The sequence below is a fragment of the Bosea sp. 29B genome, from assembly GCF_902506165.1.
In the GTDB taxonomy this organism is placed as follows: domain Bacteria; phylum Pseudomonadota; class Alphaproteobacteria; order Rhizobiales; family Beijerinckiaceae; genus Allobosea.
Genome location: NZ_LR733817.1, coordinates 1453663 through 1564181, shown reverse-complemented (window position 1 = coordinate 1564181; position 110519 = coordinate 1453663). Strand labels below are relative to the sequence as shown.

Genomic DNA, 110519 nt, shown 5'->3' with positions numbered 1-110519 from the left:
ATCCCCGGCGAGGACGTGCCGGTCGAGATGTCGGCCCCGGCGTCAGCCGTTCAGGAGGGCGAGAGCGGCCTGGTGCAAGGTCTTGTTGCCGGCGGCGAGGATGGTGCCGCCCTGGGCGGCGCTGCCACCGTCCCATGAGGTGACGATGCCGCCGGCGCCCTCGATGATCGGGATCAGCGCGACGATGTCATAAGGCTTCAGCCCGCTTTCGATGACGAGATCGATATGGCCGGCGGCGAGCATGCAATAGGCGTAGCAGTCGCAGCCATAGCGCGCCATGCGGACGGCGCTTTCGACCCGGTTGTAAGCGGCTTTCTGCCCGTCGACGAAGAGGTTCGGGCTCGTCGTCATCAGCGTCGCCTCAGTGAGATCGGTCACCTGGCGGGTGTGCAGCGTGCGCGGTCCGTTCGGCCCTTCATAGCGCGCCATGCGGCCGTCGCCTGAGAAGCGCTCGCCGGTGAAGGGCTGATTCATCATGCCGTAGACCGGCACGCCCTTGCGGGTCAGGCCGATCAGCGTGCCCCAGACCGGGATGCCGGAGATGAAGGCGCGGGTGCCGTCGATCGGGTCGAGCACCCAGACATATTCGGCGTCGGCATTTTCGGAGCCGAATTCCTCGCCGAGGATGCCATGGGCCGGGAAGGTGCGCTTGATCAGGTTGCGCATCACGTCCTCACCGGCGCGATCGCCCTCGGTCACGGGGTCGAAGACGCCGCCGCCGGACTTGTCCTCGGTGGTATGCCGGGCGCGGAAGAAGGGCAGTATCGCCTTGCCCGACAGAGTCGCCAGCCGGGAGACGAATTCCGTGAAATCGACCGCGCTCATCAGGGTTCCCTTGGCTCCACCCGCCTGCCGCCTTCATGCTGTGCGGCGCACGGGATGACAAGCGCCGTCCCGGCAGAGACCGATCAGGTCAGGACAGTTCAGCTTCGGCCGGTCCGGCGAAATCGGACAGCTCATGACGACTATGAGGTTCATCATGCGTTTTTTGCATGTCGATATCCGTGTTTCGACTTGCGTTTTTGCAGCGCAATGCGCTATTGTGCACTGCGAAGGGGAGATGACCTCAAACCTTCGTTGCCCTCCTTGGGCGTTTCCTCCCTAGACTTCGGGCCGCCACGAAAGTGCGCGGCCCTTTTTCTTTTGGTCTCAAGGAATTGGCCGCGTATGGAGACTTACTCCGCGGCCTGGCGCCAGTCGTCGCTCCAGCCGCTCCAGCGCGCGAAGCATTCGGCCATGGCGGCGCTGATCACCTGTTGAAGCGCGGCAAAGCCGCTGTTCGGCTCGAGTGTCGCCTCGTTCATGTAGAGGCCGCGGCTGACCTCGATCTGCAGGGCATGCACGCCGGAGCCGGGTGCGCCGTAATGCTCGGTGATGAAGCCGCCGGCATAGGGGCGGTTACGGGTCACGGTGAGCCCGGCGCGCGTGAACGCCTCTTCCGCCGCATCCACTACGAAGCTCGCGGCGCTGGTGCCGAAGCGGTCGCCGAGGATGATGTCGGCCTTGGCGACGCCGTCGCGATCGAGTCCGGTCGACGGCATGGAATGGGCGTCGACCAAGATGCAGCTGCCGAAGCTGGCCTGGGTGCGGTTCACCAGATGGCGCAGGCCGGCATGATAGGGCCGGTAGAGCGCCTCGATCCGGCTGAGCGCACTCTCGACCGGAATGCGGGCGGAATAGATTTCATAGGATTCGCCGACGATGCGCGGGATCGTGCCGAGCCCGCCGGCGACGCGCAGCGAGCGGGTGTTGGCGAAGCCCGGCAGCCGGCCCTCGAACATGCGCGGATCGAGTTCGTAGGGCTCGCGGTTGGCGTCGAGAAAGGCGCGCGGGAACTCGGCGACGAGCAGGGGCGCGCCGAGAGCGACCGCATGGGAGAAGAGCAGGTCGACATAGGCGTCCTCCGAGCGGCGCAGCGCCCGCAGCGGCAGGCGCGAGCCCTCGACGAAGGCGCGCGGATAGCACCGCCCGGCATGGGGCACGTCGACGATGACGGGGACGACCTGCAGCGCGGGCTGATGGAGCGTGAACGGCCGCTCGATCTCAGCGATCACGTCGTCCGGGCGGGGAAAGGAGAATCCGGCTGGCAGCGTCATGTTGATGGACTCAAGCACAAAGCTGCCGCTGATTGAAGGGCCTGACCTTTCGTCATCTGGCTAGCCAGCCTTCACTGGTTGTTTACCGTAATGTCGCCAAATAGAACTGGCTGATCCATCCGGGTGTGTGCGAGCGACGAGTTCGCCTCACGCCGGGCTGGACCGGCGACACCCGGGATGGCAGGGACGGCCACCCGGTACGAGGGACGACGAACGAGCGAATCGGCTTCCGGCCAACGGGCAGGGCGGCGTGGGCTCGGTGCAACATCACGGATGAAGCAAGGCGCCATGACCAAGATCCTCCTGGCCGAAGACGATAACGACATGCGCCGCTTCCTGGTGAAGGCGCTGCAGAATGCGGGCTATGACGTCGCCTCGTTCGACAACGGGCTATCGGCCTATAACCGGCTGCGCGAGGAGCCGTTCGAATTGCTCCTGACCGACATCGTCATGCCCGAGATGGACGGAATCGAGCTGGCGCGCCGTGCCACCGAGCTCGATCCCGACATCAAGGTGATGTTCATCACCGGTTTCGCGGCGGTGGCGCTCAATCCGGATTCACAGACGCCGAAGGATGCCAAGGTGCTGTCGAAGCCCTTCCACCTGCGTGAGCTGGTCAACGAGGTCGAGAAGCTGCTTGCGGCGTGAGGGCTCGGCAGGGGCCGAACACAGCTTCTTGCAAAGAAGCCGACGAAGCGCCTTGCAAGGCGCGCACGCCTCCGCTATAGCCCCTCCACCTCGCAGCGATACCGCCCTCGGGCCGGTGTCGTTCCGGACGCTTTAGGGCGAAACGGGCGCGTAGCTCAGCGGGAGAGCACTACGTTGACATCGTAGGGGTCACAGGTTCGATCCCTGTCGCGCCCACCATTTTCTCCTTGGATCCAAGGACAGACGGCCGCCCGACAGGGCGGCCGTTTTGTTTTGGCTGGTCAGTCCGCTCGCGACGCGTTCCCTTTGCGGCTCTCATCCGTGAGCCAGTCGCGAAAGGCCAGCATGGCTGGCGTGAGCGAGCGCGATTGCAGCCAGGTCAGCCAGTAGCTGCCGAGCGAGACCTCGATTGGAAAAGGGCAAAGCAGCCTACCATCGTCGAAATAACGCGAGAACAGCAACGCCGGCACCAGCGCGACGCCTTCGCCGGCCGCAGCGACCTCGGCAAGGGCGATCGAGCTGTCGAAGACCGGCCCGCGCGCCTGCAACGGCTCGATCCCGGCCGCATCGCTCCACAGCGCCCACTCATCGGCGCGATAGGAGCGCAGCAGGACGTGTTCGGAAAGATCGATCGGGTGGTGCAGCGTTGCGGTCAGAGCCGGAGCGCAGACCGGCGTCATCGGCGCCTCGAATAGGCGCAGCGCCGCCGTGCCATGCCAGGCACCGCCGCCGAAGCGCAAGGCGTAGTCGAGCCCCTCGGCTGCGAGATCGACCCGGTTGTTGTTGGTGGTGAGCCTGAGGTCGACTTGCGGATGGGCTGCACGGAAGCCGGCGAGACGCGGCAGCAGCCAGCCGAGCGCGAAGGTGCCGACCGCGCCGACATTCAGGACCTCGACGGGGCGCCCGGTCTCGAAGCGTTCGAGCAGCCCGGCGATGCGGTCGAAGCTCTCGCGCAGCGTCGGCAGCAGGCTGCGGCCTTCATCGGTCAGGGCAAGGCCGCGTGGCAGGCGGCGGAAGAGCTCGACGCCGAGGCGTTCCTCCAGCCCCTTCACCTGATGGCTGATCGCGGCCTGGGTGACGCAGAGCTCGATCGCAGCCTTGGTGAAGCTGAGATGGCGGGCCGAGGCCTCGAAGGCGCGCAAGGCGTTCAAGGGGAGGTGCGGGCGAAGCATGGCTGAGCCTTAGGAAATCTAATGGCTCTGTAGAGATATCATCGTTTGCGATTGGGCAAGCTTGCGGCGAGAACGGCGGCGGGCGCTGCCCCGCTGCCTCGAACGCGGCGTCCTCCCCAAAACCGATTTCTGCCTCCCGCGCCGGCATTCCGCTCGGGCGCGATGGCTCGCGCATGGAGACAACCGATGATCCGACGCCGAGAGCTGCTGATCGGCTCCCTGATGGCTGCTCCGATGCTGGGCAGCCTGCCCGGTTTGGCGCAGGAGCGCGAAGACAAGGTGCGCGAGGCCCTGTTCGCTCTCGACCGCAAGCATGGCGGGCGCTTGGGCGTCGCCATCCTCGACAGCAGCAATGGCCGCATCGTCGCCCATCGCGGCGAGGAACGTTTCGCCATGTGCAGCACATTCAAGCTCGTCGCTGCGGCTTTTGCGCTGGCGCGTGTCGACCGCGGCGAAGAGGAGCTCGAACGGCGTGTGAGCTACAGCAAGGCCGATCTGATCACCTATTCGCCGGTGACCGAGAAGCATGTCGAGAAAGGCCTGACCATCGCCGAGATCTGCGATGCGGCGGTTACGCTGAGCGACAACACGGCGGGCAATCTCCTGCTCGATTCCTTCGGCGGCCCGCAGGGGCTGACGGACTATATGCGTTCGCTCGGCGACGAAGCCTCGCGACTCGACCGGCGCGAGCCGGACCTAAACGAGGCCAAGACCGGCGATCCGCGCGATACAACGACGCCGGTCGCCATGGCCGGCGTACTGCGCCAGATTGTGCTCGGCGGGGCGCTGTCGCCAGCGTCGCGCCAGCAATTGACGACCTGGCTGGTCGCCAACAAGACCGGCGACAAGCGCCTGCGGGCCGGCGTGCCAAAGGGCTGGCGCATCGGCGAAAAGACCGGAACCGGCAACAACAACGCCACCAACGATGTCGGCGTGATCTGGCCGCCCGGCCGAGCACCGCTGGTTGTCACGGCCTATTATGCGGAATCGTCTGCAGCTTTCCCCGAGCGCGAAGCCGTGCTGGCGGAGGTCGGGCGGCTTGCCTCCTCCCTCTGAAACGCAGGAAAAGCCTTCGAAACAGCAGGTTGTCGCAGGCCGTCCCTGAAAACTAGCGTCAAAGCGCCGCTTTCATGGCATGATCCCCGCGAATCCCGCACGGCCTGGAGGATCTGACGATGCGTGCGACATGGCTCATTGCATTGGGGCTGGCAGCCGCGCTCGGCGGCTGCATGACGGCGGCCGAGCAGCGCAGCGCCGATGAAGCACGCTGCCGCTCCTACGGGTTCAAGCCGGGAGCGGAGGGCTTCGCCAATTGCCTGATGGAGGTCGATCTCGACCGCTCGGCCTCGCGCCGGGCCAGGTTGGAGGCGTCCGGCTTCTATGGTCCGTATTGGGGACCCTGGCCCTACAGGCGCTGGTGATGCTTTATTCGGCGTCGGCCTGACGGTCCGGTGTGGCATCGCGAAAGGCGGGAAGCTCCATGGCAGCCGCCTCCGCCCGCAGCAGGCGCGGGAATTGGGCGACATCGACCTTGAAGCGCCGGGCATTGCCGAGCTGTGGCACGAGGCAGATATCGGCGAGGCCGGGTTGCGAGCCGAAGCAGAACGGACCGGGATTGTTCGCCGCGAGCTGTTCGCAGGCGGAGAGACCGTCGACATTGACGCTTGCCGCCCAGGCCAGGGCAACATCACCATCATGGCCGAGCTCGCGCAGCCGGTTCAGGACCTTGAGATTCTGCACCGGGTGGGTGTCGCAGGCGATCGCCTGGGCGAAGGCGCGGACCTTGGCCCGCTCAAGAGGGTTCTTCGGTAGCAATGCCGGCTCCGGATGGGTCTCGTCGAGCCATTCGATGATGGCGAGCGACTGGGTCAGCGCCGTGCCGTCGTCGAGCTCCAGCGTCGGCACCAGCCCCTGCGGGTTGAGGGCGAGATAGGCAGGGTCGCGCTGCTCGCCATGACGCAGATGATGCGAGACGTGCTCGACGTCGAGGCCCTTGAGGTTGAGCGCGATGCGCACGCGCCAGGCGGCGGAACTGCGGAAATAGCCATGCAGCTTCATGACGCCGCCTCCCGTGAGGCCGGCTCAAAGCGGCCGGCTTCAGAAAGTATAGCCGAGGCGGGCGCCGAAATTCGAGGGGCCGCGCGGATTGCCGGCGTTGGCGACGGGATTGTCGGAGCAGCCGGTGGTGCTGAAATGCTCCAGCGTCGCGATCAGGCTCCAGCGGTCGCTTAGGCGGAAGCCGAGGGCGGCGGCGCTGCGCGCGCCGGTGTTGCAGCCGACATTCAGGCGGTTCTCGGGAACGACGAAGCCGGTCTTGCCGTTGTTGACGGCGGCGCCGAGGCTCGCCTCGAGGAAAACCGATTGCGAGACGTCGAAGGTCCAGGTCGCGCCGGCATAGGCGTATTGCGTGCCGTTGACGTTGAGGCTGGAGCCGAGATGGAAGCGTGGCACGAAGGCGTTGGCGAGGCGGTCGTTCAGGCTGGCGATGCGCGGCGTCAGGAGTTCACCGCCGACATTGAGCAGGCCGCTCTCGCGCCCGCCGGGATTGGCGGCACCGAGGCCGAAGCGAGCCTCCCAGGCGGGAGCCGGCGCTTCCGTCGCGGGGGCATAGCCGAGCGCGCGGGTGCCGCCACGGTCGCTCTGTGCCAGCGCGGGCGCAGACAGGACCGAGAGGACAGCGAACAGCGACGCGACGCGAACCATGACAGGGAAACGGGCTTTCAGCGGAGCTTTTAAAGATTAGAAAAGCGCAGAGAGTGGTGGCCGCAATGTGACGACGCCGCCCTTGTACACGGTTGAACGGTCAGCCGGCACGCCACCAGAGCACGCCGAGGATCACCAGGATCGCGATGAACTGCAGCACCACACGCAGCCGCATCAGCCTCTGCGAGGTGTTGGCACTGCCGCCGCGCAGCATGTTGACCAGGCCGAGCAGCAGCACGACGGCAACGGCGCCGACGGCGATCGGGACGATGGCGGAGGAGACGTTCATCGCCGTGCTTTAATCCTCGCGGGGGCGGTTGACCAGCATGGCCACGGCGGCGAAGCGCCACAGCTTGGGGAAAGCGATCCAGGAACCTCCTGCAGCCCTCATCCTTCGAGACGCGGACCTCCGGTCCGCTCCTCAGGATGAGGGCTGAACTGTTGATCAGCCTCTCAACGATAGCGTCGCTGCACGATCAGGTTGGCGACGATCGTGAGCAGCAGCGTCGCCGTCATCAGGATGAAGGAGATCGCGCCGCCGAAGGGCCAGTTGTTCTGCTGGGCGAACTGGCCGTAGACCAGCGGACCCATGGTCTGGAATTTCGGGCCGCCGAGCAGGACCGGCGTGGCATAAGCGTTCATCGCCAGGATGAAGGTCAGGATCGTGCCGGCGAGGATGCCGGGCATGGCGAGCGGCCAGAGCACGCGGCGGAACATTGCCGCCGGCCCGGCGCCGAGGCTGAAGGCGGCTTCCTCGACATTGCGGTTGATGCCCTCGATCACGCTCTGCAGCGTCAGCACCATGAAGGGCAGGTTGACCGCGATGATGCCGATGATCACGGCGGTCTCGGTGAACATGATCTCGAGCGGCTGGTCGATCAGGCCAAGACCCATCAGCGAGGCGTTGAGCGCGCCCTTGCTGCCGAAGGCGGTCATCCAGCCGGCGGCGCGCACGGCGTTGCCGACGAAAAGCGGCAGCACCACCAGCATGATCAGGAGGTTCTTGAAGCGGCTCTGCGTGCGCGCCAGCACATAGGCGAGCGGGAAGCCCATGACGAGGCAGACGATGGTGCAGATCACGGCGACGCGGACCGTGCGCCAGAGCACGTTGAGATAGAAGCCGTCGGTGAAGAACTTGACGTAGTTCTCGATCGTCAGCCCATCGACCATGAACTGGCCGGGGATGAACTGGTTGAGCGAATAGCGGAACAGGATCGCAACCGGGCCGATCAGCCCGATCGCGACGAAGATCGTCGCCGGGACGACGAGCATCCCGGCAAGGCTGGTGCGGGCACCCGCGACAGGTTCGGGGGCGATGCTCACCCCTTGAACACCTTGTCCCACCACTCCTTCATCGCCGAATCGTTCTTGGCGAGGAAGGCGTAGTCGAGATCCTTGATGCGCTTCTCCTCCTCGGGCGTGAAGCCGATGCGCTTTTGCAGGTCGGGCGCGACGGAAAGGCCGGAGACCGTGCCGTTATAGCCCATGTCGACGGCGAAGGCCTCCTGCGGCTCCTTGGCCAGCATCGCGTTCATATAGGCGTAGGCGTTGTCCTTGTTCGGCGCGTTCTTGGCGATGACGAAGCCGGAGACATAGGCCGGGATGCCCTCGACCGGCGAGACCGCCTCGCAGGGGATGCCGGCGTTCTGCCATTGCACCACGCGCGCCTTCCAGATCGCGCTGATGCCGACCTCTTCGTTCTTCATCGCCTGGGCGAAGGCCTCATTGGTCGGGTAGACGCGCGCGCCGGCCTTCTTGACCGCGAGCAGGACCTCCTTGGCCTTCTCGATGTCGTTCATGCTGGCGCCATTGGTGGCGGCCATCGAGGCGGCGATCATGATCGCCTGGTACTGGATGTCGATGAAGCCGATCTTGTTGCCCCATTTCGGGTCGAGCCAGTCCTTGAAGCCGGTCGGGGCCGGGCTGATCAGCTTCGGATTATAGATGACGACGTTGCCGGAATAGATGTGTCCGATGCCATACGGATACTTCATCGTCGGCAGGAGGTTCTTGGCGTTCGGAATCTTCGAGTAGTCGAGGGTCTCCGTCGCGCCGGCCTCGTTCATCTCGAACATGTTGGCGGCCGAGAAGCCCTGGATGTCGACCGTGCCGCGCGGCAGGCGGCGTTCAGCCACCATCTTGGCGCGGCGCGGTGCGTCGCCGGCCTGGTCCTGCAGCACCTCGAGGCCTTTAGGCTTGAGCAGGGGGTCCTCGATGTTCTTGGTCAGCAGGCGGGCATAGTCGCCGCCCCAGGTGCCGACCACGACCTTGCCAGCCGACTGCGCCTGCGCCTGCCCGCCGAGCGCAGGCATGGCTACTGCGGCGCCAGCGCCGACGGCCAGGCCTTTCAGGACATCGCGTCTGTCGATTTTTTTCATGTTCGTTCCCCTGTTGGACGCCGGTCGAGATTTTGGGGCATGACGTGGTCCGAAAACCGGAAACCACTTTTCGGCGTCATGCCTTCGGCTCGCGCGGATAGACGAGCCCGGCGTCTTCGGCCCAGCCTATCGTGATCATGTCGCCCGGTTTCGGCTCGGCCGCGCCCTGGCGGTTGGGCACCTGCAGCAGTATGCGGTCCTGCTCGGTCAGCCGGACATCGATGTCGAGCAGCGCTCCGAGATAGGAGACGTGCTCGACCCGGGCCGGGAAGCGGTTGGCGCAAGCTTCCGCTTCCGCACCGATGGCGAGGCGTTCGGGCCGCAGCGCCAGCGTCGCCGCACCTGCCGCATCCCCTTTGCAGTGGATATCGAGGCCGCCGCCGCTGCGGAAGCGTCCGGCCTCGGCCATGGCGCCGTCGAGGAAGGCGCTGCGGCCGATGAAGCCGGCGACGAAGCGGTCGGCGGGCCTCTCGTAGAGCTCGCGCTGCGTGCCGATCTGGCGGACCTTGCCCTTTTCCATCACCACCAGCCGGTCGGCCATGGTGAGGGCCTCCTCCTGGTCGTGCGTGACCATGATCGTGGTCAGGCCGAGCTTGCGTTGCAGGTCGCGGATCTCGACGCGGACCTCCTGGCGCAATTTGGCGTCGAGATTGGAGAGCGGCTCGTCGAGCAGCAGGACATCGGGCTCCACGGCGAGCGCGCGGGCAAGCGCAACGCGCTGCTGCTGGCCGCCGGAGAGCTGGCGCGGATAGCGCTCGTCGAGACCGGTCAGGCGTACGAGCCGCAAGGCCTCGGTGACGCGAGGGCCGCGGTCGGCCGGCGCGATCTTGCGCATCTCCAGGCCGAAGGCGACGTTTTCGGCGACCGTCATATGCGGGAACAGCGCATAGGACTGGAAGACCAGGCCGCAATTACGCTTCCAGGGCGGCAGGTTGGTGACATCGCGCTCGCCGATGGTGATCTTGCCCGCCGTCGGCTGGATGAAGCCGGCGACCATGCGCAGGGTCGTGGTCTTGCCGCAGCCGGAGGGGCCGAGCAGGACGAGGAACTCGCCTTCGGCGATGTCGATGCTGCAATTGTCGACGGCGGTGAACTCGCCATAGACCTTGCGCAAATGGTTGATCGACAATCTGGCCATCAGACCACCCGGCTCAGCTTGACGTAACGGTCGGTGATGATCATCGCCGCTCCGATCAGGACGATCTGGATGACCGAGGCGGCTGCGACCGTCGGATCGATCTTCCATTCGAGATATTGCAGGATCGCGATCGGCAGCGTCGTGCGCCCAGGTCCGACGAGGAACAGGCTCATCTCGAGATTGCCGAAGGAGGTGACGAAACCGAACAGCGAGCCGGCGACGAGGCCGGGTCTGATGCTCGGCAAGGTAACGCGTCGGAAGGTCGTCCAGGGACCGGCACCGAGATTCTGCGCGGCCTCCTCGATGGTGCGGTCGAAGCCGGCGAGGCTGGCGGTGACCAGCTTCACCACCCAAGGGATGACGACGAGGCTGTGGGCGGCGACGAGGCCGCCAGCCGAGCCCATCACCGGCAGGCCGGTCGCGATCTCGGTCTCGATCTGGAAGACGTAGAGCGAGGTGCCAAGCACGATGCCCGGCATCACCAGCGGCAGCAGCAGCAGCGTGTTGATCGCGGGCCCGAGCGCGATGCGATGGCGCATCAATGCGAGGCTGGCGGGCACGCCGAGCACGAGCCCGATCAGGGTCGCTGATACGCCGACCTGAAGGCTGAGCAGGAAGCCGTCGACGAAGGGCTTGTTGTTCGCCGCCGCCTGGAACCATTTCAGCGAATAGCCTTCCGGCGGGAAGGAGGGGATCTCCTGGCGGAAGAAGGCGAGCCAGAAGACGAAGAACAGCGGCAGCAGGATGAAGCCGAGCGAGAGCGTGGCGGCGCTGTTCAGCGCAAGCCGTCCCAGGCTCAAGCGTGCGGCGCTCAAATTCCAGCCCTCTTCATCGCCATGTGCGCGCTCAATGGAGCGTATTCTTGTGGAAGGCGCCACCCTTCATGATCACAGGCAGCTTCGCGCCCTGATCCTGGAACAGCTCCAGGCTCTTCAGCGGATCGCCGTCGACCAGGATGATGTCCGCATAAGCCCCTGCACGTAGCGTGCCGAGCTTGCCTTCCATGCGTAGCAATTGCGCGCCGATGGTGGTGGCCGAGCGGATGATCTCGATCGGCGACAGCACCTCGCGGCGCAGCAGGAATTCGCGCGACTGGTCGACCTGGAGCTGGCCGAGCAGGTCCGAGCCATAGGCGACCGGCACGCCGGCGCGCTTGCAGATCTCCAGCGACTTCAGCCCGCCATCGATGACAAGGTCGTTCTTGGCGAGCATGTCGGCATTCATGCCGAACTCGGCGGCGCGCTCGCGCATCGCATAGTAGGCGACGAGGTTGGCGGTCAGGAACATGTTGTTCTCAGCCATCAGCTTCGCCGAGGCCTCGTCGATCAGATTGCCGTGCTCGATGGCGCGCACGCCGCACTGCGCGGCGCGAGTGATGGCTTCGGGCGTATAGGCATGGGCGCAGACATAGCGGCCGAAGGCCTTGGCCTCGGTGACGGCGGCCGTGACCTCCTCGACCGTGAACTGCATCGAGTCGAGCGGGTCGTAAGGCGAGGCGACGCCGCCCGACATCATGATCTTGATGTGGTCGGCCCCGAGCCGCATCTGCTCGCGCGTCGACTTGATGACGGAGGAGACGCCGTCGGAGACGTTCATCGTAAAGGCCATGGCATTGCAGCAATGGCAGCGCGCGCCGAAATCGGTGCGCCGGCGCGGGTCGCTATGGCCGCCGGTCGGGCCGATCGCGGCACCGGCGATGAACAGGCGTGGGCCGGGGACATCGCCCTTCTCGACCGCTTCCTTGATGCCCCAGTCGGCGCCGCCGGTGTCGCGCACCGCGGTGAAGCCCCGGTCGATCATGCCCTTCATCAACCGGGCGGCACGGGCGGTGGCCAGCGTCAGCGGGACCTTTTCGAGCAGCGGGATCGAGACTTCCGAGAGCATGACGTGGACATGGCTGTCGATCAGCCCGGGCATGAGGGTGCGCCCGCCGCAATCGATCACGGTGGCCTTGTCGGCCTTGATCGGCTTGTCGGAGACCTCGCGGATCAGCTCGCCTTCGACAAGCAGCTCATAGCCCTTGCGCAGCTCGCCGCGATCGGGCTCCAGCATCGCGAAATTGCGGAACAGGATCTGCGTCATGGCGGCGTCTCCCGGCAAAGCTCCTGATATATTATGAGCTTCGCGGGCCCTGTCCATCACGCCTTGCGCGCAATAGCGCGGCGGAGTCGCCTTTTCCGACTTGACCCTGCCTGCGCTTCTCCGAAGCGCAGGCAGGGTCAAGTTCTATTCATCGCATTTTCTTCACGCGAACCGGTATCCACTTCGCTCGAAAATGCTCTAGCCGGCGGCGGCGTTCTGCGCCAGCGCCCGGCCACGGACCGGCGGTGAGAGATCGTCGGCCAGCGCCCGATTGATCGCCGGCAGCCCGTCGAGCAGGTCCGGCAGGAAGGCTTGCGAGGGCGGCAGGCGCTTGGGCAGCGCGTGCAGCGCCTTGGCCATCTGCCAGGGATCGCGGGCGCTCGCGCCGGTCTGGGTCGGGTCGAACAGCACGTCGATCAGGCGCAGGCTGTCGGCGCGCTCGGCCCGGATAGCCTGCTCGAGACGAGGCCGGACGCGCGGCACGATCAGCGCCGGCTTGTCGAAGGAGAGGATCTCGCAGAAGGTATTGTAGCCGCCCATGGCAACGACGCAGTGGGCGCGGTTCATCAAGAGTTCGAGACGCGGCTCGAAGCCGATGCTTTCCAGCTTCGGCAGCTTGGCGATGCGCTCGGTGAACTCCTTGCGCTTCTCACGCGACATGAATGGGCCGAAGACGATCAGCGCCGGCAACTCGATGGTCGGGTCGGTCTCATAGGCCGAGATCACCCAGTCGATCACGCCGGCGCCGTCCCCGCCGCCGCCGGGCGTCACCAGGATGAACGGGCCCTTGGTGATGCGCGGATGCCGGTTCGGCGGCATGGGCGAGGGCACGGCGCGCTTGAGATAGCCGGTATAGCGGATCTTGCTAGCGAAGAGGTGCTGGTTCGGCAGTCCGTCGAGCGGCCGGTAGATGCTGTCCAGCCCGTAGACCCAGATGTCGTCATAGATGGTGGCGAGCGCGTCGAGCGCGCCGCTCTGGCGCCACTCCTCATGCAACTTGGCCGGCTCGTCGAGCACGTCGCGCACACCCAGCACGATGCGGGCGCCGCGCCGGCGCAGGATTTCGAGCGAGGGAATGAGCTCGCCGCGCAGGCCGATCGGCTCCTTGTCGACGATGACGATATCCGGGTCGAAGGAGAGCACCGTCTGCTTGATCAGGTCGGTACGCAGCCGGATCGTATCGGCGAGCTCGAGATTGAGATGATGCGGCAGGTAGCGTCCGTCGCTCTGCTTCTCGATGCCGGGAATACGGACATAGTCGACGCCGTCGCCGAACTGGAAACTGGAGATCATCGACGAGCCGGAGACGATGATCACTGATATATGAGGGTAGCTCGCGACGAGCGAATTGGCGATCGCCCGGCAACGGCGGATATGACCGAGACCGAAGGTGTCGTGGCTATAGATCAGGACGCGCGGCGCATGCGGGCTGCATGGCGGGCGGCGCACCCCGCTATCGTCGATCAGACTGAGGCCCATGCGCGCGTCGCGTCCTCTGCTTGAAGGTCAGATGGCCTCCGGGGGACGCAAGGAACGCACCCGAACTGGCCAAAACCATAGCGCCGGCGGCGCGTCAATCCAAGTCTGTTGCCAAGTTTGTTGCAGCGCCGAAGAGTGCATCGGGGCTGGAGAATGCGACAGCTGCGTGACCGGAGAGCCGCTCCAGCAGATTCGAGAGGAAGTCCCAGGCCGCGCTGTCATGATCGTGATGGTGCAGTAGCAAGCCGAAAGGCTGGCTCGATTCCGGGCTCGTGCGGCGAATGGCGAGCGTTTGGACCATCTCGGCCAGGAGGTCGCCGGGCTGCCGGCCGACGCGGCCATTGTGCCAGTCGATCAGGTCGAGATCGGTGTTGACGAGGCGAGGGCCGCCGGCCGGCCCGAGCGCGAAATTGCGGAAGCAGGACAGGCCGGTGAAGCCGAGCCCGGGCAGTTCCGCGGCGACATCGGGATGGATGCGGTTCCAAGGGGGCACGAAGACCGGAAGGAAGCGGCTGCCGAACAGCTCGCGCAGGCGCTCTTGGCCGAGGGCGATCTCGGCGAGAATCTCCGGAAGCGGCCGGTGCAGGCCGAACTCGTTCTTCTTCTCGCCGGCCGGGGCATAGCTGCGATGCCAGGCGCCATGCTGGCAGGGCTGGAGAAGGGGGGCGGTATCGAGGCGTTTCGCCAGCGCTTCCTGTGCCAGCAGCGGGATCGAGGCGAGCAGCACAGGGATCGTGAAGCGCCCGGCAAGGGCTGCGAGCCGGTCGAGCTGGTCGCTGGGAGCAGTCGCGTCGTCGTCGCGCAGCCAGAGATCGAGGCGTTTGCCGGCGGCGACCCACCGGTCGAGCTCGGCGAAGAGGGCGGACCAGGGCGCATCCTCGGTCACAGTACGGTCTCCGGGGCCCTGCGGCCATGCCGGGCGATGGCGGCGTCCAGCGCGCCGGCGAGGATTTTGCGGGCGCTGTCGCCATTCCGTTCCTGGCGCGCGAACAATTGTGCCGCCCCGCCCATGCGGGCGCGTAAGCCGGAATCTTTGACCAGCCGCGCGATCGTTGCCGCCAGCGCGGCCTCGTCGCCATGAGGCGCGAGTAGTGCGGTGCGATCGCGCGCCACGACGGCGGGCACGCCGCCGCTGTCCAACGCCGCGACGGCAAGCCCAGCCGCCTGCGCTTCGAGATAGACGACGCCGTAGGCCTCGTTCAGACCCGGCCAGACGAAGAGGTCGTGCGTCGCGAGTTCGGCGAGGATCTCGGCGCGCTCGCGCCGCCCGAGAAAGCGGATGCGACCGGGCGGAAAGCCGGCAAAGGCGGCTTCGATGACGGAACGCTCGGGGCCATCGCCGATCAGCGTCAGTGTCCAGGGCAGGTCGGCGATGTGGGCAAGCGTGCGGGCGAGGAAGAGGTAGCAGGCGGCCTTGTTGCCCTGGCGCATCATCGCGACGGCGATCAGGCGCACCGGTTCGTTCCCCTCGCGAGGCGCGACAGAGTGCTCCGGAACGTCTTCGACACCGAGCAGGAAGGGTGGCAGGTCGACCAGGCGCTCAGGCTCGGGGACGAGCCGGCTCAGGCCTTCGCGGTCGCGCTCGGTCATGCAGAGATGCAGATCGGCGCGCAGGATCGCCTCGCGGGCGAGCGCCGCCGCCTCGGCCCAGGGGCCGGTGAAGCGCTTCTGCGCATCGCTGGCTTCGGCAATCAGGTAGGGCAGGGCGAAGTGCTCGACCAGGGCTGGGCCGATCAGGTCCGGGGCGCGGTAGTGGCAGTGATAGGTGAAGAACAGGTCGGGCCGGGCTTTCGGCGCCTGCCAACGCTCAGTCAGCGCCGCGATCACGTCTTGCGCTGCTTTTTTGTGAGCTGCGAGCAGCACCGGGTCGGGCTCGCGCATGAAGCTGCGCTCGGCCGGGACGATCTCGACAGCATGGACGAGATCTTCCAGCAGCGTCACCAGCTGGCGCGCCATCAGCCGGTCGCCGGAGGGGGCGCCGTCGCCATAGCGGTTCAGCGGCGTGTGGAAAGCGATCTTCACGGGTTGGTCTTGCGATGGGCGAGCGAGCTTCAGCGATACGGATCGGCCGCATCGCGCAGGCCGTCGCCGAGGAAGTTGAAGGCGAGGATGATGACGATCACCGGGACGCAAGGGTAGAGCAGCCAAGGATAGAGCGCGACGACGTTGATGTTCTGCGCTTCGTTCAGCATCACGCCCCAGCTGGTGATCGGGGGGCGCAGGCCGAGGCCGAGGAAGGACAGCGCAGTCTCGCCAAGGATCGTCTTGGGAATGGTGATCGTCGCGGCGGCGATGAGATGGCTCATGAAGCCGGGCACGAGATGCAGGCCGATGATGCGGGCCGGCTTGGCGCCCATCAGCTGGGCGGCGACGACATAATCCTCCTCGCGCAGCGCCAGCAGTTTCGAGCGGACGGCGCGGGCGAGCCCGGTCCAGTCCATCAGCCCGAGGATCACGGTGATGCCGAAATAGACCAGCAACGGGCTCCAGGAGGGCGGCATGATCGCCCCCAGCGCAAGCCAGAGCGGGATATGCGGCAGCGACTGCACGATCTCGATGACGCGCTGGACGATGAGATCGACCTTGCCGCCATAGTAGCCGGCGATGCCGCCGATGATGATGCCGAGCACGAAGGAGACGCTGACGCCGAGCAGGCCGATGGTCAGCGAGATCCGCCCGCCATAGAGGATGCGCGAGAACATGTCGCGCCCGAGCCGGTCGGTGCCGAGCAGATAGAGCGTGCCGCCCTCGGGCGGGCAGATCAGGTGGAGATTGCCGGGGATGAGGCCCCAGAACTCGTAATTGTCGGCGCGGCAGAAGAAGCGGAGCTTCTGCGGCCTGGTTTCGTCGACGTCATATTCGCGCTTCAGGTTCTCCATGTTGAGGCGCTGGACATACGGATAGACGAAGGGCCCGACGAAGCTGCCCTCGTGGAAGAGATGCAGCTCCTGCCGCGGGGCGCGGATGAAGTCGGTGTTGCGCGTCGTGTAGTGATAGGGCGCCAGGAACTCGCAGATCGCGACCGACAGGTACATCAGCAGGATGACGACGCCGGAGATCACCGCGAGCCTGTGCTTGCGGAATTTCCACCACATCAGCTTCCATTGCGGCGCGAGATAGACCCGCTCCTGCTCGGGCGACATCTTCTCGATCGCATAGGGCTCGAACGGCGCGGTCGACCAGCGATGCGGCAGCGGCTCGGAAGCCTGTGGGGCGGGAGGCATCGTCACTTGGTCGCCGTCCCCTGCAGGCGGATGCGCGGATCGAGAATGGCGAGCGCGATGTCGGAGATCAGCACGCCGATCACGGTCAGGAAGGACAGGAACATCAGGAAGGAGCCGGCGAGGTACATGTCCTGGCTCTGCAGCGCCCGGATCAGCAGCGGGCCGGTGGTCTGCAGCGAGAGCACGATCGCGACGATCTCGGCGCCGGAGACGATCGAGGGCAGGATGTCGCCGATATCCGAGATGAAGAAGTTGAGCGCCATGCGCAGCGGATATTTGCGCAGCGCCTTGCCCGGCGGCAGGCCCTTTGCGCGGGCGGTGACGTAGTACTGCTTCTGCAGTTCGTCGAGCAGGTTGGCGCGCAGCTTGCGGATCATGCCGGCGGTGCCGCCGGCGCCGATGATGATCACCGGAATCCAGAGGTGCTCCAGCACCGACTTGAACTTGGCCCAGCTCATCGGCTGGTTGAGATATTGCGGGTCGACCAGGCCGCCGATCGAGGTGCCGAACCAGATATTGGCGAAATAGAGAAAGATCAGCGCCAGCAGGAAATGCGGTATGGCGAGGCCGAGCATGCCGATGAAGGTGAGGCCGTAATCGCCCCAGCTGTACTGGTGCGTCGCTGAGTAGATGCCGATCGGAAAAGCGACGATCCAGGTGAAGATGATGGTGAAGAAGGAGACCACCATGGTCAGCAACAGGCGGTCGCCGACGATGTCGCGCACCGGCAACTGGTACTCGAAGGAATAGCCCATATCGCCGCGCAGAAGGCCGGTGACCCACCAGAAATAGCGCTCGGCCGGTGGCTTGTCGAAGCCGTATTCCTTCTTCAGGAACTCGACGCGGCTCATATCCGCCTTCTCGCCCTGGGCCTGCATCTCGGCGACCATCGTCTCGAAATAGTCGCCCTCGGGGAGGTTGATCACGGTGAAGATCAGGACGCTGGTGACGAACAGCGTCGGGATCATCACCAGGATGCGCTTGAAGATGTACTTCAGCAGCACGGCTATTTCCCCTCGAACCAGAACGTGTCCGGCATGTAGCGGCCGAAGAAGGCGCCCGGCTCGAAGCTGTAGAGGCCATTTTCAGGCAGATTGCGTAGCGTCTTGGCGACCACGACCGGCTGCAGCGTGGCGTTGACCACGCCGATCGTGAACAATTGTTCGGCGTTGATCTTCAGCATCGTCTGCCAGATTTCCCGGCGCTCCTGATGGGTCGCTGAGTGCCGCCAGGCTTTGTAGAGCGCAACGAGTTCCTTTGCCTCCGGACTGTCGGGCGCTTCGCCTTCGCGGCCACCGCTCTCGAAATACTGGCCCCAGCGCGGCCAGTTGAACTGGGCGGGCGAGGTGGGCGCCAGCGCGTCCGGTTCCATTTCGGCCGCGACCAGCGCGTTGTCCATTCCGGTCCAGCCGGACATGATCGTCTGGCCGGCGAGGATGCGGCGGCGGAAGACATCGAGCTGGCTCGAGCGCGGGTGGATCTTGATGCCGATCGCGATGAAATCCTGCTTGATCAGGTCGAGGATGTCGGTCTCCTCGGTCGAGGCGCCAGCGGTCTCGATGGTGAATTCCAGGCGTCGCCCATCCGGGAACTGGCGGATCTTCTCGCCGTCACGCTTGGACAAGCCGATCTCGTCGAGCAGGCGGTTGGCCTCGGCGAGATCCGGCGTCATGTTGAGCTGCGCCAGCGCCGCATCATAGAGCGGACTCTCGGGCAAAGCGGTGTTGCCGCTCTCCTTGGCGAGCCCGAAGTAGATGACCCGGTTGATGTCGCGGCGATTGATCGCGAGCGAGAGTGCACGGCGATAGCGCACATCGCGGTTGAGGTCGCGCCAGATCGGATCGATCGCGTTGAGATTGGGCATCAGCGCGAATGAGGCGCCCTCGGCCCGCTTCCACAGCCTGACCTCGAAATTCATCCGCTTCGAAGCGCCCTTGAGAAAGGTATAGTCCTCGAAGCGCAGATAGCGGGCTTGCAGGTCGGTCTCTCCGGCTGCGGTCTTGGCCGGGATCAGCGCCGAACTGCCGATAGTCAGCGTGACCTCGTCGACATAGGGGAGCTGCCGACCGTTCTCGTCGACCCGGTGGAAATAGGGGTTGCGAACGAAGGTGAAACGCTCGGCCGGGATCGACGTGGTATTGCGCCAGGGGTCGAGCGTCGGCAGATCGGGGTTCTCTGGCCGGTATTGGCGCGAGAAGCGCTCGTGCAGCGAGCCCCAGTCCTTGACCCGACCGTTCTTGATCTTCTGCTCCAGCTCCTCCTTGCCGGCATAGCGCTGGTGGAACTGCTTCAGGTAATGCGCCGGCATGGCGATATAGAGCGGCTGGGCGCCGGCGAGCGCAGGCAGGAAGACCGGATTCGGCTCGGCCCAGCTGTAGCGCAGCGTCAGCTCGTCGAGGATCTCGAAGCGGCAGGGCTGGCCGGAGATCACCATCGCCTGCGGCGGCCCGCCCGGCGAGAGCCGCTTGTTGTTGGCGACGTCCTCCCACCAATAGCGGAAATCCTCGGCGGTGAAGGGGTGGCCGTCGGACCAACGGTGGCCGGCCCGCAGCCGCAAGGTGAAGACGCGGCCGCGCTCGACCTCGAAACTCTCCAGCAGATCGGGCGCCAGCTCGAGCTTGTCGTCGTAGACGACGAGACGGGTGTAGCCATAGATCGTCATCATGCGGATATCGCGCTGGTCGCCCATCAGCATGCGCATGGTGCCGCCGTGCCTGCCGGGCGCGCGGCCCATCGCCGCCACGTTGATCAGTCGTGGCGATTTCGGCAGGCGCTCGGCAAGACCAGGCAGTTCGCCGGCCGTGACCTTGGCGGCGAGCGCCGGGCTGTCGATTAGTGTCTCGACGCCGGCGAGGCCGAGCCGCGGTGCAAGGAGGGCGGCGCCCGTCCCGAGGAGAAAGCTCCGGCGCGCGATCCGCATCAGGCGAGCTCCCTGACATCGGCACCGGGCTTGGCGAGGACGAGATGACCGGCCCCGAGATCGAGATGGGCGAGCGGCTCGCCTTGAGCGTCGGGCTTGAAGGAGGCCGGCCAATGGCGGGTGTCGGAGGCGCCGCCGGGCGCAGCCAGCTTGAAGTCGAGCTTGCGGTCGAGATCGGCGAAGGGCACCGATTTCAGCAGCGCCTTGGTGTAGGGGTGGACCGGTGCGGTAAAGAGCGTATGGCGCGGTGCGAGCTCGACGATGCGCCCGTTCGCCATCACCGCGATGCGGTCGGCCATGTAGTTCACCACGGCGAGATTGTGCGAGATGAACAGGAAGGTCAGGCCGCGTTCGGCCTGCAGGTCCTTGAGCAGGTTGAGGATCTGCGCCTGGACGGAGACGTCGAGCGCCGAGACCGGCTCGTCGCAGATAATCAGCTCCGGATCGAGCGCGAGCGCGCGGGCGATGCCGATGCGCTGGCGCTGGCCGCCGGAGAAGGAGTGCGGATAACGCGAAAGGAAGCGCTGATCGAGCCCGACATCGTCCATCAGGGCCTTGACGCGAGCCTTCTGCTCGGCGCCGTCGCCGCGCTCGTGGATGACGAGGGGCTCGCGCAGGAGGTTCATCACGGTCATGCGCGGCGACAATGACGAGACCGGGTCCTGGAAGATCATCTGCAGCTTGGGGCGGAAGCGGCGCAGCGCCTCGCCCTGCAGCGAGAGGAGGTCGATGCAGTCCTTGCCGTCGTCGAAGCGGATCTCGCCTGAATCCGGTGTCAGCGCCCGCATGATCAGCTTGCTGAGCGTGGTCTTGCCGCAGCCGCTCTCGCCGACCAGTCCGAGGCATTCGCCGCGCTCGATGTCGAAGCTGACATCGTTGACGGCGGTCACGGTCGAAGTCGTACCCTTGCCGAAGAAGCGGCTCGAATGGGTCGTATAGGTCTTGTGGACGTTGCGAACCGCCAGCAGCGGTGCCTGCTGATCGCGGCTTTGCGGCGGCGGCGCCGGTTTCGGCGCGGCCGGCACGCGCGGGCGCGCCTCGCGCAGGGCGACAAGCCGCTCGCCCTCCTGCATGTCGAAATGCGGCGAGGCCTTGAGCAGCGCCTTGAGATAGGGGTGCTGCGGGCGGCGGAAGATGTCCTCGGCCGGGCCGCTCTCCATGATCTCGCCATGGTAGATCACCACGACCTCGTCGGCCATGTTGGCGACGACGCCGAGATCATGGGTGATCAGCAGGATCGCCATGCCCATTTCGGCCTGGAGATCGCGCATCAGGTCGAGCACCTGGGCCTGGATGGTGACGTCTAGCGCTGTCGTCGGCTCGTCGGCGATCAGCAGCGCGGGCTGGCAGATCAGCGCCATGGCGAGCATGGCGCGCTGGCGCAGGCCGCCGGAGAGCTCGAAGGAGTAGAAATCATAAGCGCGGGCCGGGTCCCTGAAGCCGACGCGCTTCAGCATTGCCTCGATCAGCTCGCGCGCCTGCGGCTTCGGCATCGGCCGGTGCAGTTGCAGCGCCTCCTCGATCTGGTTGCCGATGGTGTGGACCGGCGAGAGCGAGGACATCGGTTCCTGGAAGATCATGCCGATGCGCCCGCCGCGCAGGTCGCGGATCTCCTTGCCCTCGGCCGGCAGGCCGGCGATGTCGGTGACGGCGCCAGGCGTCTGCGGGTCGCGGAACAGGATGCTTCCGCCGGTAACCGCGCCGGCCCGCGGCAGGAGCCCCATGATCGCCTGCGAGATCACCGACTTGCCGGAGCCGGACTCGCCGACGAGCGCCACCGTCTTGCCGGCCGGAATGCGGAAATCGACGCCCTTCACGACATCGCGAGCGAAGCCATGGATGGTGAAGCCGATCCGGAGGTCGTTGATCTCGAGAATGTTCATCTGCGGCTGCCGCCGTCGTCCCCTGATGTTCGTGGTACCGGACCCGCGATCTACGCCGCCGTGCCGATCGATTTGCCGCCGAAGCGTCTCCTCCCGCTATCGTGTGGCGTCTGCGCTCTCCCGTCCGCCGTCCTTGTCCCGTCTCGATGACGATCTTGCAACAGGGCGATGCTCCCGGCTACGCCGCCTGCCTCGACCGAACTTGAATTCGCCGAACTTGTCGAGTCCCGCAACGTGTTGCGCGGCGGAGTGAACTGCCCACATATGGGGTCAAGCCGGCGGAGTGTCCGCTCTTCCGGATACGGGATGGGAAAGCCCCTTGGAGAGAAGCCTCTTCCGTTACGTCTGGCAGAAGAGTCGCCGGGAGCAGATCATCGTTCTGCTCGTGATCCTCGTCTCGATCCCGTTCAACTGGCTGTCCTTCGACGTCCCCAAGCGCATCGTCAACGACGCCATCCAGGGCGGGGCTTTCAAGGATGGCAAGACGACGGCGACGGTATTCGACTGGACGCTGCATTGGCCCGATATGCTCGGTGGCGGCAGCGTCCAGCTCTTCGAAGGCTTCAAGGTCAGCCAGCTCGGGTTGCTGCTGACGCTGAGCCTCTATTTCCTCGCGCTCGTCCTGATCAACGGCGGCTTCAAATACGTCGTCAACCTGCAGAAGGGCATTCTGGGCGAGCGGATGCTCAGGCGCATGCGCTACGATCTGTTCAGCCAGTTGATGCGTTTCCGGCCGGAGGAGATCCGTTCGGTCAAGCCGGCCGAGGTCGCGAGCATGATCAAGGACGAGGTCGAGCCGATCGGCAGCTTCGTCGGTGACGCCTTCATCCAGCCGGCCTTCCTGCTCAGCCAGGCGCTGACCGCGCTCGCCTTCATCATGATGCAGAGCGTCTGGCTCGGCTCGATCGCGCTGGTCATCGTGCTGATCCAGGCGGTGATCATCCCGATTCTGCGCAAGGAGCAGCTCAGGCTCGGCCGAGAGCGCCAGATCGCCTCGCGCCAGCTTGCGGGCCGCATCGGCGAGATCGTCGATGCCGGGCCGACGATCCAGGGCAATGGCGCGACCTCCTATATCCAGTCGGACATCGCCGGCCGGCTGGGGACGCTCTTCGACATCCGCTATGCGCTCTACAAGCGCAAATTCGCGGTCAAGTTCCTGAACAACCTGCTGGCGCAGATCACGCCCTTCTTCTTCTACGCGGTCGGCGGCTTCTTCGCCCTGCAGGGCCGGCTCGACATCGGACAGCTCGTCGCGGTGATCGCGGCCTATCGCGACCTGCCGCCGCCGATCAAGGAGCTGATCGACTGGGAGCAGCAACGCAACGACGTCACCATCAAATATGAGCAGGTGATCCAGCAGTTCAATCCGAGCGAGGTGGTCACGCTGGAGGAGAAGGGCGAGATCGCGCCGCTGGCGCCGCGCGGCGAGATCAGGCTCGACAAGCTCGAGATGGTCGACAATCGCGGCCAGCCTTTGCTGGCGCCGCTGAGCCTGAGCTTGCACCGACCTGGGAAGGTCGCGCTGATCGGGCCGGCAGGCAGTGGCCGCGACACGCTTGGCCGCATCCTCGGCCGGCAGACGATGAGCTATGGCGGGCGTGTGCTGATCGACGGCGAGCCCCTGTCCGCAATCAGCGTCGAGCGCGCCAGCCATCTGATCGGGTATGCCGGCCCCGAGATCGAGATCATCAACGGCTCGCTGCGCGACAACATCCTGCTGCCGCTGAAGCGCAAGCGGCCGGTGGTCAAACCCGACCGTGTCGTCGACCAGGACGAGCATCGCCGCTTCATCGAGGCGCTGCGGGCCGGCAACACGCCATTGCCCTTCGGCGCCGACTGGAACGACTATGAAGGTGTAGGCCTCGACGGCGAGGAGGCGCTGGACGAGCGGATGCTCGCCGTGCTCGACACGCTCGGCTGCGCCGACGAGATCTATGAGCTCGGCCTCGACGCCAAGGTGATCGCGCCGCTGCCCGAAGGCGCGGCCGAGCGCATCGTCGAGGCGCGCAAGGTCGTCGCGGCCGAACTGACCAAGACCAAGCTCGGCGGATTGATCGAGACCTTCGACCTCGACCGCTACAATGCCAATGCGACGATCGCGGAGAACCTCGTCTTCGGCGCAATGCGCAATGGCCGCCAGCCGGCCGATTTCCTGCTCGAGGATCCTTACGCACGCTCGGTGCTGCAGGCCGAGGCGCTGGAGGAACCGCTGGCCGAGATCGGCGGGCGTATCGCCTCGACATTGGTCGAGATCTTCGCCGGCCTGCCGCAGGGCCACATCCTGTTCGAGCGCTACGCCTTCGGCGGCGAGATCGACCTGGAGAAGCTCGGCGAGCTCGCCGAGGCGCTGCGGCGGCACGACCGGCGCAGCCTGCTCGATCCGACTGTGCAGCGCGAGCTGGTCGCGCTCGCGCTCGGCTATGTCGAGCCCAAGCACCGGCTCAATCTGCTCGATATCGCCCTGCGCCGACGGGTACTGCGGGCCCGGCACAGCTTCAAGACCTATCTGCCCGGCGAGAAGGCCGACGAGATCGAGTTCTACGATCCGGCCGATGTGATCCACGGCGCGAGCGTGCGCGACAACCTGCTGTTCGGGCGTATCGGTTTCGGCGTCCCCGATGCCGGTCGCAAGGTGGCGGAGATCGCCCGGGCGGCGTTGTCGCGCGCTGGGCTCGACTCGGCAGCCTATCGCCTGGGGCTTGGCACCGATGTCGGGCTGCGTGGCCGCTATCTGCCGCTGCGGCTGCGGCTGATGGTGCCGCTGGCGCAGGCGCTGATCAAACGGCCCGATATCCTGGTGCTCGATCTCGATGCCTTCGCCGTCACCTGCGCCGATCCCGGCGGCCTGATCCGGCGTATCGGCCATTATTGCCAGGACAAGACGACGTTCCTGCTCTTGACCGATCAGGGGCTGGCTGCCGATATCCCTGAGAAGATCGTATTCAACGGAGCTGTGGCCCGGGTGGGCAGCAAAGGCGGAGCCAGCGACGAGTCGGACGATCTGCAGGACGATCTGCCGATTTCCAATGGCGCGGTTCCGATCGGGGCAAGGACATGACGCTCGAGAGCGATATAGGCTGCCTGAAGTCGATCCCCCTCTTCCGCGGGCTGCCGGGGCCGCGGCTGAAGCTGCTCGCCTTGATGGGCGAGCGGCTGCATTTCCCGGCCGGCACTGTCATCACCGAAGAGGGCGACAAGCCGGAGGAGGTCTATTGCGTGCTGGAAGGCGAGGTGGAGCTCTCGCATGAGGCGCCGGAAGGACGGTCAAAGACCTTCCGGCTTGCGAGCGGCAGCCTGATCGGCGACGTGCCCCTGCTCTGCAACCAGACCTATGCGGCGCGGTCGACCGCCAAGACCGACGTGGTGGCGCTGCGCCTGCCGCGGACATTGTTCTTCGAACTGCTCGACAATATTCCGGAGTTCTCGGTCGCGCTGTCGCGCGATCTCGCCGGGCGGCTCTATCGCCTGGCCGACTCCGTCCTGCATGGCGAGAAGACACATTGAAGCGCCGGGTGCGCCGATGACAGCGATTCCGAGCACGCCGGCGGGGCGCAAGCCCGCCGCCTCAGGCTTCGACCAGATGTCGTCCTGGAGCCGGGACGTGCGCTTCGCCTCCGGCTGCATCCTGATGGTCTTTGCGACCACGCATTTCCTCAATCACGCGCTTGGCATCTTCGGCGTTGCGGCGATGGAGGCGGCGCAGGAGTGGCGCTACTGGTTCTGGCACAGCTGGGTCGGCACGGTCGCGCTCTATGGCTCGCTCTTCGTCCATCCGGTCTTCGCCCTGCTGCGCGTGGCGCAGCGGCGCACCTTCCGCATGCCGATGCGCGAAGTGATCCAGATCATCCTCGGCGTCGCGATCCCGCTCCTGCTGATCGACCATATCGTCGGCACCCGGGTTCAGGGTTCCCTGTTCGGCCAGGACGAGAGCTATCACGCGGTGCTGCGCCGGCTTTGGCCGGGCCTCGCCTTGTCGCAGAGCTTCCTGCTCTTGCTCGTCTGGACGCATGGCGTGATCGGCCTGCACTTCACCTTCCGGGCGCGCGATGCCTATGCGAGCTGGCGCGATCCGTTTCTGCTCGTTGCGATCCTGATACCGCTGCTGGCCATCATAGGCTTCTCGGTGGCAGGCCGCGAAGCCCAGATGATGGCGCTCCCGCCCGAGCTCTATACGGCCAACCAGGTCGATGCCTTCAATCTGCATGTGACCTGGGCCAAGCGCGCCTTCTTCGGCCTGATAGGGGGCTTTGCCGGTTTCGTCGTGCTGCGCGAGCTGCGGGCGCGGGCGCTCGGCGCCATCGCGGTGCGCTTCGTTGGCCACGGCGTGCGCCGCGTCATTCCCGGCCCGACCCTGCTCGAGATTTTCCGTCGCTTCGGCATTCCCCATGCCGCGCTCTGTGGCGGGCGGGCGCGCTGCGCCACCTGTCGCGTTCTGGTGCTCGACGGCGCCGACGACCTGCCGCCGCCCGGCCCGAACGAAGCGCGGCTGCTGCGCCGGATTTCGGCTGGCGACCATGTTCGGCTCGCCTGCCAGATCAGGCCCAAGCGCGACCTCCAGGTCCAGATCCTGCTCGCCGCCAAGCAGCGCGGCGCCGGCCCGTCGGGGACCATCGATCCGGATGACCGGATCGGCAAGAAGGGGCTGACGGTGATGGTCGCGGACCTCAGAGCCTTCACCGCGCTGTCCGAACGGCAATTGCCGCACGACCTGATGACCCTGCTCAACCGCTTCTATGACGAGATGTCCCAGGCGATCGCTGCGCATGGCGGACGGATCGAGGCGATCTATGGCGACGGGCTGATGGCGGTGTTCGGCCTGGAGACGACGCCGGCGCGGGCGGGCGCGGCGGCGATCGCAGCAGCCGGCGACATGGTGCGCGCGGTCGAGGCGCTCAACCGCGAATATGCCAACGGCCTGCCATTGCCGCTGCGCATCGGCATCGGCATCCATGGCGGCCAGGCGATCGTCGGCGCGGTCGAGAACGAGAGCATGGGGCGGCGCGAGATCACCGTCGGCGAGACCGTGATGATCGCGAGCCAGCTCGAGGCGGCGACGCGGCGGCTCCTCTCGGACATCGTCGTCTCCGCCGAGACGGTGAGCGCGACCGGCCGCAGCTATCGCGACACCGTCCCGCACAAGATCGCGGTCAAGGGCCGCGACAAGCCGATGCAGGTCTACGGTTTCGGTAGCACGCCGGCAGGCGATCCGCGGACCGACGCTTTGCGCGACGATGGCCGCGGTGCGCCGACGGCCATCGTCGATGAAAAGCCGGTCTGAACCTCAGAACGCACCGAAGGCGGCGAAACGCCGGCGCTGATAGCCAGCCTGCACCAGCGCAGCATCGTTGATGGTCAGATCGAGGTCGATTGCCGGCCGATCCTGGCGCGCCGCCAGCAGCGCAGGCACCTGCCCGCGCACCCGTTCGAGGCTGTGAGCATGCTCCAGGATCAGGACGTCTGCGGCGCGGACGAGCGACAGCAGCCTTGCGTCGATCGCCTCATCATCGCCGAACGGCTTGAGCGACAGCCCGAGCAGCACCAGCCCAAACGGCGATTGCGGCGCTTCGAGGTCGAGCTGTTGTAGCTTGGCCCGGACATGGCGCACCCGGCACGGCGCGCCGTTCAGGCTCTCCCCGGCGAAAGAGACAATCTTCGGATCGACGACGGTGACGGTAACAGGTCGATGCGTGATGTAACCGGTGATCGGCAGCCCGGCCCCACCGATTTCGATGATGTGATCGCAGCGCAGCAGGAGATGGGCGGCCATGACCTGGCGCAGCGCCGCGGCCGGAGAGCCGAGATGCGGCAGTGGAACGTCGGGCTCGTCTGCACTGGCCTTTGCCGGTGACACTGCATATGGTCCGCCGCGTTCCGCCTGATCCTGGGTCTTCATCCTTCAGCCTTCGTCCGCATGTCCAGCGCGCTGCCCGCCGACGCTCTCTACGATATCCTGCGCGGGGTCGCAGCCCTGACCGGGAACGCGATCGTGACCGACCTCGCCCGACTCGTCGGCAAGGGCGCGCCGGCCGATCTGTCGATCGCCTTCAACCACAAGCAGATCGCTTCCAAGCGCTGGCTGGTGGACGAGCTGACCAAGGTGATGCCGACGCCGGACGGGTCGGTCTTCGTCCTCGGTGCCTGGTACGGTGTGCTCGGCGCCCTGCTGCTGGCCGATCCGCGCCTCGACATCGCCGAGCTGGTGAGCCTCGACATCGATCCCGATTGCGCGCCGATCGCCGAGATCCTCAACCATCGCCATGTCGCTGCGGGGCGTTTCCGGGCGGTGACCGCCGACATGATGGGGCTCGATTTCGAGCAGGTCGAAGGCGGGCGTCCGGGGCTGGTGATCAACACCAGCTGCGAGCATCTCGACGATGTGCCGGGCTGGGTCGCCAGCCTGCCCGTGGGGCTGCCGCTGCTGCTGCAATCCAATGATTACTTCCGCGAGCCGGACCATCGCAGCTGCGTGCCCTCGCTCGAGGCCTTCAAGGAGCAGGCCGGACTGTCGGAGCTGTGGTTCGCTGGCGCGCTGCCGACGAAGAACTACACCCGCTTCATGCTGATCGGCCGCAGATGAGCAGCGAAGAGCCTGCCGGACCGGCGATCGCGATCGCGATGAAGGGTTATCCGCGCCTGTCGGAGACTTTCATCGCCCAGGAGCTGCTCGGTCTGCAGCGGCTCGGCCTGCCCTTCGCGATCTGGTCGCTGCGGCACCCGACCGATGGCGCGCGACACATGATGCACCGGGAGATCACGGCGCCGCTGCACTATCTCCCGGAATACCTGCACGACGATTGGCCGCGGGTGCTGCGCGGGATCATCGACGCCCTCGCGCGGCCGAGTATCCTGCGCCTGCTCGGCGTCTTTGTGCGTGATTTTTCCCGTGACCGCACGCGCAACCGCTTGCGCCGCTTCGGCCAGGCCTGTGTGATGGCGCGCGAACTGCCGGCCAGCACCCGCCATCTTCATGTCCACTACCTGCACACGCCCGCCTCCGTGATCCGCTACGCAGCGTTGAGCCGGGGCCTGTCCTGGTCGTTCTCGGCCCATGCCAAGGATATCTGGACGACGCCGAATTGGGAGAAGCGCGAGAAGATCACTGACGCGCGCTGGGGCGTGACCTGCACCCGCGACGGCCATGCCGAGCTCGCGCGTCTTGCCGATCGGCCCGACACGGTCGCGCTGCTCTATCACGGGCTCGATCTTGCGCGGTTTCCGGTACCGCCTGAGGCGCGCCCGCCGCGCGACGGCTCCGATCCGGCCGAGCCGGTGCGCTTCATCACCATCGGGCGGGCGGTGGCGAAGAAGGGTTTTGACGATCTGCTGGCAGCCTTGGCGATCCTGCCGGCGGAGCTGAACTGGCGGCTCGTCCATATCGGTGGCGGCGAGATGCTCGCGGCCTTGAAGGCGCAAGCCGAGAAACTGGGCCTTGCCTCGCGGATCGAGTGGCGCGGAGCGCAGGCGCAGGATGCCGTTGTCGCGGCGTTGCGCGAGGCCGACCTCTTCGTGCTGCCCTCGAAGCAGGCGGGGAACGGCGATCGCGACGGCTTGCCCAATGTGGTGATGGAGGCGGCGAGCCAGGCCCTGCCGATCGTCGCCACCGATTTCGCCGGCATTCCCGAGTTCGTCGAGCATGGCCGCGAAGGGTTGCTGCTGCGGCCGAGCGACGTCACGGCCCTGGCCAAGGCGCTGGATGGGCTGGCCCGCGATCCGCAATGGCGCGGGAAGCTGGGAGCGGCCGCCTTCGACAGGTTGAGCACCGAGTTCTCGGCGCAGGCCGGGCTGGAGCGGGTGCATCGGGCGCTGCTGGCGGCGGTCGCCGGCAAGGACGATGGCGCGCCATGAATGCGTGCATCCTGATCGCGGTCACGCATCTGCTCGGGATCGGCCATCTCGTGCGGGCGCGGCAGCTGGCGCGGGCGCTGGCTGGAGCAGGCCACGAGGTCACGCTCGTCAGCGGCGGCATGCCGGACGGCAAGGCGGCGGATTATCGCTTCGTGCAATTGCCGCCGGTGCGCACGCAAGGCACGGATTTCCGCAATCTGCTCGACGAAGACAGCAAGTCGGCGACGCCGGAGCGCCTGGCCGCACGGCGCGATCAACTGGTCGCGCTGGCGCACGAGCTTTCGCCGGATATCGTCATCACCGAGCATTTCCCGTTCGGCCGGCGCCAGCTCGCGGACGAGTTCCTGGCGCTGATCGCGGCGGTAAAGGCGGCCAATCCGCGTGCGCTCGTCCTGTCGTCGATTCGCGATGTGTTGGTTGCGCCGCAGCGTTCGGACCGATTGGCCGAGACCGCTGGGCGGATCGCCATGCTGTTCGATGCGGTGCTGGTGCATGGCGACTCACGCGTCCTGCCGCTCGAAGCCTCCTGGCCGGTGACGCCGGAGATCGCAGGCAAGTTGGTCTATACGGGCTATCTGGCGGAGCCACCTGCGTTGCCGGCATCAGCCATTGGCACTTCCGGAACAATCCTCGTCTCTGGCGGCGGTTCGGCGGCAGCGCTGCCGCTGTTCGAGACCGCGCTCGCGGCGGCTCGCTTGCTGCCGCAGGGCGCTTTCCATCTCCTGATTGGCCGCGGCGTCTCCGAGGTCGATTTCGCCGCCCTGCGACAATCGGCTCCGGACAACGCAGTCGTCGAATGGGCCCGGCCGGATTTCCCGGCGCTGCTCGCCACCTGCGCGCTGTCGATCAGCCAGGCGGGCTATAATACGGTACTCGACCTGCTGCAGGCCACACGGCCTGCTCTCCTCGTCCCCTTCGACGCCGGCAACGAGACCGAGCAGGCTTTGCGTGCCGCCGCGTTGGAGCGGGCCGGGCGGGCGCGCGTTCTGAAGCTTGCCGAAGGGCCACAGGCGCTTGCTGCTGCGATCGAAGCGGCGCTGGCGCAGGGCGTTCCGCCGGCTGCAACAGTCGATCTCGACGGGGCGATGGGTTCCGTCGCGGCGATCGCGAAGCTGCTCGCGGGCCGTGCGTGAATGCATGCCGGCGAAGGGACGGCATGCCTCTTGCGAATTGCCGCTCCATCGCTTTCGCTTTAATGAGGTTCTACACGCCTCCCTTTCGGTCGGCTCCAGGACACCGGATCTTCAGCCGGCCCCTGTCCTGCGCCCGGAGAAGAACGATGACAACGACGACTGCCTCCGCCCCCGGGATGCCCGACATGAAGCTGTCGGTGCGTCAGGTCTTCGGGATCGACAGCGATCTGGAGGTGCCGGCCTATTCCAAGCCCGAGGCGCATGTTCCTGACTTCGACGCGGACTACCGCTTCGACCGCGACACCACGATCGCGATCCTCGCCGGCTTCGCCCATAATCGCCGCGTGATGATCTCGGGCTATCACGGCACCGGCAAGTCGACCCATATCGAGCAGGTCGCAGCCCGCCTCAACTGGCCCTGTGTCCGCGTCAACCTCGACAGCCATGTCTCGCGCCTCGACCTCGTCGGCAAGGACGCGATCGTGCTGAAGGAAGGCAAGCAGATCACCGAGTTCCAGGACGGCATCCTGCCCTGGGCGCTGCAGAACAACATCGCGCTGGTCTTCGACGAGTACGATGCCGGCCGCCCGGACGTGATGTTCGTGATCCAGCGCATCCTCGAGCAGTCGGGCAAGCTGACGCTGCTCGACCAGAAGCGCGTCATCCGCCCGCACGGTGCCTTCCGGCTGTTCGCCACCGCCAACACGGTCGGCCTCGGCGACACCTCTGGCCTCTATCATGGCACGCAGCAGATCAACCAGGGCCAGATGGACCGCTGGTCGATCGTCACCACGCTGAACTACCTGCCCCACGACAACGAGGTCGCGATCGTGCTCGCCAAGTCGAAGCACTATCAGACCTCGCCGGAGGGCAAGGACACCGTCAACAAGATGGTCCGCGTCGCCGATCTCACCCGCAACGCCTTCATGAACGGCGATCTCTCGACCGTGATGAGCCCGCGTACGGTGATCACCTGGGCCGAGAACGCGGCGATCTTCGGCGGCGATATCGGCTTCGCCTTCCGCGTCACCTTCCTCAACAAGTGCGACGAGATGGAGCGCACGCTGGTGGCTGAGTTCTTCCAGCGCTCCTTCGGCAAGGAATTGCCGGAAAGCGCGGTCAACGTCGTCCTGAGCTGAAGCGCCCTCGCGAGAGTGGCCCCACTCTCGCGATCGGACCAGGCTCAACCAGCAGGAGGCCGGCCATGGCTCGGTATGAAGGTTCCTGTCACTGCGGGCGGGTCGCCTACGAGGTCGAGGCCGACCTCTCGCGGACGATCACCTGCAACTGCTCCTACTGCCAGCGTCGCGGCTCGGTGCTGGCCTTCAGCCCGGCGACCAGCTTCACCCTGACCAAGGGCGAGGACGCGCTGACCGAATACCGCTTCAACTCGCAGAAGATCCAGCATCTCTTCTGCGAGACTTGCGGCATGGAATCTTTCGCCCGTGCCAATGCGCCGGACGGCACGCCGACCGTCGCGATCAACGTCCGCTGTCTCGCTGGCGTCGAGCCGACCGAGCTGAGCCCGACGATGTACAACGGACGGGCGCGCTGAGGAGCACGCCGTGAGCGCCGCCGACAGCAAGCAGGCCACGATCCAGCGCGAGGCGGATTTTGCCGCGACGCGCGAGGCCGTTGTGCGTGGGCTCTCCGCCCATAACGAGGCCAGGGTCGGGCCGCGCAATGCCGAGCCGCTGGCGCTCAGCCTGCGCGACGAGAGCGGCGCCATGGTCGGCGGCCTCGTCGGCGAGCTGAAATGGCAATGGCTCTATGTCGACCTGTTCTGGATCGACGAGGCGCATCGCGGTGCCGGCTATGGCGAGGCGCTGCTGGCGATGGCCGAGCAGGCGGCGCGCGATTATGGCGCGCGCGGCGTCTATCTCGGCACGATGAGCATCCAGGCGCCGGGCTTCTACCCCCGCATGGGTTATCGCGAATGCGGCCGCATGGAGGGCTATCCCGTCGCCGGGCAGACCTTCCACCACTTCATGAAGGTGCTATGAGCATCCCCGATCGCGAGCTGAGGCAGATCGAGCAGGCGCCGGCCGAGCAGCGCGCCATGTCCGACGCTGTTTCCGTCCAGATCGAGACCACCTATGGCGCCGCAAAAAAAATCATTGCGGCAGGCCTTGAGAGCTTCAATCGCGAGCATATGCACGGCCGCTCACCCAAGGCATTTGCCGCCACCGCGAATGTCGATGGAGCCGTGCGCGGCGGGCTGATGGCCGAGGCGATCGGCGAGTGGATGCACATCAGCCTGCTCTGGGTGGATGAGCAGTTTCGCCGAAGCGGCCTCGGCACGGCGTTGCTGAAGCGGGCGGAAACGGAAGCGAGAAGCCGTGGGGCCCGGGGCGTCCTCGTCGATACGTTTTCGTTCCAGGCGCCGGCTTTCTACAAAATGCACGGTTATTTTGCGTATGGGCAGATCGAAGACTGTCCTGAAGTGGGCATGACGTGGTTCCGTTTCAGGAAGGTGCTCTGACCATGCAGCGCGTCGAGGATCAGTCGTGAGCATTTCCAACCGCAAGCCCGGAACCCCGAAGGAAGCGCCGGCCGAGCCGCTGAAGCGGGCGGTCTCGGGCGCGATGAAGGCGATCGCGCGCAAGCCGGAGATGGAGATCGTCTTCGCCGCCGACAAACCTTCGCTGGTCGGCGAGCGCGCCCGTTTGCCGGAGCCACCGCGCAAGCTCACCGCTGGCGATGTCGCGATCCTGCGCGGCCATGCCGATTCGATGGCGCTGCGCCTCGCATGCCACGATGCAGCGGTCCACCGCCGCGCCGCGCCCGAGGGCGATGCGGCGCGCGCCGTCTTCGACGCGGTCGAGCAGGCCCGGGTCGAGAGCGTCGGCTCGCGCCGGATGAGCGGCGTTTCCGGCAACATCTCGGCGATGCTGGAGGACCGCTATCATCGCGGCGGCCGCTATGAGGAGATCACCGACCGGGCCGATGCGCCGCTGGAAGATGCCCTCGCCTTGATGGTACGCGAACGCCTGACGGGCTTGAAGCCGCCCAAGGCGGCGGAGAAGTTGGTCGATCTCTGGCGCGAGCAGATCGAGGCCAAGGCGGGCGACGATCTCGACCGGTTGTCGAAGTCGATCGAGGATCAGCGCGCCTTCGCCCGCACCGTGCGCGACCTGCTCGTCTCGCTCGACATGGCCGAGCAGTCGAGCCAGGGCGACGATGCCGAGGAGGACGAGGACGATCAGGACCAGTCCTCCGACGACCAGCAGCAGGAAGAGGGCGAAGCCGAGCAGCAGAGCCAGGGCGAGCGCTCGGAGACCGAGACCAGCGAGGACGCGGCCGAGGAATTGCAGGAAGGCGCCTCCGAGGCCGCCGATGCGCCGGCCGGCGATTGGGACGAGGAAGACGAGAGTTCCGAGGCCGAGGAGGCCGGCGAAGCGCCGCGGCCGCGCGACAGCCGCGCCAATGACCGCCCGCAGACCGACTACAAGGCCTATACCCAGAAGTTCGACGAGATCGTCACGGCCGAGGAACTTTGCGACGCCGAGGAGTTGACGCGCCTGCGCGCCTATCTCGACAAGCAATTGGCGCATCTTCAAGGTGTCGTCGCGCGCCTTGCAAATCGGCTGCAGCGCCGTCTGATGGCACAGCAGAACCGCTCCTGGCAGTTCGACCTGGAGGAGGGCGCGCTCGACCCATCGCGCCTGCCGCGCATCATCATCGACCCGTTCCAGCCGCTCTCCTTCCGGCAGGAATCGGACACGAATTTCCGCGACACCGTGGTGACGCTGCTGATCGACAATTCCGGCTCGATGCGCGGCCGGCCGATCACGGTGGCGGCGACCTGCGCCGACATTCTGGCGCGCACTCTGGAGCGCTGCGGCGTCAAGGTCGAATTGCTCGGCTTCACCACCCGGGCCTGGAAAGGTGGTCTGTCGCGCGAGAGCTGGCTGCAATCGGGCAAGCCGGCAAATCCCGGCCGCCTCAACGATCTCCGGCACATCATCTACAAGGCCGCTGACGCTCCATGGCGGCGCGCCCGGAAAAACCTCGGGCTGATGATGCGCGAGGGACTGCTCAAGGAGAACATCGACGGCGAGGCGCTCGACTGGGCGCATAAGCGCCTGCTCGGCCGCTCGGAGCAGCGCAAGATCCTGATGGTGATCTCGGACGGCGCGCCGGTCGACGATTCGACGCTCTCGGTCAATGCCGGCAGCTATCTGGAGCGGCATCTGCGCCATGTCATCGCCGAGATCGAGACGCGCTCGCCGGTCGAGCTGATCGCGATCGGCATCGGCCACGACGTCACCCGCTACTACCGCCGCGCCGTCACCATCGTCGACGCCGAGGAGCTCGGCGGCGTGATGACCGAGAAGCTGGCTGAGCTGTTCGAGGAGGATGCCGGCGGGGCAAGCTCGCGGGGCTCGCGCCGCCTGCAATGAGCCTGAGCCGCCGCAGCGTTCTTGCCGGCCTCGGCGCGGCGGCTTTCAGCCTGCCCGCGCGAGCACAGAGCCTGGAACCCGGGCGCGTACCGGTCAGCATCTCCGCCCGGCCGATCGCCAGCTTCGAGCCGGGCAATGCAACGAAGACACGTTTCGGCCAGCTGACTTTTCGCGGCGGGCTGCAGCTCACCGGCAGCCATCCCCGTTTTGGTGGTTTCTCCGGGCTGTGGCGCTCGCCCGACGAGGAGCGGCTCGTCGCGATCACCGACAACGGCTTCTGGTTGACGGCAAGGGTCGCTCGCAAACAGGGCAAGCTCGCCGGGCTGGAGGAGGCGGAACTCGCGCCGATCCTTGGGGCGTCCGGCAAGCCGCTGCATCGCTCGCGCTATTTCGATACCGAATCGCTGGCGATCCAGGGCGGCACTGCCTTCATCGGCGTCGAGCGTACCCATGACATCCTGCGCTTCGACTGGGCGCGCCATGGCGTCGAGGCGCGGGCGCAGCTCGTGACGGTGCCATCGGCGGCGAAGCGCCTGCCGAGCAATCGCGGCTTCGAGGCGCTCGGCGTGCTGCCGGCCGGCCACCCGCTTGCCGGCGCGCTGATCGCGATTTCAGAACGCTCGGGCCGAGCGGACGAGCCGACTACGGGCTTCATTCTCGGCGGGCGCCAGCCGGGCACGCTGCAGGTGATCCGCCGCGACGGCTACGACATCACCGACCTCGCCTTCCTGCCCGGCGGCGACATGCTGCTGCTGGAGCGCTGGTACAAGCCGCTGCGCGGCGTCGGCATGCGCATCCGTCGCATCGCCGGCGGCACGATCCGCCCTGGGGCCAAGCTGGACGGGCCGATCCTGATCGAGGCCGATCTCGGCCAGGAGATCGATAATATGGAAGGGATGGCCGTCCACCAGGAGAGCGGGCGGACCATCATCACCCTGATCTCGGACGACAATTTCTCGACCTTCCTGCAGCGGACCGTGCTGCTGGAGTTCGAGCTGGCGCCGTAATCGGCGCGCGTTATGTCCGGGCTTGCCCCGAGCATCTCAGGCAGGACGAGGCTCCGACCGGCGCCTTCTCGTCGGGAGATTCTCGGGTCTGCGCTTCGCTCTGCCCGAGAGTGACGAGCAATCCACCAACGAAAAAAGCGGCCTTGCGGCCGCTTCGTTCAGTCCCGAGGGAAACCCGCGCTCAGTTGGCGGCGAGCTTCTTCTCGATGTCGCGCTTCAGCGTCAGCGCGCCCGGCGAGAGCTCACCGGCCGGAGCCTTGACCAGGAAGGCGTCGAGGCCGCCGCGGTGATCGACGGTGCGCAGCGCATTCGCCGAGACGCGCAGGCGGACCGAACGGCCGAGCGCATCCGACTGAAGCGTGACGTTGACGAGGTTCGGCCGGAAGACCGTCTTGGTCTTGCGGTTCGAGTGGCTGACGAGGTGGCCGGTCAGGGTGGCTTTCCCGGTCAGTTCGCAACGGCGGGCCATGATCGTGTTCCCAAAATCTCCGAGTACTCAACGCAAAATGCCGACACGCGACGTGCCGGCAGGCGAGCACCGGAAGTCAAATTGAAGTGGGCGGTCTATAACGGGCCGATGACAGCCCGTCAAGGCAGGCCGTGTGCAAACGGCCCGGAAACATCTCGGTAACCATTATCCCGCCAAGCTGAGGATAACCAGTCACGATTCGGACCGAATCTCAGTGCATGCGACGATGTCCGTCGCGCTCCGGAGCCTCACGATGAAGCTCGCCTTGTCGCCTGCCAGCAGCGCCCTCATCGCGATGCTGATGCTCGCCTTGCCGGCGCCGGCCGTACAGGCGGCTTCGCTTGATGCGACCTATGACGTCAGCCTGCTCGGGCTTTCGCTCGGCAAGGCCAATCTTGCGGGCGGCATCGACGGCGGCAGCTACAAGCTCGACGCCAGCGCCAAGCTGACCGGCCTCGTCGGCAGCTTCACCGGTGGGCGCGGCTCCGGCACCGCGACCGGCAACCTCAACGGCAGCCGGCTCTCGCCGACAGCCTTCGCGGTGTCCTCCGCCAATTCCAGCGAGAGCCGCACGGTGCGCATGGCGCTCGGCGGCAATGCAGTGCAGGCGCTGGCGATCGAGCCGCCGATCGACACCAAGCCCGATCGCGTGCCGCTCAAGGACGAGCATCAGCGCAACATCACGGACCCGCTCAGCGCCTTCCTGATGCCGGTCGAGGCCTCCGGCCGCAACGGCGGCGCCGCGGCCTGCAACCGCACGCTGGCGATCTTCGACGGCGCGGCGCGCTACGACATCAAGCTGAGCTATTCCGGCACCCGCGAGATCAAGATCGACGGCTATAGCGGCCCGGTCTCGGTCTGCCAGGCGCGCTATGTTCCGATCGCCGGCCATCGCTCCCTGCGGCCCTCGACCAAGTTCATGGCCGAGAACAAGGAAATCTCGACCTGGCTCGCCCCCGTCGCCGGCACGAACATGCTGTTGCCGGTGCGAATCTCGGTGAAGACGATGATCGGCACCGCGGTGATCGAGGCCTCGAGCTTCAAGGTCGATCCCGGCGTCACGGCGACCGCGACGCGGAACTGAGCTCAGGGGCCCGCTGCGAGTTCGAGCGGGAAGGGCGTGGGTTTGAAAGAGAGCCCCAGACCCGTGACCTCGATGTAGGTTGCCTGCCATTCGCGCAGTAGGTTTGTCAGGCCGGAGACATCTCGCCGTTCAAGGAGAGGCAGGGCTGGGTCGACGACCCTGCTCCAGAGTTGCGCAAAATATTCCGTGTGGGGCGGCGGTCCGCGTAGCCGATCGAGTTCACGGCAGTCGACAAGCGCCTTGTCGAGATTGCCCAAGGCAATATCGACGCGGAGCTGGCAATCCTTGTGCCCGTAGAGAGGGCTGGTCATGAACGTCATGTCGCGTGAGGCGAACTTGGCGAAAGCCTCAAGCGTAGTGAGCGCGCGCAGCTGTGTGAGTTCCTGGTCGACCAGCCGCTTGAACAGGCCTGGCATATCCGGATCGCTCCAGCGCCAGCCATAGCCTCGAATTCCGAGCGGCCACTCCCAGAGCGCGCCTGACAAGTTGAATGTAAAATTGACCGCTGCCCTAACGATGAAAGCGTCACGGCCGCCTGATCGACCGATGCCGATGCATCGATGCACGTGGCTGACCGGCTTGAGATAGATATAGTTCTTGCGAAGGACGATATCGGGGTTCTCGGCGAGCAGCGGCGCAAAGAGTTGGCGAATCTGACGAGCTGTCGTCATTTGCGTGGCTTCATCTGCATGATGATGAACCGTTGAGCGTTCGGATACAGCCGTTTCATCAGGGCGACCAGCTCGGCGGCGCGCTTCGGGCTTACTATAGCGTTTCCGGTCTTGAGATCGTAGCCGCAGGCAGTCGTCTCGCTGGCTCTTTCGACGACGTCGGCCCGGTGTGTGTCCCTGAGTCCGTAACGTTGGTCACCATCACGACCCACTCCTGCCCTAAACGCAGAAATCTCGGCTTGAAGATCAGGGTCGTTCTTCAAGTCGACCGCCTGTTTGACGCGAGTATGGACGGCGCTTCCGTAAGCTCCAGGATTCGGGTAGTTGCTCGGGCTTCCGGCATCGCGAGCTGCTTCGTTCAGTAGGTTTTGGACGATCTCTCGGCGATTGCAAGCGCGGTCGGCTTCCTGCTCTGTGAGGTTGCCGACGAAGTCCAACCTTGGTGAACTGCTTCCATCGCCTTGAAATTCTCGCGCGCAGAAGCCGGCTACTGCTTGTAGCCCATCGATCTTGTTCCGTGCCGACAGCCAGGTGAAGAGCGTCAGCGCGGTCGTGATCGTGACCTCCGCAGCGGCTGGAGCGAGCACGATCGCCGGAGCAAACGCCTGCTGCACCGTCGCCTCGCGCTCCGGTCCGCGCTCGGTCCAGGTCGAGCGTGAGACGATTTCGCCATCCGGGCCACCGTCGCGGATCGTCTGGGTGCGGTCGGACGTTTCGAAGGTCGTCTTGCCGCCTTCGGGCGCCGTGACGGTGTGGCGCTCGTCCCAGTCGCTCGGCTTGTCGGGAGTGGTGAATTCGGAATGGATCGTCGAGCCGTCGCGGTTGACGACGGCACGCTCGGCCAGCGAGCCGTCGGGGCGTGTGGCGTCCTGATAGAAGGCCCAGCTCTCCTGGCCGCTGGTGTCGGCGACGACATCGCCGAAGTTCAACGCGGCTGAGAACGCACTGCCGAGGTCGCCGAGAACATCGGTTCCGGTCGGCGTTGCGCCGCCCCCGCTCCCGCCGCTGGTCCATTGGCCGCCACCGGTGTTGCCGGCCGGCACACGCGGCTGGTCGGGATTGTACTTGCGGGCGAGCTCGTATCGGAGCAGTCGCGTCTGCGCCTTCAGCGAGACGAGTCGGCGACGTAGAAGGATGATCTCGCGCCAATGTGCGCTCTGATTGGCTGAACGATGCGGCTGGTCCTGCATGGCGTGCTCCTTGCTGTGGAGCGCGCCATTCTGAGGCGGCCGGAAGCACTGGGGATAAGATCGCTGTCCATCCCCGCCGGCACCTCGGCCGCTTCAAACTCGCAGCGCATGCAGGCTTTGGCGTGCCATGGATTGCGGAACGCTCGTTCGAGGCGCTAGCCTTCCCGGCGATTCGGTTCCGGAGCCGTCATGTCCAGCGATTTCGCCTTGCCGCCCGGCCTCAGGCACCGCCAGGTCGTCGTGCGTGACACCGTTCTCCACGTCGCCGAGGTCGGTGACGGGCCGGCAGTGCTGCTGCTGCATGGCTGGCCGGAATTCTGGATGAGCTGGCTGCCGGTGATGAACCGGCTGCATGGTGACTTCCGGCTGATCGCGCCCGATCTGCGTGGCTTCGGCGACAGTGGCAAATCAGCGACGCAGCGCAGCGATGTCGGCGCCAACGCCCATGCCGACGACATGGCGGCGTTGCTGGAGGCGCTCGGCACCGGCCCGGTCGGCGTCGTTGGCCATGATGTCGGCGCCTATGTCGCGCAGGGGCTGGCGCGGCGTCATCCGCAGCGGGTCGAGAAGCTGCTGTTCTTCAACTGCCCGACTCCGAGCGTCGGCTCGGCCTGGGTGCGCGACGGCCATGTCAACGAGATCTGGTACCAGTCCTTCCAGCAATTGCCGCTGGCGGAGCAGTTGATCGGCTCCAGCCGCGAGGCCTGCGCGCTCTATCTCGGGCATTTCCTGACCCATTGGTGCCATCGCAAGGATGCCTTCGCGCCGGTGTTCGACCTGTGGGTCGAGAATTTCATGAAGCCCGGCAATCTGCGTGGGGGCTTCGACTGGTATCGCAGCCAGAACGCGGCGCGGATCGCCGCGATCGACGGCCACCCGGCGCCGTCCGTGCCGATCCATCAGCGCACGAGGGTGCACTGGGGCCGGCACGACCCGATCCTGAAATCGGAGTGGTCGAGCTTCCTGTCGCATTATTTCGACGATGTGGAGGTGAGCTTCTGCGAGAGCGCCGGCCATTTCGTCCATGTCGAGGCGCCAGACGAAGCCGCACAGGTCGTGGCAGAGGTCTTCGCTGACTGATCAGCCGGCAGCCGCCTGCTGCCCACGGATGTCCGGCGCTTGCGCAACACCGATCTCGATAAGCCAGTCGCGGACGGCGTCGCCAATCGCGATGGGATGGTCCTCCTGCAGGTAATGCGCGCCCGGGCTGAGTTCGACGAGGCGGCAATGCGACAGTCCGGCGGCGGATTCCCGTGCCTGCTCCGGCGAGATCAGCGCGCCGGGATCGCCCGAGAACAGCAGCTTCGGATAGGTAGAGGCGCGCAGCGCGGCGTGATCGGCGGTGCTGATGGTGAATACGTCCGCTGGTTCGCCGGCGATCGGCAAGTCGCGCGGCAGGCTCAGGATCGGCCGGCGCGAGGCAGGCGTCGGGAAGGGCTGCCGATAGGCCTCCAGCTCCTCCGGGGCCATCTGGCGCAGCACCGAGCCCGGCAGGATGCGCTCGATGAAGATGTTGTCGTCGAGGATCAGCTTCTCGCCTTGCCCAGGCGTACGGAAGGCCTTGAACAGCTCGCGCGCCTGCGGCCGCTGATGGAAGCTCTCCCAGTCGGCGAAGGGCCGGATGAACTCCATGAAGGCGAGGCCGAGCATGCTCTGCGGCTGGCGGGAGGCATGATGGAAGGCGAGCGCCGTGCCCCAGTCCTGCGCCAGGATAACGAGACGGTCGAGCCCGAGCGCCGCGATGAAGGCGTCGAGGTAGCGGACCTGGTCGGCGAAGCGATAGGCGATGTCGGGCTTGCCGGACTGGCCGTAGCCGATCAGGTCGGGTGCGATGCAGCGTGCGACCGGCGCGATCCGCGGGATGATGTTCCGCCAGATATAGGACGAAGTCGGGTTGCCGTGCAGCAGCAGCACGGTCGGCCCCTGCGTGCCCGCCTCGACATAGGACATGGTCGAATCGAGGACCGGGACTTCGTGGCGGGCGGCGGCGATCATCTGCTGGGACTTCTCGGTCATGACGATGCCTTTCCGAACAGGAGGGGGAAAACGATGGTCTTGAAGCGGTCGAGTGGAGCCGGATCGCGCTCGACCTTCATGCGCAGCATCGCGCCCTGCCAGGAGGCGAGCAGGACATCGGCGAGATCCTCGGCGCTGAAGGCATTGGTGATCTCGCCGCTGGCCTGGCCCTGCGCGATGCAGGCGGCGAAGGGCTGGCGCCAGCGCGAGAAGATGTCGGCGAGCTTGTCGCGCAGCGGCTCGCTGGTCGGCGCGGTCTCCAGGCTGAAATTGCCGACCATGCAGCCGCGGGCCCAGTCGGCCTCTTCGAGCTTGCTGGTGATCAGGTCGAGATAGCGTCGCAGCCGGGCGGCTGGCGGCAGCCCGTCATCGGCGAGCGCCTCGTCCACCAGTCCGCAGACATAGGCGAAGTAGCGCTCCAGCACCTCGCCGGCAAAATCCTCCTTCGAGGCGAAGTGATTGGTGAAGGAGCCGGGGCTGGCTCCGGCGGCGGCGACAATCTCGCGCACGCCGGTGGCGGCGTAGCCGTTCTGCCAGAACAGGTCGTGGCCGGCGGCAATGAGGTTTGGGCGAAGGGATGGCTTGCTCATGTCGATATCAATACGTACGTACGTATTAATGTCAACTAGCATATAGGCAGCCGCTGCTGACATTCATTCCGCGTGCTGCCTCTCGTTCTGCCGCCAGGACGACCTACATGAGCGAAAGCGGCCCTCGCGCGCGCAAGTCGGCGAAGGATGGAAATGAAACCGATTCAAAATCTTGTGGTTTTTGAATCGGTTGCCGCGATATCTCGCCGTGAACGAAACCTGATTCTGCGGGAGTCAGCGATTCGGCCTCGCTTCGTTCCGGACTCGTTCTGTTCACGGATCGGGTTGCCTTCAGGCGGCTCGACCCGGTAGGGCTTGCCCCGCCCGGACTGCAGGAAAGCTCCAGCGTCTTGATCCAAACCCGTTCCCTTCCGCCTTCGCTCCGCGCTCGCGGCGTCACGGCGGTGCTTGGGCCGACCAATACCGGCAAGACCCACCTCGCCATCGAGCGGATGGTCGCGCATCCCACCGGCATGATCGGCCTGCCGCTGCGCCTCCTGGCGCGCGAGGTTTATCAGCGCGTGGTCGATCGGGTTGGGCCGCAGGCGGTCGCGCTCATCACCGGCGAGGAGAAGATCAAGCCGGAACGGCCGAGCTTCTGGGTCTGCACGGTCGAGGCGATGCCGCGCGACCTCGTCGTCGATTTCGTCGCGATCGACGAGATCCAGCTCGCCGCAGATCTCGACCGCGGCCATGTCTTCGCCGACCGGCTGCTCAATCATCGCGGCCGCGAGGAGACGATGCTGATCGGCGCCGGCACGATGAAGCCGCTGGTCGAGCAGCTCATCCCGGGCGTCAATGTCGTCTCGCGCCCGCGCCTGTCCAACCTCTCCTTTGCCGGTGACCGCAAGATCACCCGGCTGCCGCGCCGCTCGGCGATCGTCGCCTTCTCGGCCGAGGAGGTCTACGCCATTGCCGAGCTGATCCGCCGGCAGAAGGGCGGTGCCGCCGTGGTACTGGGGGCGCTCAGCCCGCGCACGCGCAATGCCCAGGTAGAGATCTATCAGTCGGGCGATGTCGACTATCTCGTCGCCACCGACGCGATCGGCATGGGACTCAACCTCGATGTCGACCACATCGCCTTCGCCGGCGACAGCAAGTTCGATGGCCATCATTATCGCAAGCTGCATCCGGCCGAATTCGGCCAGATCGCCGGGCGGGCCGGCCGGCATCTGCGCGACGGCACCTTCGGCACGACCGGGCGCGCGCCGCCCTTCGAACAGGAACTCGTCCAGGCGATCGAGGATCACCGCTTCGAATCGGTGCGCCAGGTGCAATGGCGCAACTCCGATCTCGACCTGCGCTCGATTCCCGGGCTGATCGACAGCCTCAACCTCCAGCCGCAGGAGCAGGGGCTGACCCGGGCCCTGATTGCCGAGGACATGACGACGCTCGAGATACTCGCGCGCGATCAGGACATCGCACGGCTGGCGCAGGGCAAGCCGGCCGTGTCGCGGCTCTGGGAGGTCTGCGGCCTGCCGGACTATCGCAAGATCGCACCGATGCAGCATGCCGAGCTGGCGACGACCTTGTATCTGCGTCTGATGCGCCATGGCCGGCTCGATCCGGACTGGTATGCCGGCCAATTGGCCGCGCTCGACCGGGTCGATGGCGAGATCGACACCCTCTCGGCCCGCATCTCCCAGGTCCGGACCTGGACCTATGTTGCCAACCGGCCGGACTGGTTGCTCGATCCAGAGCATTGGCAGGGGGTGGCGCGTCTTGTAGAGGACAGGCTGTCGGACGCTTTGCACGAACGGCTTGCCAGCCGATTCGTCGATCGGCGTACGAGCGTGTTGATGCGTCGCCTGCGGGAGAATGCAATGTTGGAGGCCGAAGTCACCGCGACCGGCGATGTCCTGGTCGAGGGTCAGCATGTCGGATTGCTGCAGGGCTTCCGTTTCACGGCCGACCCGAAGGCGGGTGGGCCGGAAGCGAAAGCTCTGAACGCTGCGGCGCTGAAAGCGCTGGCTGGCGAGCTCGAAGCACGCGCTTCGCGCGTCGTGCTGGCCGGCGACGATGCCTTCGTGCTCTCGCATGATGGGTTGGTGCGCTGGATCGGCGAGCCCGTGGCACGGCTGACCGCCGGCGAGAAGGTGCTTGAGCCGCGCCTGCGCCTGATGATCGACGATCACCTGCCGGCCCAGGCTCGCGAACAGATCGAGACGAGGCTGGCCGCCTGGCTGAAGCATCACGTCACCAAGCTGCTCGGCCCGCTCCAGATCCTGGAGAACGCCGAGAGCGTCAGCGGCATCGCCCGCGGCATCGCCTATCAGGCGGCCGAAGCGCTCGGCGTGCTCGAGCGCAGCAAGGTCGCCGAGGAGATGAAGACGCTCGATCAGGAAGGGCGGGCGGGCCTGCGCCAGCTCGGCATCCGCTTCGGCGCCTTCCACCTCTACGTCCCGGCGCTGCTGAAGCCGGCGCCGCGCGCGCTTGCAGCCCAGCTCTGGGCGCTGAAGCACGGCAATCCGGAGACCGCCGGGCTCGACGACATCTCGCATCTCGCCTCCTCCGGCCGGACGTCGTTCCCGGCCAACAAGGAGGTCCCGAAGGGGCTCTATCGCGCCGCCGGCTATCGCGTCTGCGGCGAGCGCGCCGTCCGCGTCGATATCCTGGAGCGCCTCGCCGACCTGATCCGTCCGGCGATCGCCTATCGTCCGGGCGTGACGCTCGGCCAGCCACCGGTTGGCTCTGCCGATCAGGACGGCTTCGTCGCCACCGGCGCGATGACCTCGCTCGTCGGCTGTGCCGGCGAGGATTTCGCGTCGATCCTGCGCTCTCTCGGCTATGTCTCGCAGAAGCGCCCGGGCCCGGCGATCACGGTGCCGCTCGCTGTTGCGCCCGCGCCGGCCGCAACCACGCCGGCAGTTCCGGTGGAGGCCGTGGCCGAGGCGACTGACGCGCTCAATGAAGCGCCTTCCGTCGAAGTCGAGGGTGCTCCCGAAAGCACGGACAGCGTCGCTCCCGCGGGTGAAACCCCGGATGCTCCGATCCTGACCGATGCGGAGGTCGCTGCCGCTCCGACTGAAGACGAGGTCGCCAGCCCGGCCGAACCAGTGCCGGCCGATGCGATGTCGACCCTGGCCCTGCCGAGCGACGAGCCGGCGGCAGAGGCCGCGTCCCAGCCCGAAAGCGAGACGGCCGAGCCGGTCGTTGCCGTTGAGGTGGCGGGTGAGCTTGCCGCTGCGGTCGAGGCGACTGCGCCAGCCGAGCCTGAGCTGATCGAGATCTGGCGTCCGCACCGCCATCAGGGCGGCCGTCGTCCCGAGCAGGGACAGCGTGGACGTCGGCCCGACCGTCGCGCCGGTGCTGCCGAGGCCACTCCCGTCACGGAAAACGGTGAGGGCAAGCCAGGAGGGCAGCGTCCGCCGAATCGCAATCGCTGGCGCGAGGGTGGCTGGAACGGCCCGCGCCCGGCCGGCGGCGAGGGCAGCAAGCCTGCGGCGCAGGACGGCGCTGGTCGCAATGCCCAGGGGCGCGACGGGCGCCCCGAGCGCGGTCCGCGTCCCGAGTTCAAGCGTGATGGCGGCCGCCCCGGTGGCGGTCCGCGTCGCGACGAGCGCGGCGGCAAGGAGCAGCGCTTCCAGCAGCCGGCCAGGCCGCGCCCGGCCGAGCGCCAGCCCGATCCGGATTCGCCCTTCGCCAAACTGCTCGCCCTGAAGGCCCAGCTCGAGGGCAATGACGGGCGCAAGGGCTGATACGCAGCGTAGGGAGGCTGCTTGCGGGACGATCGGCAACGCCTCGACAAATGGCTCTGGTTCGCGCGCTTCGCGCGGGCCCGCCCCGCCGCTGTGCGGCTGGTGGAGGACGGCCATGTCCGGATTGCAAGCAAGCGCGTCGAGAATCCGGCGCTCGGGGTGAAGCCGGGCGATGTGCTGACGCTGGCTTTGCCGCATGCGACGCTGGTGGTGCGCGTCACCGCCTTCGCCGAGCGGCGAGGCTCCTACGAGCAGGCGCAGACGCTGTATGAGATCCTCAGCGGCGGCGAACGCGGCGATGCGTCGCTTGCGCCGGAGGAGCCGAAGGGATAACGCGGAAGCTGCGCGGGACGCGTCAGCGTGCCCGCGAAAAATCTTCTCGAAACACGTGTTTCGATGGAAGTTCGATCTCGTTTCCGGTCGTGACAGGGCCTTGAAACATTCTCTCGACCGGCTCTAAAGAAGCGCCGGCCGATTGGAAGGACAGCGCCATGACCTATGTGGTCACCGAGAACTGCATCAAGTGCAAGTACATGGACTGCGTCGAAGTCTGTCCTGTCGACTGTTTCTATGAAGGCGAGAACTTCCTCGTCATCCATCCCGACGAGTGCATCGACTGCGGCGTCTGCGAGCCGGAATGCCCGGCCGAGGCGATCAAGCCGGACACCGAACCGGGTCTCGACAGCTGGCTGCAGCTCAATGCGAAGTTTGCCGCGAGCTGGCCCAACATCACGCAGAAGAAGGACTCACCGGCTGACGCCAAGGAGTTCGACGGCGTGCCGAACAAGCTCGAGCTTCTGTCGCCGGAGCCCGGCGAAGGCGACTGAGGTTACCCTCCGTCAGGGCCGAATCGAAGTTAACCATGGCCGGCCGCAACGCGGCTCGGCCGCATTTGCATTCCGTTTACCTTTGATTCGGCGCGAAATTTGTGGTATCCACAAGCCACAGTCGAGTTTTTTCCGCCTGCCCCTGCGAGGTTACACAAACGGGGCGCTCCCAGAGACGACAGCAGGTCCCACCGGTCAGAATGCCCGGCGTGTTGCTGTCTTCGTGTCTGGTGGCCAGCAAGAAACAACTGACTGAGGGAGCATGTTGTGTCGGGAGAAGAGCCAGAAGGCTCGCCCGTCATGTCAGGCAGAGTGCCGCCGGTCATCCCGGCCAGCGGCTGAAAGTCGCGTCTCCGCTTCGGCGGAGAGATGCAGGAGTCGAAACGGCATGTCCACTGCGAAGAAGACTGTTGTGCGCCAGGGCTTCAGGACGGGCGAGTTCGTCGTCTATCCGTCCCATGGCGTCGGTCAGATCACGGCGATCGAGGAGCAGGAAGTCGCGGGCTTCAAGCTCGAACTCTTCGTCGTCAGCTTCGCCAAGGATAAGATGACCCTGCGCGTGCCCACCGCCAAGGCGGCGAGCGTCGGCCTGCGCAAGCTCGCCGATGCCGAGAGCGTCGGCAAGGCGCTCTCGACCCTGACCGGCCGCGCCCGCGTCAAGCGCACCATGTGGTCGCGCCGCGCCCAGGAATACGAAGCCAAGATCAATTCGGGCGATCTCGTCGCCATCGCCGAGGTGGTGCGCGATCTCTATCGCTCCGAAGCCCAGCCCGAGCAGTCCTATTCCGAGCGCCAGCTCTATGAGGCTGCGATCGACCGGATGACCCGCGAGATCGCGGTCGTCGAGGAGATCACCGAGACCGAGGCGCTGAAGAAGATCGAGGGTCAGCTCGCCAAGTCGCCGCGCCGCGCCGGCAAGGGTGAGGCCGCCGAGGCGGCTGAGGCCGAGGAAGGCGACGAGGACCTGCAGGAGGAGGCTGCCTGAGGCAGCTTTCCGCTATCGGATAGGAAGAGCCCGGCGGATCGCTCCGCCGGGCTTTTTCGTATCAGGCCGCACCGGTCTCTGCCGCCAGGAAAGCCACTGTCCGCTCCCAGGCGAGCTTGGCGGCCGCGGCATTGTAGCGCTCCGCGCTGGTGTCGTTGTGGAAGGCGTGGTCGACGTCCGGGTAGACGATCGCCTGGTAGTTGACAGCGGCCGCCTTCAGCGCCGCTTCATAGGCCGGCAGTCCCTCGACCAGGCGCGTATCGCGAGCCGCCTGCTGGATCAGCAGCCGGGCCTTGATCTGCGGCACCTTGGCTAGGTCTGGCGAGCGGCCATAGAAGACGACGCCGGCATTGAGCTCCGGCGCGCTGACGGCGAGGTCGTTGACCGCGCCGCCGCCCCAGCAGAAGCCGACCGCCCCGACCTTGCCGGTCGTGTCCGGCCGGGCCTTGAGGAAGGCCAGCGCTGCGCGCGCCTGCGCGACGACATCCTCGGGCTTGAGCTGCGGGAACAGGGCGCGGGCGGCGTCGGCATCGGCCGGCGTGCCGCCAAGGGGGGTGAGGAAATCGACCCCGAGCGCACTGAAGCCGGCCAATGCGGCGCGACGGGTGACGTCCTCGATATGCGGGTTGAGGCCGCGGTTCTCATGGATGACGAGGACGCCGCCGCGTCTGCCCTGGGTCTTGGGCGTGACGAGATAACCCTTGAGCCTGACCCCGCCGACGGTCTCGTCGATGCGCCTGCTCTCGATGCGGGCATCGTCGGCTGCGACCTGCTGCGCCTGGGCGTAGTTCGGCTCAAGAAGCGAGAGAGCCGCTTCTGCCGCCGCGGCGGAGCCGGCGATGGTGATCAGCCGGTTCATGAAGCTGCGGCGGTCGAGCGGCTTGTGGGTGTATTCGTCGTAGAGTTCGACGATGCGGCGATCGAGCGCCATGGCTGCCTCCCTGTCCTGACGATTGCCGGGAGGCTAGCACAGCGCGCGGGGAAAGCAGCGGCGCGCTTACTCGCTCACGATCTTGTAACGCTGGCCGGGCGTCAGCTTCGCATTGCGTTCCAGCCCGTTCAGGATCAGGAACTGCTCCAGCGGCCGGTCGGTCGAAGCCATGCGCTCGGCCAGGCTGGCGGGCGTGTCTCCGGCGCCGGCTGTTACCAAGCGGATCCGCAAGGGGCTGACCGATTGCGCGTCGCTGGCACTGAGATTGCGGAAGCTGTCGAGCAGAGCGCGCATGGCGCGCTCGGGGTCGTTCTGACCCTTGGCGGCGAGGATGAAGCGGTAGACGCGCGGCCCGGCCTGGACCGCGGCGAGGCGGAAGGTCCAATCGGCGCCCTTGCCGGAGGTCACCGCCGCCGGCAGGCCGCCGACGGTCAGCGACTGCACCTCGGCCGTGGTGACGCCGTCGATCCAGCCCGACGCCACGTAGGATTCCAGCGTCTGGCCGGCCTTCAGCGCGACCGAATCGAAGCGAAGCGCCTGGGTGCCATCATTGCTGACGCCGACCACCATCTCGCGCGCGGCCTCCAGTTCGAAGCCATCCGGCGCGGTGAAGGCGATGCGCAGGGCGCTGTTGAGATAGCGGCGGCCACGCACGACGCCATCGGCCGGGTCGTCGCCGAAGGCGACGCCGTCGACCACGGCGAGCCAGCGCGCGGCGTCGCGTTCACCGAGGCCGGGCGCGCCGATCTGGCGGGCGCCATTGGTGACGGCGGCGACGCGCTCGGGCGTCGAGGGATGGCTGGAGAGGATGTCGAGCTTCTTGTCGCCGCTGCTCTGCTGGCCGGCGCGGAAGCTGGTGTTGCGGCCTAGCGAGACCAGGAAGCGGCCGGCACCATAGGGGTCGTAGCCGGCGCGGGCGATGTTGCGCACGCTGATCTGGTCGGCGGTCAGCTCCTGCTGGCGCGAAAAGCGGGCGAGCGAGAGCTTGGAGCTCTGCTGCACGGCCGCGCCGGTCGTCGGATCGTTCAGCACCTGCGCCACGACCTGGCTGACCAGCGCCGATTCCGCTTCCATCTCGGCGCGCTCGACAGCGTGGCGCGCGGTGACATGGGCGATCTCGTGGGCCATCACCGAGGCGATCTCGGAGGAATCGTTCGCCAGCGCAAGCAGCCCGCGGGTGACATAGAGCCGCCCCGTCGGCAAAGCGAAGGCGTTGACGATCGGCGAATTCAGGATCGTCACCTCATAAGTGCCGATCTGACCCTCGCCGGCCTTGGCGAGGCGGGCGATGATCGCCTCCAGCTCGGCCTTGACCTGCGGGGCGCGGTATTCGCCGCCGAAGGCCGCGAGCAGGCGCTGGTGCTCGCGGTCAGTGCCTCGCTGCAGGCTGGCGACGCGGGGCGCCGGTTCGCCGCCCGGCTGGTTGAGTGGTGCCAGGACCGAGTTCTGGTCGCCGAAGCAGGCGGCCAGCAACAAGGCCGGCAGCACCGCGGCGACGAGGCGTCCCCGGATGGACTGACGATGTCGCTGAACTTTCCGCATCGGCCCCTAGTCAATCAGCTCCAGTGCGCTGCGCGTCTGCGCCTCGATCAGGAGGCCATCGCGCCCCTCGATCACGCCGTGTATGCGCACGCGTTTACCTGTCAGCGCCGACGCGGTCCAGCCGCTGCGCTGCAAGTCACGCCAGAGCGCGCGCGACAGAACGATGCTGCCACCGGCACCACGCCGCCGCTCGAAATTGAGATAGGTCCGCTGGGCCCGCTCGCCCACGGCAGCGATACGCCCCTCGACCACGACGATCCGGCCCGCCTGCGCTTTCATCGCGGTGGCATCATGGCCGTCGATGACCGGCAAGGCCACTGCGGCAAAATTGCCCTGGGTTGCGGCCGGCGCGGGGCTGCCGGCCTTGCCGGCAACCATCTGCCGCGGCTCGGCCTTGCGCCAGAGCTCGTTGCAGGCGGCAAGGCCGGGCTCGGGCAGGCGCCGCGCCGCGCCTGCAGCGAGAAGGGCGGCGCTCAGATCGGGTTGGCCGGCGAGCGCATCGGTCCCTTCGGCTGCGAGCAATCGGGCCGGCAGACGCCCCCAGCGATCCGGGCCGCCGAGCGGCGCCAGCCGGAACTCGCGGCCGTGCCAGCGCGCCAGCTGCGTGGCGAAATGCTCGCGCTCGGTCTCGTTCTGCCGCGGCGCCAGCCCGGCGAGCCTGACGATCCGTCCATCGGCGAGCTGCAGGTCGCCATGCCGGTCGAGGCCGGCGAGGCGGACCAGCTCGGTCCCTTCCACCGTCGCGCAGGCGTCATCCGCCGCCTGCGCCTGCATGGCCGAGACGGCCATGCAGGCGAGGAACGCCACAATCGCTGCAAAGGGAGGCTTCACCCGCATCGGCTTTATGCTAAACGCAAGGACGTGCGTCCCGGTAGCTCAGCAGGATAGAGCAACGGTTTCCTAAACCGTAGGTCAGGGGTTCGAATCCCTTCCGGGACGCCAGTTTCCTTTTCCGCTGCAAAGGCCGGCTGCCGATCCGATCGGCGGAGCGCTTCCAGCGATGCCGAGGTCGATCTTGCTACCGACTGTGCCGCCGACTCTTCGGACTGGACGCCTGATCCTGCGTGCGCCGGTCGCTGCCGATTTCCCCGATTACGCCGATTTCCTCGCCTCAGAGCGGGCGCAGCATATGGGCGGTCCCTATGACCGGCGCGGCTCCTGGGGCCTGTTCTGCCATGATGTCGCGCAATGGGCGCTGTTCGGCCATGGCGCCTTGATGATCGACCTGCCAAGCGGGGCTTGCGTCGGGCAGGTCGGCATCAATCACGGGCCACTCTTCCCGGAAAAGGAACTCGGCTGGCTGATCTATGCCGGGCATGAGGGGCGGGGCTATGCGAGCGACGCCGCCGCTGCCCTGCGCGACTGGGCCTTCGGACAGCTCGGCCTCGAGACGCTGGTCAGCTATGTCGATCCGCGCAATCAGCGCTCGATCGCGGTGGCCGAGCGGCTCGGGGCGCATCTGGACGCCAGTGCAGACCGGGCGAATCCCGGGGATCTGGTCTACCGGCACGGCCGACCGGCTGGGACGCCATCACCGGGCCAGGCCTGAGATCGAACGGCCTGCGGTTCAGTGCTTCGTCACGTGCTCCGGCTTGCCCTTGCGCTTGGTCGAGGCCAACTCGTCGAGCTCCTTCTCGGTCATCGACTTGGCCATCGACTTCGAGGCTCCCTTGAGCTTGCTCTTGGGGATGTCGCCACGCTTGGCGGCGAGCGCGGCGCCGGCTGCCTTCTGCTGCGCCTTCGATTTGGCTGGCATTGGTCGTACTCCGATGTGGGGTCCGTCGAGCGTGCAACCCGGGCAGGGGGCGATGGTTCCGGGCGATGCAACCGAATGACCCCGCCAAGCCGGCTCTCGTCGCGGGGCGATCATGCGAAAGGTGCGGGCGCCTGCTCTTGCCGGGGAGCTGCAGGCGCGTCAAAGCTCGCGAGCGCCGTCCTCAAGCGATGACCTCGGGGGCAGCGAACTCTCGCCCGTTGAGATCATCTTGCGCATCCTCGTCCTCAATCCGAACACCAGCGCCGAGATGACCGAGTTGGTCCTGCGCGTGCTGGCGCCGATGACACCTGCCGATGTCGAGCTCGTGCCGGCGACCGGCCGTTTCGGCGCGCGCTACATCTCGAGCCGCAGCGCCGGCGCCATTGCCGGCCATGCGGCGCTCGACGCCTTCGCCGAGCACGGCGCCGGGTGCGACGCCGTCTATCTCGCCTGCTTCGGCGATCCCGGGCTGATGGCGCTGAAGGAGATCGCAGGCGTGCCGGTGGTCGGCATGGCCGAAGCGGCTTGCCGGCAGGCGGCGGCGCAAGGCGGATGCTTTTCGATTGTCACCGGCGGCGAGCGCTGGGGACCGATCCTGACCGAGTTCACCGCTGCACTCGGGCTCGACGGAAGGCTCGCCGCCGTCGAGACGGTGGCGCCGACCGGCGGCGACATCGCGGCCGATCCCGATGGCTCGATCGCGCTTCTAGCCGAAGCTTGCCGACGGACGGTCGCGCGCGATGGAGCGCAGGCGGTGATCCTCGGCGGCGCCGGGCTCGCCGGCCTCGCGGCGCGCGTGCAGCCCCAGGTCGGCGTGCCGGTGATCTGCTCGGTGCAGGCAGGCTTCGCCGCGGTGCTCGACGCGGCGCGCAATCCGCCGCCCAAACCGGTTCAAGGCGACCTGGCGCTGCCGGCGCCTGTGCCCAGCATTGGGCTTTCGGCCAGCTTGGCGCGTCTGCTGGGCGAGCGCTAGAGCCGGATCCGATCAGATTGAATCAATCTGATCGGATCCGGCTCTCACTTTGGCTCTAGCGCCGCCTGCTTCCCGACGAGCGAGTGGGCTGCGCGGCAGTCGCGTTTCCCTTGGGGGCAGCGAGCCAGATCATGTGCTTGGCGCCGCCCGCACCGGCCCGGGCACGCACCGTCTTTTCCTCGACGGCAAAGCCAGCCTGGCGCAGGCACTGGGTGAAGTTCCGGTCGGGACCCGCCGACCAGACCGCGAGCACGCCGCCCGGCCGCAGCGCGGCCTTCGCATAAGCAAGGCCGGTATGGTCGTAGAGCTGGTCATTGGCTTCGACCATCAGCCCGTCCGGGCCGTTGTCGACATCGAGCAGGATCGCATCGTAGCGGCTCTGCCCTTCGCGGATGGCAGCCACGACGTCGGCCTCGCGAACGCTGACGCGCGGATCGTCGAGGCAGCCGGCGAAGATCGCCGCGAGCGGGCCGCGCGCCCAGGCGATCACCGCCGGGATCAATTCGGCGACGACGATCTCGGCATCGGCCGGAAGCGCGGCGAGCGCTGCCCGCAGCGTGAAGCCCATGCCGAGCCCGCCGATCAGCAGGCGTAGGCCTGGGCGCGGCCCGATCCTGTCGATGGCGAGGCTCGCCAGCGCCTCTTCCGAGCCCTTGAGGCGCGAGTTCATCAGCTCGTTATGGCCGAGCGTGATCGAGAATTCCTCCTCGCCGCGGCGCATCAGTTTCAGCGTGCCGCCGCCAGGAATCGGGGCGGCGTCGAGCTGCGTCCAGGGCTTCATGCCCGCCTCAATCCAGCCGAGCGCGCTTGATGAAGGCGCCGGCCTTCATGATGGCAGGCATGTGCCGGCCCTGACGGGTCAGCAGCGACAGATCCTGCAGCGGGTCGCCGTCGACGACGATCAGGTCGGCATAGGCGCCGGGCGTGACCGTGCCGATCTTGCCCTCGAGCTTGAGCAGCTTGGCTGCGACATGGGTGGCGGAGCCGATCACCTCATGCGCCGGCAGAGCACGGCCGCGGATGACGAACTCCTCCGACTGGTGCCGGTGCATCTCGCCGAGCAGGTCGCTGCCATAGGCCATGGCGAGCCTGGCCTGCTTCATGATGGCGAGCGATTCCATGCCGGCGGCGCGGACGAACTCGACCTTGGCGACGGAATCGGGCGGGAAGCCGAGCTTGCCGCCTTCGCTGGCGAGCTTGTCATAGGTGACGAGCGTCGGCACGGCGACCGCGCCGTTCCTGGCCGCGAGCTTGGCGGTTTCGGCCTTGATCAGGTTGCAATGCTCCAGCGAATGGACGCCGGCCTCGACGCAGCGGCGGATGGCTTCGTCGGTATAGACATGGGCAGAGACATAGGTTCCGGCCATGCGGGCCTCCTCGACCACCGCTTCGAGCTCGCCGACGGAGAAGCCGAGGAAATGGATCGGGTCGGTCGGCGAGGCGCAGCCGCCATTGGCCATGATCTTGATGAAGTCGGCGCCGCCCTTGAGCTCCTCGCGGGCGGCGCGGCGAACTTCGGCCTCGCCGTCACAGATGCGGCCGAGCGCGCCGAGGCGGTGGCGCGTGCCCGGCGCGAGCCTGTCGTCGTAGCGGCCACGGAAATCGGCATGACCGCCGGTCTGGCTCAGCGCCTTGCCGGAAATGACGAGGCGCGGCGTCGGGAAATCGTGCTCCTCGGTCGCCTGCTTCAGGCCGAAATCGGCGCCGCCGACATCGCGCACCGTGGTGAAGCCGCGCAGCAGCATCTCGCGCATGATCACCAGCGAACGAACCGTCACCAGCGAATCCGGCAAAGCGGCGTTGCGGCCGAGATCGGCGAGGCCGGCAATGACGTGGACATGGGCGTCGATCAGGCCCGGCATCAGCGTGCGGCCCTTGAGGTCGATCACCCTGGCCTTGTCGGAGCGCACGCTCTTGCCGACCTCGCGGATCAGCCCGCCCTCGACCAGGACGGAGACCGGCGCGCCACGCTCGGAGGTGGTGCCGTCGACGATGCGGGCATTCTGGAACAGGGTCGCGGCCATAAGCTTGGTCCTTACGATTGAAGTCTTAATTGGTGCGGTCAGCGCATCAGCAGCGCGGCGAGCCAGAGGCTTAAGCCGAAGACGACGTGGTTGATCAGGCCGATCAGACGGACCTGGTTGGCATTGGGCCGCTTGCTGGCAGCAAGGCCGAAGCCCATGCCGGGCTGCAGGATGAACCAGCCGCAGCCGACGGTGACGATGCCGACGATCAGGGCGGGCAACAGCGTCGGATTGCGGGCCCAGTCGAGGCCCCAGATCATGATGACGATCGCGGCGAAGAGGGCGCCGATCAGGTAGTGCATGATCCAGCCGATCGCGAGCTCGTTCGAGACCGGCGGCGTGTCGGCGATGGTGTCGTGCGTGAAGCGCCCGCGCGGCAGATAGGCGAACCAGCGCCCGACCATCGCCCAGTTCGCCAGCGGGATGCCGAAGGCCCGGTTGAGGAAGATCGCCCAGAGATCGAGCAAGGCGGTCGCGCCGATGCCGATCGCAAGCGAGCGGCCGATCACTTCGAGCATCTATCATCCCCCAGGCCGCGAACCGGCCGCCGGCTATGGAGGCGAAACGGCGGGGCGCGGTCAATCGCCAGCAGGTTGAATGGCCCCGCCCGCAGCGCAGGCGGGGCATGCGGCGGCGCGGCGCAGGAACCGTCGGGGGCGTTCGCTCGTTCTCCCCCCGGTGCTTTCAATGCGGGGGGATGCGATGGCAGTGGCCACTGCGAGCAAGACGAACGCGACCGGGCCGCATGGAGCGCAGGAGCTGCCCTCGGTCATCGTCACCAGCTACAATCTCGAAATCCGCGACGGCGACGGCTTCCTTGGCGACAAGGCGAGCCGCAGCGCCTTCATGGACCATCTCGCCGAATTGCGCAGCCATCTGGCTGAAACTGGCGAGGACCCGCTGGCGAAGGCCGGCAAGACGCCGAGCAAATCGGAACTCGACAAGCTTCTCACCGAGGGCGAGGCGCGCGAGGCGGCGCTGGTGCTCTCGGCAGTCGAGCGCTTCGCCCAGTCGCTCGCCTTCGTGATCCGGCGCTTCCTGCGCCAGAAGGCCTGGAGCCCGGTCGAGCGGATCGTCGTCGGCGGCGGCTTCCGCCAGAGCCGGATCGGCGAGCTCGCGATCGCGCGGGCCGGCATCATCCTGCAGACCGAAGGCTATACAATCGAGCTGATGCCGGTGCGCCATCATCCCGACGAGGCCGGGCTGGTCGGCAGTGCCCATCTCGCGCCGAAATGGATCTTCGAGGCCTATGACAGCCTGGTCGCCGTCGACATCGGCGGCTCGAACATCCGGGCGGGCATCGTCGAGCTGCGCCAGGACAAGGCCTCAGACCTCAGCAAGGCGCGGGTCTGGGAAACCGAGCTCTGGCGCCATGCCGATGAGGAGCCGAGCCGCGAAGAGGCGGTGAAGCGGCTTGGCAAGATGCTGCGCGAGCAGATCGCGCACGCCGGCAAGGAAGGTTTGCGCGTCGCGCCCTTCATCGGCGTCGGCTGCCCCGGCCTGATCGAGCCTGACGGCGCGATCGACCGTGGCGCCCAGAACCTGCCGGGCAACTGGTCGAGCAGCCGCTTCAACCTGGTCGAGAGCATCCGCGAGATGGCGCCGGAGATCGGCGAGCACGACACCGTCGTCACCATGCACAACGACGCCGTCGTTCAGGGGCTGAGCGAATTGCCGTTCATGCAGGATGTCGAGCACTGGGCGGTGCTGACCATCGGCACCGGGCTCGGCAATGCCAGCTTCCACAATCGGGTGAAGCCGAAGAGCCGGGGCAAGGACAAGCCGAAGAACGGCAAGGACAAGAAGGATTGATCGTCATTCTCACCCATCATGGTCATCCCGGACAAGCGGCGTAGCCGCGCCGATCCGGGATCCATTCCGGAGCCTTTCCGAGAGAGGTTCAGGAATGGATCCCGGGTCTCCCTGCGGTCGCCCGGGATGATCTTGTGGTGTGATTGCGCTCTAATCCCGCTTCGCCGGCAGAGCCCAGAGCAGGCCGCGCGTGACGATCGCCGGGAAGACGGTGAGATGGTCCTCGCCGGGGATGATCTCGGTCAAGAGCTTCAAGCCCGGATAATTACGCGAGCGCAGCGCCTGCTCGAACTCCCTGAGGTCGGCGATCATGTCGGTCTTGCCGTTGTAGCGCGGATCGCCCGAAGCCTTGTCGATCGTCTCATAGGAGGCGATCGCCATCAGCACATTCGCCTTCAGCTCCTTGTTGGCCTCAGCATAGGCGCGCTCACGCTGGAACAGCACCTTCTGGTCGAACCAGAGCGAGGGGCTGCCGATGATGTAGTGCGAGAACAGTCTCGGCTCGGTCAGCAGGACATGGAGGCCGAACAGTCCGCCATAGGAGTGACCGGCATAGATGCTGCGGGTCGTGTCGGTGCGGTAGGTCGCGGCGACGAAGGGCATCAGCTCCTCGGAGAGGAAGCGACGATAGCCTTCCGCCTCGCCGAAGACCGGCGGTTTGCCGGACGGGTCGCGCGTCTTCTCGCCATTCGGCGTCGGCGTGTAGTCGCGCCGGCGGCTGTATTCGGGCGTGTCGCCGACCGAGTAGGAGAGGCCGACCAGGATGAACTCCTCCAGCCCCTTGGCCCGGTTGCCGACCCGGCGCGCAATGCTGCGCACCAGCGGGAAGGCGTAGTCGGCGTCGGTGACGAACAGCACCGGGAAGCGCCGCCGCGGCTGGCTCTGATAGGACTCCGGCAGGCTGACGAAGATCTCGTAGTCGCGCTGCAACGCCTTGGCCCGGATCGTCCTGACCTCGGTTCCCTTCAGCACGAACGGCGGCGGCGTGGCGACGCCAGCAGCGGAGGCCGGCGGCTCGGCATCAGGCTCGGCGATGGCGGCGGTGGCAATCAGGAGCGCGGCGAGGAGGGCAGGCAGGCGAAGCATCCATGACGTCTCCGACAGGACTGTGCCGGGATCGTGACGGCTCGCGCGGCCGCCAACAAGGCCTATCGCCGCAGACCTGGTGCCTCCAGTGCGAGTCCCTTGGCCCGCACCGCGAGATAGAGCTCGAGGGAGAGGTATTCGTCGGAGCCGTAGTCGAACTGCGTCGCCCTGACGCCGAGCGAGCAGGCGCGCAGCCGCCGGTGCAGCGAGCCGAGGCCGTTCCATTCAAGCCGGTAGGCCGGATAGCCGGTGCCGATGCCGTAGCTGATCGTGTCGCCGCGCAACTTCTGGCCGACGAGGCCGTCATGGCACTGCGTGCAAGCGAGATTGAGCTGGCCCTGCCGGCGCTCATAGAAGGACTTGCCGGCTTCGTAGAAGGGCTTGGCCGCGCCCTCCCCCGAGGCCGCCAGCGGCACGCCCTTCGAGAGCGAGGCGACATAGGCGGTGAGGCCGAGCAGTTCCTGGCTCTCATAGCCGAAGGCAGGCTGCTTCTGCCGGTCGGCCCGGCACTGCTCGATGCGGCCCTCCAGATTGATCAGCTTGCCGCTCGCGGCGTCGACCTGCGGGTAGCGGGCTGCTGCTCCGCGCAGGCTCTGTTTGGAATCGGTGTGGCACGAAGCGCAGGCTGGGGCCGCGCCGTCACGGCGGCTGAACAGTTCCTCGCCCTGCTCGACCCAGAGCCAGCCGGGGTTGCGGGCCTCGTCCTCCTGCTGACGCTGCATCTGCGGCGAGAGGAAGGCGCTGCCCGGTTTGATCTCGTCGGCCGCCGCGGCGCTCGCCAGCACGAGCAGGGTTGCCGCAAGCGCGCGGCCGGTGGTCCTCATGTCACGACGAGACGGGCGGTGCGGGTGAAGGTCGCCCCGCCATCCTCGCGCCATTCGAACAAGAGGTCGCCGGTCTCGACAGCGCGGGTGGTGAAGCTGACGAAGGGGTTGGCGGAGACGCCGGTGTGCATGTCGTAGCGGAACACTGGTTCGCCGGCATAGGTCACGGTCAGCCGGTTGAGGATCTTGCGCGGCACGATGCGGCCCTCGGAATCGACCTGGCCGCCCCGATCCATCGGATGGCGGACGAGCACCCGGATCTCGACGATCTCGCCGGCCTTGGCCTCTGCCGGCATGGTGATGCGGGCGTTGAACGATGCCATCGGGTCAGCCTCCGTCGATGCAGGCGCTGAGCGTCACCACGATGTCGGCATCGGCCATGACATAGCTGCCACCGCTCAGCGCCGCGACGACTGCGACCTTCTGCGAGGTGGCGAGGCGCAAGGTGGCGCGGATATCGGCCCGGCCGCTGCGCGGGGTGAGGTGGAAGCGGGCGACGTCGGGAAACGGGTTCTTCTCTGCGATGACATGGATCCAGCGGACATGGTCGGCCTCCGTCATGGGAGACTCAACCAGGATCGCGACATCGACGGAATTGCCGTTCTCGACCAGTTGGGGGATGTCGAAGGTGATCTTGCTGCGCTCCGGCACCGCGCCTTCGGTCACGCGCGCGATCAGCTCGGCGAGCGCCGGTGGCGCGGCTGCGTGAGTTGATGCCGGCAAGACGACAAGCGCGAAGCCGGCAGCGCCGGCCGCCATGATCTCGCGGCGCGAGAGCGCCGGTTCAGGGCGTGCGCAGGCTGGCGAGATAGGTGACGACATCCTCGATCTCCTGGGCGGTCAGCGCCGGCCGATCGCGAAAGGCCGGGGCAACGTCTCGCAATCCTTGGTTACGAAAATAGGGCGGCATCACCGTCTGCGGATTGAGCAGGCTGGCATCGACGAGGCGCAGGCGCAGCTGTCCCGCATCTAGCCTTGTGGCGACACCGGCGAGGTCCGGGCCGATCGTGCCCTGGAAGGGCTCGTTCGGCTCCGGCACATGGTGGCAGATCAGGCAGTTGCCCTGGGTACGGTCGAGCACCAGTGCCCGCCCGCGCTTGATATCGCCGATCTTGTCGCCGAGCGGCGCGGGAATCGCGTCGCCGACGACGGTGTAGGCTTCGAGCGCCGCTGCTGGCGCGCTCGCGAGCGCCAGCACGACCAGCGCGGTCCGGATAGCGGCAAGCCTCACGCCTTGCGCAAATCCGTGTTCTTGAGCGGCAGGTTGCGCACGCGCTTGCCGGTGGCGGCGAAGATCGCGTTCAGCACTGCCGGCGCCGCCACCGCGATGGTCGGCTCGCCGACGCCGCCCCAGAAGCCGCCGGACGGCACGATGATCGTCTCGACCGCCGGCATGTCCTCCATGCGCACCACCGGATAGGTGTCGAAATTCTCCTCGACCATGCGGCCATCCTTGACCGTGCACTCGCCGAAGAGCGCGGCCGAGAGCCCGTAGACGAAGGAACCCTCGACCTGGCGCTCGATCTGCGCCGGGTTGACGGCGTGGCCGGGATCGGTCGCGGCGGTGATCTTGTGGATCTTGAGCTTGCCGTCGGCGGCAACCGAGACCTCGGCGACGGCCGCGACATAGGAGCCGAAGCCCATGGTCTGGCAAATGCCGCGATAGACGCCATCGGGAGCCTTGGTCCCCCAGCCGGCTTTCTCGGCGACGGCGTTGAGCACGGCGAGGTGCTTGGGGTGGCTCTTCATCAGCGCGCGGCGGAATTCGAGCGGGTCCTTGCCGGCGGCATGGGCGAGCTCGTCGATGAAACATTCGAGATAGATGGTGTTCTGGTTGAGGTTGACCCCACGCCAGAAGCCCGGCGGCACATGCGGGTTGCGCATGGCGTGATCGATCAGCAGGTTCGGCACGCCATAGCCGATCGAGGCCTCTGGCCCCGGCGGGTTGAGGCCCTGGAACACCGCGGGGTCGCGCCCGTTCTGGATGTTCTGCGGGAAGATGCCGGCGACGATCGACTGGCCGGAGATGCGCAGGTGCAGGCCGGTCAGGTTGCCGTCCTTGTCGAGCGCGCCGGTGAGCTTGCACTGCGTGATCGGGTGGAAGCGCCCGTGCAGCATGTCCTCCTCGCGTGACCAGATCAGCTTCACCGGCATGCCGGGAATCTGCTTGGCGATGGCGACGACCTGGCGGACCCAGTCATGGACGGCGCCGCGCCGGCCGAAGCCGCCGCCGAGATCGATCTTGTACGCCTCGCATTTGGCCAGCGGCAGGCCGGACGCTTCGGCGGTCGCGGCCAGCGCCGCCTCGCCGTTCTGCGTCGGCGTCCAGACCTCGCAGCGCTCCGGGGTGTAGAGCGCGGTCGCGTTCATCACCTCCATGCAGGCATGGTTCTGGAACGGGTAGGAATAGACCTGCTCGATGACGCGGGCGGCGTTGGCGATGGCGCTTTTGACGTCGCCGTTCTGGTTGCCGACCGCGGCTTGCGGAGCGTCGAGCCCTTCCTTCAGCCAGGCGGCGATGCTCTCGCTGGAGACCTTGGCGTGCTCGCCCTCATCCCAGGTGATCGGCAGCGCATCGAGCGCGGTCTTGGCGCGCCACCAGCTGTCGGCGACGACGGCGACCGCGCTGTCGCCGACCGGCAGGACGTGCTTGACGCCCGGCATGTCCTTGATCTTGGCGGCGTCGAAGCTCTTCACCTTGCCGCCGAAGACCGGACAGTCCTTGATCGCGGCGTTCAGCATCCCCGGTAGCTTGAAGTCCATGCCGTAGATCTTTTTGCCGGTGGTCTTGTCGGCGGTGTCGAGCCGCTTCAGCGGCTTGCCGGCAATGGTCCAGTCCTTCGGGTCCTTGAGCGGGATATCGGACGGGGGCTGGAGCTTCACCGCCGCAGCGGCGACCTCGCCATAGCGGATCGAGCGGCCTGAGCCCTTATGGGTGATCACGCCCTTGAGGGCGCTGCACTCGGCGGCCGGTACCTTCCAGCCATCGGCGGCTGCCTGGACCAGCATCATCCGCGCGGCGGCGCCGCCTTTGCGGACATATTCATGGGATTCGCGGATGCCGCGGCTGCCGCCGGTCGAGAAATTGCCCCAGACGCGGTTGCGGGCGAGGTTCTGGCCGGGTGTCGGGTATTCGGTCGTGACCTTGGCCCAGTCGCAGTCGAGTTCCTCGGCGACGAGCTGGGCGAGGCCGGTCAGCGTGCCCTGGCCCATTTCGGAACGGGCAATGCGGATCACCACCTTGTCGTCGGGATGGATCACGACCCAGGCGTTGACTTCCGGCACCGCGCCTTGCGCCTGTGCTTCCTCGGAGAAGGGGATGGCAAAGCCGAAGCTGAAGGCGCCGGCGGCTGCGGCCGAGCCTTTCAGCAGGCTGCGGCGGGAGAGCTTGGTGTCGATCACAGAGGCTAGACTCATGGCGTCCTCCTGATTGCGGATGGCGCTGCGGCGAGGCTGTGGCGCTCGAGCCGTGCGCAGGGAAATGGGCGAGGTCAGATCAGCCGCGATTCATCTGGCCGCCGGCGGCGACGTCCTTGATGGCAGCCTTGACGCGGTTATAGGTGCCGCAGCGGCAGATATTGGTGATCTCGGAGGCGATGTCGGCATCGCTCGGCTTGGGATTGGATTGCAGCAGAGCTGCCGCGGCCATGATCATGCCGCTCTGGCAGAAACCGCATTGCGGCACGTCGTGTTCGATCCAGGCCTTCTGGATCGGATGGTTGCCGTCGGGCGAGAGCCCCTCGATGGTGACGATCTTCTGCTCGGCGGTGAGGGCGCTCACCGGCATTGAGCAGGAGCGGGTGGCGACGCCGTCGATATGCACGGTGCAGGCCCCGCATTGGGCGATGCCGCAGCCATATTTCGTGCCGGTGAGGCCAATCTGCTCGCGGATCACCCAGAGCAGAGGCGTGTCGTCCTCGACTGCAACCTCAATCGTCTTGCCATTGATGCTCAGCTTAGCCACCGTAAACCTCCCGGTTTCGATCCCAAGGTCGGCGAGAGAGCCAGCGCGCCTCGCCGTTCTGCACGAGCCGGCCATTCAGCGGCCGGGATGTTCCTTGGAAGAATTCAAGCCCAGAAGCGCGGCTGCCGCCAGAGGTTGCGTGCTCACCTGCGATCACGGTCGCGTTGAATCGTTTTAGCGTGCGCTCATGGCGATCCAGGCGGCTTTCTTCGGCGCTGCCATGATGCTGTCCGGTTTTCTGTCGCAGACACGCAGCCCTGACTGTGCCTGCCTCGATGCTCTCTCACAGGAATGTGATGCCTTCATACGATCTTTGCCCGGTGGGGCTGCGGAGCCCTGAACCCGGCCGCGGCGGCGTTTCGTCGGAGATGCTTGCTTTCGTCCCGCGGCAATGGCGAGGCTGCGCGACCAAGCGAATCAGCCCGGCAGGACCGCAATGTCGATGATTTCCGGCCTCGACCGAGCCTTGCGCCGCTCTGGCGGCAGACTGCTGCTGTTCGCGCTGATGCTGCTCGTCGTGCCGCTGGTGGCGCTGGCGCAGACTGCCGACAATACGACAAGCCCGCGCGCCCGCCTGGACTCGATCCGCGGCGAGCTCACCCAGATCGAGGGTTCGCTCGCCAATCCGAATGTCTCGGACAATGAGTTGCAGCGCCAGCGATTGCGCCTGCAGCCCTTGCTCGACCAGCTGCGCATTCTCACCGACGAGCAGGCGCCGCGCACCGAGCAGGCCAAGCTCAGGCTCGACCAACTCGGAGCCAAGCCCGACGCCAATGCGCCGCCCGAGACGCCGGATGTAGCGCGCGAGCGTGAGACCCGCACCAAGACCTTCGGCGAGGCGGACGAGACCCTGAAGATCGGGCGCGCGACGCTGCTCCAGGCCGAGCAATTGCAAAGCTCGATCGGCGACCTCAGGCGCGACCGTTTCGCCAAGGCTCTGTTCGCGGCCGGCCCGTCGATCCTCAATCCGGAGGTCTGGTCGACGACGCTGACGGCCTTCCCGTCCGATTTGCGCGCCTCGCAATTCATCTTCGGCGACTGGCTCTCGGTCTTCACCTCGGCGCTGTTCAGCCCGCGCGGTGTCCTGGTCGCTCTCTCCTTCCTCGGTGCGATCGCGCTCTATGTCGCACGCGCTCGCTATATGCCGCGGCTGACGGCACGGCTGGCGGCGAGCGTCGATTCCAGCGATCGCCACATCCTCTATGGGGCGCTCATCCGCATCGTCGCGCGGACGGCGCCGCCGGCGCTGGCGAGCTGGCTGATCTATGCCGGCCTGAACACCGCCGGCCTGCTGCCGCCGCGAATCCAGCCGGTGATCCTTGCTGCGGTTTTCGGGCTCGCTCTGTTCGCCTTCGTCCAGGCGCTGGTCGATGCGCTGTTCGCTCCCGGCGAGCCGCAGCGTCGCCTCGCCAGCGTGATGGAGTCGACCGCGAAGACCGTGACCCGCCTCGCCGGCTCGCTCGCGATCGTCATGGCGATCGGCAAGGTGCTGGAGGCCTGGCTGCAGGCGATCGCCGCTGGCCTCACCCTGTCGATCATCGTGCGCGGCATCGTCGCCACCGTCTTCGCGGTGATTCTGATCGCCGGGCTCTATCGCTTGCGCGACAATCAGGAGATCGAGCAGGAAGCGTGCCTTGGTCCTTATGTGCCGGTCGATGGCGCCAGCCTCGGTCCGGTGCGCATCCTTGGCTGGATCGTTGGCATAGGGATCATCCTGGCGCTCCTGTTCGGCTATGTCGTGCTGGCGACCTTCCTGACCGAGCAGGTGATCTGGCTCGGCATCCTCGCAGCCGTCTTCGTGCTGCTGATGCAGCTGATCGACCTCGGCATTCTCAGCCAACTCACCGGCGACGGCCGCTTCGCGCTGACGCTGCGGGCGGGGATCGGCTTGCGCGCGGCGACGCTGCAGAAGATTGCCGTCGTACTCTCGGGCGTCCTCAAGATCGTGCTGATCGTCGTCACGATCATGCTGGCGCTGGCGCCCTGGGGCCTGGAATCGACGGATCTGACGACGTCGCTGCGGGCCGCTTTCTTCGGCTTCCAGGTCGGCGGGGTCACGGTCTCGCTGTCCTCGATCGTCGTGGCGATCCTGCTCTTCGCGCTCGGGCTGGCGGCGACGCGCTCGCTGCAGGGCTGGCTCGACGGCAAGTTCCTGCCGACGACCTCGCTCGACACCGGCTTGCGCAACTCGATCACCACCGCAGCCGGCTATGTCGGCTATGCGGGCGCCGCCGCGATCGGCTTCTCCTCGCTGGGCCTCAGCCTGGAGCGGCTCACCCTCGTCGCCTCGGCGCTCTCGGTCGGTATCGGTTTCGGCCTGCAGTCAGTGGTGTCGAACTTCGTCTCGGGGCTGATCCTGCTCTGGGAGCGGCCGATCCGGGTCGGCGACCAGGTGCTGGTCGGCGACGCCGAGGGCATCGTCAAGCGCATCAATGTCCGCTCGACCGAGATCGAGACCTTCGACCGCTCCTCGGTGATCGTGCCGAACTCGAACCTGGTCTCGGGCGTGGTGCGCAACCGCGTCCGCTCCGACCGGACCGGCAGGGTGCTGATCTCGATCAGCGTGCCGCGCCGGCTCAATCCGACCGAGGTCCGCACCATGCTGGTCGAGGCCGGCGAAGCGCATGGCGACGTGCTGAAGAAGCCGGGCCCGGCCGTGCTGTTCAAGAAGCTCGGCACGACGACGATGGATTTCGACCTGATCTGTGTGGTCGGCGATGTCGACATCGTCGGGCGCGTCACCAGCGACCTCAACTATGTCATCCACAGGCGTCTGAGCGAGCTGGAGACTCCGGTCCCGACCGAGCTCACCGTCAAGGGGCTGGAGGGGGTCGAGCACTCGCTCGGTGAGATCGCCGCCGCCGTGTCGAAGGAGGTCGGCCGCCGCGCCAAGCCGGCAGGCGGACGCGTCACCGTCAAGCGCTCGGGCCCGGAGCCCGAAGCCGAGGCGGAGCCGGAGGAAACGCTGCCACCGCCCGCCAAACCTGAACCGGCCGCGAATGGCGGCAAGGACGAGACCAAGGACTGATGCGATGCGCCTTACCTCCGCTCCCACCGCGCGCCAGCGGCTGCGGTCGATGAGCTGTCCCGCCGCGCTCGCGGCCGCGCTCTCACTATTGAACCTTGCCGGCTGCACCGAGCCGGTCCGGACCCAGCCCGCCTTCTATCGCGATCTGGGCTCGCCCTCGGCCAGGGTCGATGCCGAGGCGGCACGCGCGACCATCTCGGCCTATCGGCTCAATGCCGGCCTCGGAACGCTGAAGCTCGATCCGGAGCTGATGCGGGCAGCCGAGCAGGAGGCGGCCGCCATGGCCGCCGCCGACAAGCCGGCCCAGGCCGAGGCGGTGAAGGCCCGGCTGGCGCGGACCGGGCAGCCGGGCGCCGAGGCCAATCTCTCGGCCGGCTATCGTCGCCTGGCCGAGGCCTTCTCCGGCTGGCGCGACTCGCCGCAGCACGACCGGGTGATGAAGGCGCCGAACGCGACGCGCATGGGCATCGCCTCGGCCTATGCGCCGGGCTCGAAATACCAGGTCTACTGGGCGCTGGTGGTCGCGCCCTGAGCAGGCGCGGCTGGCGTCGTCATTCGATTGCGAAATCGAAGGGTGTCTTCGGAAAAGGCTCCTTTGCCAGCGTGAAGTGCCACCATTCCTTGCTGTAGCCGCGAAAGCCCTCGGCGCTCATCGCTGTGGCGAGGATTTCGCGATTGCGGCGGGCCTCAGCTGTGACGCCGGGATGGCGGAGCGCGCTTTTTTCCGAGAAGCAGTCGAAGCTCGTGCCGAGATCGAGGCTGGTCTCGTGCGGGCGACTGGCCTGGGCGCCGTCGCAGGGGCCGGCATTCTCGGGGGTCGGCAAGGGCGCTTCGCCGGCGCGGATGAGGCCGACATCGACGGTGGAGCCGCGCGAATGGCTGGAATTTCCGGCGATGTAGCCCTTGGCGACGAGATCGCTCCTGGCGATGCCGGGGTGGAAGATGCGGCCGAGATCGGTGGCGCCCGGCCGCTTCACCCAGTTATTGAAGGCGGAGACGGCTCGGGCGGGCCGGTAGCAGTCGAACAGCTTCAAGCCATAGCCCTGCTGAGCGAGCCGCTGCTCGACGCGGATCAGCGCGTTCGCCGCCTCGCGCGTCAGCACGCATTCGCCCCGGCCATAGCCGGGCACGACCGCGCCGGTGAAATTGAACGGCGTCGCATAGCGGACGTCCTGCGCGATCGTCGGCGCGAGGTCGCGCAGCCGCACGAAGCCTGCAGGCAGCGGCTGGGCATTGACGGGCCGCGAGGCGAGCACGAGCAGGGCGGCGATCAGCGCCCGCCTGACGATCGCTGGGCGCGGCATGCCGCGGCTCAGGGTTTGGCGCCGACCGGCAGCGGCGGCGCATCGGCCTTCAGCACGATGCCGACGCGGCGGTTGAAGGCGAGATAGGGGTTGTCCTTGACCAGCGGCTCGGTGTCGGCCTTGCCGGTGACCGAGCTGAAGCGCTCGTCGGGCACGCCGGCATTGCCGAGGATCTCGCGCACCGCTGAGGCGCGGCCGACCGAGAGCGCCCAGGGACTGCCGGGCGCCGTAGCGCCCGGGCGCTGCGCAGCGGTGTGGCCGGTGATGGCGATCTTGTTGGGCATGCGCCGCAGCGTCGGCGCGATCGCGGCGAGAAGCTTGCGCATGCGCTCGTTCGGCTGGACCGAGCCTTCGTCGAACATGGCGCGGCCATCCTGGTCGACAAGCTGGATGTCGATGCCCTGCTCAGAGACCTCGATGAGGATGCTGCGCGAGAGTTCGCCGATCTCCGGCATCTCGCGCAGCGCCTGGCGCAGCGAGGCGGCGGCGAGCGCAAAGCCGCGGTCATGGGTGGCCGAGACCAGCCCATCTTCTTTCTGCTGGTTGTGATTCGGCGCGGTGTTGTCGGAGGCTTCCTCGAGCGGGCGGACATAGGCGTTCTTGATGTGCGTCCTGGTCGGGATGCCGTCGACCTCGACGATGCCGGCGAGCTTGAAGTCGCGCTGGGTGCCGAAGGCCTCGCGCATCGAACCGGCGACGATCTGGAGCTTCTGCTTGTCCTGGCTCGAATAGGCGGCGACCATCACGAAGAAGGCCATGAGCAGGGCCATGAGGTCGGCGAAGGTCACGAACCAGCCGTGACCGCCATGCCCGCCTCGCTTCTTCTTGGCCATGGCGGGCTCCGCTCAGGTCGCTTCGGTCATCTCGGCGCGATGGTGGTCCGGCAGGTAGGCAAGGAGCATTTCGCGCACCAAGGTCGGGCTCTTGGCGTCGCGCATCTGCAGGATGCCGTCGATGATCAGCGTGCGCGAGATCTCTTCTTCCTCGAGCTTGATGTGCAGCTTGTCGGCAATCGGCAGGGTGAACATGTTGGCGACCATGGCGCCGTAGAGCGTCGCCAGCAGCGCCGTCGCCATGGCCGGGCCGAGCTTGGACGGATCCGACATGTTGGCGAACATAGTGACCATGCCGAGAATCGTGCCGATCATGCCCCAGGCAGGGGCGCAGTCGCCGATCGCGCGGTAGACCTTCGAGCCTTCGTCGAGCCGCTGCAGGAAGTTGTCGCGGTCGCGCTCCATCGTGTCGCGGATGAAGTCCTTGTCGTAGCCGTCGGCGATGTAGCGCAGGCCCTGGGCCAGGAACGGATCGGAGACTTCGACATTTTCGAGCGCGACCGGGCCGCTCTTGCGGTTGATCTCGGCGACGCGCGTGATCTCGTCGATCAGCTCACGAGGGTGGATCGAGCGCATTGTGAAGGCGAAGCGGATGCCCATAGGCAGGCCGTGCGCGATCACCGAGAAGGGAAAGCGCAGCATGGTTGCGGCCGAGGCGCCGCCGAAGATGATGATGGCGGCGTGCTTGTCCCAATAGGCGGCGAAGTTGCCGCCATCGATCATGATCAGCGCGACAATCGTAGCGATGCCACCGATGATGCCTGCGCCGGTCGCGATATCCATGAAAGCACCTTGGTGCGCTGCCGTCGGCCCTGCGCGCCACGCCTCTCGCACGCCGGAAACGATAGGCGGCGCGAGTTGAAGGAAGCGTTAAGGGTGAGGACTTGCTCACGCCGCTCCGTGAGCTAAAGCTCTTGGCCATGTCTCTGCTTGCAATCTACGCCCGCGTCCTCGGCGAGCTCGGTCCGGAACGGCGCCTGGGGCTCCTGCTCGCTGTCGCCAATATCGCGCTGGCGGGCGCGGCCTTTGCCGAGCCGATGCTTTTCGGCGCGCTGATCGACAAATTGACCAGCTTGCAGACGGCGGGCACGCGACCCGGCTGGGGCGACATCAACGTATTGCTGGCCGCCTGGGTCGGCTTCGGCCTGTTCAATATCGCTGCAGGCGTCTTCGTCGCGCTGTTCGCCGACCGGCTGGCGCATCGCCGCCGCCTCGCTGTGATGGCGAATTATTTCGAGCATGCGCTGACCTTGCCGCTCGCCTATCACACGCAGACCCATTCCGGCCGCGTGCTCAAGGTGATGCTCGAAGGCACCAGCGGCATGTGGGCGCTCTGGCTCTCCTTCTTCCGCGAGCATTGCGCCAGCTTCGTCGCGCTCTTCATCCTGCTGCCGTTCACGCTCTGGAAGAACTGGCAGCTCGGCCTGGTGCTGATCTTCCTCGTCGTGCTGTTCGGCACACTCACCGCCTTCGTGCTGCGCAAGACCGACAAGCTGCAGAGCAATGTCGAGGCCTATCATTCAAGCTTGGCGGAGCGGGCTTCGGACGCGCTCGGCAACGTGCCGGTGATCCAGAGCTTCACCAGGATCGAGGCCGAGGTGCGCGGGCTGCGCAACACCATCACCAGCCTGCTCGAAGCGCAGATCCCGGTGCTGACCTGGTGGGCTGTCGCTACCGTCGCGACCCGTGCCTCGGCGACGCTGACCGTGCTCTCGATCTTCGTCGTCGGCACCTGGCTGCTGATGCAGGGGCTGACCACGGTCGGCGAGATCGTCACCTTCATGGGCTTCGCCACCATGCTGGTCGGCAGACTCGAGCAGATCGTCTCCTTCGTGAACTTCATCTTCATGCAGGCGCCGAAGATGCGCGAGTTCTTCGAGGTGCTCGACACGCTGCCGGCGGTGCGCGATCAGCCCGGTTCTCCCGATGCCGGTCGGCTCGAGGGCCGGATCACCTTCGACGACGTTTCCTTCTCCTATGATGGCAAGCGCGCCGCCGTCGCTGACGTCTCCTTCGAGGTCAGGCCCGGCGAGACCATCGCGATCGTCGGCTCGACCGGCTCGGGCAAGTCGACCACGCTCGGCCTGCTGCACCGCGCCTTCGATCCGCAATCGGGCCGCATCCTCGCCGATGGGCGCGACATCCGCGAGATCTCGCTGCTTTCGCTCCGGCGCAATATCGGCGTCGTCTTCCAGGAGCCGATGCTGTTCGCGCGCTCGATCCGCGAGAACCTGACGGTCGGCAAGCCGGACGCGACCGATGCCGAGATGATGGAAGCGCTCGACCGCGCGCAGGCGACCGAAGTGATGGCGCGCCAGAGCGACGGGCTCGACACCATCGTCGGCGAGCGTGGCCGCACTCTCTCGGGCGGTGAGCGCCAGCGCCTGTCGATCGCGCGCGCCTTGCTCAAGAACCCGCCGATCCTGATCCTGGACGAGGCGACCTCGGCGCTCGATGCGGCGACCGAAGTGAAGCTGCAGAAGGCGCTCGACGAGGTGATGAAGGGCCGCACCACCTTCGTCATCGCGCACCGTCTCGCCACCATCCGCAATGCCGACCGCATCCTGGTGTTCGAGCAGGGCCAGGTGATCGAGATGGGCTCCTTCGAGGAGCTCGTCGCCAAGGGCGGGCGCTTCGCAGCCTTGGCGCGGGCGCAGTATCTCGTTACCGACAAGCCTGCATCGACGCTGTCGGAGGCCGAGGCCAGCCCATTGGCACAAAAGCTGCCAGGCGCGTGATGGTTCAGGCCGCTATGCTCGCTCCGACCTCGCCTCTTCGGGAGCAAGCCTAGCTGCCCAGCCAACACGGAGACCCGTCCATGCGCCGCCTCGTGCCGATCATCGCGCTCGCCTTGAGCCTGTCGCCTGCCGCTTTTGCCCAGACGGTCTGGGAAATGCCGACCGAGTATCCTGCCAGCGCCATTCCGGGCGAGGGCGTCGCGACCTTTGCAAAGCTGGTGAACGAGCGTTCGGGCGGGCGTCTGACGATTATCCCGAGCTTCGACGCCGCGAAGGGGATCAAGTCGGCCGGCATGGTCGCAGCCGTGCAGGAAGGGAAGGTCGCGGTCGGCGATGCCTTCGCCGGGGCGCTGGGCTCGGTGCATCCGCTCTTCGGCCTGTCGTCACTGCCGTTCCTGGCAACCTCGATCGAGGATGCCAGGCGCCTGACCGACCTTGCCCGGCCGGCCTATGCCGAGGTCTTCGCCGGCTACGGCCAGCGCATGCTCTACACCACGCCCTGGCCGGCCTCCGGCATCTGGTCGAAGGAGCCGGTGGCCTCGGCCAGGGATCTCGCCGGCTTGTCGATCCGCACCTATGACGCGACCTCGACCACAGTGATGGGCAATGCCGGCGCCAAGGCAGTGAACCTGTCCTTCGCCGACGCCATGCCGAAGGTGAAGGACGGTTCGGTCACGGCGGTGCTGTCGTCGGGGGATGGCGGGGCCGGGCGCAATCTCTGGCAGTTCCTGCCGCATTTCAGCGAGGTGAACTATGCACTGCCGATCTCGCTGGCGACGGTGAATCTCGCCGCCTACGAGGCCCTGCCGGCCGATCTCAGGCAGGTCGTCGACGAAGCCGCAGCCGAGACCGAGCGGCGGCAATGGAGCGCGATCAGGACGCGGCTCGACGAGAACTATACCCGCATGCGCGCAAACGGCGTCACCATCCACGCGAAGCTGCCGGCCGATCTGACCCAACGGCTCGAGGCTGCGGGCAAGGCCGCGGTCGAGGATTGGCGCGGCAAGGCCGGAGCGGAAGGCGCCGCGATCCTCGACGCCTTCGCCAAGCGCTGAGGCACTCGCGCTGCTGCGTCGCTGCTTTGCCGAGGCGGCGCGGTTTCGATTACCCGAGGCGTAATCGACCCGCCGCGCTGCGGCGGGCATGGTCCCTCGCGACACCGGCCGCACCGGCCGTTTTCGATCGAGGAGCGCACCATGACCGCCTATGCCATCGCCCATCTGCGCGACGTCGACGTCAACGTCGAGATCGTCGACTACATCAAGCGCATCGACGAGACCCTCGTGCCGTTCGGCGGCCGCTTCCTGATCCATGGCGTGACGCCGGAGGTCATGGAAGGTCCCTGGGAGGGCGACCTCGTCGTCATCGCTTTTCCGGACCGCGACGCTGCCCATGGCTGGTACGCCTCGCCGGCCTATCAGGCGATCCTGCCGCTCAGGACGCGCAACTCGCGTAGTGCCGCGATCATCGTCGCCGGTGTATCGGACGACTATCGGGCGACCGATTTCCTGGCGAAGCTGGGCTGACCCTCAGGGCGCCGGCTCGCCCGGCAGGAAATGCAGGCAGGGGTCGAGCTTGACGTGATCGGGGCCGACCTGCTCCCAGCTGCCGCTGACGACGATGCGCTCGCCGGTATTTCGACCATTGCTGTCATAGGTGACGCAGAGCACCCGCGGGTCGGGTGCCTGGCACAAGCCGAGATAGGTCACGCCGGCGCCCGTCTTGACCATAGTCAGAGGACCCTCGACCTCGATCGTGATGAGTTCGCCTTCCTTGCCGGCTAGTGACTTCAATGCGGTGCGCAATTCGCTGCAACTCGTACGGAAGGTCGGCTCCGGCTGGGCGCGCGTCTCCAGCGTGCCGGCGAGCAATGCAGCCCCAGTGAAGAGGACGAGATGGGCAAGGCGAAGATCGAGGGCGCTCATTGCGCTGGTCTCGACCTCCTTTGTGGCGCCTTTGCGCATGGGAGACGCGTGCGAGGCAACAATCGCGTGTCACGGGCGTGCCGTTGTGAGATCATTTTCGGCACGTACTCGCCTGTCTCCTTTTCCCAACGACGGACCCATTGCCTGACATGATGATCGCCCGCCTCGCCTGCGCCTGGGCCTCGGTTGCAGCCTTCCAGATCTTTGGCGGCACGCTGCTCGCACAGCTTGGAGCGCCCTTGCCGTCATTGTTGATCTTTGCCTGGCTGCTCGGTGTCATCGTCTGGTCGGCGTTCGGCGTGGTGCATGAGGCCGAGGAGATCGCGCATCGGCTCGGCGAGCCCTATGGCACGCTGATCCTGACGCTCTCGATCGTCATCATCGAGGTGGCGCTGATCTCGGCAGTGATGCTGGGCGCCAAGGGCGCGCCGACGCTCGGGCGCGACACCATGTTCGCAGTGCTGATGATCGTGCTCAACGGTGTCGTCGGCATCGGCCTCTTCATCGGCGGCCTCCGGCACTTCTCGCAGGGCTACAACCTCAAGGGCGCCTCGGCCTATCTCGCGGTGATCATTCCGCTGACGCTGATCCCGCTTGTCCTTCCGAACTTCACCACCTCGACCTCGGACGGCACGCTAACCACCTTCCAGTCGATCGCGTTCTCGCTCTTCACCCTGCTGCTCTACGGCGCCTTCCTGATCCTGCAGACCGGCCGGCACAGCGTCTTCTTCAAGGAGCCCGCCGGCGAATCGAACATGCCCTATGGCGCGGCCTATGCCCGGGCCCGGGTGCAGCCCGGTTCCGAACCGGCGCCAGCGCCAGCGCCGGAGCCTGATGCCGAGCCGTCCGAGGAGCCGCCGCATCCGCCCTCGGAAGGTTCGACGCGGTCGCATGTCATCCTGCTGCTCGCCAACATCCTGCCGATCGTGATCCTGGCGAAAAGCCTCGCCGTCGTGCTCGACTTCGGCATCGCGCGCCTTGGCGCGCCGGTGGCGCTCGGCGGTATCCTGATCGCCATGGTGGTGTTCACGCCCGAATGCATCGCGGCGCTGCGCGCGATCACCACCAACCAGCTGCAGCGTGCGATCAATCTCTGTCTTGGCGCTGCCGCCTCGACGCTCGGGCTGACGGTCCCGGCCGTATTGGTCATCGGGCTCATCACCGGACAGGAGGTCGTGCTCGGCCTCTCCGGCACCAACATGGTCATCCTGTCGATGACGCTGCTGCTCTCGACGCTGACCTTCACCGGCACGCGCACCACCATGCTGGAAGGGGCGGTGCATCTCTCGGTGTTCTTCGTCTTCCTGGTGCTGGTGTTCAGCCCCTGACCAGGAGGCTCGGCAGAGGGCGTTGACGAGGCAGGATCTATTCTGTACCAATCGGTCAAGTATTTACCGATTGGTACAGGAGATTTGCCGTGAGCGAAGCAAGGCCGCCCTTTCCACCGTTCAGCGAGGATACCGCGATCCTCAAAGTCAGAGCCGCCGAGGACGGCTGGAACGGGCGCAATCCGGCGCGGGTCGCGCTGGCCTATACCGAGGATTCGCATTGGCGGAACCGGGCCGAGATCTTCCAGGGCCGGGCTACGATTGAAGCCTTCCTCACCCGCAAATGGCAGCGCGAGCTCGATTATCGGCTGATCAAGGAACTCTGGGCCTTCACCGGCAACCGCATCGCCGTGCGCTTCGCCTATGAATGGCGCGACGATTCCGGGCAGTGGTACCGTTCCTACGGCAACGAGAACTGGGAGTTCGCCGAAAACGGCCTGATGGCCCGTCGCCATGCCAGCATCAACGACCTGCCGATCGCGGAAGCGGCGCGGAAGTTCCATTGGGACGCCTCCGGGCCGCGTCCAGCCGATCATCCCGGCCTGAGCGATCTCGGCTTATAAGAGCTGATGGCAAGACGAATCAGCGAGCGGGCCGACCTGCTGCCGGTGCTCGGCGAGATCTTTCGCGACCACGGTTTCGAGGCGGCGAGCCTGTCGGTGATCGGCGAGCGCACGGGGCTCGGCAAGGGCAGCCTCTATCACTTCTTCCCCGGCGGGAAGGAGGAGATGGCCAAGGCCGTGCTCGACGAGATCGATAGCTGGTTCGAGAACGAGGTATTCCAGCCTCTTCGAGAGGACGGCGACGCCGCGGCCGCGATCGAGGCGATGCTCGTCGCGGTCGATGGCTATTTCCGTTCGGGCCGGCGCATTTGCCTGGTCGGAGCGCTGGCCCTGGCCGATGCGCGCGAGCGCTTCGCGGCGCAGATCGCCGGCTATTTCACGGCTTGGCAGGATGCGCTCGCCGGGGCGCTCGCCCGTGGCGGCCAGGCCGATCCGGACGGGCTGGCGGAAGAAATCCTGGCCCTGATTCAGGGAGGGCTCGTCCTGGCGCGGGCTCGCGTCGAGGCCGCAATCTTTACAAGGTTGCTCGCAAGGCTGCGCCTCAAGCTGCAGCCTGCCGGTTGAGCGATCTGGCTACCATCACGCGGCGCTCGCGGGCTCCTGTTCATGCGTGCCGTTGCCGGCGGGGGCTACCCTGAGCGCTGTCAGCCGGTTGCGGCTCTTGCGCATCACCTCGAAGCGGAAGCCGTGGAAGGTGAACGCCTGGCCGGCATCGGGGATGGCACGAGCCTCGTGGATGACGAGGCCCGCGATGGTCGTCGCCTCGTCGTCGGGCAACTGCCAGTCCATCGCTCGGTTGAGGTCGCGGATCGGCACGCCGCCATCGACGATGACGCCCCCATCCGGCTGCTGGCGCAGGCCGGGAACGGCGACGTCGTGCTCATCGCGGATGTCGCCGACGATCTCCTCGAGGATGTCCTCGAGCGTCACCAGCCCCATCACCTCGCCATATTCGTCGACCGCGAGGGCAAAATGCGTCTTGCGGGCGAGGAAGGCCTTGAGCTGCTCGGGCAGCGGCGTGTTCACCGGCACGAACCAGGACTCGAGCGCGATGGTCGCGACATCAAGCTTGCAGGCGTCGCCGCCAGCGGCATCGAGCGCGCGCAGCAGGTCCTTGGCGTGCAGGACACCGACGATGTTCTCCGGCTTGTCGCGCCAGAGCGGCATGCGGGTATAGGGCGAGGCCAGCACCTCGCGCACGATCGCCTCAGGCCCGAGATCGAGATTGATCGTGCGCATCTTGGTGCGGTGGATCATCACATCGGCGACTTCGAGCTGCTTCAGGTCGAGCAGGCCGCTGACCATGTCGCCATCGGCCTTCGCGACCGTGCCCTCCTGGCGCATCAGTTCGACCTGGTCGCGCAGGATCTCGTCGATCGCCAGCACCGGGCGTTGCGAATCGATCCGCAGGCCGAACAGCCCGAGTGAGCGGCGCGCGAACCATTGCATGAGCCGGACCGGCGGGCCGAGTACGGCAAGCAGGCGCGCCACCGGCCGCACCAGCTTGAGCGCCATCCGCTCGGGGTCGGCAACGGCTGCCATGCGTGGCGCGAGTTCGCCGACGACGACAACGATGAGCGCGACCGCAATCGCGAGGCAGGCCGCGCCGCTGACACCGAAGGAGGCGAGCGCCGCATAGGCGGCAAAACTCGCCGTCGCGGTCTTCACCAGCGTGCGCGCCAGCAGGAAGACGCCGCTCAGGCGTTCGCGGTCACCGAGCACGCGCAGGACGATCGCGGCGCGGCGGCTGCCGGCCTTTTCCTGCGCGACGAGCCTGGCGCGCGAAATCGCATGAAGCGCCGCATCGGCGGCCGCCAGGAAACCGGTCAGCAGCACGCCGAGCGCGACGATGGCGATGGCGAGCCAGGGATCGAGATGCGGGATGGCGACCATGGAGGAAGCGCTCAGGTTCCCGCGAGTTCGCTCTCGATGAAGTCGTGCGCCGTCTCGGTGGCGACGCCGGGCGCGATGAAGCTCTTGCCGATGCCATGCGTCAGGATGAAGGTCAGCGCGCCGCGCTTGACCTTCTTGTCCTGGGTCATCGCCTCAACGATCTCAGACGCCGTGCCGGCGCCGCCGGGCACGTCCTGCAGCCTGGTCGGCAGGCCGACGGCGGCGAGATGGGCGGCGACGCGGCCGGCATCCTGGCCGGAGCAGAGACCGAGCCGCTGCGAGAAGCGGAAAGCAAGGCAAAGCCCGATCGCGACGGCTTCGCCATGGACGAGGCGGGTGGAGTCGTATCGCGTCAGCCGCTCCAGCGCATGGGCGAAGGTGTGGCCGAGATTGAGAAGGGCACGGTCGCCATCCTCGCGCTCGTCGCGGGCGACGACAGCGGCCTTGGCCCGGCAGGCGGTCGCGACCGCATGGTCGCGCTCGGGTCCACCTTCCATGACGCGGCGCCAGTTGACCTCGCACCAGTCGAAGAAGGCGGCATCGTCGATCAGCCCGTACTTCACCACCTCGGCATAGCCGGCCTTGAACTCGCGCTCGCTCAGCGTATCGAGCAAGGCGGTGTCGCAGACCACCAGCGCCGGCTGGTGGAAGGCGCCGATCAGGTTCTTGCCATGGCTGGAATTGATGCCGGTCTTGCCGCCGACGGAGGAATCGACCTGGGCGAGCAGGCTGGTCGGAATCTGCACTAGGCGCACGCCGCGGCGCAGCACCGAGGCGGCGAAGCCCGAGAGGTCGCCGACGACGCCGCCGCCGAGCGCGATGACGAGGTCGTTGCGCTCGATCTTGGCGGCGAGCAGACCGTCACAGAGCTCGATGAAGCGGGCATAGGATTTGGACGCCTCGCCCGGCGGGATCGTCAGGCGCGTCGCCGTGACGCCGGCCTGCTGCAGGCAGGATTCGAGCGCGGGAGCATGCAGGGCGGCGAGGTTCTCGTCGGTGACGATGGCGGCGCGAGCGCCGGGAAAGCGCCGGGCGATCACCTGCGCAGCCTCGCAGAGCTGATGGCGGCCGATCAGGATGTCATAGGAGCGCTCGGCCAGCGCGACCGGCACGACGATCCGTTCCGCTGCAGGGGCAGCCGAGGCCATAGCGTTCATTCCTTGCCTTCCTGGCGCAGCCGCCGGTCGAGCGCCGCCACGGCGTCCTCGATGACGACCTCATGGGGATCGTCGCGCGAGATCAGCGTGATGTCGGCGAGCGCATAGATCGGCTCGCGCTCGGCCAGCAAGCGCCGTACGGTCGCCTCGGGGTCGGCCGTCTGGAGCAGCGGGCGATTGCTGCGTTTGCGGACGCGGCGCATCAGCACGTCGAACTCGGCCTTCAGCCAGATCGAGATGCCGAGCTCGGCGATGCGGGCGCGGGTGTCGGCGTTCATGAAGGCGCCGCCGCCGGTCGCCAGTACGAGCGGTGCGCGCGTCGTCAGGATGCGGGAGATGACGCGGCGCTCGCCATCGCGGAACTCGCTTTCGCCACGCTGGGCGAAAATCTCGGGGATCGCCATGCCGGCGGCGGTCTCGATCTCGGTGTCGGCGTCGACGAAGGGGAGGCCGAGCCGGGCGCCAAGGCGTTTGCCGACCGAGCTTTTGCCCGAGCCCATCATGCCCACCAGTACCACGGCCCGCGCACCGAGCGCGGCGCGCAGCGCGATGCGGTCCACTTGTTCGATCGTTTCCGCCATCGTCATCAACTGAATTCCTTGTGCCCGCTCTAGCATGAGGATCGTGGCACCGCCATGTGCGATGCAGGGCGGCTTGACCGTGGCCGCCTAGTCGGGCTCGTAGCGCCGCGACGGGGTGTGAGCGCGTGATGCCGGTGGCTGGAGCAAATTGCGGAATCGCCGGATTGCGGGCGCCCTTCGTGCTGCTGGAAGACCGCAGCGGGGCAGGGCAGGCACTGCTCTTCGCTGATCCCGCCGAGATCGTAGAGGCATCGGAACCGGCCGAGATCGCCGAAGCATTCGCCCGCATCAAGGCCGGTCTGGCACGCGGCCTGCACGCGGCCGGCTTCCTCTCCTATGAGCTGGGCTATGCCTTCGAGCCGCGGTTGGCAGGGCTGTTGCCGAGCGAGCCTCGGCTGCCGCTGCTCTGGTTCGGCCTGTTCGAAGCGCCGCGCAGCATCGTTCCGGCTGAGCTCGACCAGGAGTTCGCAGCACGGTGCCCAGCGCCGCTGGGGGATCTGGCGTTCGGGCTGGACGAAGCGGCGCATGCGGCGGCGGTGCAGCGCGTGCTCGACTATCTCCATGCCGGCGATGCCTATCAGGTCAATCTGACCTTCCCGATCCGCTTCCGCTATCCCGGCGACCCGCTTGCGCTTTACGGCGCGCTCAGGGCGAGCCAGCCGGTCGCTCATGGCGGCATGGTCGCGACGGGCGAGGCGAGCATCCTGTCGGTCTCGCCGGAGCTGTTCATCGAGACCGCCGGCCGGCGCGCCGTCACACGGCCGATGAAAGGAACAGCGGCGCGCGGCTTCGATGCGCCGGCCGACGAGGTGGCGAAGGCATCGCTCCGGGCCGACCCGAAGCAGCAGGCCGAGAACCTGATGATCGTCGACCTCCTGCGCAATGATCTCAGCCGGATCAGCGAGCAGGACTCGGTCAAGGTTCCCGCCCTCTTCAGCGTCGAGACCTATCCGGGCTTCCATACACTGACCTCGACGGTGACCAGCCAATTGCGGCCGGGCTTGTCGCTTCTGGAGCAGATGCAGGCGCTATTCCCCTGCGGTTCGGTCACCGGCGCGCCGAAGCTGCGGGCGATGGAGATCATCCGCGAGCTCGAAGCCGCGCCGCGCGGGATCTATACGGGATCGCTCGGCATGATCGCGCCAAATGGCGATCTCAGCTTCAACGTCGCGATCCGGACCGCGACGCTGTTGCCGGGAGGCGAGGGGGTTTACGGCGTCGGCGGCGGTATCGTCGTCGATTCCAGGCCGGCAGAGGAATATGCCGAGTGCCGGCTGAAGGCGCGGGTGCTGACCGATCTAGCCGAGGAATACGGGCTGATCGAGACGCTGCGCTGGTCAGGTGGCTATGTCCGGCTGGCGTTGCATCTCGAGCGCCTTGCCGCGTCGTCGTCGGTGCTCGGCTTCCGGCTCGATCGGGAACAGGTGCTCGGGCAGCTCGCGGCGGCTGAGGCGGCGCTTCCTGCCGGGGAGGAACGCCGCGTGCGTTGCGAGCTGCGCTGCGACGGCATGCTTCAAATCACGACTGCGCCGATGCCGGTCGCGGCAGGCGGCGCGGTCCGGATCGCCATCGCGAGGCAGCGGGTCGATGCCGGCGATCCGTTCCTGCGTCACAAGACGACGCGTCGGGCGGTCTATGAGCGAGCCTTCGCGGAGGCGGCGTTGCAAGGCTGCGACGATGCCCTGCTGTTGAACCGGCAGGGCTTCATCACCGAGACCAGCCGCAGCAATGTCTTTGTCGAGCACGACGGCGTGTTGCTGACGCCGCCGCTGGTGCATGGCCTGCTACCGGGCGTGTTGCGCCGGGAACTTATCGAAACCGGGGTTGCCCGTGAGGCGCCGCTGCGGCTCGACGACCTCAGGCAGGCCGGGCGCTGGTTCGTCGGCAACAGCCTGCGCGGGCTGCAGCTTGCAGAGATCGCAGGTTCCGCCCTTGCGTCCGATACCCCCAATCAGAAATAACGGGTTGGGGTGCATGGGGAATCGCCGGCCGTGCCGACGCTGTTCAAGTTCCTGACGTTCCTGGCTGTCATCGCCGGGCTGGTCTATGGCGGCATGCTCGCGCTGGTCACCTTCGTGAAGCCGGAGCCGCGCGAGATGGTCGAGATCGTGCCCCCCTCGAAGCTGCAGCAGAAATGAGCAAGCAGGCGCGCTCCTGGCTGAACGGTTTCCTCGACATGCTGGCGGCCGAGCGCGGCGCCGCCAAGAACACGCTCGAGGCCTATGAGCGCGATCTCGATGATTATCTCGGCTTCGCCGCGAGCCAGGGCGGGCCGGCCGCGGCCACGGCGGACGATGTCCGGGCCTATCTCATCGAATTGTCGGAGCGCGGGCTGAAAGCTTCCTCGGCGGCGCGGCGGCTTTCGGCAGTCAGGCAGTTCCACCGCTTCCTCTACACGGAAGGCCTCGCAGGCACCGATCCGACCGCCGCGATCGAGGGGCCGCGGCTTGGCAGGCCATTGCCAAAGGTGCTCAGCGTCGCCGAGGTCGACCGGCTGATCGGTACGGCGCAGCAGATGGCGGAGCAGGAAGGGCTCTCACCCGCCGCACGGGCGCGCGGCGTCAGGATGCGCTGCCTGATCGAGATGCTCTACGCCACCGGCCTGCGCGTTTCCGAACTGATCGCGCTGCCGCTCTCTGCCGCGACGACGCGCGAGCGCTTCCTGGTCGTGCGCGGCAAGGGCGACAAAGACCGGCTGGTGCCGCTGAACGAGGCGGCGCGTGTGGCTGCTGCAGCGCATCTTGCCGTGCTGCGTGAGCAGGGCGCGCCGGACGGGCGCTGGCTCTTCCCCTCCGATGGCGAGAGTGGGCACTTGACCCGCCAGGCTTTCGGGCGCGATCTCAAATCGCTGGCCGCCGCCGCCGGCCTGTCACCGGCGAAGGTCTCGCCGCATGTGCTGCGCCACGCCTTCGCCAGCCATCTCCTGCAGAACGGCGCAGACTTACGCGTCGTGCAGGAACTTCTGGGGCATGCCGACATCGCGACGACGCAGATCTACACCCATATCCTCGACGAGCGGCTGAAGAGCATGGTCCGCGATCTCCACCCGCTGATGGACGGAGACAGCTAGATCAGGCTGTGTTCGGCGTGCTTGGAGCCGGTTCCTCGCCCTTCCTGCCGCAGAGCGCCAGCATGGCGCGGGCGATCTCGGCCTCGCCCATGATGGTGCGGCTGGCGCCGCACTCTCTGAGATGCTCGACCTCGGCGAGGGAATGGGCGCGGGCGATGATCGGCAGGTTCGGGTTCTGCTTGCGCGCTTGCTCGCAGACCTGGCCGGCCTCGAAGCTGCCGGGGATGGCGACGAAGAGGCGTTTTGCCCGCGCCAGCCCGGCGGCGTCGAGCACCTCCGGGTCGGCGGCATTGCCGACCAGCACCTCGGCACCATCGCGACGGGCGGCGGCGACGCCGTCATCCTGGTCCTCGATCACCAGGAGTTTCTCGCCCATGGCCGCAAGGCCGGCGCCGAGCAGCGAGCCAACGCGGCCATAGCCGACGACGACGATGTGATCGGAGAGTTCGGTCGGGATGATGTCGCGCTCAAGCGTCGGTGCGGGTTCGGGTTCCGGCGTGGTGGCTGGTGCTTCCGGCTGAGGGACGGGCACGGCCTCGGTCGGCTTCGGTTCTGCCGGCCTGGGCTTGGCCGGTGCCGGGTCGGGCGGGGCGAAGCGGTCGACCAGCTTGAACATCAGCGGGTTGAGCACGATCGAGAAGATCGCGCCGGCGAGGATCAGGTCGCGACCCTGCTCCGGCAGCAGCTTCAGGGAGACGCCGAGCCCGGCCAGGATGAAGGAGAACTCGCCGATCTGGGCCAGGCTCGCCGAGATCGTCAGCGCGACCTGATCGGGCTTGCCGAAGGCGCGCACGATCAGCCAGGCCGCCAGGGTCTTGCCGAACAGGATGATGGCGATGGTCGCGATCAGCGGCAGTGGCGCGCGCAGCAGGATGCCGGGGTCGAACAGCATGCCGACCGAGACGAAGAACAGCACGGCGAAGGCGTCGCGCAGCGGCAGCGATTCCTCGGCAGCGCGATGGCTGAGCGGCGATTCGCTGAGGATCATGCCGGCGAAGAAGGCGCCGAGCGCGAAGGAGACGCCGAACAGGCTGGCGGCGAGATAGGCGACGCCGAGCGCGATCGCGAGTACGGCGAGGCGGAAGAGCTCGCGCGAGCCGGTATGGGCGACCCAGTGCAGGATCCACGGAATCAGCCGGCGCCCGACGATCAGCATGAAGGCGACGAAGGCGGCGACCTTGGCGAGCGTCAGACCGAGCACGCCCCAGAGCCCGAGATCGAAGCGCGTCGCCAGCGGCCCACTGCCCGCGGCCGTACCGGAGCCGCCGTTCAGCACATCGGCGACCGCCGGGATCATCACCAGCGCCAGGACCATGGCGAGGTCCTCGACGATCAGCCAGCCGACGGCGATCTTGCCCTTCTCGGTCTGGACGATGCGACGCTCCTGCAAGGCGCGCAGCAGCACGACGGTACTGGCGACCGAGAGCGCCAAGCCGAAGACGAGGCCGGCTGGTACGCTCCAGCCAAGCAGCAGGGCGAGCCCCAGGCCGAGCAGGGTCGCAGTGCCGATCTGCACCAGCGCGCCCGGTACCGCGATGGCTTTGACCGAGAGCAGGTCCTTCAGCGAGAAATGCAGGCCGACGCCGAACATCAGCAGGATGACGCCGATTTCGGCGAGGTCGTTGGCGAGGTTCTGGTCGGCGACGAAGCCCGGGGTGAACGGGCCGACCGCGACGCCGGCGAGGAGATAGCCGACGAGCGGGGAAACCCTCAACTTCTGTGCCAGCGCCCCGAACACGAAGGCGAGGCCGAGGCCCATGACGATGATGGCGATCAATGGGCCGTGATGCATGGGTCTCCGGTGGGCAGGCGAGAAAGGGGGCGCCGGCGACTTTGCGGATCGCGGCGAGGGAATTCAACCTTCGATGGTGAACAAAAGTCGCAAGCGGCCTGCGACACGGTGCGCGGAGTTGGCGTCAGGCCTTGGCCGGCTTGTGTTCCAGCAGGATCTGGGCCTGCTTCTCGACGCTGAGTTTCAGCTTCTCGGCGAAGATGGCGAGCATCAAAGGCAGCATCACCTCGACGCGCACCAGGGCATCCTCGATCTCGATCTTGCCGCTGACGGTGTGGCCGAGGGCGGCGACGCCGAATTGCAGCGTGTCGCCCTGCCAGTTCTCCTCGACGAGCTGCATGCCGAAGCCGCCGAGCCTGTCCCGGACCTTGCCGACGCCGCCCTGCAGCCGCTGGCGGGCCGCCTCGCGGCCGAGCGAATGCGAGATCGTGATGGTGACGGGGCGTTTCATGCGTCAGGTCCCGGAAGCGTGAGCGAGCTGGCGTAGCGCTGAGATGGGCTGCGCAGCCGGCACTTGCAACCGTTTACGGACACGACCTCTAACGAGATCGTCCCGAGCGACCGCTGAGGGTACCCGGGACGAGATGTTCAAGGTGAAACCGGATGTGAAGGTCAGTGGCTGCGGGCTTCGAGCGCCTGCTGGCCTTCCGGTGTGACTTTCCAGAGCTCGTTGCCGGGCTCGGCCAGGCCGCGACCCTGAAGCAGCCGCAGCATCGCCTCGCCGAAGATGAAGCGGCGTGTCTCTTCGCTGATGCTCTCCAGAGCGATCCACTCCGGGTCGGTCATCACGATGGTCTGCGGGTTCGTCGCGGTCTCGGCCATATCGTCCTCCTCCGTGGCGGTTGCTGCGGTTAGAGGGAAAATCGCGAGCAATTTTGGAGAGTGTATGGCCGTGTTCGGGTGGCGTTGCGGCAATTGCGCGGGTTTTCCGGGTTAGCCGGCTGGTTTTCCGGCTGAGCGCTAGCCATAGGGCAGGCGTAGGCCCGCCTCGGCGGCGCAGGCCTTGAGCGCGAGCAGGATGGCGGCCTCGTCGGTCTCGACGCCGTGGCGCTGCAGGCAGGGCACCAGGATCGCCGCCTCGGCATGGCCGGCCGGGCCGATCACCGGGCAGGCGATGTCGGTGACGGCGAGGATGTCGCGGCTCGCTGCGATGCGGTGGCCGAGTGCGCGGACCTCGGCGAGTGCGGCCTGGGTCTCAGGATCGTCGAGCCGCTGCCTAGTCTCGGGCGGCGCTTCGCGCATCAGCCCGCGCCGGCGCGCTTCCGACTGGAAGGCGAGGATCAGCAAACCGGAATTGGCGTCGAGCGCCGGGCGGCCATAGCCGGGGCGGACGATGACGCTGGCGTCGAGATGGCCGGCGGTGGTGGCGAGCACCACCGTCTGTGCCCGGCTCAGCACGACGAGATGAGCGGCTTGGCCGCTCTCCTCGCTGAAGCGCTCCATCAGTGGCAGTACCACCGAGGTCAGCTGCTTGCCGCCCGGCGTCCTGATCCCGAGGTCGAACAGGCGGCGCGACAGGCCGAGCCGGTCTGTGCCCGGCTCCCGTTCGAGATAGCCGCGTTGCTGCAGCACGAAGACCATGCGGAAGATCTCGCTCTTCGAGCGCTGCAACCGCTCGGCGATCACGCGGGTCGAGAGCGGCTCGCCGGTCTCCGCCAGGAGTTCGAGGATATCGAGACCCTTCTCCAGGGCAGGGGCGGCATAGGCCGCCTTCTCGTCAGGGTCGGCTTCGGGAAGAACGCTCATGCTGCGCCTGTTTCATATATGAAGCTTGACATCAAATAAGAAGCCAAACTAGCCTTCGGGTAAAGAGGGAGAAACATGAGCGCATCGCCGCGACATCCGTCCAGCGCATCCGGACGGCGGGCCCATGGCCCGCAGGCCCAGGGCTGACGGCGATGAAGTACGGGCTGCAGTTTCGCGATGTCTTTGCGGCCTGGCAGTCCATTCTCGACGGCGTCTGGATCACGCTGCTGCTCTCCGCGGTGGCGATGGTTGGCGGCCTCGCCATCGGTATCCTCTGCGCCGCGGCGCGCACCTACGGCCCGGCCTGGCTGCGCCGCATCGTCGGCGCCTATGTCGAGATCATTCGCAACACGCCGCTCCTGGTGCAGCTCTTCCTGATCTTCTTCGGGCTGCCGAGCTTCGGCGTCAGGCTCGATGGGTTGACCGCTGCGATGATCGCGCTGGTGATCAATCTCGGCGCCTACACCACCGAGATCGTCCGTGCGGGCTTGGAGGCCGTGCCGAAGGCGCAGATCGAGGCCGGCCACTCGCTCGGTCTCTCCGGCCTGCAGGTCTTCCGCTACATCGTCGTCTTCCCGGCGCTGAAGGCGATGTTCCCGGCGCTCGCCAGCCAGTTCGTGCTGCTGATGCTGGCGACCAGCGTCGCTTCGCAGATCTCGGTGCAGGACCTCTTCCACGCCGCCTCGATCGTGCAGTCGCGCACCTTCAGGGATTTCGAGGTCTATACGGTGATCGGCGTGCTCTATCTCGCGCTCGCCATCGGCTTCCGCGGCCTGTTCGCCCTGATCTACCGTGTGGTGTTCGTGCGATGATCCGGGAATTCGGCCTCATCGACGTGATGTATCTGATCGCGGCGGCGCGCTGGACGATCGCGCTGACCGTGGTCGCCTTCGCCGGCTCGGCTGTACTCGGGCTTGCGCTCGCGATCCTGCGCATCCTGCCGGTCGCGCCGCTGCGCTGGTTCTCGGCGACCTATATCCAGCTGGTGCAGGGCACGCCGCTGCTGGTCTGGCTGTTCCTGATCTTCTTCGGCCTGCCGCTCGCCGGCATCTCGGTCAATCCCTGGATCGCGGCGGCCGTCGCCTTCTCGGTCTACGGCTCGGCCTTCCTCGGCGAAATCTGGCGCGGCGCGCTGGTCTCGATCGCAAAAACGCAATGGGAGGCGGGCGCCTCGCTCGGGCTCTCGCTCGCCGAGCAGCTCCGCTACGTGATCATCCCGCAATCGATCCGGATCGCGATCCCGCCGACGGTCGGCTTCCTCGTGCAGCTGATCAAGAATACCTCGCTCGCGGCAGTGATCGGCTTCGTCGAGCTCACCCGCGAGGGCCAGCTCACCGCGGCCGGCACCTACAAGCCCTTCGCCGTCTACATCACCGTCGCCTGCATCTATTTCGCGATGTGCTTCCCTCTCACGCAATGGAGCCGCTCGCTCGAGCGGAAGCTCGATGTCGCTCGTTGAAATCCATGACGTCAGCAAGAGCTATGGCGCCAACCAGGTGCTGAAGGGCGTCTCGCTCGACATCGAGAAGGGCGAGGTCGTCGCCGTGATCGGCCGCTCGGGCTCAGGGAAAAGCACGCTCTTGCGCTGCGTCAACGGGCTGGAGCCGGTCCAGGCGGGCACGATCCGCATCGACGGCGTCAAGGTCAACGATCCCGCGACCGATCTGCGCAAGCTCAGGCAGGAAGTCGGCATCGTCTTCCAGCAGTTCAACCTGTTCCCGCATCTTTCGGTCAGCGACAACATCACGCTCGCCCCGCGCGTCGTGAAGAAGCAGAAGCCGGAGGAGGCGCGCGAGGTCGCCCGCGAGGTGCTCGCCCGCGTCGGGCTGGAGGACAAGCTCGACGCCTATCCTGCGCAGCTCTCGGGCGGCCAGCAGCAGCGCGTCGCGATCGCGCGCTCGCTCGCGATGCGGCCGAAGCTGATGCTGTTCGACGAGGTCACCTCGGCGCTCGACCCGGAGCTCACCGGCGAGGTGCTGAAGGTCCTCGAATCCGTGGCGCAGGAGGGCATGACCATGATGCTCGTCACCCATGAGATGGGCTTTGCCCGCAGGTTCGGCTCGCGCGTCGTCTTCATGCACGAGGGCCGCATCCACGAAGAAGGCCAGGCCGCGGCGGTGCTCGCCCAGCCCAAGACGCCCGAACTCACCACCTTCCTCAGCGCAGTCCTGCACTGAGGAGACAAGCCGGTTCCAGTTCAGTCACGAGGGGAGGACATCATGCGTAAACTGTTTGCAGGCCTGGCGGCGATGGCGATCGCTGCGTTCGGTGCTGTCGAGGCCAAGGCCGACAAGCTCCAGGACATCCTGTCCAAGGGCGTGGTGCGCATCGGCGTGCCGCTCGACGCGCCGCCCTTCGGCTCGCAGGATGCCAACCGCAAGGCGGTCGGCTTCGATATCGAGCTCGCCGAGATGGTCGCCAAGGGCCTCGGCGTGAAGCTGGAGATGCAGCAGATCACCGGCGCCAACCGCATTCCGTTCCTGCTCACCGACAAGGTCGACATCGTCATCTCGGTGATGGGCCTGTCGCCGGAGCGCGCCCGGCAGATCATGTTCACTGCGCCCTATGCCAACACCTTCCTGGCGGTCTACGGGGCGAAGTCAGCCACCGTCAGCAGCCCGGAGACGCTGGGCTCGAACCGCGTTGCCGCCGCCAAGGGCACGACGCAGGAACTTGCCATCACGGAATCGGCGCCGAAGGCAAATGTGATGCGCACCGAGGACGACGCGACCGCGGCCGCCGCCTACATCACCGGCCAGACCGATCTGCTCGCGACCAACTCGATCGTCGCCCAGGCGCTCGCCAAGCAGAACCCGAACAAGGAATTCGAGCGCAAATTCGTCATCCGCCGCAGCCCGGCGCATATGGGCGTGCAGATGGACCAGCATAATCTGGTGCGCTGGCTCGACAGCTTCATCTTCTACGCCTCGATGAATGGCGAACTCGACCGGCTGCACAAGAAGTATCTGGACATGCCGATGGATCCGCTGCCGACGCTGTGAGCGGTCCATTGCCGTCATTCTCGGGCGAAGCGTAGCGCAGACCCGAGAATCTCGTGACCTGATGGCTCTGACCGGAGCCTCATTCTGCCTGAGATGCTCGGGTCAAGCCCGAGCATGACGGTCCTTCTCGACCCTCCCCATTCTCGGGGAGGGCTTCCCAGGCCACGTCCGATCGAGCCCCGCCATGACCAGCTCCCGCCAGAAGCCGACGCCGCGCCCGTCCTCCGCCTTCCTCACGGTCGATCCGGAGAAGGACGGCAAGCAGGTCGGCTTCCTGATGATCCCGCATTCGCCTGACGACGACGCCTGGGGCGCGACGCGGATCCCGGTCGCGATCATCAAAAACGGCTCGGGGCGGACCGCCATCCTCGAAGGCGGCAACCATGGCGACGAATATGAGGGGCCGATCACGATCTGCGACCTGATCCGCGATCTCGATCCCGGCCGCGTGCAGGGGCGGCTCATCCTGATGCCGGCGAACAATGTCCACGCCGTCATCGCCGGTCAGCGGACATCGACGGTCGACGGTCTGAATTTCAACCGGACCTTCCCGGGCGATCCGCGCGGCACCATCACCCAGCAGATCTCGGCTTTCGTCAGCGACCACATCCTGTCGCTCGGCGACGCCTTCCTCGACCTGCACTCTGGCGGCTCCTCGCTCGACATCATTCCGAGCGCGATCGTCGAGCCAACCGACGATCCCGAACTGCACAAGCGCAATGTCGCGGCCGTCCAGGCTTTCGATGCACCGATGACGGTGGTGATCTCCAATCTCGGCGAGCCGCGTACCGCAACGGCGACCGCATGCCGGCAGGGGCTCGTCACTGTCGGCACCGAGATGGCGGGCGCTGGTGCGGTCTCGCTGGAAGCACTGTCGATCTGTCGCCGCGGCGTCGCCAACGTGCTCGACCATCTCGGCATCGTCGCCCGCGACAAGCCCGAGCCGCGCCGCGGCGGTGGGCAGGTGCTGGAGTTGCCGGGCACCTCGGCTTACGTCTACGCCACGGCCGACGGAATCTTCGAACCCTTCCACGCCAATGGCGAGAAGGTCAGCGCTGGCCAGCCGGCGGGCAGGATCCATTGCACCTGGGACCCGACCCGTCCGCCGGAGACGCTGCACTACGCCGCCGATGGGATCCTCTATGGCCGGCGCCAGCCTGGCCGGGTCAGGCCGGGCAATTGCTGCCTGATCGTCGCGGCGCCCTATCGCGGGGTGCTGTCGTGATCGGCCTCGACGATATCCGCGCGGCGCGCTGGCGAATCCAGCCGCATATCCGCAAGACGCCGATCCTGCCCTATGGCCAGCTCAGCTCGCGCGAGGATTTCGGCGGCACGGTGACGCTGAAGCTCGAATTGCTGCAGGCGGCGGGCTCGTTCAAGGCGCGCGGCGCGATGAATCGCCTGCTGACGCTCTCGGCTGAGGAACTAGGGCGCGGCGTCGTCACCGCGTCGGGCGGCAATCATGGCCTTGCCATCGCCCGCTCGGCCCATGTGCTCGGCGCCAGGGCCAAGATCTTCCTGCCGTCCAATGTCGTCGCGGACAAGGTCGCCAAGCTGAAGCGCTGGGGCGCCGAGGTCGAGATCGTCGGCGCGATCTGGGATGACGCCAATGCCGCGGCGCTCGCCTATGCCAGGGAAACCGGAGCGACCTATGCCCATCCGTTCAGCGATCCCGTCGTGGTCGCCGGCCAGGGCACGCTCGGCCTCGACATTCTCGACGAGATCCCCGAGGTCGACGTCATCCTCGTCGCGATCGGCGGCGGCGGGCTGATCACCGGGCTCTCCACCGCGGTGAAGGCACTGCGGCCGCAGACGCGCATCATCGGCATCGAGCCCTATGGCTCGCCGACGCTGCATGCCTGCCTCGAAGCCGGCAAGCTCGTCACGCTCGACAAGCTCGAGACGCGGGTCGCGACGATGTCATGCCGGCGCACCGACCAGGCGATCTATGAGGCCGTCGCGAAACATGTCGACGAGATCGTGCTGGTCAGCGACGCCGAGATGGAGCAGGCGGCGCAGTCGCTCTGGTTCGAATTTGGTATCGCGGCGGACCTGTCCGGCGCGGCTGCGGTCGCGGCCTTGCAGGCGAAGCGCTTCGTACCGGCGCCGGGCAGCAAGGTCTGCGCGCTGGTCTGCGGTGCCGGGACGGACGGGACCTGACCTCCGCCGTCATGCTCGGCCTTGAGCCGAGCATCTCAGGCCGGATGAAGCTCCGCTCTGCGCCTTCTCGTCATGAGATTCTCGGGTCTGCGCTTCGCTCCGCCCGAGAATGACGCTTGAGGGCTACCGCGCGACGCTCAGCCCCTGCACGCCGTGCTTGGCGATCAGCGCGGCGACGAAGCCCGATTCTTTCGCCGCTGCGACGAATTTTGCCAGGTAATCCGTCGCCTCGGCCTTGGCCTTGGGCACGCCGATCGCCTGCTGCACGGTCATGAAATATCCGTCGAGGATGCGCGTGCCGGGAATCGCCACGACATCCTTCAACAGGCGCGGGCGCAGGCCTGTGAGCGCATCCAGCTCCTTGGAAACGAAGTCGGCAGCGGAATCGTCGAGCGTGCCGGAGCGGACGAGCTCGGCCTTGCGAATATTGCGATCGAGCCAGAGGCCGTAGGCGGCGCGGCCGCTGACGGCGATGCGGACGCCCTGCGCATCGACATCGGCGATCTCGCGCAGCGGCGAACTTTCGCGAACCAAATAGGTTGCCTCGATCTCGGCATAGGCTGGCGTGAAGCTGATCGCCTCGGCGCGCTGCGGCTCGGCGCCGATCAAGCCGACATCCCATTCGTCGCAAGGCGCGGCATCGGCGAGCAGGCCAGGATTCTCGTAAGGGACATAGCGCAGGCCGGTGCCGAGATGGTCGGCCAGCGCGCGGGCCATGTCGGGCGAGACTCCTTGCGGCTCACCCTGCGGGCTGCGGCTGGACACCAGCAGGAAGTTGGAGAGGTTGATGCCGGCGCGCAGCAGGTTGGCCGGCGCCAGATGCTCGCGCACGGTCGGCGAGAGCTGGCCGATATCGGGGCGGAATTCCATGGCGTCGTCCTCCCTGTCGTCGGGGCCGCTTATGCCGTGCCGCCGGTGGGGAGGACAAGCCGGTTCAACATCAGAGCTCCAGCCAGCGCGCGCCCTTCGCCGAGGAGCGCACCGCAGCCTCGATGAAGCGGACGCCGCGCACGCCATCGGTGACGGTCGGCACCAGCGTTGCGAACGGGGCAGGCTCACGCCCTTCGATCCGGGCTGTGATCTGCTCGGCGATATCAGTGTAGAGCTGGGCGAAGCCTTCGAGATAGCCCTCGGGATGGCCGGCCGGCACGCGCGAAGCGGCGTTGGCGACGGGATAGGCGCCGGCACCATTGCGCCGGATCAGGCGCGGCGGCTCGCCGAGCGGCGAATGGATCAGCAGGTTCGGATTCTCCTGCTGCCATTCGAGCCCGCCCGTTTCGCCATAGAGGCGGATGCGCAGGCCGTTCTCTTGTCCGGCCGCGACCTGGCTGCACCAGAGCATGCCGCGCGCGCCGCCCTTGAAGCGCAGCAGCATATGAGCGTTGTCGTCGAGCCGGCGGCCCTCGACAAAGACATGGGCCTCAGCCGCGAGCGCCTCGACCTCCTCGCCGGCGATGAACTCGGCGAGGTTGAAGGCATGGCTGCCGATATCGCCGATCGAACCGGCCGGGCCGGACCGCGCCGGGTCAGTGCGCCACTCGGCCTGCTTCTGGCCGCTCTCCTCGAGCTTCGTGGCGAGCCAATCCTGCGCATATTCGACCTGGACGACGCGGAGCTTGCCGAGCGCGCCTTCGGCGACCATGGCGCGGGCCTGCCGGACCAGCGGATAGCCGGTGTAGTTGTGGGTGACCGCGAAGATCAGTCCGCTGTCCTTCGCCAGCTTGGCTAGGCTTTCAGCCTCGCGCAGGGTTGTCGTCAGCGGCTTGTCGCAGATCACATGGATGCCGGCCTTGAGGAAGGCTTTCGCCGCCGGGGCATGGGCATGGTTCGGCGTGACGATCGCGACCGCGTCGATGCCGTCCTTGCGGCGCCTCTCGCGCTTCGCCATCTCGTTGGCATCGGCATAGAGGCGGGCGGGATCGAGCAGCAGATCCTCGCCGGAGAGGCGTCCGCGCTCAGGATCTGACGACAGCGCGCCGGCGACGAGCTGCCAGCGGTCGTCGAGCCGGGCGGCGATGCGATGCACCGCACCGATGAAGGCGCCGCGCCCGCCGCCGACCATGCCGAGACGGAGGCGGCGGTTGAGCTTCGGAGCCAGGGTGCTCTCGATCGACATGCTTGCCTCCTTACAATCTACGGTCTTTCCCATCCTGGTCGTCCCGGGCGACCGAAGGGAGACCCGGGACCCATTCCGGAATCTTTCCGATAGAGGCTCAGGAATGGATCCCGGATCGGCGCCGCTTCGCGGCTTGTCCGGGATGACCGGATCAGGTGGTAACTTAGTTGGTAAGGCCGAGCATGCGCCGGTTGGCGGCTTCGTCGGTGCCGCCGGCGGCGAAATCGTCGAAGGCCTTCTCGGTGACGCGGATGATATGGGCGGCGATGAACTCCGCCCCTTCGCGCGCGCCGTCCTCGGGATGCTTGAGGGCGCATTCCCATTCGAGCACGGCCCAGGACTTGTAATCGTACTGCGCCAGTTTCGAGAAGATGCCGCCGAAATCGACCTGGCCATCGCCGAGCGAGCGGAAGCGACCGGCCCGGTCGATCCAGGGTTCGTAGCCGCCATAGATGCCGACGCGGCCGTTCGGATTGAACTCGGCATCCTTCACATGGAAGGCCTTGATGCGCTCATGGTAGAGGTCGATGAAGGCGAGATAGTCGAGCTGCTGCAGCAGGAAATGGCTGGGGTCGTAGTTGATGCAGGCGCGGGCATGGCCGCCGACTGCGTCGACGAAGCGCTCGAAGGTCGCCCCGTCATGGACGTCCTCGCCGGGATGAATCTCGTAACAGAGGTCGACGCCGGCCTCGTCGTAAGTGTCGAGGATCGGGCGCCAGCGCTTGCCGAGTTCTTCGAAGGCGGTCTCGACCAGCCCGGCCGGGCGCTGCGGCCAAGGATAGACGAAGGGCCAGGCGAGCGCGCCGGTGAAGCTGACATTGGCCGTGAGATCGAGCCGGCGCGAGGCTTTCGCCCCGAGCTTCATCTGCTCGACCGCCCATTCCTGCCGCGCCCTGGGATTGCCGCGCACCGCAGGAACCGCAAAGCCGTCGAAGGCCTCGTCGAAAGCCGGATGGACGGCGACGAGCTGGCCCTGGAGATGAGTCGAGAGCTCGGTGATTGACAGGCCGTACTGGGCGAGCGTGCCCTTGATCTCGTCGCAATAGGCGTCGGATTCGGCGGCCCTGGCGAGGTCGAACAAGCGGGCGTCCCAGCTCGGAATCTGCACGCCCCTGTAGCCGAGCGAGGCGGCCCAGCGGCCGATCGCGTCGAGCGAGTTGAACGGCGCTTCGTCGCCGGCGAACTGGGCGAGAAAGAGCCCCGGACCCTTCATGGTCTTCATCGCGACCCTCCCGATAGCGCGGCTCCTTGCCGGAGCTCACAATCGATCGCCGAACTGGTGATGTAATCGATTGCAGGAATGTAGCGGGGCGGGGCTTTCTGTCAAACCGGCTCCGATTGGTGCAGATCTGATCCGGCTATACGGCAAGGCATTGTGAGAAAACACCGCCGCACTTCTGCACGGCGGTGTCGATGGTTCGGACGAAGCTCAGCGCTCGATCATCTTGTTCCAGCGGCTGTTCCATTCCGGCCGCTTGGCGTTGATCTGATCCCAGTCGAGGGTGACGGCGGTCTTCATATTGGCGTGGAAGGCCTCGAGCTTCTTCTCGGCCTCGGGTGTCGTAGCCTTGGCCTTGGTGTTCGATGGCACGATGTTGCCGGCGGCGAGCGCCTTGGACTGGGCCTCGGGCGAGAGCAGATAGGCGGCGAGCTTCTGCGCCAGATCCGGCTCGGAATTGTTGGCGATGACGCATTGGGCGACCATCAGCACGACCGAGCCTTCCTTGGGCTGGGCGTATTCGACGCCGATGCCCTTTTCTTTCAGCGTCGCGATGCCGGTCGGCGTCAGCGGGAAGATCGCGGCTTCGCCGGTCTGCGCCATCTCGGCGATCTTGGCTGAGCTCGGGATGAATTCGAGCACATTCTTGCCGATCGTGTCGCGGAACTTGCTGAAACCCGGCTCGACATTGGCCTCGGTGCCGCCCTGGATGCGGTTGAACATCAGGAAGGCGTGCAGGCCGAAGGAGGAGGCCGAGGCCGACTGAAACACGACCTTGCCCTTGTACTTGGGATCGGCGAGGTCCATCCACGAGGTCGGTGTCGGCCAGCCCTTCTCGTCGAACAGCTTCTTGTTGTAGCCGAGGCCGGTCATGCCGAGGTCGATGCCGACGGCCATGTCATCCTTCATGCGCGAGCCGGGCGTGAGATCGGCGAGCTCGGGGCCCGGCTTCAGCTTCTCGCAGAGACCGGCGCCGATGGCGCGGACCATGACGCCGTCGTCCAGGAACATCACGTGCATTTGCGGCTTGTCCTTGGCCGCGGTCGCCTTAGCCAGAATGTCCGAGGAGGTGCCGGGCACGACCACGACTTTGACGTCGTTGGCCTTCTCGAAATCCGGGAAGACGGACTGGGTGAAGGCGCGCTCGAAATTGCCGCCGTTCATGCCGACATAGAGCGTCTTCGACTGGGCGAAGGCGCTGCCGGCGGCGGCGAGCGCCATGGTGGCGACGCCGGCTGTCAGGATGCTGCGATAGCTGGTCATGGTCTCAACTCCCCTGCGTTGTGCGGCTCTTGGTTTTGCCCCGCACCCGAGCCAGCGTCGGTGCGGGCGGAATCCTGCTTGAAGCGGCCGATGGAAAAGGCTGCGATCGGCGTCTGCGTATCACCGTCGCGGACGAGCTCGGCGACGACCTCGCCGACGCCGGGCGCGATCTGGAAGCCGGCGCCGGTGAAGCCGAAGGCATGGATCAGGCCGGGCGTCGTCTGGCTCAAGCCGATCACCGGGTTCCTGTCCGGCATCGCCCCTTCCGTGCCGCTCCAGAAGCGGATCGCCTGGGCGTGGCGCAGGCCGGGGAATAGCGCAGCGGCGTTGTTCATGATCGCGATCGCGCCGTCGCCGCGCGGCCGCGAGAAATCGGGATCGACCAGCGGCAGAGCGCGCTCGCCGCCGACCACGACATTGCCGCGCTCGACCTGGCGGGCATAGATGCCGCCGCCCTCCATGCCGATATTGACCGACATCACCGGCTCCATCGGCTCTGTAACGACCATGGAGGGGTAGATGCGCGAGAGCGGCACCGGCTCGCCGAAGCTCTCGGCAAAGGGGCCGGCCCAGGCGCCGGCGCTGTTGATGACGAAGCGGGCGCGCAGCGAAAGGTTGTTCGCGGCCTCAAGCGCGAAACCTTCGCCGTCGCGGGCCACGCCCTCGACCGCCGTGTTCTCCAGCACCTCGACGCCGGCCCGGCGCGCCGCAGCGGCGAAGCCGGTCGCGACCAGGCGTGGATTGGCGTGGCCGTCGCCCGCACAGAAGGAGGCGCCGACGACGCCGTCGCCGATCCAGCCGAAGCGCTCGCGCAAGCCGTTATGGCCGATCAGCTCGAGGTCGAGGCCCTGCTCGGCGACGGCTTCCGCATAGGCTTCGAGCGAGGCCATGTCGGCCTCGTTGCGGGCGAGCTTGAGATGGCCGGAGCGCAGGAACTCACCGTCGATGCCGATCAGCGCCTTGAGCCGCGGCCAGACCGCATGCGCGCGCTGTGAGAGCTGCAATTGCTCGACCGGCCGGCCCTGGCGGCGCACGCCGCCATAGTTAACGCCCGAGGCCTGCGCGCCGCAAAAGCCCTTGTCGAGCAGAGCTACCGAGAAACCCATATCGCGTAGCGCGAGCGCGGCCGAGGAGCCTACGAGCCCGCCGCCGATGATCGCGATGTCGACTGTGAGACGCCGGCTCATTCCGCCGCCTCCTGCTGCGCCGCGAGTGCCAGCGTCAGCGGTACCGGCTTGACCGGGGCCTGGCCGCGCAGGCGGCCGACGGCCTCGATGCCGCGGCTCGTCTGATGTGCCAGCACTTCGGCGGCGGCGCCGCCGCAGATGCGGCCCTGGCAGCGGCCCATGCCGATACGGCTTACCGCCTTTAGCCGGTTGAGCTCATGCACGCCGAATTGGCTGACCGCCGCGCGGACCTCGCCGGCCGTGATCTCCTCGCAGCGGCAGAGGGTAGTGGTGTCGGCGATGTCCTTCACCCAATGCGCCGGGAAGGGGAAGGCGGCTTCGAGCACCTCGCGGAAGCGGCCGATGCGGGCGAGCTCCGTCTCCAGAGTTGCGGCGCGGGCGGCGTCATGTGGCAGGCCGTGATCCTGCAGCAGAGCGAGCGCGGCGCGTTCGCCGGCACGCTCGGCCGCGTCCGCTCCGGCGATGCCGGCGCCGTCGCCGGCGAGATAGATGCCCGGCACGCTGGTGCGGCCGGCTGCATCGCGCTCGGGCAGGGCGGCGCGGTCGCGCTGATTGAAGGAAAAGCGGCAGCCAGCGAGATCGGCGAGTTGCGTTTCGGAGCGCAAGGCGAGGCCGTAGCCGATGCCGTCGCAGGCGAGGCGATGCTCCATCCCGTCCTGGCGCCAGGCGATCGCCTCGACCGTGTTCTTGCCCTCGATGCGGACATTAGCGACGCCGTAGTGCAAGGCGATACCGCCCAGCTTCAGCTCGGCGGTCATGCGCATGCCGCGCAGCACGATTCCCGGGAACAGCGGCAGGCCGCGCAGCAGGTTGAACTTGGCGGCGAAGGGCGCGGTGTCGAGCACGGCCGCGACCTTGGCGCCGGCCTTCATGTACTGCCAGGCGACGAGATAGAGCAGCGGACCGGAGCCGAGGAAGACGATTTCGTTGCCGATGGCGCAGCCCTGGCTTTTCAGCGCGATCTGGGCGCCGCCCAGGGTGAAGACGCCGGGCAGGGTCCAGCCGGGGATCGGCAGGATGCGGTCGGTCGCGCCGGTGGCGAGGACGAGCCCGTCATAGGCGACCTGCCGGCTGGTGCCCGCGACCATGATGTCGGCCCGGCCGTCGCGCAGGTTCCAGAGCAGCGCCTGCGGCCAGTAGTCGAGCTTGCCGTCGAGCGCGGCGAAGTCGCGGTGCAGCGCTTCCGCCTTGGATGCTTCCGAGCCGTAAAGGTCGCGGCTGGAGCGCCCGTCCGGGACGAGGCGCTGGCGGTAGATCTGGCCGCCGCAGGCAGGCGCCTCGTCGACGACGAGCGGGCGCAGGCCAGCCGCGACCAGCGCTTCAGCGGCGCGAATGCCGGCCGGGCCGGCGCCGACGATCAGGGGCTGCGGGCGCTCGCTGGTCGACTGTCCGGTCATGCCGCCCTCGCGCGACGCGTGACGATGCGCATGCCGGCGGTCAGCGCCGTCGAGCAGGCGCGCAGGCGTTCGCCGCTTTCGAGCACGACCCAGCAATCCTGGCAGGCGCCCATCTGGCAGAAGCCGGCGCGCGGCGAGGCCGTGAACTCGGAAAGGCGCAGGCGCTCGGTCTGGGTGAGGATCGCGGTCAGCACGGTGTCGCCGGCGCGGCCCTCGCAAGCGACGCCGTCGAGGGTGAAGGGGATGGCCGGGTGGTCGGTACGGACGATGCGATGCAGGAGCGGCATGTCACTTCTGCCCGACCAGGATCTTGTCGAGGCCGAAGGCGCGGTCGAGCACCAGCATGGCGGCGGCGGTGAGTGCGATCATCAGCGCCGAGACCGCGGCCATCATGGGATCGATGGATTCAGTCGCGTACATGTACATCCGCACCGGCAGGGTCACCGTCTGCGGTGAGGTCACGAAGATCGACATGGTCAGCTCGTCGAAGCTGTTGATGAAGGCGAGCAGCCAGCCGCCGGTGATGCCGGGCAGGATCATCGGCGCGGTGACGCGGCGGAACACCGTCCAATGCGAGGCGCCGAGCGTCATCGCCGCCTGCTCGGCCGAGCGGTCGAGCCCGGTGAAGGCCGCCATCACCAGCCTCAGCACATAGGGGGTGATCACCACGACATGGCACACGACGAGCCAGGCGAAGCTGCCGGTTGCGCCGATCAGCGCGAAGAGCCGCAGGAAAGCGACGCCGAGCACGAGATGCGGGATGATCAGCGGCGAGAGGAAGAGCGCGTTCAGTGCGTTGCGGCCGGGAAACTCGTAGCGGTCGATGGCGAGCGCCGCCGGCACCGAGATCGCGACCGAGAGCGTCGCGGCGAGGCTCGCCAGCCAGAGGCTGTTGACGAAGGAGGCGACGAAATCGGGATGCTCGAAGATCGCCTTGAACCAGCGCAGCGAGAAGCTGGTGGTCGGGATCGAGAGCGTGTTCTCCGGCGTGAAGGCGACGAGGCAGATCACGACGAGTGGCGCCAGCACGAAGCTGACGATCAGCGTATGGAAGAGGAGCGCGACGGGGCCATTCTTCTGCATCGGGCTCACCCCAAAGCCTTGCGGGCGCGCGTCTCGATGACGCGGTTATAGGCCAGCATGATCACGAGGTTGGCGGCGAGGACGATGATCGCGATCGTCGCGCCGAGCGGCCAATTCAGCTCGTGCATGTATTCGTCGTAGACCAAAGTCGCTGCCATCTTGAGCCGGCGCCCGCCGAGCAGGCCGGGAATGGCGAAGGCCGAGGCCGAAAGGCCGAAGACGATCAGGCTGCCCGAAAGCATGCCGAGCGAGACCTGCGGCAGCACGACCCGGCGCAAGGCGGTGAAATGCGAGGCGCCAAGGCTCCAGGCGGCGGCCTCGACCATTGGATCGAGCTTCTGCAGCGCGGTCCAGACCGGGATCACCATGAAGGGCAGCATGACGTGGACGAGCGCGATGACGATCGCGGCCTCGGTGTAGAGCAGGCGCACATTCTCGAAGCCGAGCCCCTGCAGCGCCTGGTTCACCAGACCGGTCGAGCCGAGCAGCATGCTCCAGCCGAAGGCGCGGACGACGACCGAGACCAGAAGCGGCCCGATGATCACCAGGAGGAAGACCGAGCGCCAGGGATCGCGCATCCGCGACAGGATATAGGCCTCGGGCGCGCCGATGACGGCGCAGATCAATGTGGTCAGCGCGGCGAGTCGCAGCGTGCGCCAGAAGATGCCGAGATAGTAGTCGTCCGAGAACACCGCCGCGTAATGGGCCAGCGTGAATTCGTTCTTGATGCCGGTCGTGTGGTCGTAGACGTGGAAGGACAGGATCACCGTCAGCACCAGCGGCAGTACGATGAGCCCGATGAAGATCAGCGCGCCCGGCCCGGCGAGCCAGAACGGTGTCGCCGCGGAGCGCCCGACGCTCATGCCGCCGCTCCCTGCTTGAGCGGCTCGATGCGCAGGCTCGCCAGGGCCCAGTCGAGCGCGACTCTGGCGCCCTCGCGGGCCGGCTCCTCGCCGTCGTTCGGTGCCGAGACCAGGATGGCGCCCGCCGCGGTCTCGACCGTGAACAGCCAGGAGCCGCCGAGGAAGAAGCGATTAGCGATGGTACCGTCGAGCCGGCCTTGCCCTGCCGGCTTCAGCGCGATCTTCTCCGGCCGGATCGAGAACGCGATCGCCTGTCCTTCTTGAAGGCCGCTGGCTTGCGCCGGCAGGGCAAGACCGGCGACCTCCACGGTGGCCTTGCGCCAGACGCCCTCCAGCCGGTTCATCTTGCCGACGAAGGTGGAAATGAACGGCGTCGCCGGGTTCTCGTAGAGCTTGTAGGGCGCATCGACCTGCGTCATCCGGCCCTGCTCCATCACCACGACGCGGTCGCTGATCGAGAGCGCTTCGGCCTGGTCGTGCGTCACCATGATCGTGGTGGTGCCGACGCGCTGCTGGATGCGGCGCAGTTCGAACTGCATCTCCTCGCGCAGTTTGGCGTCGAGATTGGACAGCGGCTCGTCGAGCAGCAGCACCGGCGGCTGGATGACGAGGGCGCGGGCGATGGCGACGCGCTGGCGCTGGCCGCCGGAGAGCTGGCGCGGATAGCGCTCGGAAAAGCCGCCGAGATGGACGAGGCCGAGCATCGTCGCGACGCGCTCGTCGCGCTCTGCCTTGGCGACTTTGCGCATCTCCAGGCCGAAGGCGACGTTCTGCGCCACCGTCATGTGCGGAAACAGCGCGTAGCTCTGGAAGACGATGCCGAGGCCGCGCTTGTTGGGCGTCTCGCGGGTGATGTCGCGGCCATCAAGCGTGATCGTGCCGGTGGTCGGCTCGACCAGGCCGGCGATCATCTGCAGCGTCGTGGTCTTGCCGCAGCCTGAGGGGCCGAGCAGCGAGACGAACTCGCCCTTGGCAATGCTGAGGTCGATGTCGCGAGCCGCGGCGAAATCGCCGTAGATCTTGCTCAGCTTCTCTAGCGTCAGGAAGCCCATGACCTCTCCCGCTTGGCTCGCCCCGCCCACTCATCGGGGTCTTTTGCCCTCGTGCGTCCAGAAGCCGGAGTGGTGGAATTTCGTCAACGAATAATTCCATATGTGAGAATTTTTATCTTATAAATTCCTATATATGAAATTTATTGCGACGCTACCCGGAAGGGATTAGCGTGAGCGGATGACCGATTCTGTCGAGCCTCTCTCCAGCCTACGCCGCGCGCTCGGCCTGCTGCGTCTGGTCGGGGCGGCCGACGCCGGCGGCATCCGCCTGAAGGACCTCGCCGAACAGGCCGGCTGCAGCCAGCCGACGGCGCATCGCGCCTTGCAGGACCTCGCCGCCGAGGGCTTCGTCGAGCAGGTCGGCAAGCGCTACCGGCTGGCGCTCGACTTCTTCGTGCTGGCGGCGCGCGCCGGCCATGCCGACGGTCTGCGCGACCTTGCCAAGCCGGTGCTGCTGCGCCTCTCGGCGACGCTGACCGATACGATCTTCCTGCTGGTGCGCAACGGCTATGAAGCCGTCTGCCTCGACCGGATCGAGGGGCCGTTCCCGATCCGCTCCTTCACCGGCGACATCGGCGGCAAGGTGCCGCTCGGGCTGGGGCAGGGAAGTCTCGCGATCCTCGCCCATCTGCCCGAGGCCGAGCGCGAGGCGGTGATCCGCTTCAATGTACCGCGCCTGCTCGATCGCGGCTTTCTCGACGAGGCGGCGCTGCGGGTCGAGCTGGAGAAGGCTCGCGCGCAAGGCTGGGTCAATCTCAACACCGGGCTGATCCCGGGCATGGCGGGCCTGGGCGTGCCGGTCTTCGATGCGCAGGGACGCGCCGTCGCTGCGCTCAGCGTCGGCACGCTGGCGGATCGTCTTCGGCCCGAGCGCTTGCCCGGTGTCGTTGCCATCCTCAAGGCCGAAGCCGCGACGCTGGGCGCGATGCTCAATCCGTTCGACACGGCCCTGCGCCATCCCTCGCGCAGCCTGAGTGCGGTGGCATGATCCTGGTCTGCGGCGAGGCGCTGGTCGATCTTTTCCTCGATCCGCCCGAGGGCGCTGAGATGGCCGGGCGCGCCGTGGCCGGCGGTTCGCCTTTCAATGTCGCGATCGGCCTGGCGCGGCTCGGCCTGCCAGTGGGCTATCTCGGCGCGATCTCGCGCGACGGTATCGGCGCGATGCTGACGGAGCGGCTGCGGCAGGAAGGCGTCGATCCCCGTTTCATCGTCCGCAGCGACCGGCTCTCGACGATATCGGCCGTCGCGACGGGAGCGGACGGGCAGCCGAGCTACGGTTTTCATGGCGAGGGCGCGGCCGATCGCTTCCTGATGCCGGCCGACCTGCCGGCCGCGCTGCCGCCGCAGGTGCGTGGGCTCAGCTTCGGCTCCTACAGCATGGCGGTCGAGCCGACCGGCGCGACGCTCGCTCTTTTGGCGGAGCGCGAGCATGGCCGGCTCGTGATCAGCGTCGATCCGAACCTGCGGCCGAGCGTGGTGCCGGACATGGCGCTGTGGGCGCGTGCGGCCGAGCGCTTCTACCGCAGCGCGACCATTATCAAGGCGAGCGAGGAGGATGTCCGCATCGCCTGGGGTGGGACGCTGTCTCTGCAGGAAGCGGCGGCCTATTGGCTCGGGCTCGGTGCAAAGCTGGTGGTGATCACGCGTGGGGCGGAAGGAGCACTTGGCTTCTGCGCGGATGGCGAGGTCGAACTGCAGGCCAAGATGGTCGATGTTCGTGACACGGTGGGCGCCGGCGACAGCTTTCATGCCGCTTTGCTGGCGCGGCTCTCGCGAACGGATCGGCTCAGCCTTGAAGGCATCGCTACGCTTGATCGGGGGGCGTTGGGTGACGCGATGAACTACGCCGCGGCCGCCGCGTCCATCACAGTCGCTCGCCGCGGAGCCGATCTGCCGAAAGCGGTAGAGATAGAAGCGGAACTCGCCCGTTCGGGCTGACGCTCCTCCTTCTGCACGCCCGTCCTGCTCGGCTGCCGCCGTGACCTCGCCGCTATCGATATGCTACCTCGGCTTGCCGCATCGCGGCCGTTCGCAAGCATCGAGGAGAATGATCGTGCTGGAGAAGGCCTGGGCGGATCTCGCCGCGCATCGCACCCGAACCGTATCGCAGCATCTGCGCGAGCTCTTTGCTGCCGATCCGCAGCGCTTTTCCGGCTTTTCGGCCCGGCTCGACGACCTGCTGCTTGACTATTCCAAGACGGCGGTGACGCCTGAGACCATCGACCTGCTGCTGGCGCTCGCCGAGGCGGCCGATGTCGAAGCCAAGCGCGACGCGATGTTCGCCGGCGAGCCGATCAACACGACAGAAGGGCGCGCGGTGCTGCATACGGCGCTGCGCAACCAGTCCGACCGGCCGATCAAGGTCGATGGCGTCGACGTCATGCCCGAGGTGAACGCTGTTCTGGAGCGGATGTCCGCCTTCGCCGAGGGCATCCGCAGCGGCAAGATCGCGGCTGCCGATGGCGAGCGCTTCACCGACGTCGTCAATATCGGCATCGGCGGCTCCGATCTGGGACCCGTGATGGCGACGCTGGCGCTCGCGCCCTATCATGACGGGCCGCGGCTGCATTACGTCTCCAATGTCGATGGCGCCCATATCGCCGATACCCTGGCCAAGCTCGACCCGGCGAAGACGCTGGTGATCGTTGCCTCAAAAACCTTCACTACGATCGAAACCATGACCAATGCCGCGACGGCGCGGCGCTGGATTGCCGGAGCGCTCGGCGAAGATGCGGTCGCCAAGCACTTCGCCGCGGTCTCGACTGCGCTCGACAAGGTCGCGGCCTTCGGCATTCAGCCGGACCGGATCTTCGGTTTCTGGGACTGGGTCGGCGGGCGCTATTCGGTCTGGTCGGCGATCGGCCTGCCGGTGATGATCGCGATCGGCCCCGAGAATTTCCGCGCCTTCCTTGCCGGTGCGCATGCTATGGACGAGCATTTCCGCACCGCGCCGCTCGACAAGAACCTGCCGGTGCTGTTCGGCCTGATCGGGCTCTGGCATCGCGAGAGCTGCGGCTACCCGGCCCGTGCGGTCCTGCCCTATGATCAGCGTCTGGCGCGGCTGCCGGCCTATCTGCAGCAGCTCGACATGGAGTCGAACGGCAAGCGCGTGCACAAGGCCGGCGGGGCGGTGACGCGGCCGACCGGGCCGCTGGTCTGGGGCGAGCCCGGCACCAATGGCCAGCACGCCTTCTTCCAGCTGCTGCACCAGGGCACCGATATCATCCCTTGCGAGTTCATGGTCGCAGCCGAGGGGCACGAGCCGGAGCTCGCCCATCAGCATCGCCTGCTGCTCGCCAATTGCCTCGCCCAGAGCGAGGCGATGATGAAGGGCCGCACGCTGGAGGAGGCGAAGGCGCAGTTGGTGAAGCAGGGGCTGTCGCCGGAGGCGGTCGAGCAGCTCGCGCCGCACAAGGTCTTCCCCGGCAACCGGCCGAGCGTGACCATCGCCTATCGCAAGCTCGACCCGTTCACGCTCGGACGGCTCATCGCGCTCTATGAGCATCGCGTCTTCGTCGAGGCGGCAGTGTTCGACATCAACGCCTTCGACCAATGGGGCGTCGAGCTCGGCAAGGAGCTGGCCACGGCGCTGCTACCGGTGATCGAGGGCAAGGCGCCTGCCGAGGCGCATGACGCCTCGACGGCGGGGCTGGCGCGCTATCTGACCGGGCGTTAGGCGGGGTTGTCATTCTCGGGCGAAGCGAAGCGTAGAACCGAGAATCTCATGACAACATGGCAACGACCGGAGCCTCCTCCGGCATGAGATGCTCGGGTCAAACCCAAGCATGACGCCTGTCAGCTCCTGCCACCCGGCTGCTTCACGTCGCGCTGGGTGATCAGCCTGGCGCTGCGCTGGTCGCGTGCATGGATCCATAGCCAGCTCAGGGCGACGCTGAGCCGGTTGCGCACGCCGATCAGGAAGTAGATGTGCGCCAGCCCCCAGAGCCACCAGGCGAGCCAGCCCTTCAGCTTCACCCGGCCGAAATCGATGATGGCGACGCGCTTGCCGACGGTGGCGAGGCTGCCGGCATGGCTGTAGGCGAAGGGGCGCGGCGCCTTGTCGCCGGCGAGCCGGCGCTTGATCGTCGCAGCGACATGGCGGCCCTGCTGCTTGGCGGCGGGGGCGATGCCGGGCACGGGCTTGCCGTCCTGGTCCCTGACCATGGCGGTGTCGCCGATCACGAAGACCTCCGGGTGGCCGGGCACGCTGAGATCGGGCTCGACCTCGACGCGGCCGGCGCGGTCCATGGGCGCAGCGAGCCAGGCACCGGCCGGCGAGGCACGCACGCCCGCGGCCCAGATCACCGTCGCCGCGGGCAAGGGCTCCTCGCCGATCACGACGCCATCCGGCGTGCAGGCGGTGACGGGCGCGCCGGTGCGGACCTCAACGCCGATGCGCTGCAATTCGTGATGCGCATAGGCTGCGAGGTCAGCGTCGAAGCTCGGCAGGATGCGCGGCCCCGCTTCGACCAGCACGACACGCGTCACGCGCGTATCGATCCGGCGGAACTCCTTCGGCAGGGTGGCGTGCGCCAGTTCCGCAATGGTGCCGGCGAGCTCGACGCCGGTCGGGCCGGCGCCGATGACGACGAAGGTCAGCAGCGCCGCGCGACGTTCGGGATCGGCCTCCGCCTCGGCACGCTCGAAGGCAGTGAGAATGCGGCGGCGGATCGTGGTCGCGTCTTCCAGCGTCTTCAGGCCGGGTGCGTAGGGCTCCCAGTCGTCATGGCCGAAATAGGCATGGGTCGCGCCGGTGGCGATGACGAGCGTGTCGTAAGGCAGGATCTCGCCGGTCGAGAGCGCGACCTCGCGTCTGGTAGTGTCGATGCCGGCCACCTCGGCGAGCAGCGTGGTGACATCGTCGCGGCGCCGGAACAGATGCCGGATCGGCCAGGCGATCTCGGAGGTGGCGAGCGAGGCGGTGGCGACCTGGTAGAGCAGGGGCTGGAAGAGATGGTGATTACGCCGGTCGACGATGGTGATGCGGACATCCGCGCCGGCGAGACGATGCACGGTCTCCAATCCGGCGAAGCCGCCGCCGATCACCACGACATGATGCGGTCCGCTCATCGGCCATCCCTCGTTGCGACAGGACGAGAGTTTTGTAGCATGACTGAAGGGCCAGGACTGTAGCTGGCTGTTCAGAACCTGCCCGCGTCAGGGAATCCAGCGCCGCGACTGCTCGGCACGGTCGTCATAACTCGCCTCGAAGATCGGCGAGGCGAGGGTGGCGCGGACCTTGAGGATGCCGCTGCCGATATTGCGGAAGCCGTGCCGGGCACCGGCCGGGATCACGATCGACTGGTTGGCACGCAGGATCAGGCTCTCGCCGCGTAGCGTGATCTCGGCTTCGCCTTCCATCACTTCCAGCACCTCCTCGACGGCGTGGAGATGGAGGGGAGCGCCGAGGCCAGGGTCGCAGAATTGCTCGAAGATGCAGAGCTGGGCCGAGCGCACCAGCGCCGAGACCCGCATCAGCGTCATCACGCCCTCGCGCCATTGCTCGAGCGGCTGGGTCTCATGGTCGAGCAGGGTCATGCCGTTGCCTTCTGTGCGAGCCCGACCATTGGCGGCTCATGCGGGATGCGGACCTCTGACGTCGGTTCACCGCTCCAGAGCGATTCCAACTGGGCGACGACATGCCCGCCGAAGCTCTCATAGGGGATGCGGATCGAGGTCAGCCAGGGCGCGATCCAGTGGTTGAGCGCATTGCCGTCGACGCCGACCAGCGTGCAGCGCTGCGGGATCGGCACATCATTCTCGACTGCGAGCCGATAGGCGCCATAGGCGATCAGATCGCTGACGCAGAGCGCCCCCTGTGGCCAGCCGCCCTGCTGAACCAGCGCTTTGGCGGCGGCATAGCCGATCTCGATATGCGACAGGCCGGGACCGCTGGCGCGCCGGATCGCGTCTTCCGGCACGCCGCGTGCGACGAGGCGGTCGATGAAGCCGGCGGCGCGCTCCTGCGTGCTCGACACGTTCTGAGCCGCCATCAGCACGGCCGGGCGCTCGATGCCGCGCGCCAGCATAAAGTCGGCGGCATCGGCGCCGGCGGCGCGGTTGTCGATGCCGACATAGGCGCCGCCGCCGAGCGGGTTGTGTCGCGCGACGAAGACCATCGGGTCGCCGCGTTGCAGCGTTTCCTCGAGTCCGCGGCTGCGCACAGCGCTGACCATCACATAGCCGGCTACGAACTGCTCGCGCATCGCCCGCAGATAATCGTCCTGCAGCTCGGCGCGGTCATGGGTGTCGCAGAGGATCATGACGTAGCCGGCGGCCCGCAATGCCGCCTCGGTCGAGACCGCGATCGCCGCCATGGCCGGGTTGTCGAGATTGGGCGAGAGCATCGCCACGACCCGGCTGGCGCGCTGGCGCAACGCCCGGCCGACCGGGTTCGGCCGGTAGCCCAGCCTTGCGATCGATTCTTCGACGCGCGCCACGGTTTCGGGGGAGGCCCGCCCGCTCTCGCCGTTGACGATGCGCGAGACGGTCGAGATCGAGACGCCGGTATCCTCCGCGACCGTGGTGAGCGATACCGAACCCTGATGTGCCCGTGCGGCCCTGGTCTTCATCTCGCTCCCATCCCCGCTGTTCGCCCAGCGAGTCAGCTTCTCAGAGATGCCGGCTCACTTCGGGATTGACAAGCTAGGCAAACGTTTGCCTAAATGATTGTCAAGGTGCTCATCGAGGCGCCGGTTCTGCGGGGATGGAACGCTCATGCACAGCAAGCATTGGATTTCGGCACTCGCCTTGACGGCCGGCCTCGTCATGGGTGGGATCGCGCAAGCCCAGACCACGGTGCGCATCGCCTGGTATTCCGACGGCAATGAGGGCGAGGTCATCACCGACCTGCTCAAGCGCTTCGAGGCTCAGAACAAGGACATCAAGGTCGTGCTCGACCAGGTGCCCTACAAGGCCATCACCGAGAACCTTCCCGTCCAGCTCGCCTCCGGCCAGGGCCCCGACATCGCCCGCGTCGTCGACCTCGGCGGCATCGCCCGCTATGCGCTCGACCTGCGGCCGCATCTCAAGGACGCGGCCTACTGGGAGAAGAATTTCGGGCCGTTCCTGCCCTGGATGCGCCCCGAGGGTGACAGCAAGGCGATCACCGGCTTCATGACGCAGCTCACCGTCACCGGCCCCTTCGTCAACAAGACGCTGTTCGAGCAGGCCGGCATCGCGATGCCGGGCGCCAAGGCGACCTGGGAAGATTGGAGCAAGGCGGTCAAGGACGTCGCGGCCAAGGTCCAGGCGCCGTTCCCGCTGGCGATGGACCGCTCCGGCCACCGCTTCTTCTCGGTTGCGATTTCCGAAGGCGCCAAGGTTTTCGACGCCAAGGGCGAGCCGGCTGTCATCGACGACGGTTTCAAGCGTGGCGCCAAGCTGGTCTATGACTGGCACAACAATGGCGTGATGAAGAAGGAGCTCTGGGGCTCGGTCTCCGGCACGGCCTATCGCGGCGCCAATGACGAGTTCAAGAACGCCCAGGTCGTGATGTACCAGTCGGGCTCCTGGCAGATCGCCCAGTTCGACAAGACCGTCGGCGACGCGTTCGACTGGATCGCGGTCCCCTCGCCCTGCGGCGCAGGCGGCTGCTCGGGCATGCCGGGTGGGGCCGGCCTCGTCGCGATCAAGACGACCAAGAGCCCGGAAGCCGTCGCCAAGGTGATGGACTATCTCGCCAGCGAGCCGGTGCTGAGCGAGTTCTATGCCCGCTCGCTGTTCGTGCCCGGCCATCTCGGCATCGCCGCGAAGGGCCTCGACTACAAGGGCGCCAGCGCCCCGGCCAAGGCCGCGCTCAAGGTCTTCTCCGACCAGGTCGCGCAGCTCTCGCCGGTCGCCTATCAGCTGCAGGGCTATGTCAACAATCGCGTCATCTTCAACGCGGTGATCAGCCGGCTCGGCCAGGCGATCTCGGGCGAGGGCAGCCTCGACGAGGCCTATAAGCGGATCGAATCCGACATCGCTCAGCAGATTGCCGAGCGCAAGAAGTAAGCCGCCATGGCCTCCGACGCTCCCGTCTCCACGGCAAGCCCGGATCGCGCCGGCGCAGCGAGCCTCTTCGCCGCGCCGCTCGCGATGCTGATGCGCCTGATCGACTGGCCGATGCAGGCTCTGCAGCGGCTGATCGGCGAGCGCCGGATGGCCTATGTCTTCCTCCTGCCCAATCTCGTTTTCTTCTCGCTCTTCGTCTTCCTGCCGCTCATCATCAACTTCATCTTCTCGGTGACGGGCGGGGCAGGGCTGTTTCCTTCGGAGCGGCCTTATGTCGGGGCGCAGCAATACGCCTATCTCTTCGACTGCGGCTCCTTCCTCGACCCGTCTTCCTGCCGCGAGGATCATTTCTGGCGCGGCGTGTCCAATACTGCCCGCTTCACCGTCTTCCAGGTCACGGCGATGGTGCTGTTCTCGTTGCTGACGGCGGTGGTGCTGAACATGAAGATCAGGGCGCGCGGCTTCTTCCGCGCGGTCTACTTCTTCCCTGTGCTGCTCTCGCCGGTGGTCGTGGCGCTGACCTGGAAGTGGATTCTGCAGCGCGACGGCCTGCTCAACGCCGCGATCACCTCGCTCGGCGGCGAGCGCATCCTGTTCCTGGTCGATCCGAGCTGGGCGATGTTCTGGATCGTCTTCGTCTCGATCTGGGCCCATATGGGCTTCTACACGCTGATCCTGCTCGCCGGCCTGCAGGCGATCCCCGCCGATCTCTATGAAGCCGCCGAGATGGATGCGACGCCGCGCTGGCGTACATTCTGGCGCATCACCCTGCCGCTGCTCTGGCCGAACATGATCGTGGTGATCGTCCTGGCGCTGATCCGCGGCGTGCAGACCTTCGACGAGGTCTTCGTCCTGACCGGTGGCGGCCCAGGCACGGCGACGCTGATGGTGGTGCACTACATCTACGAGACCGCCTTCGCCAATCAGGTCCAGAACTTCGGCCTGGCGGCAGCCGCCTCCGTCGTGCTCGGCGTCGTGCTGTTCGCGCTGACCCTGGCCCAGCTCGCGGCGAGCCGCCGCAAGGGGGCAGCATGAACAGGCTCGCGCGCATGGCGGTCGCCCGCCGCAATCCTGGCCTCTGGCACTGGACTGATATCGCGGCTTACGCCTATCTCGCGCTCGGCGTCGTCCTGATGTTCGGCCCCGTCCTCTGGCTCGGCATCTCCTCCTTCAAGACGCAGGCCGGCCTGCTCGAGTTTCCGCCCTCGCTGCTGCCGATGTCGCAGAAGGAGGTCCGGGTCGAAGGCCATGCCCAGCCGCTGCCGCTGTTCGAAGTGACGATGGAGGATGGCTCGAAGCGGGTGCTGGCGCAGGTTCGCCGCATCGGCATCCAGGCGCAGATGATCGACCCGGCCAATCCGGGCCAGAGCATCCGCGTGCCGATCGACAAGCGCACCCCGGTGCGCGAGTTCAAGCTCGCGACCGAGAACTACACCGAGCCGCTGGAGCGCTTCGCTTTCACGCGTTTCCTCTGGAATTCGGTCTTCGTCACGGTGGTGGCGACGCTGATCACCCTCGTGATCAACTCGATGGCGGCCTATGCGCTCTCGATCTACGAGTTCCGCGGCAAGACGGCGGTGATGCTGATGGTGATCGGCACGCTGATGATCCCGATCACCATCATCCTCGTGCCGGTCTATCTCGTCATCACCGAGCTCGGTTTGGTGAACTCGCTCTGGGCGGTGATTCTGCCCGGCGCGGCGACGCCGACCGGCGTCTTCCTCTTGCGCCAGTACATGCTGACCCTGCCGCGCGACCTGATCGAGGCGGCGCGGATGGACAAGGCCTCGGAGTGGCAGATCTACTGGCGCATCGTCATGCCGCTCGCCATGCCGGCACTGGCCGTGCTCGCGATCTTCTCGATCATGTGGCGCTGGAACGAGTTCCTCTGGCCGCTAGCCGTGCTGACCAAGACCGAGGCCTACACCCTGCAGATCGGCCTCAATGCCTTCCAGGGCGAGCTCCAGACGCAGTGGCACTATCTGCTTGCCATGACAGTGGTGACGCTGCTGCCGGTCGCGCTGGTCTTCGTCTTCCTGCAGCGCTTCATCACCACCGGCATTGCCAATACGGGAATGAAATAATGGCGGGACTGAGCCTATCGGGCGTCCGCAAGGCCTATGGCGCGACGACGGTGCTGCATGGCATCGACCTCGACGTCGCCGATGGCGAATTCGTCGTCTTCGTCGGCCCCTCCGGCTGCGGGAAGTCGACGCTGCTGCGCTCGATCGCCGGGCTGGAGAGCATCACCGGCGGCTCGATCGCGATCGACGGCGCCGATGTCACCGGGCTACCGGCTTCCGAGCGCGGCCTCGCCATGGTGTTCCAGTCCTATGCGCTCTACCCGCATATGAGCGTCTACGCGAACATGGCCTTCGCGCTGGAGAATATGGGCTTCAAGCGCGACGAGATCGACAAGCGCGTCAAGCGCGCCGCCGGCATGCTGCGCCTGACCGATTATCTCGAACGCAAGCCCAAGGCGCTCTCCGGCGGCCAGCGCCAGCGCGTCGCCATCGGCCGTGCCATCGTGCGCGATCCCAAGATCTTTCTGTTCGACGAGCCGCTCTCGAACCTCGACGCGGAGCTGCGCGTAGCCACCCGCAAGGAGCTTGCCGCGCTGCATGCCGAGATCGGCGGCACGATGATCTACGTCACCCACGATCAGGTCGAG

The 110519-nt window shown here is 66.9% G+C and carries 111 protein-coding genes and 2 tRNA genes (2 of these 113 only partly in view); 51 read left to right on the top strand and 62 right to left on the bottom strand.

Annotated features, from left to right (window positions below; translation table 11 throughout):
• A protein-coding gene (locus GV161_RS07660) for an alpha/beta hydrolase (protein WP_152015273.1) crosses the window boundary here: on the top strand, positions 1 to 138 show its final stretch. 930 nt of this gene lie to the left of the window's left edge; only the last 138 of its 1068 coding nucleotides appear in the window; the start codon falls outside the window, past its left edge; the stop codon is at positions 136 to 138.
• Here the strand turns inward: GV161_RS07660 and hisN are convergent.
• Together hisN and GV161_RS07650 are read right to left on the bottom strand one after the other, a co-directional pair.
• Positions 43 to 825: a histidinol-phosphatase gene (gene hisN / locus GV161_RS07655; RefSeq protein ID WP_152015274.1), complete on the bottom strand. Its 783-nt coding sequence runs from the start codon at positions 823 to 825 to the stop codon at positions 43 to 45. The genes GV161_RS07660 and hisN overlap by 96 nt on opposite strands.
• Before the next feature lie 350 nt (positions 826 to 1175).
• A complete protein-coding gene (locus tag GV161_RS07650; protein WP_152015275.1) occupies positions 1176 to 2096 on the bottom strand; it encodes an N-formylglutamate amidohydrolase in 921 nt (306 codons plus the stop codon).
• Between the two features lie 288 nt (positions 2097 to 2384).
• On the opposite strand from GV161_RS07650, the gene GV161_RS07645 reads away from it, so the two are divergent.
• Together GV161_RS07645 and GV161_RS07640 are read left to right on the top strand one after the other, a co-directional pair.
• Entirely contained in the window at positions 2385 to 2744 is a 360-nt protein-coding gene (locus GV161_RS07645; protein ID WP_038363805.1) for a cell cycle two-component system response regulator CpdR, read from the top strand.
• A 144-nt stretch (positions 2745 to 2888) separates the two neighbouring features.
• Positions 2889 to 2963: transfer RNA gene (locus GV161_RS07640), tRNA-Val, on the top strand.
• A gap of 62 nt (positions 2964 to 3025) precedes the next feature.
• Here the strand turns inward: GV161_RS07640 and GV161_RS07635 are convergent.
• Positions 3026 to 3916 carry a LysR family transcriptional regulator gene (locus GV161_RS07635; protein WP_152015276.1) on the bottom strand — a complete coding sequence of 297 codons (891 nt, stop codon included), beginning with the start codon at positions 3914 to 3916 and terminating at the stop codon, positions 3026 to 3028.
• Between the two features lie 186 nt (positions 3917 to 4102).
• On the opposite strand from GV161_RS07635, the gene bla reads away from it, so the two are divergent.
• Both bla and GV161_RS07625 read left to right on the top strand, forming a co-directional pair.
• A complete protein-coding gene (bla, locus tag GV161_RS07630; protein ID WP_152015277.1) occupies positions 4103 to 4972 on the top strand; it encodes a class A beta-lactamase in 870 nt (289 codons plus the stop codon).
• Between the two features lie 119 nt (positions 4973 to 5091).
• Positions 5092 to 5337, top strand: coding sequence for a hypothetical protein (locus GV161_RS07625; protein WP_091838096.1), 246 nt, complete (start codon positions 5092 to 5094; stop codon positions 5335 to 5337).
• 4 nt (positions 5338 to 5341) lie between these two features.
• Here GV161_RS07625 and maiA read toward each other — a convergent pair whose 3' ends face one another.
• The 15 genes from maiA to GV161_RS07550 form a co-directional block, all read right to left on the bottom strand.
• Positions 5342 to 5974, bottom strand: a complete 633-nt coding sequence (gene maiA, locus GV161_RS07620) for a maleylacetoacetate isomerase (protein WP_152015278.1) — start codon at positions 5972 to 5974, stop codon at positions 5342 to 5344.
• Positions 5975 to 6013: 39 nt separating this feature from the next.
• The gene (locus tag GV161_RS07615; RefSeq protein ID WP_152015279.1) at positions 6014 to 6619 is read right to left on the bottom strand and encodes an acyloxyacyl hydrolase; all 606 of its coding nucleotides are present in this window, start codon (positions 6617 to 6619) and stop codon (positions 6014 to 6016) included.
• Between the two features lie 100 nt (positions 6620 to 6719).
• Positions 6720 to 6908, bottom strand: a complete 189-nt coding sequence (locus GV161_RS07610; protein ID WP_152015280.1) for a twin transmembrane helix small protein — start codon at positions 6906 to 6908, stop codon at positions 6720 to 6722.
• A 164-nt stretch (positions 6909 to 7072) separates the two neighbouring features.
• Complete coding sequence (locus GV161_RS07605; RefSeq protein ID WP_244624141.1) at positions 7073 to 7942, bottom strand: ABC transporter permease; 870 nt, start codon at positions 7940 to 7942, stop codon at positions 7073 to 7075.
• Positions 7939 to 8997, bottom strand: coding sequence for an extracellular solute-binding protein (locus GV161_RS07600; RefSeq protein WP_152015281.1), 1059 nt, complete (start codon positions 8995 to 8997; stop codon positions 7939 to 7941). Before GV161_RS07600 ends, GV161_RS07605 begins: the two co-directional genes overlap by 4 nt.
• A gap of 76 nt (positions 8998 to 9073) precedes the next feature.
• Entirely contained in the window at positions 9074 to 10135 is a 1062-nt protein-coding gene (locus GV161_RS07595) for an ABC transporter ATP-binding protein (protein WP_152015282.1), read from the bottom strand.
• The gene (locus GV161_RS07590; protein WP_244624142.1) at positions 10135 to 10935 is read right to left on the bottom strand and encodes an ABC transporter permease; all 801 of its coding nucleotides are present in this window, start codon (positions 10933 to 10935) and stop codon (positions 10135 to 10137) included. The genes GV161_RS07595 and GV161_RS07590 overlap by 1 nt, the downstream gene beginning before the upstream one ends.
• Positions 10936 to 10981: 46 nt before the next feature.
• Entirely contained in the window at positions 10982 to 12217 is a 1236-nt protein-coding gene (locus GV161_RS07585; RefSeq protein ID WP_152015283.1) for an amidohydrolase family protein, read from the bottom strand.
• 198 nt (positions 12218 to 12415) lie between these two features.
• A complete protein-coding gene (locus GV161_RS07580) occupies positions 12416 to 13696 on the bottom strand; it encodes a glycosyltransferase (protein WP_152015284.1) in 1281 nt (426 codons plus the stop codon).
• 94 nt (positions 13697 to 13790) lie between these two features.
• Positions 13791 to 14582, bottom strand: coding sequence for a polysaccharide deacetylase family protein (locus tag GV161_RS07575; RefSeq protein ID WP_152015285.1), 792 nt, complete (start codon positions 14580 to 14582; stop codon positions 13791 to 13793).
• A complete protein-coding gene (locus GV161_RS07570) occupies positions 14579 to 15718 on the bottom strand; it encodes a glycosyltransferase family 4 protein (RefSeq protein ID WP_152015286.1) in 1140 nt (379 codons plus the stop codon). The genes GV161_RS07575 and GV161_RS07570 overlap by 4 nt, the downstream gene beginning before the upstream one ends.
• 29 nt (positions 15719 to 15747) lie before the next feature.
• Positions 15748 to 16920 (bottom strand): ABC transporter permease, encoded by a 1173-nt coding sequence (locus GV161_RS07565; protein ID WP_152016213.1) that lies wholly within the window; start codon positions 16918 to 16920, stop codon positions 15748 to 15750.
• Between the two features lie 2 nt (positions 16921 to 16922).
• Entirely contained in the window at positions 16923 to 17921 is a 999-nt protein-coding gene (locus GV161_RS07560) for an ABC transporter permease (RefSeq protein WP_152016214.1), read from the bottom strand.
• Between the two features lie 5 nt (positions 17922 to 17926).
• The gene (locus tag GV161_RS07555) at positions 17927 to 19840 is read right to left on the bottom strand and encodes an ABC transporter substrate-binding protein (RefSeq protein WP_152015287.1); all 1914 of its coding nucleotides are present in this window, start codon (positions 19838 to 19840) and stop codon (positions 17927 to 17929) included.
• Positions 19840 to 21723: an ABC transporter ATP-binding protein gene (locus tag GV161_RS07550; protein ID WP_152015288.1), complete on the bottom strand. Its 1884-nt coding sequence runs from the start codon at positions 21721 to 21723 to the stop codon at positions 19840 to 19842. The genes GV161_RS07555 and GV161_RS07550 overlap by 1 nt, the downstream gene beginning before the upstream one ends.
• 319 nt (positions 21724 to 22042) lie before the next feature.
• Here GV161_RS07550 and GV161_RS07545 point away from each other — a divergent pair, with 319 nt between their 5' ends.
• The 3 genes from GV161_RS07545 to GV161_RS07535 are packed head-to-tail and all read left to right on the top strand — an operon-like array spanning position 22043 to position 27001.
• On the top strand, positions 22043 to 24781 hold the full coding sequence (locus tag GV161_RS07545; protein WP_152015289.1) for an ABC transporter ATP-binding protein: 2739 nt from the start codon (positions 22043 to 22045) through the stop codon (positions 24779 to 24781).
• Positions 24778 to 25227, top strand: a complete 450-nt coding sequence (locus GV161_RS07540) for a cyclic nucleotide-binding domain-containing protein (protein WP_152015290.1) — start codon at positions 24778 to 24780, stop codon at positions 25225 to 25227. The genes GV161_RS07545 and GV161_RS07540 overlap by 4 nt, the downstream gene beginning before the upstream one ends.
• Before the next feature lie 16 nt (positions 25228 to 25243).
• The gene (locus tag GV161_RS07535) at positions 25244 to 27001 is read left to right on the top strand and encodes an adenylate/guanylate cyclase domain-containing protein (RefSeq protein WP_152015291.1); all 1758 of its coding nucleotides are present in this window, start codon (positions 25244 to 25246) and stop codon (positions 26999 to 27001) included.
• A gap of 3 nt (positions 27002 to 27004) precedes the next feature.
• Here the strand turns inward: GV161_RS07535 and GV161_RS07530 are convergent, their stop codons facing one another.
• Positions 27005 to 27616: a hypothetical protein gene (locus GV161_RS07530; RefSeq protein ID WP_152015292.1), complete on the bottom strand. Its 612-nt coding sequence runs from the start codon at positions 27614 to 27616 to the stop codon at positions 27005 to 27007.
• 18 nt (positions 27617 to 27634) lie between these two features.
• Between GV161_RS07530 and GV161_RS07525 the strand changes: the two genes are divergently transcribed.
• The 9 genes from GV161_RS07525 (at position 27635) to GV161_RS07485 (ending at position 36111) form a co-directional block, all read left to right on the top strand.
• Positions 27635 to 28300 (top strand): class I SAM-dependent methyltransferase, encoded by a 666-nt coding sequence (locus GV161_RS07525; protein ID WP_152015293.1) that lies wholly within the window; start codon positions 27635 to 27637, stop codon positions 28298 to 28300.
• Positions 28297 to 29568: a glycosyltransferase family 4 protein gene (locus tag GV161_RS07520; RefSeq protein ID WP_152015294.1), complete on the top strand. Its 1272-nt coding sequence runs from the start codon at positions 28297 to 28299 to the stop codon at positions 29566 to 29568. Before GV161_RS07525 ends, GV161_RS07520 begins: the two co-directional genes overlap by 4 nt.
• A complete protein-coding gene (locus GV161_RS07515) occupies positions 29565 to 30701 on the top strand; it encodes a glycosyltransferase (protein WP_152015295.1) in 1137 nt (378 codons plus the stop codon). Before GV161_RS07520 ends, GV161_RS07515 begins: the two co-directional genes overlap by 4 nt.
• Positions 30702 to 30847: 146 nt before the next feature.
• Positions 30848 to 31840, top strand: coding sequence for a cobaltochelatase subunit CobS (cobS, locus tag GV161_RS07510; RefSeq protein WP_152015296.1), 993 nt, complete (start codon positions 30848 to 30850; stop codon positions 31838 to 31840).
• Positions 31841 to 31905: 65 nt separating this feature from the next.
• A complete protein-coding gene (locus GV161_RS07505) occupies positions 31906 to 32256 on the top strand; it encodes a GFA family protein (protein WP_152015297.1) in 351 nt (116 codons plus the stop codon).
• Positions 32257 to 32266: 10 nt separating this feature from the next.
• Positions 32267 to 32704: a GNAT family N-acetyltransferase gene (locus GV161_RS07500; RefSeq protein ID WP_152015298.1), complete on the top strand. Its 438-nt coding sequence runs from the start codon at positions 32267 to 32269 to the stop codon at positions 32702 to 32704.
• Positions 32701 to 33183 carry a GNAT family N-acetyltransferase gene (locus GV161_RS07495; RefSeq protein WP_159650187.1) on the top strand — a complete coding sequence of 161 codons (483 nt, stop codon included), beginning with the start codon at positions 32701 to 32703 and terminating at the stop codon, positions 33181 to 33183. The genes GV161_RS07500 and GV161_RS07495 overlap by 4 nt, the downstream gene beginning before the upstream one ends.
• Before the next feature lie 25 nt (positions 33184 to 33208).
• On the top strand, positions 33209 to 35104 hold the full coding sequence (gene cobT / locus GV161_RS07490; RefSeq protein WP_152015300.1) for a cobaltochelatase subunit CobT: 1896 nt from the start codon (positions 33209 to 33211) through the stop codon (positions 35102 to 35104).
• Positions 35101 to 36111 carry an esterase-like activity of phytase family protein gene (locus GV161_RS07485; protein WP_152015301.1) on the top strand — a complete coding sequence of 337 codons (1011 nt, stop codon included), beginning with the start codon at positions 35101 to 35103 and terminating at the stop codon, positions 36109 to 36111. Before cobT ends, GV161_RS07485 begins: the two co-directional genes overlap by 4 nt.
• A 181-nt stretch (positions 36112 to 36292) precedes the next feature.
• On the opposite strand, the gene rpmB is transcribed toward GV161_RS07485, so the two are convergent.
• Positions 36293 to 36580, bottom strand: coding sequence for a 50S ribosomal protein L28 (rpmB, locus tag GV161_RS07480; protein ID WP_152015302.1), 288 nt, complete (start codon positions 36578 to 36580; stop codon positions 36293 to 36295).
• A gap of 253 nt (positions 36581 to 36833) precedes the next feature.
• Between rpmB and GV161_RS07475 the strand changes: the two genes are divergently transcribed.
• Positions 36834 to 37664, top strand: a complete 831-nt coding sequence (locus GV161_RS07475; RefSeq protein WP_152015303.1) for a DUF3108 domain-containing protein — start codon at positions 36834 to 36836, stop codon at positions 37662 to 37664.
• Between the two features lie 2 nt (positions 37665 to 37666).
• Here the strand turns inward: GV161_RS07475 and GV161_RS07470 are convergent, their stop codons facing one another.
• Entirely contained in the window at positions 37667 to 38335 is a 669-nt protein-coding gene (locus GV161_RS07470; protein ID WP_152015304.1) for a hypothetical protein, read from the bottom strand.
• Complete coding sequence (locus GV161_RS07465; protein ID WP_152015305.1) at positions 38332 to 39525, bottom strand: hypothetical protein; 1194 nt, start codon at positions 39523 to 39525, stop codon at positions 38332 to 38334. The genes GV161_RS07470 and GV161_RS07465 overlap by 4 nt, the downstream gene beginning before the upstream one ends.
• Before the next feature lie 189 nt (positions 39526 to 39714).
• Between GV161_RS07465 and GV161_RS07460 the strand changes: the two genes are divergently transcribed.
• Positions 39715 to 40605 (top strand): alpha/beta hydrolase, encoded by an 891-nt coding sequence (locus GV161_RS07460; protein WP_152015306.1) that lies wholly within the window; start codon positions 39715 to 39717, stop codon positions 40603 to 40605.
• On the opposite strand, the gene GV161_RS07455 is transcribed toward GV161_RS07460, so the two are convergent.
• Complete coding sequence (locus GV161_RS07455; RefSeq protein WP_152015307.1) at positions 40606 to 41541, bottom strand: haloalkane dehalogenase; 936 nt, start codon at positions 41539 to 41541, stop codon at positions 40606 to 40608. It abuts the gene before it with no gap.
• Entirely contained in the window at positions 41538 to 42131 is a 594-nt protein-coding gene (locus GV161_RS07450) for a TetR/AcrR family transcriptional regulator (protein WP_152015308.1), read from the bottom strand. Before GV161_RS07450 ends, GV161_RS07455 begins: the two co-directional genes overlap by 4 nt.
• Positions 42132 to 42484: 353 nt before the next feature.
• On the opposite strand from GV161_RS07450, the gene GV161_RS07445 reads away from it, so the two are divergent.
• The 4 genes from GV161_RS07445 (at position 42485) to GV161_RS07430 (ending at position 47641) form a co-directional block, all read left to right on the top strand.
• Positions 42485 to 45829, top strand: a complete 3345-nt coding sequence (locus GV161_RS07445; RefSeq protein WP_152016215.1) for a helicase-related protein — start codon at positions 42485 to 42487, stop codon at positions 45827 to 45829.
• A 21-nt stretch (positions 45830 to 45850) separates the two neighbouring features.
• Entirely contained in the window at positions 45851 to 46162 is a 312-nt protein-coding gene (locus tag GV161_RS07440) for a S4 domain-containing protein (RefSeq protein WP_152015309.1), read from the top strand.
• A 158-nt stretch (positions 46163 to 46320) separates the two neighbouring features.
• Positions 46321 to 46656, top strand: coding sequence for a ferredoxin FdxA (gene fdxA, locus GV161_RS07435; RefSeq protein ID WP_091838018.1), 336 nt, complete (start codon positions 46321 to 46323; stop codon positions 46654 to 46656).
• 388 nt (positions 46657 to 47044) lie between these two features.
• Entirely contained in the window at positions 47045 to 47641 is a 597-nt protein-coding gene (locus tag GV161_RS07430) for a CarD family transcriptional regulator (protein WP_152015310.1), read from the top strand.
• 61 nt (positions 47642 to 47702) lie between these two features.
• On the opposite strand, the gene GV161_RS07425 is transcribed toward GV161_RS07430, so the two are convergent.
• From GV161_RS07425 to GV161_RS07415, 3 genes are all read right to left on the bottom strand, one after another.
• Positions 47703 to 48572, bottom strand: coding sequence for a dienelactone hydrolase family protein (locus tag GV161_RS07425; protein WP_152015311.1), 870 nt, complete (start codon positions 48570 to 48572; stop codon positions 47703 to 47705).
• A gap of 66 nt (positions 48573 to 48638) precedes the next feature.
• Complete coding sequence (locus GV161_RS07420; RefSeq protein ID WP_152015312.1) at positions 48639 to 50114, bottom strand: M48 family metalloprotease; 1476 nt, start codon at positions 50112 to 50114, stop codon at positions 48639 to 48641.
• A 6-nt stretch (positions 50115 to 50120) separates the two neighbouring features.
• Entirely contained in the window at positions 50121 to 50951 is an 831-nt protein-coding gene (locus GV161_RS07415; RefSeq protein ID WP_152015313.1) for a hypothetical protein, read from the bottom strand.
• Between the two features lie 28 nt (positions 50952 to 50979).
• On the opposite strand from GV161_RS07415, the gene GV161_RS07410 reads away from it, so the two are divergent.
• Positions 50980 to 51056: transfer RNA gene (locus GV161_RS07410), tRNA-Arg, on the top strand.
• A 58-nt stretch (positions 51057 to 51114) separates the two neighbouring features.
• Entirely contained in the window at positions 51115 to 51663 is a 549-nt protein-coding gene (locus GV161_RS07405; protein ID WP_152015314.1) for a GNAT family N-acetyltransferase, read from the top strand.
• An 18-nt stretch (positions 51664 to 51681) separates the two neighbouring features.
• Here GV161_RS07405 and GV161_RS07400 read toward each other — a convergent pair whose 3' ends face one another.
• Positions 51682 to 51870, bottom strand: coding sequence for a DUF3008 family protein (locus GV161_RS07400; RefSeq protein WP_152015315.1), 189 nt, complete (start codon positions 51868 to 51870; stop codon positions 51682 to 51684).
• A 229-nt stretch (positions 51871 to 52099) separates the two neighbouring features.
• Between GV161_RS07400 and GV161_RS07395 the strand changes: the two genes are divergently transcribed.
• Positions 52100 to 52843: an aspartate/glutamate racemase family protein gene (locus GV161_RS07395; RefSeq protein WP_152015316.1), complete on the top strand. Its 744-nt coding sequence runs from the start codon at positions 52100 to 52102 to the stop codon at positions 52841 to 52843.
• 55 nt (positions 52844 to 52898) lie between these two features.
• Here GV161_RS07395 and GV161_RS07390 read toward each other — a convergent pair whose 3' ends face one another.
• Genes GV161_RS07390 through GV161_RS07380 form a run of 3 tightly spaced genes read right to left on the bottom strand, consistent with a single transcriptional unit; the run spans position 52899 to position 55385 of the window.
• Positions 52899 to 53624, bottom strand: coding sequence for a hypothetical protein (locus tag GV161_RS07390; RefSeq protein ID WP_152015317.1), 726 nt, complete (start codon positions 53622 to 53624; stop codon positions 52899 to 52901).
• A 7-nt stretch (positions 53625 to 53631) separates the two neighbouring features.
• The gene (locus tag GV161_RS07385) at positions 53632 to 54867 is read right to left on the bottom strand and encodes an amidohydrolase family protein (RefSeq protein ID WP_152015318.1); all 1236 of its coding nucleotides are present in this window, start codon (positions 54865 to 54867) and stop codon (positions 53632 to 53634) included.
• Positions 54868 to 54905: 38 nt separating this feature from the next.
• On the bottom strand, positions 54906 to 55385 hold the full coding sequence (locus GV161_RS07380; protein ID WP_152015319.1) for a DUF2938 domain-containing protein: 480 nt from the start codon (positions 55383 to 55385) through the stop codon (positions 54906 to 54908).
• 184 nt (positions 55386 to 55569) lie between these two features.
• Here GV161_RS07380 and GV161_RS07375 point away from each other — a divergent pair, with 184 nt between their 5' ends.
• Positions 55570 to 56679, top strand: a complete 1110-nt coding sequence (locus GV161_RS07375; RefSeq protein ID WP_152015320.1) for an ROK family protein — start codon at positions 55570 to 55572, stop codon at positions 56677 to 56679.
• 150 nt (positions 56680 to 56829) lie between these two features.
• On the opposite strand, the gene GV161_RS07370 is transcribed toward GV161_RS07375, so the two are convergent.
• The 7 genes from GV161_RS07370 to GV161_RS07340 all read right to left on the bottom strand — a co-directional run bounded on the left by GV161_RS07370 (position 56830) and on the right by GV161_RS07340 (position 62553).
• Positions 56830 to 57765 (bottom strand): alpha/beta hydrolase-fold protein, encoded by a 936-nt coding sequence (locus tag GV161_RS07370; protein WP_152015321.1) that lies wholly within the window; start codon positions 57763 to 57765, stop codon positions 56830 to 56832.
• 62 nt (positions 57766 to 57827) lie between these two features.
• Positions 57828 to 58589, bottom strand: a complete 762-nt coding sequence (gene soxA, locus GV161_RS07365) for a sulfur oxidation c-type cytochrome SoxA (RefSeq protein WP_152015322.1) — start codon at positions 58587 to 58589, stop codon at positions 57828 to 57830.
• Positions 58586 to 58912 (bottom strand): thiosulfate oxidation carrier complex protein SoxZ, encoded by a 327-nt coding sequence (gene soxZ / locus GV161_RS07360; RefSeq protein ID WP_152015323.1) that lies wholly within the window; start codon positions 58910 to 58912, stop codon positions 58586 to 58588. The genes soxA and soxZ overlap by 4 nt, the downstream gene beginning before the upstream one ends.
• 4 nt (positions 58913 to 58916) lie before the next feature.
• Positions 58917 to 59411, bottom strand: coding sequence for a thiosulfate oxidation carrier protein SoxY (locus GV161_RS07355; protein WP_152015324.1), 495 nt, complete (start codon positions 59409 to 59411; stop codon positions 58917 to 58919).
• Positions 59374 to 59820 carry a sulfur oxidation c-type cytochrome SoxX gene (soxX, locus tag GV161_RS07350; protein WP_152015325.1) on the bottom strand — a complete coding sequence of 149 codons (447 nt, stop codon included), beginning with the start codon at positions 59818 to 59820 and terminating at the stop codon, positions 59374 to 59376. The genes GV161_RS07355 and soxX overlap by 38 nt, the downstream gene beginning before the upstream one ends.
• A complete protein-coding gene (locus GV161_RS07345) occupies positions 59817 to 62006 on the bottom strand; it encodes a molybdopterin cofactor-binding domain-containing protein (RefSeq protein ID WP_152015326.1) in 2190 nt (729 codons plus the stop codon). Before GV161_RS07345 ends, soxX begins: the two co-directional genes overlap by 4 nt.
• Positions 62007 to 62085: 79 nt before the next feature.
• Positions 62086 to 62553 (bottom strand): (2Fe-2S)-binding protein, encoded by a 468-nt coding sequence (locus GV161_RS07340; RefSeq protein WP_152015327.1) that lies wholly within the window; start codon positions 62551 to 62553, stop codon positions 62086 to 62088.
• A gap of 436 nt (positions 62554 to 62989) precedes the next feature.
• Here GV161_RS07340 and GV161_RS07335 point away from each other — a divergent pair, with 436 nt between their 5' ends.
• Together GV161_RS07335 and GV161_RS07330 are read left to right on the top strand one after the other, a co-directional pair.
• A complete protein-coding gene (locus GV161_RS07335) occupies positions 62990 to 65581 on the top strand; it encodes a DUF3772 domain-containing protein (RefSeq protein ID WP_159650186.1) in 2592 nt (863 codons plus the stop codon).
• Positions 65582 to 65630: 49 nt separating this feature from the next.
• Positions 65631 to 66113, top strand: coding sequence for a CAP domain-containing protein (locus GV161_RS07330; RefSeq protein WP_152015329.1), 483 nt, complete (start codon positions 65631 to 65633; stop codon positions 66111 to 66113).
• A gap of 19 nt (positions 66114 to 66132) precedes the next feature.
• On the opposite strand, the gene GV161_RS07325 is transcribed toward GV161_RS07330, so the two are convergent.
• From GV161_RS07325 to GV161_RS07315, 3 genes are read right to left on the bottom strand one after another with little or no spacing between them, the layout of a single operon-like run.
• Positions 66133 to 66885: a M15 family metallopeptidase gene (locus GV161_RS07325; protein WP_152015330.1), complete on the bottom strand. Its 753-nt coding sequence runs from the start codon at positions 66883 to 66885 to the stop codon at positions 66133 to 66135.
• Positions 66886 to 66893: 8 nt separating this feature from the next.
• Positions 66894 to 67718, bottom strand: a complete 825-nt coding sequence (locus tag GV161_RS07320; RefSeq protein ID WP_152015331.1) for a flagellar motor protein MotB — start codon at positions 67716 to 67718, stop codon at positions 66894 to 66896.
• Positions 67719 to 67730: 12 nt separating this feature from the next.
• The gene (locus tag GV161_RS07315; protein ID WP_152015332.1) at positions 67731 to 68501 is read right to left on the bottom strand and encodes a MotA/TolQ/ExbB proton channel family protein; all 771 of its coding nucleotides are present in this window, start codon (positions 68499 to 68501) and stop codon (positions 67731 to 67733) included.
• Positions 68502 to 68638: 137 nt separating this feature from the next.
• Here GV161_RS07315 and GV161_RS07310 point away from each other — a divergent pair, with 137 nt between their 5' ends.
• The 3 genes from GV161_RS07310 (at position 68639) to GV161_RS07300 (ending at position 71982) form a co-directional block, all read left to right on the top strand.
• Positions 68639 to 70456, top strand: coding sequence for a glucan ABC transporter ATP-binding protein/ permease (locus tag GV161_RS07310; RefSeq protein WP_152015333.1), 1818 nt, complete (start codon positions 68639 to 68641; stop codon positions 70454 to 70456).
• Positions 70457 to 70536: 80 nt separating this feature from the next.
• Positions 70537 to 71511 (top strand): TRAP transporter substrate-binding protein, encoded by a 975-nt coding sequence (locus GV161_RS07305; protein ID WP_152015334.1) that lies wholly within the window; start codon positions 70537 to 70539, stop codon positions 71509 to 71511.
• A 141-nt stretch (positions 71512 to 71652) separates the two neighbouring features.
• Entirely contained in the window at positions 71653 to 71982 is a 330-nt protein-coding gene (locus tag GV161_RS07300) for a DUF1330 domain-containing protein (protein ID WP_152015335.1), read from the top strand.
• Between the two features lie 3 nt (positions 71983 to 71985).
• Here the strand turns inward: GV161_RS07300 and GV161_RS07295 are convergent, their stop codons facing one another.
• On the bottom strand, positions 71986 to 72381 hold the full coding sequence (locus tag GV161_RS07295) for a hypothetical protein (protein WP_152015336.1): 396 nt from the start codon (positions 72379 to 72381) through the stop codon (positions 71986 to 71988).
• A gap of 149 nt (positions 72382 to 72530) precedes the next feature.
• On the opposite strand from GV161_RS07295, the gene GV161_RS07290 reads away from it, so the two are divergent.
• The 3 genes from GV161_RS07290 (at position 72531) to GV161_RS07280 (ending at position 74836) form a co-directional block, all read left to right on the top strand.
• Positions 72531 to 73709, top strand: coding sequence for a calcium:proton antiporter (locus tag GV161_RS07290; RefSeq protein WP_152015337.1), 1179 nt, complete (start codon positions 72531 to 72533; stop codon positions 73707 to 73709).
• A gap of 89 nt (positions 73710 to 73798) precedes the next feature.
• Positions 73799 to 74272, top strand: coding sequence for a nuclear transport factor 2 family protein (locus tag GV161_RS07285; protein WP_152015338.1), 474 nt, complete (start codon positions 73799 to 73801; stop codon positions 74270 to 74272).
• A gap of 6 nt (positions 74273 to 74278) precedes the next feature.
• Positions 74279 to 74836, top strand: coding sequence for a TetR/AcrR family transcriptional regulator (locus tag GV161_RS07280; RefSeq protein ID WP_152015339.1), 558 nt, complete (start codon positions 74279 to 74281; stop codon positions 74834 to 74836).
• Between the two features lie 15 nt (positions 74837 to 74851).
• On the opposite strand, the gene GV161_RS07275 is transcribed toward GV161_RS07280, so the two are convergent.
• From GV161_RS07275 to GV161_RS07265, 3 genes are read right to left on the bottom strand one after another with little or no spacing between them, the layout of a single operon-like run.
• Positions 74852 to 76165, bottom strand: coding sequence for a CNNM domain-containing protein (locus tag GV161_RS07275; RefSeq protein WP_152015340.1), 1314 nt, complete (start codon positions 76163 to 76165; stop codon positions 74852 to 74854).
• An 11-nt stretch (positions 76166 to 76176) separates the two neighbouring features.
• Positions 76177 to 77322: a 3-dehydroquinate synthase gene (gene aroB, locus GV161_RS07270; protein WP_244624143.1), complete on the bottom strand. Its 1146-nt coding sequence runs from the start codon at positions 77320 to 77322 to the stop codon at positions 76177 to 76179.
• Positions 77319 to 77909, bottom strand: a complete 591-nt coding sequence (locus GV161_RS07265; protein ID WP_152015341.1) for a shikimate kinase — start codon at positions 77907 to 77909, stop codon at positions 77319 to 77321. Before GV161_RS07265 ends, aroB begins: the two co-directional genes overlap by 4 nt.
• A 122-nt stretch (positions 77910 to 78031) precedes the next feature.
• On the opposite strand from GV161_RS07265, the gene GV161_RS07260 reads away from it, so the two are divergent.
• Genes GV161_RS07260 through GV161_RS07250 form a run of 3 tightly spaced genes read left to right on the top strand, consistent with a single transcriptional unit; the run spans position 78032 to position 80973 of the window.
• Entirely contained in the window at positions 78032 to 79864 is a 1833-nt protein-coding gene (locus GV161_RS07260; protein WP_152015342.1) for an aminodeoxychorismate synthase component I, read from the top strand.
• 30 nt (positions 79865 to 79894) lie between these two features.
• Positions 79895 to 80041, top strand: coding sequence for a histidine kinase (locus GV161_RS07255; RefSeq protein ID WP_152015343.1), 147 nt, complete (start codon positions 79895 to 79897; stop codon positions 80039 to 80041).
• Positions 80038 to 80973: a site-specific tyrosine recombinase XerD gene (locus GV161_RS07250; protein WP_152015344.1), complete on the top strand. Its 936-nt coding sequence runs from the start codon at positions 80038 to 80040 to the stop codon at positions 80971 to 80973. The genes GV161_RS07255 and GV161_RS07250 overlap by 4 nt, the downstream gene beginning before the upstream one ends.
• Before the next feature lies 1 nt (position 80974).
• Here GV161_RS07250 and GV161_RS07245 read toward each other — a convergent pair whose 3' ends face one another.
• The 4 genes from GV161_RS07245 to GV161_RS07230 form a co-directional block, all read right to left on the bottom strand.
• Positions 80975 to 82765: a cation:proton antiporter gene (locus GV161_RS07245; RefSeq protein WP_152015345.1), complete on the bottom strand. Its 1791-nt coding sequence runs from the start codon at positions 82763 to 82765 to the stop codon at positions 80975 to 80977.
• A 124-nt stretch (positions 82766 to 82889) separates the two neighbouring features.
• A complete protein-coding gene (locus GV161_RS07240; RefSeq protein WP_152015346.1) occupies positions 82890 to 83216 on the bottom strand; it encodes a polyhydroxyalkanoic acid system family protein in 327 nt (108 codons plus the stop codon).
• Positions 83217 to 83377: 161 nt separating this feature from the next.
• On the bottom strand, positions 83378 to 83587 hold the full coding sequence (locus GV161_RS07235) for a hypothetical protein (RefSeq protein ID WP_152015347.1): 210 nt from the start codon (positions 83585 to 83587) through the stop codon (positions 83378 to 83380).
• Between the two features lie 138 nt (positions 83588 to 83725).
• Positions 83726 to 84511, bottom strand: a complete 786-nt coding sequence (locus GV161_RS07230) for a helix-turn-helix domain-containing protein (RefSeq protein ID WP_152015348.1) — start codon at positions 84509 to 84511, stop codon at positions 83726 to 83728.
• Positions 84512 to 84663: 152 nt separating this feature from the next.
• Here GV161_RS07230 and GV161_RS07225 point away from each other — a divergent pair, with 152 nt between their 5' ends.
• From GV161_RS07225 to GV161_RS07200, 6 genes are all read left to right on the top strand, one after another.
• On the top strand, positions 84664 to 85323 hold the full coding sequence (locus tag GV161_RS07225) for an amino acid ABC transporter permease (protein WP_152015349.1): 660 nt from the start codon (positions 84664 to 84666) through the stop codon (positions 85321 to 85323).
• A complete protein-coding gene (locus GV161_RS07220) occupies positions 85320 to 85970 on the top strand; it encodes an amino acid ABC transporter permease (protein WP_201302996.1) in 651 nt (216 codons plus the stop codon). Before GV161_RS07225 ends, GV161_RS07220 begins: the two co-directional genes overlap by 4 nt.
• Positions 85957 to 86688 carry an amino acid ABC transporter ATP-binding protein gene (locus tag GV161_RS07215; RefSeq protein WP_152015350.1) on the top strand — a complete coding sequence of 244 codons (732 nt, stop codon included), beginning with the start codon at positions 85957 to 85959 and terminating at the stop codon, positions 86686 to 86688. Before GV161_RS07220 ends, GV161_RS07215 begins: the two co-directional genes overlap by 14 nt.
• Positions 86689 to 86730: 42 nt before the next feature.
• A complete protein-coding gene (locus tag GV161_RS07210) occupies positions 86731 to 87513 on the top strand; it encodes a transporter substrate-binding domain-containing protein (protein WP_152015351.1) in 783 nt (260 codons plus the stop codon).
• 184 nt (positions 87514 to 87697) lie between these two features.
• Positions 87698 to 88738 (top strand): succinylglutamate desuccinylase/aspartoacylase family protein, encoded by a 1041-nt coding sequence (locus GV161_RS07205; protein WP_152015352.1) that lies wholly within the window; start codon positions 87698 to 87700, stop codon positions 88736 to 88738.
• Positions 88735 to 89673: a pyridoxal-phosphate dependent enzyme gene (locus GV161_RS07200; RefSeq protein WP_152015353.1), complete on the top strand. Its 939-nt coding sequence runs from the start codon at positions 88735 to 88737 to the stop codon at positions 89671 to 89673. Before GV161_RS07205 ends, GV161_RS07200 begins: the two co-directional genes overlap by 4 nt.
• A 123-nt stretch (positions 89674 to 89796) precedes the next feature.
• Here the strand turns inward: GV161_RS07200 and GV161_RS07195 are convergent, their stop codons facing one another.
• The 10 genes from GV161_RS07195 to GV161_RS07150 form a co-directional block, all read right to left on the bottom strand.
• A complete protein-coding gene (locus GV161_RS07195) occupies positions 89797 to 90543 on the bottom strand; it encodes a transporter substrate-binding domain-containing protein (RefSeq protein ID WP_152015354.1) in 747 nt (248 codons plus the stop codon).
• Positions 90544 to 90613: 70 nt separating this feature from the next.
• Entirely contained in the window at positions 90614 to 91789 is a 1176-nt protein-coding gene (locus GV161_RS07190) for a Gfo/Idh/MocA family oxidoreductase (RefSeq protein WP_152015355.1), read from the bottom strand.
• A gap of 163 nt (positions 91790 to 91952) precedes the next feature.
• Entirely contained in the window at positions 91953 to 93011 is a 1059-nt protein-coding gene (locus tag GV161_RS07185; RefSeq protein WP_152015356.1) for a sugar phosphate isomerase/epimerase, read from the bottom strand.
• A 207-nt stretch (positions 93012 to 93218) separates the two neighbouring features.
• Entirely contained in the window at positions 93219 to 94229 is a 1011-nt protein-coding gene (locus GV161_RS07180) for an ABC transporter substrate-binding protein (protein ID WP_152016218.1), read from the bottom strand.
• 38 nt (positions 94230 to 94267) lie between these two features.
• The gene (locus tag GV161_RS07175) at positions 94268 to 95458 is read right to left on the bottom strand and encodes an FAD-dependent oxidoreductase (RefSeq protein ID WP_152015357.1); all 1191 of its coding nucleotides are present in this window, start codon (positions 95456 to 95458) and stop codon (positions 94268 to 94270) included.
• Positions 95455 to 96855, bottom strand: coding sequence for an NAD(P)/FAD-dependent oxidoreductase (locus GV161_RS07170; RefSeq protein WP_152015358.1), 1401 nt, complete (start codon positions 96853 to 96855; stop codon positions 95455 to 95457). Before GV161_RS07170 ends, GV161_RS07175 begins: the two co-directional genes overlap by 4 nt.
• Positions 96852 to 97142 (bottom strand): (2Fe-2S)-binding protein, encoded by a 291-nt coding sequence (locus GV161_RS07165; protein WP_152015359.1) that lies wholly within the window; start codon positions 97140 to 97142, stop codon positions 96852 to 96854. The genes GV161_RS07170 and GV161_RS07165 overlap by 4 nt, the downstream gene beginning before the upstream one ends.
• 1 nt (position 97143) lies before the next feature.
• Complete coding sequence (locus GV161_RS07160) at positions 97144 to 97938, bottom strand: ABC transporter permease (protein WP_152015360.1); 795 nt, start codon at positions 97936 to 97938, stop codon at positions 97144 to 97146.
• A 5-nt stretch (positions 97939 to 97943) separates the two neighbouring features.
• A complete protein-coding gene (locus GV161_RS07155; protein ID WP_152015361.1) occupies positions 97944 to 98801 on the bottom strand; it encodes an ABC transporter permease in 858 nt (285 codons plus the stop codon).
• Entirely contained in the window at positions 98798 to 99853 is a 1056-nt protein-coding gene (locus tag GV161_RS07150) for an ABC transporter ATP-binding protein (protein WP_152015362.1), read from the bottom strand. Before GV161_RS07150 ends, GV161_RS07155 begins: the two co-directional genes overlap by 4 nt.
• Before the next feature lie 178 nt (positions 99854 to 100031).
• Between GV161_RS07150 and GV161_RS07145 the strand changes: the two genes are divergently transcribed.
• From GV161_RS07145 to pgi, 3 genes are all read left to right on the top strand, one after another.
• Complete coding sequence (locus GV161_RS07145) at positions 100032 to 100841, top strand: IclR family transcriptional regulator (RefSeq protein WP_152015363.1); 810 nt, start codon at positions 100032 to 100034, stop codon at positions 100839 to 100841.
• Entirely contained in the window at positions 100838 to 101791 is a 954-nt protein-coding gene (locus GV161_RS07140; protein ID WP_152015364.1) for a carbohydrate kinase, read from the top strand. The genes GV161_RS07145 and GV161_RS07140 overlap by 4 nt, the downstream gene beginning before the upstream one ends.
• Before the next feature lie 115 nt (positions 101792 to 101906).
• On the top strand, positions 101907 to 103529 hold the full coding sequence (gene pgi / locus GV161_RS07135; protein WP_244624144.1) for a glucose-6-phosphate isomerase: 1623 nt from the start codon (positions 101907 to 101909) through the stop codon (positions 103527 to 103529).
• A gap of 119 nt (positions 103530 to 103648) precedes the next feature.
• On the opposite strand, the gene GV161_RS07130 is transcribed toward pgi, so the two are convergent.
• From GV161_RS07130 to GV161_RS07120, 3 genes are all read right to left on the bottom strand, one after another.
• A complete protein-coding gene (locus GV161_RS07130; RefSeq protein WP_152015366.1) occupies positions 103649 to 104923 on the bottom strand; it encodes an NAD(P)/FAD-dependent oxidoreductase in 1275 nt (424 codons plus the stop codon).
• A gap of 87 nt (positions 104924 to 105010) precedes the next feature.
• A complete protein-coding gene (locus GV161_RS07125; protein ID WP_152015367.1) occupies positions 105011 to 105391 on the bottom strand; it encodes a cupin domain-containing protein in 381 nt (126 codons plus the stop codon).
• The gene (locus GV161_RS07120; RefSeq protein WP_152015368.1) at positions 105388 to 106425 is read right to left on the bottom strand and encodes a LacI family DNA-binding transcriptional regulator; all 1038 of its coding nucleotides are present in this window, start codon (positions 106423 to 106425) and stop codon (positions 105388 to 105390) included. The genes GV161_RS07125 and GV161_RS07120 overlap by 4 nt, the downstream gene beginning before the upstream one ends.
• 145 nt (positions 106426 to 106570) lie before the next feature.
• Here GV161_RS07120 and GV161_RS07115 point away from each other — a divergent pair, with 145 nt between their 5' ends.
• The 4 genes in view from GV161_RS07115 to ugpC are tightly spaced (at most 6 nt apart) and all read left to right on the top strand, a layout consistent with a single transcriptional unit that may run on beyond the window.
• Positions 106571 to 107848 carry an ABC transporter substrate-binding protein gene (locus GV161_RS07115; RefSeq protein WP_152015369.1) on the top strand — a complete coding sequence of 426 codons (1278 nt, stop codon included), beginning with the start codon at positions 106571 to 106573 and terminating at the stop codon, positions 107846 to 107848.
• A 6-nt stretch (positions 107849 to 107854) separates the two neighbouring features.
• Positions 107855 to 108883 carry a sugar ABC transporter permease gene (locus GV161_RS07110; protein WP_152015370.1) on the top strand — a complete coding sequence of 343 codons (1029 nt, stop codon included), beginning with the start codon at positions 107855 to 107857 and terminating at the stop codon, positions 108881 to 108883.
• Positions 108880 to 109932 carry a carbohydrate ABC transporter permease gene (locus tag GV161_RS07105; protein ID WP_152015371.1) on the top strand — a complete coding sequence of 351 codons (1053 nt, stop codon included), beginning with the start codon at positions 108880 to 108882 and terminating at the stop codon, positions 109930 to 109932. Before GV161_RS07110 ends, GV161_RS07105 begins: the two co-directional genes overlap by 4 nt.
• Positions 109932 to 110519: the 5' portion of a sn-glycerol-3-phosphate ABC transporter ATP-binding protein UgpC gene (gene ugpC / locus GV161_RS07100; RefSeq protein WP_152015372.1), read on the top strand. The gene runs 480 nt beyond the window's last position; 588 of the gene's 1068 nt are visible here — the first part of the coding sequence; the start codon lies at positions 109932 to 109934; its stop codon lies off the right edge, out of view. Before GV161_RS07105 ends, ugpC begins: the two co-directional genes overlap by 1 nt.

Coding starts and splice junctions, on each gene's coding strand:
- GV161_RS07430 (WP_152015310.1), top strand. CDS start 47,045: ATGTCCACTGCGAAGAAGACTGTTGTGCGCCAGGGCTTCAGGACGGGC.
- GV161_RS07145 (WP_152015363.1), top strand. CDS start 100,032: ATGACCGATTCTGTCGAGCCTCTCTCCAGCCTACGCCGCGCGCTCGGC.
- GV161_RS07220 (WP_201302996.1), top strand. CDS start 85,320: ATGATCCGGGAATTCGGCCTCATCGACGTGATGTATCTGATCGCGGCG.
- GV161_RS07615 (WP_152015279.1), bottom strand. CDS start 6,619: ATGGTTCGCGTCGCGTCGCTGTTCGCTGTCCTCTCGGTCCTGTCTGCG.
- GV161_RS07305 (WP_152015334.1), top strand. CDS start 70,537: ATGCGCCGCCTCGTGCCGATCATCGCGCTCGCCTTGAGCCTGTCGCCT.
- GV161_RS07125 (WP_152015367.1), bottom strand. CDS start 105,391: ATGACCCTGCTCGACCATGAGACCCAGCCGCTCGAGCAATGGCGCGAG.
- GV161_RS07370 (WP_152015321.1), bottom strand. CDS start 57,765: ATGCTTCGCCTGCCTGCCCTCCTCGCCGCGCTCCTGATTGCCACCGCC.
- GV161_RS07245 (WP_152015345.1), bottom strand. CDS start 82,765: ATGCATCACGGCCCATTGATCGCCATCATCGTCATGGGCCTCGGCCTC.
- GV161_RS07110 (WP_152015370.1), top strand. CDS start 107,855: ATGGCCTCCGACGCTCCCGTCTCCACGGCAAGCCCGGATCGCGCCGGC.
- GV161_RS07315 (WP_152015332.1), bottom strand. CDS start 68,501: ATGGATATCGCGACCGGCGCAGGCATCATCGGTGGCATCGCTACGATT.
- GV161_RS07525 (WP_152015293.1), top strand. CDS start 27,635: ATGTCCAGCGCGCTGCCCGCCGACGCTCTCTACGATATCCTGCGCGGG.
- GV161_RS07290 (WP_152015337.1), top strand. CDS start 72,531: ATGATGATCGCCCGCCTCGCCTGCGCCTGGGCCTCGGTTGCAGCCTTC.
- GV161_RS07485 (WP_152015301.1), top strand. CDS start 35,101: ATGAGCCTGAGCCGCCGCAGCGTTCTTGCCGGCCTCGGCGCGGCGGCT.
- GV161_RS07505 (WP_152015297.1), top strand. CDS start 31,906: ATGGCTCGGTATGAAGGTTCCTGTCACTGCGGGCGGGTCGCCTACGAG.
- GV161_RS07645 (WP_038363805.1), top strand. CDS start 2,385: ATGACCAAGATCCTCCTGGCCGAAGACGATAACGACATGCGCCGCTTC.
- GV161_RS07210 (WP_152015351.1), top strand. CDS start 86,731: ATGCGTAAACTGTTTGCAGGCCTGGCGGCGATGGCGATCGCTGCGTTC.
- GV161_RS07265 (WP_152015341.1), bottom strand. CDS start 77,909: ATGACGATGGCGGAAACGATCGAACAAGTGGACCGCATCGCGCTGCGC.
- GV161_RS07535 (WP_152015291.1), top strand. CDS start 25,244: ATGACAGCGATTCCGAGCACGCCGGCGGGGCGCAAGCCCGCCGCCTCA.
- GV161_RS07495 (WP_159650187.1), top strand. CDS start 32,701: ATGAGCATCCCCGATCGCGAGCTGAGGCAGATCGAGCAGGCGCCGGCC.
- GV161_RS07330 (WP_152015329.1), top strand. CDS start 65,631: ATGAGCTGTCCCGCCGCGCTCGCGGCCGCGCTCTCACTATTGAACCTT.
- GV161_RS07540 (WP_152015290.1), top strand. CDS start 24,778: ATGACGCTCGAGAGCGATATAGGCTGCCTGAAGTCGATCCCCCTCTTC.
- GV161_RS07250 (WP_152015344.1), top strand. CDS start 80,038: ATGAGCAAGCAGGCGCGCTCCTGGCTGAACGGTTTCCTCGACATGCTG.
- GV161_RS07225 (WP_152015349.1), top strand. CDS start 84,664: ATGAAGTACGGGCTGCAGTTTCGCGATGTCTTTGCGGCCTGGCAGTCC.
- GV161_RS07520 (WP_152015294.1), top strand. CDS start 28,297: ATGAGCAGCGAAGAGCCTGCCGGACCGGCGATCGCGATCGCGATGAAG.
- GV161_RS07345 (WP_152015326.1), bottom strand. CDS start 62,006: ATGAGTCTAGCCTCTGTGATCGACACCAAGCTCTCCCGCCGCAGCCTG.
- GV161_RS07565 (WP_152016213.1), bottom strand. CDS start 16,920: ATGCCTCCCGCCCCACAGGCTTCCGAGCCGCTGCCGCATCGCTGGTCG.
- GV161_RS07595 (WP_152015282.1), bottom strand. CDS start 10,135: ATGGCCAGATTGTCGATCAACCATTTGCGCAAGGTCTATGGCGAGTTC.
- GV161_RS07610 (WP_152015280.1), bottom strand. CDS start 6,908: ATGAACGTCTCCTCCGCCATCGTCCCGATCGCCGTCGGCGCCGTTGCC.
- GV161_RS07160 (WP_152015360.1), bottom strand. CDS start 97,938: ATGCAGAAGAATGGCCCCGTCGCGCTCCTCTTCCATACGCTGATCGTC.
- GV161_RS07585 (WP_152015283.1), bottom strand. CDS start 12,217: ATGACGCAGATCCTGTTCCGCAATTTCGCGATGCTGGAGCCCGATCGC.
- GV161_RS07390 (WP_152015317.1), bottom strand. CDS start 53,624: ATGAAGCCCTGGACGCAGCTCGACGCCGCCCCGATTCCTGGCGGCGGC.
- aroB (WP_244624143.1), bottom strand. CDS start 77,322: ATGAACGCTATGGCCTCGGCTGCCCCTGCAGCGGAACGGATCGTCGTG.
- GV161_RS07240 (WP_152015346.1), bottom strand. CDS start 83,216: ATGAAACGCCCCGTCACCATCACGATCTCGCATTCGCTCGGCCGCGAG.
- GV161_RS07580 (WP_152015284.1), bottom strand. CDS start 13,696: ATGGGCCTCAGTCTGATCGACGATAGCGGGGTGCGCCGCCCGCCATGC.
- GV161_RS07180 (WP_152016218.1), bottom strand. CDS start 94,229: ATGGCGCTCGCCGCCGCCGGCAGCGCCTTCGCCCAGTCGAAGACGCTC.
- GV161_RS07530 (WP_152015292.1), bottom strand. CDS start 27,616: ATGAAGACCCAGGATCAGGCGGAACGCGGCGGACCATATGCAGTGTCA.
- GV161_RS07280 (WP_152015339.1), top strand. CDS start 74,279: ATGGCAAGACGAATCAGCGAGCGGGCCGACCTGCTGCCGGTGCTCGGC.
- GV161_RS07355 (WP_152015324.1), bottom strand. CDS start 59,411: ATGTCGTCACCTATCTCGCCAGCCTGCGCACGCCCTGAACCGGCGCTC.
- GV161_RS07130 (WP_152015366.1), bottom strand. CDS start 104,923: ATGAGCGGACCGCATCATGTCGTGGTGATCGGCGGCGGCTTCGCCGGA.
- hisN (WP_152015274.1), bottom strand. CDS start 825: ATGAGCGCGGTCGATTTCACGGAATTCGTCTCCCGGCTGGCGACTCTG.
- GV161_RS07120 (WP_152015368.1), bottom strand. CDS start 106,425: ATGAAGACCAGGGCCGCACGGGCACATCAGGGTTCGGTATCGCTCACC.
- GV161_RS07325 (WP_152015330.1), bottom strand. CDS start 66,885: ATGCCGCGCCCAGCGATCGTCAGGCGGGCGCTGATCGCCGCCCTGCTC.
- GV161_RS07165 (WP_152015359.1), bottom strand. CDS start 97,142: ATGCCGCTCCTGCATCGCATCGTCCGTACCGACCACCCGGCCATCCCC.
- GV161_RS07625 (WP_091838096.1), top strand. CDS start 5,092: ATGCGTGCGACATGGCTCATTGCATTGGGGCTGGCAGCCGCGCTCGGC.
- GV161_RS07295 (WP_152015336.1), bottom strand. CDS start 72,381: ATGAGCGCCCTCGATCTTCGCCTTGCCCATCTCGTCCTCTTCACTGGG.
- GV161_RS07150 (WP_152015362.1), bottom strand. CDS start 99,853: ATGGGCTTCCTGACGCTAGAGAAGCTGAGCAAGATCTACGGCGATTTC.
- GV161_RS07155 (WP_152015361.1), bottom strand. CDS start 98,801: ATGAGCGTCGGGCGCTCCGCGGCGACACCGTTCTGGCTCGCCGGGCCG.
- rpmB (WP_152015302.1), bottom strand. CDS start 36,580: ATGGCCCGCCGTTGCGAACTGACCGGGAAAGCCACCCTGACCGGCCAC.
- GV161_RS07275 (WP_152015340.1), bottom strand. CDS start 76,165: ATGGTCGCCATCCCGCATCTCGATCCCTGGCTCGCCATCGCCATCGTC.
- soxZ (WP_152015323.1), bottom strand. CDS start 58,912: ATGGCATCGTTCAACGCCCGCATCACCATGCCGGCAGAGGCCAAGGCC.
- soxA (WP_152015322.1), bottom strand. CDS start 58,589: ATGAGGACCACCGGCCGCGCGCTTGCGGCAACCCTGCTCGTGCTGGCG.
- GV161_RS07205 (WP_152015352.1), top strand. CDS start 87,698: ATGACCAGCTCCCGCCAGAAGCCGACGCCGCGCCCGTCCTCCGCCTTC.
- maiA (WP_152015278.1), bottom strand. CDS start 5,974: ATGAAGCTGCATGGCTATTTCCGCAGTTCCGCCGCCTGGCGCGTGCGC.
- GV161_RS07470 (WP_152015304.1), bottom strand. CDS start 38,335: ATGACGACAGCTCGTCAGATTCGCCAACTCTTTGCGCCGCTGCTCGCC.
- GV161_RS07475 (WP_152015303.1), top strand. CDS start 36,834: ATGAAGCTCGCCTTGTCGCCTGCCAGCAGCGCCCTCATCGCGATGCTG.
- GV161_RS07320 (WP_152015331.1), bottom strand. CDS start 67,718: ATGGCCAAGAAGAAGCGAGGCGGGCATGGCGGTCACGGCTGGTTCGTG.
- GV161_RS07405 (WP_152015314.1), top strand. CDS start 51,115: ATGCCGAGGTCGATCTTGCTACCGACTGTGCCGCCGACTCTTCGGACT.
- GV161_RS07185 (WP_152015356.1), bottom strand. CDS start 93,011: ATGAAGACCATGAAGGGTCCGGGGCTCTTTCTCGCCCAGTTCGCCGGC.
- GV161_RS07450 (WP_152015308.1), bottom strand. CDS start 42,131: ATGAGCAAGCCATCCCTTCGCCCAAACCTCATTGCCGCCGGCCACGAC.
- GV161_RS07190 (WP_152015355.1), bottom strand. CDS start 91,789: ATGTCGATCGAGAGCACCCTGGCTCCGAAGCTCAACCGCCGCCTCCGT.
- GV161_RS07375 (WP_152015320.1), top strand. CDS start 55,570: ATGGCAGTGGCCACTGCGAGCAAGACGAACGCGACCGGGCCGCATGGA.
- GV161_RS07310 (WP_152015333.1), top strand. CDS start 68,639: ATGTCTCTGCTTGCAATCTACGCCCGCGTCCTCGGCGAGCTCGGTCCG.
- GV161_RS07300 (WP_152015335.1), top strand. CDS start 71,653: ATGACCGCCTATGCCATCGCCCATCTGCGCGACGTCGACGTCAACGTC.
- GV161_RS07215 (WP_152015350.1), top strand. CDS start 85,957: ATGTCGCTCGTTGAAATCCATGACGTCAGCAAGAGCTATGGCGCCAAC.
- GV161_RS07230 (WP_152015348.1), bottom strand. CDS start 84,511: ATGAGCGTTCTTCCCGAAGCCGACCCTGACGAGAAGGCGGCCTATGCC.
- GV161_RS07380 (WP_152015319.1), bottom strand. CDS start 55,385: ATGCTCGAAGTGATCGGCCGCTCGCTTGCGATCGGCATCGGCGCGACC.
- GV161_RS07550 (WP_152015288.1), bottom strand. CDS start 21,723: ATGAACATTCTCGAGATCAACGACCTCCGGATCGGCTTCACCATCCAT.
- GV161_RS07260 (WP_152015342.1), top strand. CDS start 78,032: ATGCCGGTGGCTGGAGCAAATTGCGGAATCGCCGGATTGCGGGCGCCC.
- GV161_RS07515 (WP_152015295.1), top strand. CDS start 29,565: ATGAATGCGTGCATCCTGATCGCGGTCACGCATCTGCTCGGGATCGGC.
- GV161_RS07335 (WP_159650186.1), top strand. CDS start 62,990: ATGTCGATGATTTCCGGCCTCGACCGAGCCTTGCGCCGCTCTGGCGGC.
- GV161_RS07600 (WP_152015281.1), bottom strand. CDS start 8,997: ATGAAAAAAATCGACAGACGCGATGTCCTGAAAGGCCTGGCCGTCGGC.
- GV161_RS07555 (WP_152015287.1), bottom strand. CDS start 19,840: ATGCGGATCGCGCGCCGGAGCTTTCTCCTCGGGACGGGCGCCGCCCTC.
- GV161_RS07195 (WP_152015354.1), bottom strand. CDS start 90,543: ATGGAATTCCGCCCCGATATCGGCCAGCTCTCGCCGACCGTGCGCGAG.
- GV161_RS07105 (WP_152015371.1), top strand. CDS start 108,880: ATGAACAGGCTCGCGCGCATGGCGGTCGCCCGCCGCAATCCTGGCCTC.
- cobS (WP_152015296.1), top strand. CDS start 30,848: ATGACAACGACGACTGCCTCCGCCCCCGGGATGCCCGACATGAAGCTG.
- GV161_RS07460 (WP_152015306.1), top strand. CDS start 39,715: ATGTCCAGCGATTTCGCCTTGCCGCCCGGCCTCAGGCACCGCCAGGTC.
- GV161_RS07140 (WP_152015364.1), top strand. CDS start 100,838: ATGATCCTGGTCTGCGGCGAGGCGCTGGTCGATCTTTTCCTCGATCCG.
- fdxA (WP_091838018.1), top strand. CDS start 46,321: ATGACCTATGTGGTCACCGAGAACTGCATCAAGTGCAAGTACATGGAC.
- GV161_RS07455 (WP_152015307.1), bottom strand. CDS start 41,541: ATGACCGAGAAGTCCCAGCAGATGATCGCCGCCGCCCGCCACGAAGTC.
- GV161_RS07385 (WP_152015318.1), bottom strand. CDS start 54,867: ATGGCCGCGACCCTGTTCCAGAATGCCCGCATCGTCGACGGCACCACC.
- GV161_RS07175 (WP_152015357.1), bottom strand. CDS start 95,458: ATGAGCCGGCGTCTCACAGTCGACATCGCGATCATCGGCGGCGGGCTC.
- GV161_RS07115 (WP_152015369.1), top strand. CDS start 106,571: ATGCACAGCAAGCATTGGATTTCGGCACTCGCCTTGACGGCCGGCCTC.
- GV161_RS07425 (WP_152015311.1), bottom strand. CDS start 48,572: ATGGCGCTCGATCGCCGCATCGTCGAACTCTACGACGAATACACCCAC.
- GV161_RS07415 (WP_152015313.1), bottom strand. CDS start 50,951: ATGCGGGTGAAGCCTCCCTTTGCAGCGATTGTGGCGTTCCTCGCCTGC.
- GV161_RS07465 (WP_152015305.1), bottom strand. CDS start 39,525: ATGCAGGACCAGCCGCATCGTTCAGCCAATCAGAGCGCACATTGGCGC.
- GV161_RS07650 (WP_152015275.1), bottom strand. CDS start 2,096: ATGACGCTGCCAGCCGGATTCTCCTTTCCCCGCCCGGACGACGTGATC.
- GV161_RS07635 (WP_152015276.1), bottom strand. CDS start 3,916: ATGCTTCGCCCGCACCTCCCCTTGAACGCCTTGCGCGCCTTCGAGGCC.
- GV161_RS07170 (WP_152015358.1), bottom strand. CDS start 96,855: ATGACCGGACAGTCGACCAGCGAGCGCCCGCAGCCCCTGATCGTCGGC.
- GV161_RS07400 (WP_152015315.1), bottom strand. CDS start 51,870: ATGCCAGCCAAATCGAAGGCGCAGCAGAAGGCAGCCGGCGCCGCGCTC.
- bla (WP_152015277.1), top strand. CDS start 4,103: ATGATCCGACGCCGAGAGCTGCTGATCGGCTCCCTGATGGCTGCTCCG.
- GV161_RS07235 (WP_152015347.1), bottom strand. CDS start 83,587: ATGGCCGAGACCGCGACGAACCCGCAGACCATCGTGATGACCGACCCG.
- GV161_RS07420 (WP_152015312.1), bottom strand. CDS start 50,114: ATGCGGAAAGTTCAGCGACATCGTCAGTCCATCCGGGGACGCCTCGTC.